We start from the raw sequence: 108,635 nt of genomic DNA, 5'->3' as shown, positions 1-108,635 counted from the left end.
GCCCTGCGTACTCGTTAAGCCCTGCGTGCTCTGCATGTCCAGCAAGCCCTGTGCCTTCGCAGGCCAAGTGTCAGTTACAACATGATGAAAGCCGGCGCTGACTGGCTACCGGGATTGACATCGATAAATGATCGGCGTGATCGACTTGGGGTCGAGAGAGTTGGTCACCGTCTGTTCTCCGACCTGATGTGCAGTACCTTACGCGCGGCCTTGCGATCCGCCAACTCATCCAGCGGATCCTCCCCCTCCATGTCGTCGATCGCCTGGCCCGTCCACACCATCACCCACCACGTCTGCGGGTGCTGGTTGGTTCTGGACTTTGCGTTGCCGCTGCGCGCAATCGTCTCGGTGCCGCGTATCACCATGCCGTGTGTGGTGATCCGCTTCACCGTGGCCTGGTGCAGGGGCGGCAGCAGGTCCCTGGCGCCGTCCACCACCTGCGCGCGCAGCCAGGTCATGTCCCCTTGAGAGAACGGCGCCAGTACCAGCTGGCCATAGGTGGGCGGGTCCGGTCTGGGCAGGCGGACGCCCTGTTTTCTGAGTCGATAAACCGAAGCCTGCATATACTGTAACTATATACAGTATCTGCCGCAGCGCCAGCACGGCTATGTTTTCCCATGTGCAACCTGTACACCACCCTTGACGGCGCAGACATCGTGCAGTACTTCAGGCGCGATCCACCGCTGTGGGAAGTCAAGCCCACCGTGGGGCCGCTGGGCACCGCGCCCTTCATCACCGCGGATCGCGCGCAGGCGGGCCAATGGGGCATGATCCCGCCCGCATCACGCACCCGCACACCCACGCTCAGCAACGGCCGGCGCATGAGCACCAACAACGCCAGGCGCGAGACCATGGCCACCGCGCCCACCTACCGCGGCGCCTGGAGCGCCGGCCAGCGCTGCCTCATCCCCGCCTGGAGCTACGGCGAGCCCTACTGGGGCACCGGCAAGAACATCTGGTGGCGCTTCGCCCGCGCAGACGGCACACCCTGGGCACTCGCCGGCCTGTGGTCCGAATGGAAAGACTTCACCACCGGAGAGATCGTCCCCAACTTCACCATGATCACGCAGAACTGCGACACGCATCCCCTGCTCAAGCACATGCACAAGCCAGACCCGAAGCTGCCCGCGGATCGGCAGGACAAGCGCGCGGTGGTGCCGATCGAGCCGGCGGACTGGGAGACCTGGTTGAAGGGGTCAGTGGAAGCGGCGCAGGCACTGATCCGTGTGCCGGGGATGGAAGCGTTTAGGCATGCGGCTGCTGATCCTGCGAAGCACATTGAACTGCCTCTAGGGCCATGACGCCAGGCCCCTAAAGGCCCGCTCTGTACGGTGCCGTACAGAGCATCAAGAATCGGGCCACCGATTGACGTGTTGCGCGCTGCAAACAGCGCTGGCGATGCCTGAAAACTGTGATTGAATGCACGAAAAGGGAATGTCAATTTTCGCGGACGCGCGGCATCGCTTGCAAGTCAATGGCCCATCAAGCAACACCTGTTTTGCCCATGCGTCTCTCCACATTCATTTCGAGCAACCTCGACGCGATCCTTGTCGACTGGGTAGCATTCGCGCGGCAGCTCCAACCACCTACTGGCGACATCGACGAAGAGGGCCTGCTGGACCACGGCAGGAAGATCCTCACCAAGATCGCTGCCGATATGCGGATGCCGGAGAGCGCTGAAGAACAGCAGGACAAATCCGAGGGCAATAGCTCCACCGCTTCGCTCGCTCCAAACGTTCCATCGCGCAGCCATGCTCGCCAAAGGCGCGCGCAGGGCTTCAACATCGAAGAGTTGGTGGCGGAATACAGGGCACTGCGCGCCACCGTGCTGCGTCTGTGGGCCGCCTCCTCAAGCAGCACAAGGGTGGAAGACCTCGAAGACTTCACGCGTTTCAACGAAGCAGTGGATCAGGCCATCGCCGAATCGCTTCAGACGTTCATGGCCGAACTGGACAAGGCGCGCGACCTCTTTCTGGGCGTGCTGGGGCACGACTTGCGCGGCCCGCTGAGCACCATATCCAACATTGCCACGGCCAATCTGCATTTCCCGCCGGAAGTCGCTCAACAGTCTGCGGTGCTGTTGCGCAGCGTCGCGCAGATGAAAGCGCTGCTGGACGACCTGGTTGAATACGCAAAGCACCGACTCAGCGCCACCATTTCTATCAAGCCCGAGGATGTCCATCTCGGCGAATTCGCTCGCAACACGCTGGGCGAGATTGCTGCAATCCGCAATGCGCGCCTGATTGACCTCAAGGTCACCGGCGACCTTCAAGGCGTATGGGATGCAAGGCGGCTGCATCAGGCGCTCTCGAACCTGATATTCAACGCGCTGAAGTACGGGTCTCCCGATGCACCCATCATCGTCATCCTTGATGGAACCGAACTATCCGAAGTGACGATGGCGGTGCAAAACTCAGGAGCCCCGATCCCCGCGCACACGCTGAGCATGCTGTTCGATCCGCTCTCTCGAGGTACAGCCCAAGAAACCGGCCCGGGTGACGAATCGGCCACGGGCGCGAACATGGGCTTGGGCCTGTACGTTGTCCAAGAAATCGTCAAGGCGCATGGGGGAACGGTCGAGGTGGCCTCCAACGAGTCGTTCACGCGCTTTTGCCTGCGACTGCCGCGCAAGCTGCTCACACCGGTTGGCTGAGCGCCTCGCGCACTGGACACTGAAAATCTTTAGGCAGTAACCCAGGAACACTCGGCGAACGACGTTCGTCGGAGTTCAGGCGTACTTTCACCATAGTGCCAGGGTCTGGACTCACCACATCTACTGGCACCGCAGCACGCGTGGTTGCGGGACATGAACCCAGTGTCCAGCGCGACGGCACGGCTTAAGTGCGCTGCACCAGACAGCGCCTTCGTTTTGTGGCCCTGGGGAAGTGAGAGTCTGAACAGCCAGCGCTCTCGTGTAACGCAAGCATGGGCCTCGGGCTCTATGTAGTGAGAAGATCACCAAAACGCCGCGGGGAAGCGTTGACGTGAACTCAAACGAGGCCTTCACCTGTTTTTCAGTGCGCCTACTTCGCCGTGCCCCTGCCACAACCAGTGGCCAGACGCGCCCAGTTGATGCTTGACAAGGCGCAGATTGTTGATTGGACGTGGTACAGATGCGGAGTCACTGGCTATCGCGTGTCATCTCGCTTCGGCTGCTTTAGGTAGGCAACGAATCCAGCAGCGCTTGCAGTTCCTCGATGGCAGCCGGTTTGACGAGGTGATGGTCAAAGCCTGCCTCGCGCGCGCGCTGTCGGTCGCTGTCTTGCCCCCATCCGGTGACAGCGATCAACGTGCATTGGGTGCTGTTGAAACGCTTCCGGATGGCCTGAGCAACCTCGTAGCCATTCATCCCCGGCATGCCGATGTCCAGCAGCACGACGCGTGGTTGGAAAGAGGCAAACACCTTCAGGGCCTCCGTACCGTTGCGCACGACGCGGACATCCGCGCCCAGCATGGACATCAGCTGCGCCAGGCTGTCGCCCGCATCGATGTTGTCGTCGACCACCAGCGTGGTGAGGCCGTGCAAGTCCCGTTCCTCCGCAGTGGCGTGCGGGTGCGCCGGCGAAGCAGGAATCGAGGATGACAGTGGCAGGCGAACCACGAATTCGCTACCCTGTCCCAGCCCCTTGCTGTAACCGGACAGGCTCCCGCCGTGCATCTCTGCCAGTCGACGCGACAAGGCCAGGCCAATGCCCAATCCACCCTGAGTGCGCGTCTTGTCTCGATTGCCACGCGTGAACATCTCGAACATCCGCGGAAGCGCTTCCCGGTCGATACCCAACCCGGCGTCGAGCACCCTGATGGCCGCCTGCTCCCCCTGCAGTTCCACGCTCAGCTCGACGTGCCCTCCCTTTTCGCTGTAGGTGGCAGCGTTGTTTAAAAGGTTGGCCAGTATCTGTGTGAGCCGTACCGCATCGCCCTCCAGCCATACGGGCTCCTTGGGGAACTTAATCTCAAGGGTGTGGCCCGCGGCCAGGAACTGCGATTCGCAGTTCTCGACGGCAGTCTGAACGACTGCCGACAATTCGACGGGCTGAACATCGAGCGAGAGCGTGCCTCGACTGATTCGGGAAACTTCCAGGAGATCGTCGACGAGACGAACAAGGTGGTTGACCTGGCGTTCCATCATCTCCCGCACCGACACGGTCTTAGCATTGCCGTCGTCGATCATCCGCAGAAGTGCAAGGGAGTTCCGCAAGGGCGCCAGTGGATTACGCAGTTCGTGCGACAGGGTGGCGAGAAATTCGTCTTTGGCGCGGTCCGCTTGCGCCAGGCTCTCGGTCTGTAGCTTCAGCACCTGCTCGGCGGCTTGCCTGTCCGTGATGTCGCGGGTGGTTCCTGCAATCGCCACCACTTCGCCATCGGACCCCAGGACGGGTGCGAAGATGTAGTCGTAGACGCGCGTCCCGTTGGTACCGGCAAAAGGGATCTCTCCGCGGATAGGAGCGCGCGTGCGGATCACTTCATCAATCTCCGCATCGTGCAGGTCGGCATGCCATTGCTCGTACCCAAGGTCCATCCAGCGCTTGCCTCGCACATCTTCGACCCCCCACACTTTCAGCAGCGCTTCATTGGCATATAGCGCGCGGTGGTCGAGCCCGAAAACGTACACAAAATCGGGTGTGCTGTTCAAGGCGGTTTCGTAGATACGCCGCTGTCTTTCAGACTCTGCCACAAGCCGCTCGCGATCGGCCTGCAGTGTCTTCTGCTCGGTGACATCGCGAAAATAGACGGAAACGCCTTCAGGCGCCGGATAGGTCGAAACCTCGTACCACTTCTGGTGGGCTTGATAGAACGCCGTGAATCGGGTCGTCACACGTTCATGCATTGTGCGGTGGTAAGACCGCTCAAACTCGGTTCCTTCAAGCCCGGGATACTCGTCCCAGAGCGTACGACCTTGAAGCGAGCCGTGTTCCCGTTCCAGGATGCGATGGGCCTGGCGATTGACGAAATCGAAACGCCAATGGCTGTCAAGCGTGAAAAAGCCCTCGGTGATACTGTCCAGGATGGCGACTGCGTTGGTGTTGTTCTTGGCGGTTGCCTCTTCAATTCGGTGAAGGATGTACTGCACCTCGCCGTCGTCGGACAGCACCGGCGCGTTCACGGTGTTCCAGAACCTGGCCTCAAACGCGCCACCGGCAGTGCTTGGAAGCCGAACGTCGTAGCGCAGCGTGGGCAGGCTGTCGGATGCACGAGTGCTCACCACGCGGGCGAAGGATGCGCGCAATTCATGTGACGATTTGGAGCCCGTGGCCGCCGGGTTGTCCGGGAACACCTCAAACAAGGCACGCCCGACTATCGATTGGTCCGTATGGGTGGCACTCAAGTAGTCGGCGGAGGCCCCAGCGATGGTGAACTCTTCATCCGCTTCCACGACCAGGATGAGACCTGGGAGACTTTCAACGAGGCGTTGAATTTGATCGTTGGTCATCTTTGCACCCAAATAAAGCTCCCGCCCAACTAAGTTTCTGCCTCACTTTCCACAGGGGAACTGAACTCCGGGCCCTTTAAGCCAATTCTTAAACGCAGGAAAGATGGGTACAAATCGATTTCCATGGCTCCTGCGCTGGAGGGCTCGGCAAGCTCCAGCGTCCTTGTGCTTGCTCGAAGTGCAAAGGAATTTACCAAACCCGCGCAAGCTGGACTGTAGGACGGGACCGAAAAACATGTTCCTCTACGTGCCTTGCAGGTGCTAACGCCTCGAAGTTTTGTCCATTGCCTCGGTCTCATTATTTGCGGCGCGGTTTCGCCGGGCATTTGGGTGGTGGGCTTTCTATGTGGCCGTGCGCCCTGAGGACGGGAGGTACGAGATGGTGCTACGATTGTGCCTCTCGTTGTACAGGGCGCTACCTGTACAGCTGTTTGAAATCAACGATCTGCTGCTGGTTCAAACTATGGGTCGGGTTCCCTTCACCCGCTCCACACCTCCTCAGGGCGCCACCACCAGGCGCATGCGCTCCAGGTCGCGGCGGTATTTCTTTGCCAGCACCTGTTTCCGGCGCTCGCTGAGGATCTTGCCCGACACCTGGAAAAACTTGCGTTCTTCCTCCTTCAGGTGGTGGTGCACTTCGTGTGAGAGCTTCTTCACGCCTTGCAGCCACTCTTCGGGCTTGCCGCGCGCCTTGGCCAGGTCTTCCACGCATTCGTCAATTTCGTGGTGCTCCGACAGGGCATGCCGCGATGACTTCAACCCCATATCGTCGAGGAGGATCTGCGCGTACAGAAAGCGCTCCTCGGCCGCGGCGTGGGCAGCGAGCTCGATGCGCAGTTCCCGGAAGATTTCCTGGGCACGCGCATCGTAGGTGCGGATGCGGGTGAGCTGGCGGCACAGCCTGCGCTGCACCTCGTGGCTTTCGCGCAGGGCGTCGTAGATGTTGTCCATGTTTTTTTCTCCGTGTGGGTGCGTGGCGCGCCGGGCGCAACGTCGCGTGACGATACCCACAAAACTCGAGACGTTCCGTAGGACAGCGCCGCAATGTCGCGGCGCGTGTCACCCCGTCAGCGAGGACCCGACGCCCAGCAACGCCAGCACGCCGAGCACGGCGAAGATGAGTGCAGCGACGATGTGAACGACCTTGATCGGCACGCGCCGCGTGAGCGCGTCGCCAAAGAACACCACCGGCGCATTGGCCAGCATCATCCCGAAGGTGGTGCCCAGCACCACCGCGAACAAGGGCTCGTACTGCGCGCCCAACGCCACAGTCGCGATCTGGGTCTTGTCGCCCATCTCCGCCAGGAAGAAGGCCCAGGTGGTGGCGAAGAACACGCCCATCTGGCGCTTGGGCACCGCGTTCTCGTCGTCCAGCTTGTCAGGGATCAGCATCCACACCGCCATGGCGATGAACGAGACGCCCAGCACCCATCGCATCGCATTCGGACCGACGGCGGCCATGATCCATGCCCCCGCCATGCCCGCCAGCGCATGGTTGAGCAGCGTGGCCGCCAGAATGCCCCAGACGATGGGCCAGGGGCGTTTGAAGCGGGCGGCGAGCACCAGCGACAGCAACTGCGTCTTGTCGCCCATTTCGGCGAGGGCGACGATGCCGGTGGAGATGAGGAAGGCTTCCAAGACAGAACTCCGAGGGCCGGCAGAAACCAGAAGACCACACGGCATCCCCGGCCCATCCGGAGGCAGTGTGGTCAAAGGTCTTGCCAGGCTGGATGCTGTCTGCGCCATGGCCGTGAGGGCCAAGTGTGTTGACGCGGACCCCTGCTGTGCAGGGCGGCTACTCCCCAATGACGGGTGCAGGCGGGAGTATACCCGCCAAGGGTCAGACCAGCGTGACGCCGGTCTTCGACTGGATCTGCTCGCGAGTGACGCCAGGCGCCAGTTCCACGAGCTTGAGGCCCTGCGGCGTCACGTCCATGACGCCCAGGTCGGTGATGACGCGATCGACCACGCCCACACCCGTGAGCGGCAGCGTGCAGGCCGGCAGGATCTTCAGGTCCTCGGTGCCGTCCTTTTTCCGCGCCACGTGCTCCATGAGCACGATCACGCGCTTGACGCCCGCCACCAGGTCCATGGCACCACCCATGCCCTTGACCATCTTGCCGGGGATCATCCAGTTGGCCAGATCGCCCTTCTCGCTGACCTGCATCGCGCCCAAGATGGACAGGTTGATCTTGCCGCCGCGGATCATGGCGAAGCTGTCGTGGCTGCCGAAGATGCTGGAGCCCGGCAGCGTGGTGACCGTCTGCTTGCCGGCGTTGATGAGGTCGGCATCGACCTGGTCTTCAGTGGGAAACGGGCCAATGCCGAGCATGCCGTTCTCGCTCTGCAGCCAGACTTCCTTGTCACCGGTGTGGTTGGCCACCAGCGTGGGAATGCCAATGCCCAGGTTGACGTAGAAGCCGTCTTCGAGTTCCTGCGCGGCGCGCGCCGCCATCTGGTCTTGGGTCCACGGCATGGTCAGGCTCCTGCTTTCTCGGTGATGGTGCGCTTTTCGATGCGCTTCTCGGGGTTCGGGTTGTGCACGATGCGGTGCACGTAGATGCCGGGCAGGTGGACCTCGTCCGGCACCAGCGCGCCGGTCTCCACGATCTCCTCGACCTCGACCACGCAGATCTTGCCGGCCATGGCCGCAGCGGGGTTGAAGTTGCGGGCGGTCAGGCGGAACTGCAGGTTGCCAGACTTGTCCGCGCGGTGCGCCTTCACCAGGGAGACGTCGGGCACCAGCGCGCGCTCCATGACGTAGGTCTCGCCGTCGAAGTCACGCAGCTCCTTGCCCTCGGCCACCAGGGTGCCCACACCGGTCTTGGTGAAGAACGCGGGAATGCCGGCGCCGCCGGCGCGCAACTTCTCCGCCAGGGTGCCCTGTGGCGTGAATTCAAGTTGCAGTTCACCTGCGAGGTACTGGCGCTCGAACTCCTTGTTCTCGCCCACGTAGCTGGAGATCATCTTGCTGATCTGGCGCGTTTCCAGCAGCTTGCCCAGGCCGAAGCCGTCGACGCCCGCGTTGTTGGATATCACGGTGAGGTTCTTTGCGCCGCTGTCGCGCAGGGCATCGATGAGGGCCTCTGGAATGCCGCAGAGGCCGAAGCCACCGACCGCCATCAGCTGGCCGTCGGCCACGATGTCCTTGAGCGCGTCGGCCGCGCTCGGGTAGATCTTGTTCACGTGGAAGTCTCCTGGGAAGAAACGAGCAAGCCATTACGATACTACGTAAAGACATACGTAGTATTTCGTAAAGCCAAACCCTATGGACATCGACTACCGACTGGCCTTCGACCTGGCTCCCGTGGGCCTGGCGCTTTCCCGCCAGCGCGCCATGATCGACTGCAACCAGGCTCTGTGCGAGATGTTCGGCGCCACGCGCGATCAGCTGGTCGGCCAGAGCTTCCAGATCCTCTACCCCAGCGCCGACGAATACGAACGAACGGGCGCCCGCATCGAGCCCCTGCTCGGCCGCAACGGCACCTATGCCGACAACCGCATCATGAAGCGAGTAGGCGGTCCATCCAAGGGCGAGACCTTCTGGTGCCACGTGACCGGCCGCGCCCTCAGCCGCGACACGCCGCACGCCGCCGGCATCTGGAGCTTCGAAGACCTGAGTTCGAGCCGCGCCGTGAAGGCAGAACTCACGCCGCGTGAGCGTGAAGTGGCCGCCTTCCTCATGGATGGGCTCACCAGCAAGGAAATCGGCAAGCTGCTCGGCATCAGCCACCGCACAGTGGAGATCTACCGGGCTCGGCTGATGCGGAAGTACCAGGCGCACAGCACCCCGGATCTGGTGCACCGGTTGCTGGCCGGGTAACGGTCACTGTGGCTGGAAGCCGCTGTCCTGGATGATCTTCGCCCAGACCTTGCCGTAGGCCTGTTCACGGACGCCCAGCTGTTCCCCGCTCATGTAGCCCACCGTCAATCCCATGGCGGTGAGCTTTTCACGGACGTCGGGCTGCGCGATGGCCTTCTGCACCGCCTGCGCCAGCTTGTCCAGCGCTGCCTTGGGCGTACCGGCCGGTGCGAACAGGCCGTAATACGGCACGTCCTCGAAGCCCTTGAGACCCAGCTCGGCGAAGGTGGGCACCTCGGGCATGGCCGCCTGGCGCTGGCTGCCCATGACCGCCACCACGCGCAACTTGCCCGCCTTGTGGTTCTCGATGAAATCGGGGATGGACGCCACGCCAGCGGGGATCTGGTTGCCCAGCATGTCGGCCATCATGGGCGCGCTGCCCCGGTACGGTGCGGCCACCAGGTCCAGACCGTTCTGCTTGGCAATCACCTGCACCAGGAACTGCGGCACCGAGGCGGGGGCGGGAATGCCCACCGTGCCCTTGCCGCCGGTGGCCTTGACGCTGTCGACATAGGCCTTGAACGATGGCGCCGGCGTGCCGCTGGAGACCGCGAAGGCGTTGACGAAGGTGGCGAAGCCAGCCACCGGCACGAAGTCCTTCGCCGGTTCGTAGCCGGGGTTCCTGGTCACCATGGGCAGGATCGTGATGCTGTGGTCGTGGCTCAAAAAGACGGTGTTGCCGTCGGGCGCAGACGCCTTCAACGCCTGGGCGGCGAGCTGACCGCCCGCACCGGGCTTGTTGTCCACCACCACCGCGTGGCCCAGTTCCTCCTTGAGGCGTTCGGCCAAAATGCGCGCAATCGCGTCGGTGCCGCCGCCCGGCGGGAAGCCCACCAGCACACGCGTGGTGGGCGAACTTTGCGCGTGGGCCAAACCCAGGCACAGCATGGCGCCAACGGCCAAGGCCAGCCGGCGGGTCAGACGGGAAGAAGAGACGGGTTGGTTCATGGCACGCAGCTCCTGAAAGATGAAAAGAGGTGGGGACGATCGAGCAAGGTTCAGGCCACCGGTGAGTCCACCACGCTGGCCGCCGTGCGGAATGCTTCCACCGCCGTGGGCACGCCGCAGTAGATGCTGGCGTGCAGCAGCACTTCCTGGATTTCCTCAGGAGATGCTCCGTTGTTGAGCGCACCTCGCACGTGCCCCTTCAGTTCATGCTGCTTGCCCAGCGCCGTGAGCATGGCCACTGTGATGAGGCTGCGAGTCTTCAGGTCCAGACCCGGGCGCTGCCACACATCGCCCCAGGCGTTGCGGGTGATGTACTGCTGCATGGGCAGCGAGAACGGCGTGGCGTTGCCAAACGCCTGCGCCACGAAATCCTCGCCCATCACCTGCTTGCGGGTGGCGAGACCCTTGTCGAAGTCCTTGTCGGCGGGCGGCTGGCTCATGCGATCGGCTCCTGAAAAACCACCAGCATAGCGGCTGCGGCTACCATGGTTCGCTCAACAGGAGACCCGCATGAACCGATACCCCGCACCCGACATCAACGACCTCCCCGAAGACATCAAGGCCAAGGTGCTGGAGGTGCAGGAGAAGGCGGGCTTCGTGCCCAACGTGTTCCTGGGCCTGGCTCGACGGCCGGCCGAGTGGCGGGCCTTCTTCGCGTACCACGACGCGCTCATGCTGAAGGAAGAAGGCTCGCTGACCAAGGGTGACCGCGAGATGATCGTGACCGCAACCAGCGCCGCCAACCAGTGCCTCTACTGCGTGGTGGCCCATGGCGCCATCCTGCGCATCTACGAAAAGAAACCGCTGGTGGCCGATCAGGTGGCCGTGAACCACCTGAAGGCAGACATCTCGCCGCGGCAGAAGGCCATGCTGGACTTCGCCATGAAGGTCTGCCTGCGCTCGCACGAGATCAACGACGAGGATTTCGCGCCCCTGCATGGGCATGGATTCTCGGACGAAGACATCTGGGACATCGCGGCCATCACCGCGTTCTTCGGCCTGTCCAACCGCATGGCCAGTTTCAGCAACATGATGCCGAACGCGGAGTTCTACCTGATGGGCCGCGTGCCCAAGGCGAAGCCCGCCGCCTGACGCGATCGCGTCGCCTGCTCAGCCGCCGATGCGCAACAGCTTGCCGTTGGCACCGTCGGTCAGCAGGTACAGGCGGCCGTCGGGGCCCTGGCGGACGTCGCGGATGCGCTCGCCGCGGTTGCCGAGAAGCTGTTCGCGGCCCACCACACGCGTTCCGTCCAGCTGGATCCGCCAGAGCGATGATCCTGAAAGCGCTCCAATGAAGAGGCTTCCGGTCCAGTGCGCCGGTTGTGTGCCGGTGAAGAACGCCATGCCACTGGGTGCAATCGAAGATTTCTGCCCCCCAGTCCACGCAGCACCGTTCGAGGTTTCCCAGTACGAAACGGGTTGTTCCATTCCCGCCTGAGCGGTGCCCACACCTATCGGGGTTGTGGTGCCGTATTCCTGCCCATAGCTGATCACCGGCCAGCCGTAGTTGCGCCCGGCCAGTGTGCGGTTCACCTCGTCGCCCCCCTGAGGGCCATGTTCGTTCGTCCAGAGTTCGCCCGTCCAGGGATTCAGCGCGGCGCCCTGCGGGTTGCGATGTCCATAGCTCCAGATGCCGGCCTGCGCGCCCGCCAGCCCAGGATTGCCAGGCGCGGCATTGCCATCCGTGGTGATGCGAACCACCTTGCCGTTGCCTCGCGAAAGGTCCTGCGCAAGCACCCTCTGACTGATGCTCTCACGGTCACCCAGGGTCACGAACAGGTGTCCATCCCGGTCGAACACCAGCCGCGATCCGAAGTGGTTGTTGCCTTCCACCTTCGGAAGTTGCTGGTAGATCACGCGGACGTTGCTCAGGCTGAGCGATGCAGTGTCCAGTTCGGCTCGCGCCACCGCGGTACCGGTGTCAGGCCCCGCCCCGGCGCGTTCCGCAAAGCTGAAATAGATGCGCCGGTTGCTGGCAAAGTTGGGGTCGATGACCACGTCGAGCAGACCCCCTTGGCCCACCGTGTCCAGCGCAGGCAAGCCACTGATGCTGCCGTACGACTGTCCGTTGGCGGTGTAGAGACGCAGGTTGCCCGTGCGTCCGGTGATCAGCATCCGCCCATCGGGCAGAAAGGCGAGGCTCCACGGGTTCGGCAGGCCGGTCGCCAGCTCGGTCACCGCCACCGTACCCGTGGTCGGCACGAAGTTCGGGTTGTTCGGCAGGGGTGGGACGGGCGTGACGGGGGTTCCGGGTGTCACCGGTGAATTCGGAGAGCCCGGCGAGCCCGGCGAGCCGGGGGCGCCTGCGGTGCCGCCGTCTGAATCACTGCCGCCGCCGCCGCCGCAGGCCACCAGCAAGCTGAAGAACAGGCCGACGCTGGCCAAACGGTATGGGGTATTGAGCATGCGCAGATGCTAAAGCAGCACCATAACCCCCATGCAACAAAATGTGTAGCAGGCCCGCCGGTCTCAATTCAGTTCGCTGAGCAGGGATGGCGGCAACGCCGCCGACCTCTGCTTCGGGAAATCCACCCAGACCGTGGTGGCGCCGCCCGACGCGTAAACAAGCCCGGGTTCATCGGCACGTTCCAGCGTGCACCAGGTCTCGAAACTGCTGCGGCCCACGTCGCTCACGAACATGGTGGCCACGACGTCGCCCGGGTATTCCAGCTGCTTGTGGAAGGTGCAGAACGCGTTGACGATCACCGGTCCCTGGCCAAGCGGATCGGGCTGGCAACCGATGGAGCGCATCCATTCGATGCGGATGGTTTCCAGGTAGCGGAAGTACGTGGTGTTGTTCACGTGACCCATGGCATCCATGTCGCCCCAGCGGATGGCCATGTGCATGCGGAACACCTGCTTCTTGTCGTCGGGCAGTTCGAATCTCATGCGTTCAGGCCCCGAATCCGTCGTCGGCCGCGATCACGGCGCCGTTGATGAAATGGCTCTCGTTGGCGCACAGCATCACCAGCACCGCGTCAAGATCGGCTGGCTGACCCACGCGCTTGCGCGGCAGCATGCTCACCAGCTTCTGGCCCTGCTCGGTCTGCCAGTGGTGGTGGTTGATCTCGGTGTCGATGTAGCCGGGGCAGATCGCATTCACGTTGATGCCGAAGCGGCCCCACTCCACCGCCATGGCCTTGGTCATCTGCACCACCGCCGCCTTGCTCATGCAGTACACGCCGATCTGCGGCAGCACCTTGAGCCCCGCCATGGACGCGATGTTGACAATGCGGCCTCCCACGTAGGTGCCCGGCGCAGCGCCCTTGGCGCGGGCCAGCATGCGCCGGCCTACTTCCTGCGCCACGAAGAATGCCCCACGCGTGTTGGTGTTGAAGATGTAGTCGTAATCCTCTTCCGTCACGTCCTGGATGCGCTGCGTCGTGCTCACGCCCGAGTTGTTGATGAGGATGTCGATGGCGCCGACTTCGGTCTCGGCATGGGCCACGCCAGCCTTGATGGAAGCGTGGTCGGTGACATCCATCGCCACCACGTGCGCGTCGCCGCCACCGGCCTCGATGTGGGCACGCAGCGTCATGAGCCGATCGGTGCGGCGCCCGGCGAGCACCACCGCCGCACCGGCTCGCGAAAGCGTCTTGGCGAACTGTTCGCCCAGGCCGCCCGACGCCCCGGTGATGAGGGCCACGCGACCCGAAAGATCCAGGCTGTATGCCATGAGAGAGTCTCCTCTAAAGAGGTCGATTCTGGCCTGTTCGACCCGACTTGTCCGTTTCAAAGGCGACTGTCCTACAGCCGTGGGCCAAGGCGGACCACTAAAATCGTCCGTCATCCCCGCCCTCGGCACGCCTGATATGCAGGTCCTTCACGCCGCGCAACCCACAAGAGCGAGACCACGACATGACACCCCAAGAGATCCTGAGCACCTACGGTCCACGCGAAGCCATGGAGTACGACGTGGTCGTGGTCGGTGGCGGCCCCAGCGGCCTGGCCACCGCGATCCGCCTCAAGCAGCTCGCGGCAGACAAGGGCACTGAAGTGAACGTGTGCGTCCTGGAGAAAGGTTCCGAGCCCGGCGCGCACATCCTCAGCGGCGCCGTGATGGATCCGCGGGCGATGAAGGAACTGTTCCCCGACTGGAAGGAACGCGGCGCGCCCCTGAATCAGGAAGTGACCGGTGACGACCTGCTGGTGCTCACCGAAACCGGATCCAGCCGCACGCCCGACTGGCTGGTGCCACGCAACTTCCACAACCATGGCTGCTACGTGGTTCGACTGGGCGCGGTGGTGAAGTGGCTCGGCGAGCAGGCGGAAGCCCTGGGCGTGGAAATTTTTCCGGGCTTCGCGGCCGCGGAAGTGCTTTACAACGAAGACGGCTCGGTCAAGGGCGTGGCCACCGGCAACCTGGGCCTGGGCAAGGATGGTGAGCCCACCGACCATTTCCAGATCGGCATGGAACTGCATGCGAAGTACACGGTGTTCGCCGAGGGCGCGCGTGGCAACCTGGGCAAACAACTGTTGGCCAGGTTCAACCTCACGGAAGGCAAGGATCCGCAAACCTATGCCATCGGCGTGAAGGAGCTGTGGGAGATCGACCCCGCCAAGGCCAAGCCAGGCCTGGTGGTGCACACTGCGGGCTGGCCCATGAGCGACGACACCTTTGGTGGCGGTTTCCTCTACCACCTGGACGACAACAAGGTCACGCTGGGCTTCGTCATCGGGCTGGACTACCAGAATCCCTGGATGTCGCCATTCGAGGAAATGCAGCGGTGGAAAACCCACCCCGCCATCCGCGCGCATCTGGAAGGCGCCAAACGGCTGGGCTACGGCGCTCGCGCCATCAACAACGGCAGCCCGCAGGCACTCCCCAAGACGGTGTTCCCGGGCGGTGCGCTGGTGGGGTGCGACGCCGGATACATGAATGCCGCGCGCATCAAGGGCAGCCATGCCGCCATCAAGAGCGGCATGCTGGTGGCCGAAGCCGCGTTCGAAGCGCTGGCCGCAGGCCGCGCCAGCGACGAGCTCACGGCATATCCCAAGGCCTTCGAGGCCAGCTGGCTCAACGAGGAACTGCAGCAGACGCGCAACTTCAAACTGTGGTTCAAGAAGAGCCCGCTGATGGGCAAGCTCATGACCGGCATCGAGCAATGGCTGCTGCCCAGGATCGGCGTTTCTTCGCCACCCTGGACGCTGCACAACAGCACGCCCGATCACCTCAAGCTGCGCCCGGCTTCGGAGATGCCGAAGATCAGCTACCCCAAGCCCGATGGCAAGCTGACCTTCGACAAACTCTCCAGTGTGTTCGTGTCCAACACCAACCACGAAGAAGACCAACCGGCCCACCTCACGCTCAAGGACAACAGCGTGCCGGTGCAGATCAACCTGGCAAAGTACGCCGGTCCCGAGAGCCGCTATTGCCCCGCGGGGGTCTACGAGTTTGTGAAGAGCGACGATGGTGGTGAGCGCCTGCAGATCAACGCGCAGAACTGCGTGCACTGCAAGACGTGTGACATCAAGGACCCGACGCAGAACATCGTCTGGGTGACTCCGGAAGGTGGCGGCGGGCCCAACTACGCGGGTATGTGATTTAATCCTCTTCTGTCAGGAGAGCGCTTCCCACGAGGAAGCCGCCGAAGGCGCAGGAGGCTGGTCACACAGCCCTGAACGCTCAGGCAAAAGGACTGGCAAACGTTGGCCGCGAGGCTGGCGTCCCCCCTGGAGAGAGGTGGCCCCGCGAGGCCATCCACCGAAGGAGCAAGCGCGGCATCGCCCGTGTGAATCTCTCAGGTAAAGAGGACAGTGGGGCAGCGCACGGATGAACCGTGTTCCGCCCCACCGGGCCTGCCCCTTGCCTGCGAGCCTCTCGTGTCCTCCAACGACCTCCTCCAGACCCCGCTTCACGCCCTGCACACCGAACTCGGTGCGCGCATGGTGCCCTTTGCCGGCTATTCGATGCCGGTGCAATACCCCGCCGGCCTCATGGCCGAACACCACCACACGCGTGCCGCCGCCGGGCTGTTTGACGTCTCGCACATGGGGCAGTTGCGCCTGGTCGGGCCGGATGCCGCCGCGGCATTCGAAACCCTGATGCCGGTGGACGTGATCGACCTGGCCGTCGGCAGGCAGCGCTATGGCCTGCTGCTCAACGACGAGGGCGGCATCATCGACGACCTGATGTTCGTCAACCGGGGCGATGATCTGTTCGTCATCGTCAACGGCGCCTGCAAGGTGGGCGACATCGCCCACATGCAGGCCCGCATCGGTTCACGGTGCCAGGTGATTCCCCTTGCCGATCGGGCCCTGCTCGCGCTGCAAGGGCCGCAGGCCGTGACGGCGCTGCAGCGTCTGGTGCCCGGCGTCGAGAAACTGGTGTTCATGACAGGCGGCGCGTTCCATTGGAACGGGGCCGACCTGTTCATCACGCGCAGCGGCTACACCGGCGAGGACGGTTTCGAGATCTCGGTGCCGGGCGACCGCGCCGAGGCGTTCGCCCGCGCTCTGCTGGCCGAGCCCGAGGTGAAACCCGTGGGCCTGGGCGCCCGAAATTCGCTGCGCCTTGAAGCCGGGCTGTGCCTCTACGGCAACGACATCGACACCACCACCACACCGGTGGAAGCCGCGCTGAACTGGGCCATGCAGAAGGTGCGACGCACCGGAGGCGCGCGCGCGGGCGGCTTCCCCGGTGCGCAGCGCGTGCTCGCGCAGTTGGACGCCACCCAACCACTGTCGCGCAAACGCGTGGGGCTGATCGCACTGGAACGCATTCCCGTGCGCGATCACACCGAGCTGCAGAGCACCGACGGCCAGACCATTGGCGAAGTAACCAGCGGCCTGCTCGGTCCGAGCGCCGACAAGCCAGTGGCCATGGGCTACGTGAGCCCGGCACACGCTGCCACCGGCACGCGCGTGCAGGCCATCGTGCGCGGCAAGCCCGTACCGATGGAAGTGAGCGCCATGCCTTTCGTGCCCAACCGCTACTTCCGCGGCTGACCTTTTTTCTTCTCACACAGGAGCTTTTCCATGACCACCAAGTACACCGAAGACCACGAATGGATCCGCGTCGACGGCGACATCGCCACCGTGGGCATCACCGTTCATGCGCAGGACGCGCTGGGCGACGTGGTGTTTGTCGACCTGCCCGAAGTCGGGCGGTCTTTCGAGCAGAAGGATGTGGCCGGTGTGGTCGAGTCCGTCAAGGCAGCCGCCGACGTGTACATGCCTGTGAGTGGCGAAGTGACCGAAGTCAACGAGGCCCTGCGCGCCGACCCGTCGCTCGCCAACAGCGACCCACTGGCCAGCGGCTGGTTCTTCAAGGTGAAGCTGTCCGCTCCGCAACAGGTCGATGCCCTGCTGGACGAGACCGCCTACCACCAGTTTTCCGCCAACGCCTGATCTCTCTTCCGCCGGAGCCCGCCATGCTGATGCCGTCCGTCAAACCCCTCGGTGAACTCGAGAACCCTTCCGAATTCGTGGCGCGCCACATCGGCATCGGCGAAGCCGACGAAACCCACATGCTCTCGGTGATTGGCGAAGCCTCGCGCCGTGCCTTGATCGATGGCATCGTGCCGCGCAGCATTGCGCGCAGCCAGGGCATGCAGCTGCCGGCGGCCGTCACCGAGGCAGCGGCGCTGGCCGAGCTCAAGGCGCTGGCGCGGAAGAACCGCGTCCTCAAGAGCTTCATCGGCCAGGGCTACCACGGCACGCACACGCCCGGCGTGATCCTGCGCAACGTGCTGGAGAACCCGGCCTGGTACACCGCCTACACGCCGTACCAGGCCGAGATTTCGCAAGGCCGCATGGAAGCACTGGTGAACTTCCAGACCATGGTGACCGATCTGACCGGTATGGCGATCGCCAACGCCTCCATGCTGGACGAAGCCACCGCCGCCGCCGAGGCCATGACGCTGGCCAAGCGCTCGGTGAAAGCCCGTGGCAGCACGCTGGTGGTCTCGGGCGACATGCATCCGCAGGTGATCGAAGTGGTGCAGACCCGCGCCAAGCCCTTGGGCCTGACGGTGAAGCTGGCCATGTCCGGGGAGGAATGGTCGTCGCTGATCGCCGGCGACGACTACTTCGCGGCCATGGCGCAATACCCCGCCTCCAGTGGCTGGCTGCAGGACTGGACGCAGGACGCCGCAACCGTCCACGGCAAGAACGCCGCGTTCATCGTGGCCGCGGATTTGCTGGCACTCACGCTGCTCAAGCCGCCGAGCGAAATGGGCGCAGACATCGTGGTCGGCACCACGCAGCGCTTTGGCATGCCCATGGGGGCAGGCGGTCCGCACGCGGGCTTCATGGCCTGCCGCGACGAGTTCAAGCGCTCGCTGCCCGGGCGGCTGGTCGGCGTGAGCGTGGATGCCCACGGCCACCCCACTTACCGCCTGGCGCTGCAGACTCGTGAACAGCACATCCGCCGCGAAAAGGCCACGTCCAACATCTGCACCGCGCAGGTGCTGCCCGCCGTGGTGGCCAGCATGTACGCCGTGTACCACGGCCCGGATGGCCTCAAGCGCATCGCGCAACGCGTGGCCGCGTACACCGCCATCCTCTCCAGAGGCCTGGCCCAACTGGGCTACAACGACACGCACCACAACGAGCAGGGCGTGTTCGACACCATCAGCCTGCACACCAGAGACCAGACCGACGCGCTCATGGCGCGCGCCGTGGCGCAGGGCATGAACCTGCGCAAGGCCTGGGACGAGTACCTCATCATCTCGCTCGATGAAACCACCACGCGCGACGACATCACCCAGCTCTGGAAAGTGTTTGCCAAAGACGGCGACACGCTGCCGCGTTTCGACAGCTTCGAAAAGGGTGTGGAACCGCTCATTCCCGCCGAACTGCGCCGCACCAGCCCCTTCCTGACTCACCCAGTCTTCAACAGCCACCACAGCGAGACCGGCATGCTGCGTTACATCCGCGCGCTGTCCGACAAGGACCTTGCGCTGGACCGCAGCATGATCCCGCTGGGCTCGTGCACGATGAAGCTCAACGCCACGAGCGAGATGATTCCCATCACCTGGCCCGAGTTTGCGAACGTGCATCCCTTCGCACCGGCCGACCAGCTGCAGGGTTACCAGTTGCTCGACGAACAGCTTCGCGCGTGGCTCTGCCAGGCCACGGGCTACGCCGGCATCAGCCTGCAGCCCAACGCCGGCTCGCAGGGCGAATACGCCGGTCTGCTGGTCATCCAGGCCTGGCACGCCTCACGCGGCGAGAGCCACCGCAATATCTGCCTGATTCCCAGCAGCGCGCACGGCACCAACCCCGCCAGCGCGCAGATGGTGGGCATGCAGGTGGTGGTGACCAAGTGCGACGAGAACGGCAACGTCGACATGGCCGACCTGAAGGCCAAGTGCGAACAGCACAGCGCCAACCTGGCCGCGGTGATGATCACCTACCCCAGCACGCACGGTGTGTTCGAGACGACCGTGAAAGAGCTCTGCGCCCTGGTGCACCAGCACGGCGGGCGTGTGTACGTGGACGGCGCGAACATGAACGCGCTGGTGGGCGTGGCCGCGCCGGGCGAGTTTGGCGGAGACGTGAGCCATCTCAACCTGCACAAGACCTTCTGCATCCCGCACGGCGGTGGCGGCCCGGGCGTCGGTCCGGTCTGCGTGGTGGAAGACCTGGTGCCTTTTCTGCCGGGCCATGCGGCCGGTGGTCTGCCCGTGAACGGCGTGGGTGCCATCTCGGCAGCACCCCTGGGCAATGCGGCGGTGCTGCCGATTTCCTGGATGTACATCCGCATGATGGGCGCTGATGGCCTGAAGCACGCCACCGAAGCCGCCATTCTGGCGGCCAACTACATCAGCAAACGCCTCGCACCGCACTACCCCACGCTCTACGCCAGCGCCAACGGCCATGTGGCACACGAGTGCATCCTTGATCTGCGCCACTTCAAGGACACCAGCGGTGTGATGGCCGAGGACGTGGCCAAGCGCCTGATGGACTACGGTTTCCACGCGCCCACGCTGTCGTTCCCCGTGGCCAACACGCTCATGGTGGAACCCACCGAAAGCGAGACACTGGAAGAGCTGGACCGCTTCATCGACGCCATGATCGCCATTCGCGGCGAGATTCGCCAGGTGGAGCAAGGCGCCTGGCCGCAGGACGACAACCCACTGAAGAACGCGCCGCACACGGCCGCCAGCCTGATGACGGCGGACTGGTCACACCCGTACTCGCGCGAGGTCGGTGCCGCAAGCACCTCCACGCGCGCCCACGCCAAGTACTGGCCACCCGTGGGTCGCGTGGACAACGTCTACGGGGACCGCAACCTCTTCTGCAGCTGCGTTCCCCTGAGCGAACTCACCTGATTCGCCGGGCACTGCATGGCCGTCTCCACCTTCGACCTCTTCAAGATCGGCATCGGCCCCAGCAGCTCGCACACGGTGGGCCCGATGCGGGCTGCGCGCATGTTCGTCGCCGGCCTGCAGTCGGCGGGCAGCCTGTCCGCCGTCGCGCGGGTGCAATGTGCGCTGCATGGCTCGCTGGGCGCGACGGGCAAGGGCCACGGCAGCGACAAGGCGGTGATTCTCGGCCTGTGCGGAGATGAGCCCGAGTCGGTGGACATCGACGGCATCGAGCCGACCATTGCGCGCATCCGCGCCGCGCGCGAGCTGCCCCTGATGAGCCGGCACGCCGTGGCCTGGAACGAGTCAGACGACCTGCTGTTCTACCGCAAGCCTCTGCCCTTCCACGCCAACGGCATGCGCCTCTCGGCCTGGGATGCGCGCGGAGAGTTGCTCGCAGAGCGGACGTTCTACTCCGTGGGCGGCGGATTCGTCGTCAGCGAGGAAGCAGCAGCCGACGGTTCGCGTCACAAGGTCATCGCGCCCGATGCCACGGTGCTGCCCATCCCGTTTCGCAGCGGCGACGAGTTGCTGCAGCAATGCGCCGCGCACGGCCTGTCCATCGCGGGGGTGATGCGCGCTAACGAACGCCACTGGCGCACCGACGACGAAGTGAACGCCGGCCTGCTGCGCATCTGGGACGTGATGCAGGCCTGCGTGCGGCGCGGCTGCGACACCGAAGGCGTCTTGCCTGGCGGCTTCAAGGTGCGCCGCCGCGCCAGGCAACTGTTGCGCGACCTCACCAGTCACCCCGAGGCCGCGCTGAAGGATCCGCTGCAGGTGCTCGACTGGGTCAACCTGTATGCCCTGGCGGTGAACGAAGAAAACGCCGCCGGTGGTCGCGTGGTGACGGCGCCCACCAACGGCGCGGCAGGCATCGTGCCAGCGGTGCTGCACTACTACCGGCGCTTCGTGCCCGGCGCCACCGACCTTGGCGTGGTCGACTTCCTGCTCACGGCGGCGGCCATCGGCATCCTCTACAAGGAGAACGCCAGCATCAGCGGCGCCGAGGTGGGCTGCCAGGGCGAGGTGGGCGTGGCGTGCTCCATGGCCGCCGCCGCGCTCTGCGCGGTGATGGGCGGCACACCGGAGCAGGTGGAGAACGCCGCCGAGATCGGCATGGAACACCACCTGGGCCTGACCTGCGATCCGGTGGGTGGGCTGGTGCAGATTCCCTGCATCGAGCGCAATGCCATTGCTTCCGTGAAGGCCATCAACGCGGCGCGCATGGCCCTGCGGGGCGACGGTGTGCACCATGTCAGCCTGGACAAGGTCATCAAGACCATGCGCGAGACCGGTGCCGACATGAAGACGCAGTACAAGGAAACCTCGCGCGGAGGGCTCGCGGTCAACATCGTGGAGTGCTGAGCCAACCCACCCGGCCATGGCACCCAGGCCGTAAGATCGCGGCTACCTCGAACGCCGCCCCATGAACGCCCCCGCCTTGCGTGTGCTCAGCGTCATCCCGCCGATGACGCAGCTCAACACGCCCTACCCGTCCACCGCCTACCTCACTGGCTTCCTGCGCTCGCGCGGGGTGGATGCGGTGCAGGCCGACCTGGCCCTGGCGCTGGTGCTCCAGCTCTTCACGCCCGCCGGTCTGCAGGCGGTGCAATGGCGTGCGCAGGCGCTGGCTGAGGCAGACCGCACGGCCAGCGTGCACGCCTTCCTTGACCAGTTCGATCGTTACCGCCAGACCATCGGCCCCGTGATTGCCTTTCTTCAGGGGCGCGACTCCACGCTGGCGCACCGCATTGCCGCGCGAGAACTGCTGCCGGAAGGCCCGCGCTTCGCCGCGCTGGAGGTGTACGAGGAAGCCGAAGTGGGCGAAGCAGGTGCAGACCCGCTGGCCTGGGCCTTCGGTGCGCTGGGCGTGCAGGACAAGGCGCGCCACCTCGCCACGCTCTACCTGAACGACCTGGCCGATGTGCTGCGCGACGCGGTGGACGAGCGCTTCGCCTTTGTGCGCTACGCCGAATCTCTGGCCAGCAGCCAGCCCAGCTTCGAACCCATGGCTGCCGCGCTGGCCGCGCCGGCCACGCTGATCGACGAACTGCTGCACACCCTCACGCTGGCCACGCTCGCGCGGCACAAACCCGACCTGGTGCTGCTCTCCGTGCCTTTTCCGGGCGCGCTGTACGCCGCGCTGCGCATTGCGCAGAGCATCAAGACGCAGAACCCGCACATCGCCATTGCGCTGGGCGGGGGGTTCGTCAACACCGAACTGCGCGAGCTCACCGAACCTCGGGTGTTCGATTTCGTGGACTACGTGACACTGGACGCCGGCGAACGCCCGCTGTTGGCCCTGCTCGACTACCTGCAGCGCAAACGTTCAAAGCAACGCCTGGTGCGCACGTTCGTGCGCGAAGACGAACAGGTCAGGTACATCAACTTCGTCGAGCCCGACGTGCCTTTTGAAGATGTGGGCACGCCGACCTGGGACGGCCTGCCGCTGGACCGGTACCTGAGCCTGCTCGACATGCTCAACCCCATGCACCGGCTATGGAGCGATGGGCGCTGGAACAAGCTGACCGTGGCCCACGGCTGCTACTGGAAGAAATGCAGTTTCTGCGACGTGAGCCTGGACTACATCAGCCGCTACGAGACCGCATCGGCGAGCACGCTGGCCGATCGCATCGAAGCGATCGTGAGCGAGACCGGCCAGACCGGTTTCCACTTCGTGGACGAAGCCGCCCCGCCCAAGGCCCTGAAGGCGCTCGCTCAGGAACTGCTGCACCGCCAGTTGCCGATCTCCTGGTGGGGCAACATCCGCTTCGAGAAGACCTTCACCCCCGAGCTCTGTCAGTTGCTCGCCGACAGTGGCTGCATCGCCATGTCGGGTGGCCTGGAGGTGGCGTCCGACCGACTGCTCACGCTCATGAAGAAAGGCGTTTCGGTGGAGCAGGTGGCCCGCGTCACCAAGGGCTTTGCCGACGCCGGCATCCTGGTGCACGCCTACCTCATGTACGGTTTTCCGACGCAGACCGTGCAGGACACGGTGGACGCACTGGAGTACGTGCGCCAGCTGTTTGAGAACGGCTGCATCCAGAGCGGCTTCTTCCACCGCTTTGCCTGCACCGTGCATTCACCCGTCGGTCTGGACCCTTCAGCCTACGGCATTCAGCTGATTCCGCTGCCTGAAGTCACCTTTGCCAAAAACGACATCGGCTTCATCGATCCATCCGGCGTCGATCACGACGCGCTCGGCATCGGCCTGCGCAAGGCGATCTACAACTACATGCATGGCATCGGGCTGGAGGAAGACGTGCGGTTCTGGTTCAGCCACCTGCCGGGCAAGGTGCCCAAGGCCACGGTGGGTCGCCACCGCATCGCCAAGGCGCTCGCACAACCTGCCTGATCAGGCAGCTTCCGCCGCAATCTGCCGCAGCGCCTGCGCAAACACCGCCGCCGGCTGACCGCCGGAAATGAGGTGACGGTCGTTGATGATCACCGCCGGCACCGAGTGGATGCCATGGCTGGTGTAGAACGCCTCGCGCTCGCGCACATCCTGCGCGAACTCGTCGCTGGCCAGGATGGCTCGGGCTCTCTGTTCGTCGAGACCCGACTCGCGCACACAGCCCAGCAGGACATCGTGGTGGCCCATGGCTTCCGATCGTGTGTGGCAAGCCGCCAGCAGTGCCTTCTTCAGCGCGTGCTGCTCTCGCGGCCCCACTTCTTCTCCCGCCCAATGCAGCAGACGGTGAGCGTCAAACGTGTTCCAGATGCGGCCCCTGCCCTCAGGATTGAACTCGAACCCCACTTCGGCGCCGCGCGCGCGGATGGTGTTGCGGATCTGCGCCTGCTGTTCGGCGGTCGAGCCGTATTTCTCGGCCAGATGTTCGCCGATGTCCTGGCCCTCGGGCGCCATGCGTGGGTTGAGTTCAAAGGGCTGGAAATGGAGTTCGGCGGCGACCTCACCCTGCATCCCCTGCAGGGCTTCCTCCAGCGCCCCCAGCCCCACGGCACACCAGGGGCAGGAAACGTCGGACACGAAGTCGATCTTGAGGGGCGTGGGGGTCTTGTTCATGGGCGCCATCGTAGGCCGGAGGCGAAGTCCGCAGTCGGCTCAGGGCCTTGCGCGACAATCGCCTCCCATGACCGACCGCTACGCCCTCATCGGCCACCCCGTGGGCCACAGCAAATCGCCCTTGATCCACGGGCTTTTTGCCCAGGCCACGGGACAGGACCTGACCTACGCCGCCATCGAGGCGCCACTGGATGGCTTTGCCGACACCCTGGCGCGGTTTCGCGCCAGCGGCGGATTGGGCACCAACGTGACCGTGCCGTTCAAAGTGCAGGCCTTCGATTTGGCCACCGACCCGAGCGAAACCGCTCGCCTGGCGGGTGCCGCCAACACGCTGAAGTTCGCAGGCGATCGCGTCCATGCCGACAACACCGATGGCATCGGGCTGGTCAACGACCTTCAGCGAAACCTGGGGCACCGGCTGACCGGCAAGCGCGTGCTGCTGCTGGGTGCGGGGGGAGCGACGCGGGGCGCCATTCTGCCCATCGCGGCCGAACGCCCCTCGCTGTTTGCCGTGGCCAACCGCACGGCCGCCAAGGCCCACGCCCTGCGCGGCGCCTTTGCCGCTCACGCGTCGTTGCAGACGGGCGGGCTGGACGAGCTTGAAGGCGAGCGTTTCGACATCATCATCAACGCCACCTCCGCCGGTCTCACTCAGGCGGCCTTGCCGCTGCCCGACAGCATCTTTGCCACCGGCTCGCTGGCCTACGACATGGTCTACGGCAAAGGGCTCACGCCCTTCCTGCGCCAGGCGCGTGCCGCAGGCGCGGCCGATCTGGCCGATGGCGTGGGCATGCTGGTGGAGCAAGCCGCCGAATCCTTCGCCATCTGGCGCGGCGTGCGCCCCGATACGCGTGCCGTGATCGAACGCCTCACCGTGCCACTGGTTTAATCGCTCTCCCACACAGGAACCGCCCCATGCCCACCATCCTCCTGCTCAACGGCCCCAACCTCAACCTGCTGGGCACGCGCGAACCTGCCACCTATGGCCACACCACATTGGCCGACGTCGAGAACGAAAGCCGCGCCCACGCCCAGGGCCTCGGCTTCGAGCTCGAGGCCTTCCAGAGCAACCACGAAGGGGCCTTGCTCGACAAGATCCATGAAGCCGGTCGTCGATACAAGGCGGGAGAGCTGACGGGCGTCGTGTTCAATGCAGGCGCGTTCACCCACACCTCCGTGGCCTTGCACGACGCTATCGCCGGCGTCAAACCGTTGCCTGTGATCGAGGTGCACATCTCCAACGTCCACGCTCGCGAAGCGTTCCGCCACCACTCATACATCTCGCCCGTCGCCGCCGGCATCGTGGTGGGATTTGGAACCGATGGCTACCTTCTCGCCCTGGAAGGTCTCGCGAAGAAGGCCCGCTGACGTCGGCTCAACGCTCGGGGCCTTGCTGCTCGAGTGAGGCCGAAATGCCGATGGAGGACACCAGCTGAAGGCCTTGACCGTCGGGCGGCAGCGCGCTCCAGAGGTGCGAGGGGATCCTGAGCAACCATTGGGGCTGCTCCTCCAGCGGCACTTGCGTCAGCGCCTTTCGGTACCACCCCAAGGCGGCGATCGCGTCCTTTCGGTGGTGCAGGTGCACGTGCCCGATGCGCAGCATGGTGTCCACACCGGAGTCGGGCCAACGCTCCAGGCGCTGCTGCAGGCTCGCCAACGCAAACTTCACATCGCCTTGTGCCAGGGCGAGTGCGGCCGCCTTGTCCAGCAGCTCCGGGGCATGAAGTCCGTCGGCAACCGCTTGTCGCGCGAGCACCAGCGCGAAGTCAGGCCTGCCCGAAGCCTCCGCGAGCTGCAACTGCGTCATCCGCAGCAATGGCTCCCTCGGCCAGGCGCCGAGTGCCCGCTCGAGCAGGCTGCTCGAGGTATCCGTGTCGCCACCGGCGGCGCTGGCGTTGACTGCACCCGACCACACCGAAAGATCGTTCGGAAGGACACGAAGTGCCCTGCCATAGAGAAAAGCCGCGTCTGCCCACCGCCCTCTGGCCGCCAGGTCCTCCGCAAGGGGCAGGAGCCACCCCGTGTAGCTGGCATCCACCCGCGCACCCAGCCGGGCGAGGTCCGCCATGCGATCCAGTTCTTCGGTCGACGGGTTGCGCTGAACACCAAGATTGCGGATCGAAATCGCTTCCAGGTAGGCGCGTTGGGCGCGCACGGCCTGACTGGCTGGCCAGATCAGGGCCACCACCATCAGGACCAGCAGGATCAGGGCATAGCGCGACTGCGTGGCACCCGTTGCCACGCTGTGGGCCCCCAGGGCCCCTCCGATGGACATGCGCAGATCCGACGCGCCCAGTGCGCCCAGCGCCAACGCGAGCAGCAGAAGCAAGGGGGCCTCAAAAGTGCGTGTGCCAAGGCTGAGCGAGGCCAGCACCGCCAATATCACCCCGACCATCGCCAGGCGCAGTGGAGCTTCCTCCGGACTCACGTGGCTGATCCATCGGTTCCGCCAGAGCGACACCACCATGTAGGCCACCAGGAACGCCAGCATCAGCGCACCCACAACCCCGTACTCGGAGATCCACCGGACGACATCTGCCGGCGCGCGCGGCAAGGAAAGGCCCGAGTCCAGATACCTGGGCACTTCCACTCGCCACTGACCCGATCCCACACCCAGAATGGGGTTCGCCCTGATCATCCGGATGTCTGCTTCAGACACGGCAGCTGGCAACTGGCCGACCTGTTCGAAACGCTCCCGCAGCACTTCGTAGCCCGTGGGGCCAATGGCCTGGGGCATGTCCACCACTGGCCCCAGACGCGCGGTCGGAACCAGCAGAAAAATCGCCAGCGCACCGACCATCACGAAGTAGTCCACCCGGTTCGGTGCCATCGTCTGCCGGCGCGCACGACCTGTCTTGCCGACATGGAGCATCTCCATCCAGGTCCACACGACCAGCATCGCAAAGCACAGGCTGATCAGGATCCAGCTTCCCGCCAACACCACCATGCAGGTATTGAGTGCCATCGAGATGGCCAGAAGCGAGCCATCCCACCAGCGACGCTCCATGTGGGCGAGCAGGTGCAGGTACAGTGAAAACGGCAGGGCCGCCAGCAGATAGAACGACAACTGTTCTGCATCGGAGAAGGTGCCCGATGGCCACCACTTTGTCCCGACGCCCGGCAGTTCAATCCAGGTCCAAACCTGCAGCGCCGCGAGCACCCCCGCCAGCGCTGCGCCCACATGCACGCCACGGCACACCCACAAGAAGCGATCTCTCGCGTCCTGGTTCAAAACGAGCAATGCCGCCAGTCCCACCCCCATCCAGCGCACGGTGTCCGTTCCGCCTTCGCTGGGATGCCAGATGGACCAGAGCGCGGCAGTTGCTGCAAGCACCAGCCACATCCAGACCGCGCCATGCCCATGCAAGCGCGATCGTCCGGAGCGTGGACGTACCAGAAACAGAAACAACGCCAACAAGGTTCCCGCCCAGGTCACCCCGTTCTTGAAGCTGGATTGCTGGACCCATCCATCCCAGTAACCCAACTGCGGTACGACAGCCGCCGTCATCGCCAGCAGCAGCCAGGGCCACCTCGCATCAGGGAGCCAGCCGACCGCAGACCGAGGGGAAGCCGCCGTCATGGGCTCATGCAGGTGCATGGGCTGGGTCGGTATCTCGGCTTCATTCAACACGCGTGCTCCTCCTTGACCGCACTCGGTGCCTTCTTGTCGAAGAGGCCGTCCAGCAACTGATCGTAGGCACCGACGTTGCCGGGGTGGTTGCACAGATACCGAGCGATTCGACTTCGCTGACGCTCCCGGTAGGCCGAAAGATGATCTTGCCGCAGCGCCTGGATCAGTTGGCGAGCGCCCGCCTCAAGATCAAAGCCTTCATATGCAAAACCCAGATCCGCTGCCAGAGAACCGTTGTGCACCAGGGGATAGCCCAGCCAGCTGCATTCAAGGTAGGCGTAGTTCAGCGGGTTCTCCCACTGATGCGACACCACGACGTCGGTGTGGTGGGCGAGAAACCATGGCGTGGTGAACCGGTTCTCGAAGAAGGCGCGGTGTTGCCTCACCAGATCGAGATGCTCCACGACTCCGAGAAACTCGGGGTTCGTGCGCAGATGCTCGGTATTGGTCACCGACACAAACTCGATCAGTTCGGGATGCTCGCGCCAGACCAGCTCCGCAATCATCAAGGGATAGAGACAGAACTTCACAACGTCGTGGTTGGGTTCGAAGACCGAAATGCGCAACGGGCCGGTGCGTTCGTCGCGCAGGCCGTGTCCGGGCAGGGATGCGGCCTGAGCCTCGATCCAGCGCGGATCCCAGACGAAGGGCACGCAGCGCACAGGTCGCCGGTAAAGCACGGACCAGAACGGCCCACTGCTCCGGATCACCTGGGGAATGGCCCAGATTTCGTCGAAACCCTCAGGGTAGTCCGGCCTTCCCTTCATGGAACGGTTGAACAAGGTCGCCTGCATGGACATGATGTATTCCACGCCACATTTGTAGACCACGACCCGCCCGCCTCGAGACCGCACACGCTTGACCGTGTCGCTGGAGACAGCGCCCCCCAGAGCGATCAGCACATCGATCTCGTCGACTTTGTCCTCCAGCGGGAAAGTGGGAAATTCGCTGCGGTTCCAGGCCAGACCCGCGTCAAGGGAGACCGCCGTGGTGTTGAGCAGACAGACGTCATGCCCGCGCGGAGAACTATTCAGCAAAGACGCCAGGGCGAGTGCGTTCTGCTTGATTCCGTTGATCCAGAGATCTTCGTTCTCGCTGTGCAACCCGATGGTGATGCCAATGCGCAGATGCGCCTTTGTGAACCTGGGTGCCTGGATCATGCGACGCGCCCTTCTTGTGTCATTCACTCAATTCAAGTGTCGGCACACCGGTCCCCTCGCGCTTGCGTCGAAGCAGTTCGAAGAGTCGCCCCACGTGCAGGTCGACATTGCGCGGATTGTCGATATCCACCGATGCCAGCAATCGGGCTGCCTTGTGGTCGTAGGCTTCAATCTGTTCGTCATGCCGACGAATTGCCTCCAGAAGAACCGCGCCGCCCTGCTCGAATGCAAAGTCGTCGTAGTAGTAGCCCACATCTTTCAGGAAGGGAGAGTTGTGAACCAGCGGATATCGACCGTAAAGCACGTCGTAATAGAGGTAGTTGAGTCCGTTCTCCCACTGGTGAGTCACCACGATGTCGCCATATCGGGCGAGAAAGTAAGGCAGGTTGTACCGAGCTTCGAACGATGCGAGTTTGTCCCGCACGATGTCCAGTGCACCCGCGAGATTCTGGAAGGTGACGTGCTCCTTGAGCTGGGTCGCATTGGTGACGTAGATCTCGCCAATTGCAGTGCGGTCCAGTCGATGCGCCGCTTCGCAAACCATCATGCCCGGCACGCAACTCTTGAGCACGCTGATGTTGGGCTCGAACAGGGCAATGCGCTTGGCGCCGGGCCGGGGAACGTAGCCGAAGGTTTCAGCCTTTCCCGTGCGGACAACCTCTTCTTTCGTCCGCTCCAGGAAGATCGGATTCCAGATGTGAGGCATGACCTTCAAAGGTGCTCGCATGCCCATGCGCCAGTACGAACCGCAGGTCTTTTCGTGTTGGGCGTGCGTCCAGATTTCGTCAATCCTCGCACCATTGAAAATCGCACCGGAACGCAGGCCGAATGAAAGTCGCTCGACATCCATGACGTAGTCGTTGCCGCAGCGGTAGGCTATCACCACGCCCCCATTCGCATGCACCACTTCGGCTTGCGCCGCAGATATCTGGGCGCCACCTTCGATCAGCACATCCAGCCGATCGGCCACATCCTCCATCTTGACCAATGGCAGGGCCTTTTCGTCCAGCATGAGCCCGGAAGACAGCGCTTCTCCGTCCCCGCAGTTGATCAGCCAGAGTTCCCCAACGTGCTGCGACGAGCGCAGCAACCAGTAAAGGAAAAGGATGTTCTGGAATGCCCCATTCGACCAGATCGACTGTGTCGCATCCTTTGAAACAAAAAGGGACACGCCAATGTTCAAGCGAACGGGCGTGTCCCTGGAGAGTCGATTCCTGTTGGAGGACCCCATCACGGCAACCTCGTGTCAGGCGAGACTCTGTTGACCCTGAACACGTTGCCTGAGAGCACGTGCTGGTAGACAAACGAATCCCCTTGCAACTCGCGCACAAGGTATGGGTTGACCGTTTCAGCGCTCCTGGTGTTGGTGCGTGCGCCATTCACCTCGGTTGTCACGGTGAAGTACAAACCGTTCGACACCCCCCAGAGACCCGAGTTGACGAGCTCCGAGGGTGGCTTGCCCGGCTCGTACAGCCGAGCAACCAGCGTGAAGGTTCCATCGGACCGGCGCGTGGTCAGAAAACGTTGCAGCGGCATGCCTGGCTGGGGAGCGAACTCACCTAGCCAGGTGCCGACCAGCAGAACCTCCTTGGTCGATGATTCTGCCGAAGCCTGGGCCACGGGACCCAGCAGCGCGATGCAGAGACTCACCGCCATCAGCTTCGAATTTCTCACCCACCTGGTCAACATGAGGAACACCTTTCCGTGGATGGCCAAGTTGGAGACGAGAAATTCGATGAGACGGTGAGCCACTGCGGTCTTACCACTTCCAGCCGATGCCCACGCCCAGACCGAAGTCCTTGCCCGTGGTGCTGACGCCGATGTTGTAGTGCGTGTTGCCGGTCTTGGCGACACCAGAGAACGAGATCGCCACACCGGTCTGGCCGTGGTAGTGACCCAGGCCGATGCCCAGCGCCTTCTCACCCACTTTGGTCACGTTGATCCGCGAGGAAGCCATGGCATTGGACATGGCGATACCGGCGTAGGCGATGCGCGCCACGCGGTTCACCTGGCCATACACATCGCTCAACTGGCTCATATTGACAGCGTCGGTGCCATTGACACCTGCAGCCACGCCGGTGATGCGACGCTCTGCGTTGGCATTGCCTACGGCCACCGTGTTGTCTTCATTGGCCACGGTGCCGTTGCCCAGTGCCACCGAGTTGTTGCCGGCGGCGTGGGCGTTGTTGCCATACGCCGCAGCGAAGTCACCCGATGCCCTGGCGTTGTCACCGACTGCCGTGGTGTTGGTGCCCAGTGCTTGCGCACCGGTACCCACTGCAACCGACGACCTGGCATACGCACCGGAACCGATGGCCACGGAGTTCGCCTCATCCGCCACAGCCTGGTAGCCGATGGCAACACCACCGCCCGTCTTGGCGTGTGCCTCGGCACCCACGGCCACCGAGGTCGCGCCATGGGCCTTCGAAGAGGTTCCGATGGCCGTCGCGTTGTCCGCTGCCACGCCGTTGGCCTTGTCGCCAGCCTCTGCGCAGTAGCCCAGCGCCAGCGCTGCGGCTCCGTTGGCATAGGAACAGGCGCCGCTTGCCATGGCACCCGCGCCCGTTGCGGCGGCGTTGGCCCCCATCGCGGTGCTGTTGGTGCCCGTCGCGGTGCTGTTGTTGCCGAATGCCGAGGCACCCGTACCGGTTGCCGAAGAGCCGGTGCCGAAGGAGGTGGCGCCAGGGCCGGACGGAACACCCAGCAGGGAGCTGACAGCCGACACCGTTGACTCCGTGGTGCTGACGCGTGTATCCAGACTGGACACACCTGACTGAACCGTGCTGACACGGGTGTCCAGGCTGGTGACACCGGATTGCACGGTGCTCACTCGGGTGTCCAGGCTGTTGACTGAAGAGGTCACCCGAGTATCGAGGCTGTTCACGGAGCTGCTCAACGTGCTGATGCTGGATTCAGTCGCACTGACGCGGGTGTCCAGGCTGCCCACCGACGACGTGGTGGTGCTGGACAGCGTGCTGAGCTGGCGCACGTTGACTGCATCGGTCGGCGCGGAGCCGTCGCTGACACCTACCAGTCGACGACCACCGAATGCCACCGAGCTTGCCGGTGCTGCGGTACCCGTGAGGAATCCGGTTCCCGTCGGGGCCGCGCTGTTGACCGTGCCCGCACCAATGGCCACTGCCCCGTCGTACATGGCCTGCGCGTTGTAGCCCAGTGCCAGGGAGCTCAGGCCGGAAGCCTTTGCCGCGTAGCCTGCCGCCAGTGACTGCGTGCCTGTTGCTTCGGAGAAAGTACCCAGCGCGATGGAGTTTTGCGCCTGGCTCGATGCGCCGTGACCAAAAGCCATCGAATGGGAACCCGTGGCGCTGGCCGTACTGCCCACTGCAATGGCTCGTTGCGCGGTCGCCTGGGCGCCGTTACCCAATGCGGTGCTTTGCGATTCCGTGGCCACCGCACCAGTGCCCAGGGCGATGGAGTTGGTCCCAGAACTGCTCGCGCTGTAGCCGAGCGCCATCGAATGGGAACCCATTGCGCTGGCGAGAGCGCCGAGGGCAACACCGCGGACGCCCGTCGCCTGCGCTGCATTGCCCATGGCGACCGATTGTGAGCCGGAGGCGATCGAACTGGCACCCAGGGCCACATCATTGGCACTGGTCGCCTGGGCGCCCGATCCCACTGCCACGGTGCTGGTACCGGACGCAACCGCGTTGCGACCTATTGCTACCGCAAAGGCGGCATCGGCACGCGCGTTCACGCCCAATGCGGCAGAAGAGTCGCCCAGACTCCTGGCACCGTTGCCCAGCGCCACGGAACTCGTGCCCGAGCTCGAAGCGCTGTAACCCAACGCCATCGAGTGAGAGCCGGTGGCGCTTGACAAGGCACCCAGTGCAATGGCTCGCTGACCGGTCGCCTGAGCCAGGTTGCCTTGTGCAATGCTCTGCTGCCCGGTGGCCAGCGCGTTCTGACCCAGCGCAATGGAACTCACACCCGATGCCGTTGCGTCACGTCCCAATGCCACAGAGCTGCCGCCAGAGGCAGCAGCACCGCTGCCCAGGGCCAACGAATTGCCACCCAGACGGGTGTCAAGGCTGCTGGTCCCCATCGCGATCGTGCCCACTCTCGTATCAAGGCTCGTCAACCCAGATTCCGTGGTGCTCACGCGCGTATCAAGACTGCCCACCGAAGACGTGGTCGTGCTCGACAACGTGCTCACTCGAGTGTCGATGCTGCCGACCGTCGAAGTGGTTGTGCTGGAGAGCGTGCTCACTCGAGTATCGATGCTACCGACCGTCGAAGTGGTCGTGCTGGAGAGCGTGCTCACTCGCGTGTCCAGGCTTGTGGAACGGGTATCCAGGCTGCCCACCGAGACGGTCGTCGTGCTCGACAACGTGCTCACCTGCGTATCCAGAGCCGTGGCACGGGTGTCCAGGCTGGTCACGGACGAAGTGGTCGTCCCCGCCAGCGTGCTGAGCTGGCGCACGTTGACCGCGTCGGTCATCGCGGAGCCGTCATTGACACCCACCAGTCGACGACCACCGAATGCCACCGAGCTTGCCGGTGCCGCGGTACCCGTCAGGAAACCGGTTCCGGTGGGAGCAGTGTTGTTCACGGTGCCCGCACCAATGGCCACAGCACCGTCGTAGGTGGCTTGGGCGTTGGCGCCAAGCGCCAGGGTGTTCAGCCCCGAGGCAGAAGCGGCGTTGCCCAGTGCCATGCTGTTCGACGACTGAGCCGAAGCGTTGTACCCCAGCGCCACGGAATGGGAACCAGCCGCGCTGGCCAGAGCGCCGACGGCGATGCCACGCTGGCCCGTCGCCTTGGCCGACAAGCCCATGGCCACGCCGTATTGATCGGTCGCCTGCGAATCCTGACCGACAGCGATGGAAGCGATGCCAGAGGCCGTGGCATTGCGACCCAGCGCCACCGAGCTGCCACCCGAGGCGGCCGCGCCCTGACCCAGCGCGAGCGTGGTGCCACCCAGGCGCGTGTCGATGCTGCTGGCTGCCAGCGAGTTGTTGGTCACCCGCGTGTCCAGGCTGGTCACCGAAGAAGTGGTCGTGGACGACAGGGTGCTCACTCGCGTGTCCAGACTGCCAACGGAGGAGGTGGTGGTGGAGGTGGTGCTGGTCAGTGCGCTGACCTGCGTGTCCAGCCCGGCCGCGCGGGTGTCCAGACTGCCCACCGAGGAGCTGGTCGTGGTCGACAGGGTGCTCACTTGCGTTTCGAGCCCCGTGGCGCGGGTGTCCAGGCTGGTCACCGAGGTCGTGGTCGTGCCAGCCAGCGTGCTGAGCTGGCGCACGTTGACCGCATCGGTCGCCGCCGCACCGTCGCTCACGCCCACGAGTCGGCGGTTGCCGAATGCCACGGAGCTGGTCGGTGCTGCAGTACCCGTCAGGAAACCAGCCCCGATGGGTGCCGCGTTGTTGACCGTGCCGGCGCCAATGGCCACGGCACCGTCGTAGGTGGTCTGTGCATTGGCCCCCAGGACGAGAGAATTCACGCCCGAAGCAGTCGCACTCGCGCCCAATGCCACACTGCTGGTCGACTGTGCCGAGGCGCTGTTGCCCATGGCCACGCTGTTCGACGCTTGCGCCGACGCGCTGTAGCCCAACGCCATGGAATGGGAACCCGCCGCGCTGGCCAGCGCACCAACGGCGATGCCCCGCTGACCGGTCGCCTTGGCGGACAGGCCCATGGCGACACCATATTGATCTGTAGCCAGCGCGTTCTGGCCAACTGCCACGGAAGCGATGCCCGATGCCGTGGCATCGCGGCCCAGCGCCACCGAGCTACCGCCCGAGGCCACGGCCCCTTGACCCAGTGCCAGGGTGGTGCCACCCAGGCGAGTGTCGATGCTGCTCGTGGCAGTGGAGTTGCTGGTCACCCGCGTGTCCAGGCTGGTCACTGAAGACGTGGTCGTGCTCGACAGCGTGCTGAGCTGGCGCACGTTGACCGCATCGGTCAGCGCAGAACCGTCGCTCACGCCCACGAGGCGGCGGTTACCGAATGCCACGGAACTGGTGGGTGCTGCAGTGCCTGTCAGGAAGCCGGTTCCGGTGGGCGCCGCGCCGTTCACGGTACCCGCGCCGATCGCGACCCCACCATCGTGGTTCGCCTGTGCATTGGCACCCAGGGCCAGGGAGTTCACCCCCGATGCCGAGGCGCTGTAGCCCAATGCCGTGGAATGAGACCCCATGGCACTGGACAGCCCCCCCACCGCAACGCCGCGCAGGCCCGTCGATTGTGCAGACAAACCGATCGCCACGCCATAGGAGTCTGTCGACATGGCATTCTGGCCCAATGACACGGCGCCAAGGCCCGAGGCCGAGGCGTTGCGGCCCAATGCCACCGCGTTCGAGCCCGAAGCCACAGCCCCGCTGCCCAGGGCCAGCGTGTTGCTGTCAAGTTGCGTCGAAACCGCGCTGAGCTGGCGGACGTTGACCGCATCGGTCAACGCTGAACCGTCGCTGACACCGACAAGGCGGCGGTTACCGATTGCTACGGAACTCGTGGGCGCTGCCGTGCCCGTCAGGAAGCCCGTGCCCGTTGGGGCTGCGTTGTTGACCGTGCCTGCCCCGATGGACACTGCACCGTCGTATGTGGCCTGCGAGTTGTAACCCAGGGCCATGGAGCTCAACCCGGACGCCTTGGCAGCATAGCCAACTGCCAAGGATTGAGTACCCGTGGTTTCCGAGAAGGTGCCCAGCGCGATGGAGTTCATCGCCTGGCTGGATGCACCATGACCCAGGGCCACGGAGTGAGAGCCGGTGGCGCTGGCGGTGCTGCCCAGCGCAATGGCGCGCTGCGCGGTGGCCTGAGCGGCGTTGCCCAGGGCAGTGCTCTGGGAATCCGTGGCCACAGCATTCGTACCGAGCGCCATGCTGAAGTTGCCCGAGCTGCTCGCAGCGAAACCCAGCGCCATGGAATGAGATCCCAGCGCACTGGCCGTGCCGCCAAGTGCAATGCCGCGGAGCCCCGTGGCCTGCGCGGCATTCCCAATGGCAACGGCTTGCGTTCCCGTGGCTCGGGCGTTGGAGCCCAATGCCATGTCGTTGACACCGGCAGCCTGAGCGCCCGAACCCACCGCCGTGCTGAAATTGCCCGATGCGGCGGCGACGCGACCCAGTGCCACGGAAGAAGCTCCCGAAGCGCTGGCCGCATAGCCACCCGCAAAAGAATCGTCGCCCGCGCTGTCTGCCGCATTGCCCAGTGCCACGGAGCTGCCCCCCGAGCTCTTGGCGGCGAAGCCCAGCGCCATGGAGTGCGAACCTGCTGCACTTGAGAATGCGCCAACAGCAATGCCGCGCTGACCCGTGGCCGTGGCCAGGTTGCCAACCGCAACCCCCTGCTGGTTGGTTGCCTGAGCGGAATCTCCCACCGCCACGGAACCGATGCCCGACGCCGAGGTGGCCGTGCCCACCGCCACGCCACCAACGCCCGAGGCCACCGCCTGGTAGCCCACCGCAGTAGCCGCAGTCCCCTCGGCGCTGCCACCACCGATTTCATAGGCGTTCGTGCCCAATGCCATGGCGATCGGGGGCGCCAGAATGCCCACGCCACCCATGGTGAGCACCACGACAGCGCCGGCCACTTTGGCGGCCACGCTCTTGCGACTTCGCTTGCCACGAGCGGAAGCGGTCTCGGCCACAGCCGTCCAGGTGTTTGAAGATTCGCAATAGACAACGCGGTAGGTCTTGTTCATAGAGAGTCCGGTTTTTCAGGTTCAGGGCTTGAGGTATTCGTGCGCGATCTGGCCGGATTACTAGCCAGTGGCGAGAGAATGCGTTTTCAGCCAAACAACCGGCGAACAAGTTCCGAGGCGCCGAAATAGGCGACTCGAACTGCAAGTGGGGGGAACGAGCAAGCACGCGCGAACTGGCCATTGCGGCCACTTCGGGGTGCTGGAGGTCAGTCGCCGCGCGAGCGCGCAGCGATGTCCAGAGTGGGCAACTGCACGTCACCGCACTGGGCGCGGTGGAGCAGCGCGTGGTCCATCACGACGAGCGCCAGCAGGGCCTCGGCGATGGGCGTGGCGCGGATGCCCACGCACGGATCGTGGCGACCCTTGGTGATGATCTCGGTGGGCTGACCCGCCGTGTCGATGGTCTCGCGCGGCACGAGGATGGAGCTGGTCGGTTTGATGGCGATCGCCACTTCAAGATCCTGCCCGGTGCTGATGCCACCGAGCACGCCACCGGCGTTGTTGCCCTTGAAGCCTTCGGGCGAGAGGCTGTCGCCGTGCGTGCTGCCGCGTTGCGCCACGCTGGCGAAACCTGCGCCGATCTCCACCCCCTTGACGGCATTCAGTCCCAGCATCGCGTAGGCGATGTCGGCATCGAGCCGGTCATACAGCGGCTGGCCCAGTCCCACGGGCATGCCTTGCGCGGTGACGCGGATGCGCGCACCGCACGAATCGCCGCTCTTGCGCAACGCGTTCATGTAGTCCTCGAGCTCGGCGACATCGGCAACCGGGGCGAAGAACGGGTTGTGAGACACATGGTCCCAACTCTCGAACGGGATGACGATCTCGCCGATTTGCGCCATGCAGCCGCGGAAGGTGGTGCCGTAGCGTTCCTTGAGCCACTTCTTCGCCACCGCGCCGGCCGCCACGGTGGGCGCGGTCAGGCGGGCGGAACTGCGCCCACCACCGCGCGGATCGCGGATGCCGTATTTCTGCCAGTAGGTGTAGTCGGCATGGCCAGGGCGGAAACTCTGAAGGATCTGCCCATAGTCCTTGCTGCGCTGGTCGGTGTTGCGGATGAGCAGGGCGATGGGCGTGCCGGTGGTCTTGCCTTCGTAGACGCCGCTGAGGATTTCCACCGCGTCGGGCTCGTTGCGCTGGGTGACGAACTTGCTGGTGCCAGGGCGTCGGCGGTCAAGGTCGGTCTGGATGTCGGCCTCGCTCAGCGCCATGCCAGGAGGGCAACCGTCGATGACGCAGCCAATGGCGGGGCCATGGGATTCACCGAAGTTGGTAACGCAAAACAGGGTGCCGAAGGTGTTTCCGCTCATGCGGCCCGATTATCCCCGAGGCAGGCTGGTGCGCCGGTGAGCCAGTCTGGTGCGGAAATTTGCCATTCACCAGACTGCAGCCACGGGAACATTTCGTGCTTGGTGTTGCAGCGCAGCAGACTGGTTGCTGCGAAGCCCCAGAAAGGAGCGTCCCCATGCTCGATCGAACCTCGACCCTGTTCTCGCATGTCAAAGGCAGCGAAGGCGACTATGTGAGCGGTGGCCTGCGCGATTTCTTCCTGTACCGCGACCTGGGCATCGCCGCGGCCACGCACGGCAAGGTGATTGCCCACCTGGTGAAAGCCAACCTGCCGCCTGAAGAGGGCACCGGCTGGCACCGCCACGAAGCAGACTTCCAGATCGTGATCATGCTCAAGGGCTGGGCCCGGTTCATGTACGAGGACCAGGTGACGCTGGTGGAAGCGGGCGACTGTGTCCACCAGCGCCCGGGCATCCGCCACTTCCTTTTCGACTATTCACCGGACATGGAGTACCTGGAGATTGTTTCGCCCGCGGACTTCAAGACGGTGGATGTGGAGCCGGTTTGCGAGATCCCCAAGCCCAAGCCCTGGGTCTAGCCTGCCCGCAACAGAAAGACGAAGCTAGAACTCAGCGTCCAGCTCATCGATGTCGTCGGGCTCCAGCTCGGCGGCAGCCACCCATTCCTTCATGGCTGGCAGGGCCATGATGGTGTCGCAGTACGCCACGCAAGCCTCGGCGATCTCCACTTCGTGGGTGATGAAACGCGTCACCACCGGCGCGAACATGGCATCCGCGATGCAGGGCTTGTCGCCGAACAGGTAGGGCCCGCCGTAGGTGTCCAGGCATTCCATCCAGATGGCTTCGATGCGGTCGATGTCGGTGCGCGCGCGCGACCAGAGCTTGAAGCCCGGAAACGACGCCTTGATGTTCATGGGCAGTGAAGAACGCATGGCCGAGAAGCCCGAGTGCATCTCGCCGCAGATGGCGCGGCAATGGGCCCGGGCGGCGCGGTCGGCCGGCAGGAGCCCGGCCTTGGGCTTGATTTCATTGAGGTACTCGCCGATCGCCAGCGTGTCCCACACATGGATGCCATCGTGCTCCAGCGCCGGCACCCGCATCGACGCCGACAGGAGCAGCATTTCGGCTTTCATGGCCGGATCGTCCGGCGAGATCACCTTTTCGGTGAACTCCAGCCCGGCCAGACGCGCCATGAGCCAGCCCCGCAAGGCCCAGGCACCGTAGTTCTTGCTGCTGATCGTGAGTACCGCTTTGGCCATGGAACGCTCCTCGTGGCACCAGGAAGAGCAAGGGCTGTGCCACGCCGGTGCCTCGCGCGCGCACCGGCGCGGTGCGGCGCCGAGGTGGCCCGCAACTTGCCTGCATGCGGGCACGTTCCCCCCAGGAAAGCACCATGATGTATCAGGCCTATCAGTTCCAGTCCGACCTGATCTCCCCTCTGCGCCTCGCGGCACAGCACCTCAGTGCCTCTCTCTGGCTCAAGGAAACCGAAGGCTCGCTCATGCGCCGGGTGGCCGCGGCCTGCGATGTGATCTCTCGCATGCGGCTCACGCACTCGCGCCCGCCCTACAAGATCGACCAGATCACGGTGGGCGAACGCGCTTACGCGGTGACCGAGGAAACCGTGCTCACCCTGCCCTTCGGCACCTTGCTGCGTTTCCGCAAGGAAGGCGCAGAGCCCCAGCCCAAGGTGATCCTGGTGGCGCCACTCTCGGGGCACTTCGCCACACTGCTGCGCGAAACCGCTCGCACGCTGCTGCAGGACCACGACGTCTACATCACCGACTGGCACAACGCGCGCGATGTCTCGCTGCGACATGGCGGCTTTTCGCTCGACGACTACATCACCTACATGATCCGCTTCACGGAAGCGGTAGGCCCGGGCAGCCACATGGTGGCGGTGTGCCAGCCCTGCGTGGCCGCGCTGGCTGCCACGGCCATCATGGCCGAGGACGACAACCCAGCCCAGCCACGCAGCCTCACGCTGATGGCCGGGCCGGTGGACTGCCGCGTGAACCCCAGCGAAGTCAACAAGCTCGCCACCAGCAAGCCCATCGAGTGGTTCGAGAAAAACCTCATCAGCCACGTTCCGTTTCCACACGCCGGCGTCATGCGCCGCGTCTATCCCGGTTTCGTGCAGCTCACCGCGTTCATGAGCATGAACCCGGACCGGCACAAGCAATCGTTCCGCAACATCTACGATCACCTGCTGGCAGGACGCACCGAAGAAGCCGGCGTGATCCAGGAGTTCTACGAGGAGTACCTCGCGGTCAATGACCTGCCCGCCGAGTTCTACCTGGAGACGGTCGAAAAAGTGTTCCAGACCTACGACCTGCCGCGCGGCGTGCTCACCTGGAACGGCCGCACCGTGAACCCGGCCGCCATCCGCCGCACCGCGCTCATGACCGTGGAAGGTGAGCGCGACGACATCTGCTCCATCGGCCAGACGGTGGCTGCGCAGGACCTGTGCAGCAGTGTGCGCCCCTACATGAAGACACACCATGTGCAGACCGGCGTGGGCCACTACGGGGTCTTCAGTGGCCGTCGCTGGAACCAACAGATCTACCCGCGCGTGCGGGAAATGATCCACGCGAGCACCGCATGAAAAACGCCCCGGCATCGGGGCGTTTTTCATGAACGAACGGGCTGCAGTTCAGGGGAAATTGGGCTCGTTCTTGCCGGATTCTTCCTCAGCCGGCCAGTCGCGGATGTAGGCCTTGAGCATCTGGTTCTCGAAGTTCTGGCTGTCCACCACGGCCTTGGCCACGTCGTAGAAGCTGATCACGCCCATCAGCATCTTGGCGTCCATCACCGGCATGTAGCGGGTGTGCCGCTCCAGCATCATGGGGCGCACCTGGTCCAGTTCGGTCTCTGGGGTGCAGCTCATGGGGTGGTCGTCCATCACCGTGCGCACGGTCTTGCCGCCCAGCGTGCCGCCGTTCTTCGCCAGCGTGTGGATCACCTCGCGAAACGTCAGCATGCCCACCAGGTCGCCGTGGTCCATCACGGCCAGTGATCCGATATCGAACTGCGACATCGTCTCGATCGCCTGCTCCAGGGACTCCTCGGGCTGGATGGTGTAGAGCGTGCCGCCCTTGACGCGCAGGATGTCGCTGACTTTCATGACCGTTCTCCTCGGTTTTGCTCGGTGTGGGACTGTCTCCAGCGAAGCTGGCGTGCGTGCAATATAGCCCACAATACCTGCCAAAACCACTGCGCGCGGCCCCCAGAGACTGCGACGCGATCACCCCAGGAGACCCTCATGCCCGGCTACTCAGACCCCGGCTTCGACACCCTCGCGCTGCACGCTGGCGCCGCACCGGACCCGGCCACCGGCGCACGCGCCGTGCCGATACACCTCACCACCTCGTTCGTCTTCGAATCCAGCGACCACGCCGCGGCCTTGTTCAACCTGGAGCGCGCGGGCCACGTCTACAGCCGCATCAGCAACCCGACCAACGCGGTGTTCGAGCAGCGCATGGCCGCGCTGGAAGGTGGCATCGGCGCGATTGCCACCGCCAGTGGCCAGGCCGCGCTTCACCTCGCCGTGGCCACGCTCATGGGGGCGGGCTCGCACATCGTGGCCAGCACCGCCTTGTACGGCGGCAGCCAGAATCTGCTGCACTACACGATGCGCCGCTTCGGCATCGAGACCACGTTCGTCAAGCCTGGCGACATCGACGGCTGGCGCGCCGCCGTGCGTCCGAACACCCGGCTTTTCTTCGGCGAAACCGTGGGCAATCCGGGCCTGGATGTGCTGGACATCCCGACCGTCTCGCAGATCGCGCACGAAGCCGGCGTGCCGCTGCTGGTGGACTCGACGCTCACCACGCCCTACCTGATCCAGCCCTTCGAACTGGGCGCGGACATCGTCTATCACTCAGCCACCAAGTTTCTCAGTGGACATGGGACCGTCATTGGTGGCGTGGTGGTGGATTCCGGAAGCTTCGACTGGGAAAAGTCGGGCCGGTTTCCCGAACTCACCGAAGCCTACGAAGGCTTCCACAACATGGTGTTCAGCGAGGAAAGCACCGTGGGCGCTTTCTTGCTGCGCGCACGCCGCGAGGGCCTGCGCGATTTCGGCGCCTGCATGAGCCCGCACAGCGCCTGGCTCATCCTGCAGGGCATCGAGACGCTCTCGCTGCGCATGGACCGCCACATGGGCAACACCGAAAAGGTGGTGCAGTTCCTTGCCAGCCACCCGCTGGTGAGCCGCGTGGGCCATCCGCTGCTGGAGAGCCATCCCAGCCATGCGCTGGCCGGCAAGCTGCTGCGCTTCGGTGCCAGGGGCGCGGGTTCGGTGTTCAGCTTTGACATCAAAGGCTCGCGCGAGCAGGGCAAGGCGTTCATCGAAGCCCTGAGGCTCTTCAGCCACCTGGCCAACGTGGGCGACTGCCGCTCGCTGGTCATCCATCCCGCCAGCACCACGCATTTCCGCATGACCGACGAAGCGCTGGCTGCCGGTGGCATCGGCCCGGGCACCATCCGCCTGTCCATCGGGCTGGAAGACCCGGACGACCTCATCGACGACCTCAAGCGCGCCCTGAAGGCAGCCGAGAAAGCGGGAGCCTGACCATGGAAATCCTCGTCAACGGCGCCACCACCTACTGCTACACCGGCGGCAAACCCTTCGATGCCGCCAAGCCCACCGTGGTGTTCATCCACGGTGTGGTGAACGACCACAGCGTCTGGATATTGCAGAGCCGCTACCTCGCCCACCATGGGTGGAACGTGCTTGCCATCGACCTGCCCGGGCACTGCCGCAGTGAGGGAGAAGCCCCTGCTTCGGTGGAGGCCGCGGCCGGCTTCGTGGTCGCGTTGCTGGACGCCGCAGGCGTGCAGAAGGCGGCGCTGGTGGGCCACAGCTGGGGATCGCTGATCGCCCTGGAGGCCGCCAGCCTCCTGAAAGAACGCGTGAGCCACCTGGTGCTGGTGGGCACCGCCTTTCCCATGAAGGTGTCCCCCGCGCTGATCGAGGCCTCTCAGAACGAGCCCGAGAAAGCGCTGCGCATGGTGAACGTGTTTTCGCGCAGCACACTCGCCGCGCCGCCGTCCGCCCTGGGCCCGGGCACCTGGGTCTACGGCTCCAGCCTGGCGCTGGGTCGTCGGGTGCTGCGCAGCAACGCCAGGGTCAATGTCTTCCACCGCGGCTTCGTGGCCTGCGACAGCTACCAGGGCGGCGAGGCGGCCATCCGCGCCATCACCTGCCCGGTGCTGTTCCTGCTCGGCGCGCAAGACCAGATGACGCAACCCAAGGCCGCGCAGGCGCTGATGCTCGCCGCACGCGAGGCCGGCAAGGCCGTCACCACGGTGAACCTGCCGGTGGGCCATCACCAGATGACGGAAACCCCCGAAGCCACACTGCAGGCGATCCGCGACTTCCTGCGCCGCTGACATGATCGAGACCATCACCCCGGCCATGAGCCGCGAGCGGGCCCACCAGATCGCGCAACACTTCGACCTGCGTGCGCTCACGCCGGACTTCCTTGCCAATCCTTACCCGGTGTATGCCGCGCTGCGAGAAGTCGAACCGGTGCGCCGCATGCCCGATGGTTCGGTGTTCCTGACTCGGTGCGCGGACCTCATGGCGGTCTACCGCGATGCGCAGGCCTTCAGTTCCGACAAGCAGGTCGAATTCGCGCCCAAGTACGGCGCCGGCTCGCCGCTGTTCGAGCACCACACCACCAGCCTGGTGTTCAACGATCCGCCCCTGCACACCCGGGTGCGCCGCCTGATCATGGGCGCACTCACACGACGCGCCATCGCCGGCATGGAGCCGGGGCTGATCGCGCTGGTCGACAGCCTGCTGGACGAGCTGCAGGCGCGCGGCGGCGGCGACCTCATCGAGGACTTCGCCTCCGCGATTCCGGTGGAGATCATCGGCAACCTGCTCGACATTCCGCACGAAGAGCGCGGGCCGCTGCGGGCCTGGTCGCTCGCGATCCTTGGCGCGCTGGAGCCGACCCTGAAGCCCGAGCAGCAGGCGCTGGGCAACCAGAGCGTGACCGAGATGCTGGACTACCTGCGAACCCTGGTAGCGGCACGCCGGAAAAAACCCGGCGACCCGGAGCGCGACGTGCTCACCCGCCTGATCCAGGGCGAAGCCGATGGCGAACAGTTGAGCGAAGTGGAGTTGCTGCAGAACTGCATCTTCCTGCTCAATGCCGGGCACGAGACCACCACCAACCTGATCGGCAACGGTCTGATCGCGCTCCAGGAACACCCTCAGGCCCAGGCCTGGCTGCAGCAGGCTTTGGCCCAGACGCGCGGCGACGAACCGGCCCAGGAGCAGTTGCTCAGCCGGGCCGTGGACGAATTCCTGCGGTTCGAATCCTCCAACCAGCTCGGCAACCGCCGCGCGCTGCGAGACACTGAGGTGGGCGGTGTGACGCTGCCGGCGGGCACGCTGGTGACGCTGTGCATCGGCGCGGCCAACCGGGACCCGGCCCAGTTTGCAGAACCGGAAGTGCTCGACCTCGCGCGCGAGGGCAGCAAGCACCTGGCCTTCGGCTTCGGCATCCACCAGTGCGCGGGCCTGAGTCTGGCGCGGCTTGAAGGCCGTATTGCCATCGGCCGCTTCCTGCAGCGCTTTCCCGGTTACCGGCTCACGCAGCCACCGGTGCGCGGTGGCCGTGCGCGCTTTCGCGGTTTTCTGCACGCACCTTTCAGCGTCGAATCACTTCGCTAGCGCCTGGGCCAGGGTCATGCGCGCCCAGCAGCTCTCGTACCAGAAGCGTTCCGTGTGCGGCTGTTGCGCCAGCAGCAGGTGCTCGACCAGCGGCGCCATGGGCGTCACCGCCGGATCAACCAGCAGCACGTAGCGTTCGGCGTCCTCGTCGAGCCGCCCCAGCCAGTCCAGCGCCACCAGCGAAGCCACGGGTTCTTCCAGCTGCAGCGGGTCCACCCGCAACACCTGCGCCAACGCCTGAAGGCTCAGGCCCTTGGGCACGCTGTCCCGCGCGGCGTGCAACTGGTAGAGCAGCTCGAGCGCGAGCTGAAAACTCCAGCCCGGCGTGTCGCCGCGCCGCGCGATGCCTGAGAGCAGGCTGGGGAGGTAGGCCGCCACCACTGCACCCAGCAGCACAATGACCCAGGCCACATAGAACCAGATCAGCAGGATCGGCACGGTGGCAAAGGTGCCGTAGACCACCGAGTACGTGGGCACCTGGGCGAGGTACAGGGCCAGCAGCTTCTTGGCCAGCTCCAGTCCGGTGGCCACGAAAAGCGCACCAATCAGGGCATGGCTCCAGCGCACACGGGTGTTCGGCACGTAACGGTAGAGAGCGGCAATGCCGAAAGTGACGATGGCGAGCTGCACGGATTCCAGCAGCAGCCGCACGCCGCCGGGCATCGTGGACACCACGCCGCGCGACGCACCCAGCACGAAGGAGGTCACGGTGAGGCTGCCGGCCAGCAGCAGCGGTCCGAGCGTGAGCACCGCCCAATACACCAGGATGCGCTGCGTGAGGGGCCGTGACTGCCGCACGCGCCAGATGTCGTTGAGCTTGCGGTCGATGGTGAGGATGAGGGCCAGCGCCGTCACCAGCAGCACCAGCGCACCCGCCCAGCCCATCTGCCCGGCCTTGCCAGCGAACTGATTGAGGTAACTCAGCACCTGCTTGGCGATGTCGGGCGGCACCAGGCTCTGCACCAGCCAGCGCTGCAGCGTCACCTGCAGGCGGTCGAACATCGGAAAGGCACTGAAAATCGCCAGCGCCACGGTGAACAGGGGCACCAGTGAAATGGTGGTGGTGAAGGTCAGGCTGCTGGCAGTGACGCCCAGGCGGTCCTCCCGGAAGCGTTCCCGCAGCGTGATTGCCGTGTTCGCCCACGGGAAGTTCAGGGCGTCGCGCCACAGGGCGCGGGCCAGGGTCTCGATGGAGCGAAAGCGCTCGTTCAGGGTCATCCCGGTATCATGCCACCTGCCTCTTGCCCGCCCTCCCCCATGTCCGCTTCCCCCTCCCCCCATTCACCGCTGACCGAAGCCGAATCACCGGGTGTTGCTGCCGTGCGATACACCCGCTGGCTGGCGGTGGGCAGTCTGCTCGGCCTGATCGTCCTGGGGCTGGCCTGGGAGCTGTGGCTCGCCCCCCTGCGCGAAGGTGGATCGTGGTGGGCACTGAAGGTGCTGCCGCTCGCCCTGCCGCTGGCCGGTTTGCTGAAGAACCGCATGTACACCTACCGCTGGGTGAGCCTGGTGGTGTGGCTGTATTTCACCGAAGGCGCCGTGCGCGCCACCAGCGAGTCCGGCCTGAGTGCCTTGCTGGCGCTGGGCCAGGTGCTGCTGTGCGTGACGCTGTTCGTCGCCTGCGCGCTGCACGTGCGCACCCGCCTGCGCGCGGCCGGTCGGGAAGCCGTGGCGGCCGACGTGGCCAGCGCCACCGCTTCGTCCTCTTCCGCACCATGAGCGAACACCTGGGCACCCTGCTCGCTGCCCTGCGTCAAGCGGTCGGACCGGCGCAGGTGCTCACCCACGACGACCCGGCAACCGACCTGAGCGCCTGGGAACAGGACTGGCGCCGGCGCGCCCATGGCCGGGCCCTGGCCGTGGTGCGCCCGGGCAGCACGGCCGAGGTGGCCGAGGTGGTGCGGGCCTGCGCTGCGGCGCGCGTGTCCATCGTGCCGCAGGGAGGCAACACCGGCCTCGTGGTGGGTTCAGTGCCGGACGACAGCGGCAAGCAGGTGGTGCTCAGCCTCACCCGCCTGAACGCCGTGCGCGAACTGGACGCCGCGAACCTCACCTTCACGGTGGAAGCCGGCTGCGTGCTCCAGAACTTGCAGGATCGGGCGCGGCAGGCCGGCTTCCTGCTGCCGCTCAGCCTGGCCGCGGAGGGCAGTTGCACCATTGGCGGCAACCTGGCCACCAACGCGGGCGGCACCCAGGTGGTGCGCTACGGCAACGCGCGAGACCTGTGCCTGGGGCTGGAAGTGGTGACCGCCCAGGGCGAGGTGTGGCGGGGCCTCACGGGACTGCGCAAGGACAACACCGGCTACGACCTGAGGGATCTCTTCATCGGCAGCGAAGGCACGCTGGGCGTGATCACCGCCGCCACGCTCAAGCTGTATCCACTGCCTGCGGCCCAACTGACGGCGTGGGCGGCCCTCCCCAGTCTGGACGCGGCCGTGTCGCTGCTGGGCCTTGCGCACCAGCAACTGGGCGCAGGCCTCACCGGGTTCGAGGTGATGGGCCAGTTCGCCCTGAGCCTGGTGGACAAGCACTTTCCGGCGCTGCGCACACCGCTCTGGCGGGACAGCCCGTACTGCGTGCTGCTCGAGAACAGCGACAGCGAATCCGAAACGCACGCCCGCGACCAGTTCGAGCGCCTGCTGGAAACCGCTTTCAACCAGGGCCTGGTGAGCGACGCGGTGGTGGCCGAGAGCCTGACGCAGGCGAGTGGCCTGTGGCACATCCGAGAAAGCATTCCGCTGGCGCAGGCCGAGGAAGGCCTGAACATCAAGCACGACATCAGCATCCCGGTGTCCACCATCCCGGCCTTCTGTGCCGAGACCGATGCCCTGCTGCAACGTGAAGTGCCCGGCGTGCGCCTGGTGAACTTCGGCCACCTGGGAGACGGCAACCTTCACTACAACGTGCAGGCACCCGAGGGCGAAGATGCCAAAAAATTCCTGGCGGAGCAGGAAACGCGCGTCAACGCGCTGGTTTTCGACTCGGTGGCGCGCTACCATGGATCGATCAGCGCCGAGCACGGTGTGGGCAGCCTCAAGGCGGGGCACCTGCCGCATTACAAGGACCCGGTCGCCCTGGGCCTCATGCGGGCCATCAAGCAGGCGCTGGACCCCCAACACACCATGAACCCCGGCCGCGTTCTCGCCCTCCCATGAATCCCCCTTTCCTGATTCGCCTCATGCTGGCGTGCCTGCTGGCCACGCTGGCCCCGGCGCATGCGGCAGACCCTGCCGAGCGCCAGGCCTGGCAGGACCGTGCGCGCGCACTGGAACAGGGCGAGGGCGTGACGCGCGACATCAACGCCGCCGTGGCGCTCTATTGCCGCGCTGCACTGGCCGGTGACGTCTTCTCTGCTTTCAAGCTCGGCTGGCTCTACGCCAGCGGCAAAGGCGTGCCGCGCAACGACGGCTATGCCTCGCACTGGTACGCCCGCGCAGCGCTGCTGGGTGACACGCACGCGGAGAACATGTTCAAGCGCCTGAACGTACCCGCCGACAAACCCGACTGCGTGGTGCAGGCCGAACGCGACGAACTGCGTCGCACCGACCTGGTCGCCCAGCGGGAACGCGAGGCGGTCGAAGCCCAGGCGCTGGCGGTTCGCTACCGGGAACTGGTGAACACGCCCGAGAAGCAGCGCATCATGAAGATCGTCTACAAGCTCGCGCCCCAGTTCGGCATCCAGCCGGGCCTGGCCTTCGCGGTGATCCGGGCGGAATCCAACTTCGATGTCAATGCGCTGTCGGACAAGAACGCCCAGGGCCTGATGCAGCTCATCCCCGAAACCGCCGCGCGCTTTCGGGTGAACAAGCCGTTCGACGCCGAACAGAACATCCGCGGCGGCCTGTCGTACCTGCAGTGGCTTCTGGCGTACTTCCAGGGCAACGTGCCGCTCGTGCTGGCCGCCTACAACTCGGGCGAGGGCACCGTGGAGCGCTTCCGCGGCGTGCCGCCCTACCCCGAGACCCAGGGCTACATCCGCCGCATCCAGGAAGTGTTCGCCCTGCAGCAACACCCCTTCGACCAACGCATCACCGCGCCCTCGCCACTCTTCCCGGCGATCCAGACCAGCCTGAGTCCATGAGCCAGCGTCCCATCCGCTCCCAATACGAAGACTTCATGCGCCACGTGTTCACGCACGGCGTGGAGAAAACCGATCGCACGGGCACGGGCACCACCAGCGTGTTCGGCCACCAGATGCGCTTCGACCTGAAAGAAGGTTTCCCGCTGGTGACCACCAAGAAGGTGTTCACCAGGGCCATCATCGTGGAACTGCTCTGGTTCCTGCGCGGCGACTCCAATGTGAAATGGCTGCAGGAACGCGGCTGCACCATCTGGGACGAATGGGCCCGCGAAGATGGCGACCTGGGCCCGGTGTACGGCGTGCAATGGCGCAGCTGGCCCACGCCCGACGGTGGCCACATCGACCAGATCGCCGAGGTGGTGAAGCAGCTCAAGACCAACCCCGACTCCCGTCGCATCATCGTGAGCGCCTGGAACGTGGCCGACCTGGGCAAGATGGCGCTCATGCCTTGCCACGCGTTCTTCCAGTTCTACGTGGCCGATGGCAAGCTCAGTTGCCAGCTCTACCAGCGCAGCGCAGACATCTTCCTGGGGGTGCCGTTCAACATCGCCAGTTACGCACTGCTCACCCACATGCTCGCGCAACAGTGCGATCTGGAGGTGGGAGAGTTCATCTGGACCGGCGGCGACTGCCACATCTACAGCAACCACACCGAGCAGGTGGCGCTCCAGCTTTCACGCGCACCGCATCCCTACCCCACCCTGCGCATCAAGCGGCGCCCGGATTCGATCTTCGACTACGAGCTGGACGACTTCGAGATCGTGGACTACCAGCATCACCCTGCCATCAAGGCGCCGGTGGCGGTGTGAGGGCAGGCAGGGCCGCCCCAGGCAAGCTCGCACCGCAAGCGCAACCGGAGGTGATCCGATGACAGTTCCGCGCCTGCACCTCATCTTGGCGCGCGCCTCCAACGGCGTGATCGGTCGCGACAACCAGTTGCCCTGGCACCTTCCGGAAGACCTGGCGCATTTCAAGCGCACGACGCTCGGCAGCCCGGTGATCATGGGCCGCAAGACCTGGGATTCGCTGCCCGCGCGCTTCCGGCCGCTGCCGGGGCGAACCAACATCGTCGTCAGCCGAGACCCCGACTGGCGGGCAGAAGGGGCGCTGCGTGCGGGCTCCGTGCAGGAAGCGGCGGCGCTCTGCCCGGCTGGGACCACCGACGCCTGGGTCATCGGCGGCGCACAGATCTACGCGGCTGCCATGCCGCTGGCGCAGAGTGCCGTGGTCACCGAGATCGCTCAGGCGTTCGAGGGTGACGCCCATGCCCCGACTTTCGGGTCCGAGTGGCTGGAGAGCACCCGCGAGCAGCACACCTCGGCCACGGGCTTGCCATTCGCTTTCGTCACCTACACCCGTGAGCGCTGAGCCATGAAATTCGCCACCTGGAACATCAACTCCCTCACCATCCGCCTGCCGCAGGTGCTCGACTGGCTGGCCGCCAACCCGGTGGACGCCCTCGGCCTGCAGGAACTCAAGCTGGTGGACGAGAAGTTTCCCTACGACGCCTTGAAAGAAGCCGGATACCACGCGGCCGTTTTTGGGCAGAAGACCTACAACGGCGTGGCGATCCTGAGCCGGACCCCACCGAGCGATGTCGTGCGCAACATCCCGAACCACGACGATCCGCAGTCGCGCGTGATCGCCGCGACGCTGGACACCGCTGCAGGGCCCGTGCGCCTGGTGAACTGCTACTTCGTCAACGGGCAGGCACCGGGCACGGAAAAATTCGCCTACAAGATGCTGTGGCTGGAGGCGCTGCACCGATGGCTGGGTGAAGAAATGAAGGCCCATCCGAGTCTGGTGCTGATGGGCGACTTCAACGTGGCGCCCGAAGACCGCGATTCGTTCGACCCGGTGGGCCTGAAGGACACGATCCACCACACGGTGGAAGAGCGCGCACATTTCCAGGACCTGATCAAGCTCGGCCTGACGGACGCGTACCGCCTGTTCGAGCAGCCCGAGAAGAGCTATTCGTGGTGGGACTACCGCATGCTCGGTTTCCAGAAAAACCGGGGGCTGCGCATCGACCACATCCTCGTGAGCGACGCGTTGCGCACCCGGGTCAGCGCCTGCACCATCGACCGCGCGCCCCGCAAGAACCCGCAACCCAGCGACCACGCGCCGGTGGTGGTCACTCTAGATTGAGCTCCTGAATTTTCCGGGTGATGGTGTTGCGGCCAATGCCCAATTTGTGCGCCGCCTCGATGCGACGACCCCGCGTGTTGGACAGGGCGGTCTGGATCAAACGTGTTTCGAATCGCCGGGTCAGCACGTCCCACACGTCGGTGCGGCCCTCTTCCAGCAGCGAGAGTGCCTCGGCCTGAAGGCCGGTTTCCCAGGCCAGGGTCGCACCGGGCGTGGCCGCCACCGGTGCGGGTGACGCGTCCCTGTGCAATGCAACGGCTTCGGACAAGGACTCTGGCTCGGGCAGCGGCACGGCCGTCTGCAGCACCGGCGCCGGCATCGAGGCCGGCGCCTGCACGGGCGCACTGGCCAGCGCTGCACTGCTGGCCATGCTCAGCACCTCCGGCGGCAGGTCCTTGACCTCGACCATCTGTGCAGGCGCCATCACCGTGAGCCAATGGCACACGTTCTCGAGCTGGCGCACGTTGCCAGGGAAGTCGAAGGTGCCGAGCAATCGCAGCGCCGCTTCCGAGATGCGCTTGGGCTCCACGCCGAGCTGTCTGGCACTCTGCTGCAGGAAGAAACGCGTGAGCATGGGCACGTCTTCGCGCCGCTCGCGCAGCGCCGGCAGGCGCAGGCGGATCACGTTGAGCCGGTGGAACAGGTCCTCCCGGAAAACGCCCTCCTTGACGCGCTGCTCCAGGTTCTGGTGGGTGGCCGCGATCACACGCACATTGGCGCGCACCGCGCTGTGGCCGCCGACCCGATAAAAATGCCCATCGGACAGCACCCGCAGCAGCCGTGTCTGCAGGTCGAACGGCATGTCGCCGATCTCGTCAAGAAAGAGCGTGCCCCCATCCGCCTGCTCGAAGCGGCCGCGCCGCATGGTCTGCGCGCCGGTGAAGGCACCCCGCTCGTGCCCGAACAGCTCGGACTCCAGCAGGTCCTTCGGAATCGCAGCGGTGTTGATGGCCACGAATGGGCCGCCGGATCGGGGCGAATGCTTGTGCAGCGCTCGCGCCACGAGCTCCTTGCCCGAGCCCGATTCGCCGGTGATGAGCACGGTGACCTGGCTCTGGCTGAGGCGTCCGATGGCGCGGAACACGTCCTGCATGGCGGGCGCCTGGCCCAGCATCTCGGGTGCGGCGGTCATGCGCTCCTCGGCCACTTCCTCGCGCTGGCTTTCCTCCACCGCGCGGTGGATCAGTTCCACCGCCTTGGGAAGGTCGAAGGGCTTGGGCAGGTACTCGAAGGCGCCGCCCTGAAAGGCGGAGACCGCACTGTCCAGATCGGAGAACGCGGTCATGATGATGACGGGCAGGCCCGGCAGTTTCTCCTTCACGCGCTCCAGCAGCTCCAGCCCCGAGCCGCCAGGCATGCGGATGTCGCTCACGAGGATCTGCGGGCCCTCGCTCTCGGGCGTGTCCGTCAGGGCCTTCAGCACGTCCTGCGGGTTGGTGAAACTGCGCGTGGGCAGGTTTTCCCGAAGCAGCGCCTTTTCGAGCACGAAGCGGATCGATTGATCGTCGTCCACTATCCAGATCGGCTTCATGTAGATGTCTTCCCTTTCTTGTGGCGCGGCGCTCGGCTGTCGGTGTCGATGATCGGTCTAGGGCAACGGGATCAGGAGTTTGAAGTCCGTCTCCCCTGGCACGCTCTCGCACTCGATCAGGCCATGGTGCTGCTGGACAAACGTCTGCGCCAGCGTGAGCCCGAGGCCGGAACCGCCATCACGTCCCGATACCAGCGGGTAGAAGATGCGGTCCTTGATCGAGTCTGGAACACCAGGCCCGTTGTCAATCACATGCAATTCCAGTGCCAGCCGATAGCGCTGCTTGCCAAATGTCACCTGTCGACCCACCCGCGTGCGGAAGACGATCCGGGCATCGCCCGCCGCGATGCGCTCACCCAGGGCCTGTGCCGCGTTGTGAGCAATGTTGAGCACCGCCTGGATGAGCTGCTCCCGGTCACCTCGGAACTCCGGAATGGAGGTGTCGTAGTCACGCACGACGCGCAGGCCTCTGGGGAATTCGGCAAGGATCAGCGAGCGCACCCGCTCGCACACCTCGTGGATGTTGACGTCGCCCACGACGTGCGGCCGCCGGTGAGGGGCGAGCAGCCGGTCCACCAGCGACTGCAACCGGTCGGCCTCGTGGATGATGACCTGGGTGTATTCGATGAGCTCCCGCGAATCCAGCTCCATCTGCAGCAACTGCGCGGCACCGCGAATGCCCCCGAGCGGGTTCTTGATCTCGTGAGCCAGGTTGCGGATGAGCTCCTTGTTGGCCTGCGCCTGGTCGATCAGGCGTTCTTCACGCTCTTGGCGGGCCTGCTGCTCCAGCGGCAAGAGCTCCACCACCACCTCGCCCGGGTTGTCGGTCTGCGCCACCACCACATGCACCGGCAGCGCATCGTGGTTCAGGCGCTTGAGCCAGGCGTCGTAACGCAGGGCAGCGAAATGGTTGCCGCTGGCGCCGAGCAGCGCACTCTCCAGCAAGGCCGGCTCGGTAAAGCATTCCTGCAGCCGAGTCCCGGCGATGCTGCGACGGGACATCCCCAGTGCGTCTTCCAGCGCCGCATTGGCGAACTGCACGGCACCGTGCTGGTCGACCACCGCCACGAGCGTGGCCAGCAGGTCGAGCGACTGGAACCGTGATGGGGCCGTCACCGACTTGCGCGGGTGGACGGTACTGGGGACGGGGGAGCGAGACTCCGCGGGGAATCGGGGGGGTGGCGTGGGCTTTTTCAAGCCGCCTATTTTGAGGCAGAACCCGAGCTGTTGGGGGAAACGCCGACGCGTCCGAGCTCGCGCTGGATGCTGGCGACGTCGCTCTCCGCGCGACCCACTGCGGCCTTGAGTTCGGCGACCCGATCCAGGTAGCGCTGGTAGTTGCGCGACTCGATGCCCTGCTTCTCGGGCTCGCCGTTGGCGTACTCCTTGCGGGCCTGGGCCAGCCGCTCCTCGGCCTTGCGAAGTTCGGCTTCCAGGATCGCCCGCGCATCGCTGTCGCGGGCGCGCTGGGCGGCGGAATCCACACGTTCACCGCTGCTTCGGTTGGTCGCGGCAGGCGTGGCCCGGGCAGCGGGTACGACCTTGGTGCCCTCGACGATGGTGATGTTGCCGCCTTGCATGAGCGTGCATCCCTTGGCCTTGGCGACCTGGGCGTCATTGGTGTACTCATTGCCGCAACGGTAGATATTGCCCTGAGCCAGAGCCTGGGCAGCAACCAACGCCAGCGCAGCAAGGGCCAGGCGGCGAAAGGTGGGAAATGGCGAATTCGGTAACACGGCAACTCCAGCGGGGACGGTTAGGGCTGACACGCACGGACAAATGCGCAAATCAGTATGACCGAAAAAATCCCGAAAAAGTGCCGCTGCGCCTGAGCGGTGGCTCTGAGCCGCCAGGACCACGAAAAAGGGGACCGCAAGCGCGGTCCCCTTTTCATGGACTTCGGAATGCCCGGGCCATCCCGGGCAAGACCCTCAAAGGCTGTAGTACATCTCGAACTCCACCGGATGAGGCGCCATGCGGAAGCGCGTGACTTCGCTCATCTTGAGTTCAATGTAGGCGTCCAGCATGGAGTCGGTGAACACGCCACCCTTGGTCAGGAAGGCACGGTCGCCGTCGAGGTACTCCAGTGCCTGGTCCAGGCTGTGGCAGACGGTCGGAATCAGCTTGTCTTCCTCCGGCGGCAGGTGGTAGAGGTCCTTGGTGGCGGCTTCGCCAGGATGGATCTTGTTTTCCACGCCGTCCAGGCCAGCCATCATCAGCGCCGAGAAGCACAGGTAGGGGTTGGCCGAAGGATCGGGGAAGCGCGCCTCGATGCGGCGGCCCTTGGGGTTGGCCACGTACGGGATGCGGATGGAAGCCGAGCGGTTGCGCGCCGAGTAGGCCAGCTTGACGGGAGCTTCGAAGCCGGGCACCAGGCGCTTGTAGGAGTTGGTGCCCGGATTGGTGATGGCGTTGAGGGCACGTGCGTGCTTGATGATGCCGCCGACGTAGTACAGGGCAAAGTCAGACAGGCCGGCGTAGCCGTCGCCAGCGAACAGGTTCTTGCCGTCCTTCCAGATGGACTGGTGCACGTGCATGCCGCTGCCGTTGTCGCCGGCGTAGGGCTTGGGCATGAAGGTGGCGGTCTTGCCGTAGGCGTTGGCCACGTTCCACACCACGTACTTGAGCACCTGGGTCCAGTCGGCGCGCTCCACCAGCGTGCTGAACTTGGTACCGATCTCGTTCTGGCCGGCGCCCGCCACTTCGTGGTGGAACACCTCGACCGGGATGCCCAGCGATTCGAGGATCAGCGACATTTCGGCGCGCATGTCCTGCGTGCTGTCGACCGGGGGCACGGGGAAGTAACCGCCCTTGACGGTCGGACGGTGGCCGCGGTTGCCGCCTTCGAGCTTGGCACCGCTGTTCCAGGGCGCTTCGTACTCCTCGATCTCGTACATCACGCGGCCGGGTTCGTTGTTGAAGCGCACGCCGTCGAAAATGAAGAACTCAGGTTCCGGTCCGAAGAACGCTGTGTCGCCCAGCCCGGACGCCTTCAGGTAAGCCTCGGCGCGCTTGGCAATGGAGCGGGGGTCGCGGTCGTAGGCCTTGCCGTCACCCGGCTCGATCACGTCGCACTGCAGGAACATCGTGGTCTCTTCGAAGAAGGGATCGATGTTGGCGGTGTTGGGGTCGGGCATGAGCTGCATGTCCGATGCTTCGATGCCCTTCCAGCCAGCCACCGAAGAACCGTCAAATGCGTGGCCCGAGGTGAACTTGTCTTCGTCGAATGCAGAAATTGGCACGGTCACGTGCTGTTCCTTGCCCCGGGTGTCGGTGAAACGGAAGTCGACAAATTTGACTTCGTTGTCCTTCACGATCTGCATCACGTCTGCGACGGTCTTGGCCATCAAATACTCCTGTAGCTGGGTGTGTTGGGAATTGAAAACGACGCTGCAATCAAGCAGTATTTGTGCCACCGGCCTGCACCGCGTGGACACCGCTCCGTCAGGCGCTTCGGATTATGGCGCAGCCCATGCGCCACAAAGGGTCATGCCAAAGCTCGAAGGGGGCAAATCCGGGTGCCAGCTGCACCAACGCGCGCAGCAGCAGCCGGTATCGCCCCGAATCGGTGCAGGCACAAACACTGGTCCAGATTGGTGCACCCTATCGACGCACCATTTCAGGGCCCAGACTGGCGCCATGTGCCTGAAGGCCGGCCAGCAGATCCTTGTACGCGCCAGCCACTGCCGTGGCCAGCCCCTTCACACCGAGTTCGATGTGTCGGCCGAATTCGGGATGGTCCACGCTGGGAAGGCTGAACACCTTGACGGCGTGCGCCCCTTCGATCTGCTCCATCAGAGGCGTCAGCGCCGCCTCCATGGCACCAAAAACGATCACCGACTGCTCCAGCCAGACGCCCTGGCGCTGCAGGTGCAGGTAGTGGTGGTCCAACACCCACTCGATCATGGGCCAAGCCATCACGGGGAACCCGGGCAGGAAATGCACCGTGCCACCCCCCGGTCCGTCGCAGGTGAATCCGGGAATCTTGTTGTACGGGTTCTGGATGATCCGGGAGCCGGCGGGGAAGACACCCATGTTGTAGCGGTGCACGTTGTCGGGACGCGCGGGATCGAAAGTCTCTCCTTTTTCGGCCGCCATGTCGCGCATGCGCGATTCGATCAGGACCCGCGCCTCCGGGTGCAAGGCCAGTTCGACACCCAGCGCCGCTGCCGCGCACTGGCGCGTGTGATCGTCAGGCGTGGCCCCGATGCCGCCGCAACAGAAGACCACGTCGGAGCCGGCGAAGGCATCCCGCAGGGTGTTCGTGATGCGCACCCGCTCGTCCCCCACCACCCGCGCCCAGCTCAGCGAAAGCCCTCGGCGCGACAGCATTTCGACGACCTTGGGCAAATGCTTGTCGTTGCGTTTGCCGGACAGGATTTCGTCGCCAACGATGATCAGGCCGAATGCGGTCGTCATGGGCGTGCAGGGAACTGGGTGGGTGGCGTGCCGTCCGGGCCGGAAGGAGCGGTTGCGGCTGCATCGGCGGAAACAGGAAGAAGGGCCGGCTCGACCCGCTCGGCGGCCGGCACTTCCATCGCCACTTTCGCGCGCAGCCGCTGGAGCGCGGTGAGCAGAAAATGGGCAAACCACAGTGAGGCGAAAGCGAACACCAGGGTGTAGATCCAGATGGCCACCGGCACCAGCACGGGCGCCATGGCAATGAACATGGCGCCCGATGCCCACAAGAGGCTGGGCGCTGCGCCCAGGTAGCCACTGAGCACGCCCATGAGCAAAAGGGTGCCGCGATGCTCGCGCAAGATGAGTTTTCGCTCCTCGCTGCTCGCATGCGTGGCCAGTGCGTCGAATGCGAACACGCGGTAGGTGAGCCAACCCCAGATGAGTGGAGGGAGGATCAGCACCAGGGGCGGTACCAGCCACAGGGGCATCGACAGCACCAGAACCACCACGGCCAGCAAGGTCGATCCCAAGGACCACAGCACGCTCACCACCAGCGAGCCGCCGTGCTTTCGCTCCAGACCGGCAAATCGGCGCTGCCCGACCAGTTCGACCATGGCCGGCGTCATGAACATGGCCACCAGCAACAGGCACAACAACACGATCAGCGGGGTGGCCAGCACCAGCACCAGCAGGGGCGCGAACACCATGCGCAGGGAACCTGCCCCCACCTGCTCGAGCCAGGACAGCAAGGTCTGCACCATGCCGAAGGCTTCGAGCCAGGCCGCCACCGACGCCACGGCGCCTTCCCAGAAGAAGTAGCCCAGACCGAAAGACAGCGCCACCATCAAGATCAGCGGAAGGAACGACAGCGCGATGACGCGGGGGTGGAAGCAATACACCACGGCGCGCCAGAAGGAATCGAACAGCAGGGACATGGCGGCAAGAATACATCCAATCGCGCGACTGACCGGCCTCCGGGCTAGGTACGATCTGCGGATGAACCGCATCGAGATTGAAGGCGTCGGCCTCGAGTTGAAACACATCCCCGGACCGGCCGAACGGGCGCCGCTGGTGTTCCTGCACGAGGGCCTGGGCAGCGTGTCCATGTGGCCGCAACGCGGAAGAGACTGGCCGGCCGAGCTCTGCGCCGCGAGCGGGCGAGCGGGCTGGCTGTACGCCCGGCGCGGATACGGGCAATCGGATCCCATCCCCCACGTCCGCGACGCCCCCCGGCAAAACGGCTTCTGGACCGAAGGGCGCCACGGGCCTGACTACATGCACCGTGAAGCGTGGGATGTCTTGCCCGAATTGCTCAGAGGCCTTGGCCTTTCGACGCCGCCGATCCTGGTCGGGCACTCCGACGGGGCCACCATCGCCCTGCTGTACGCCAGCCGTCACCCGGTCGCCGCGTGCGTGGCCATGGCGCCGCACGTCGTGGTGGAAGAAGTCGCACTGCGTGCGATTTCAGAAGCCAGGCGGCTCTACGAAGACCATCCATCCGGCCCGGGCAGCCTTCGCCAACGCCTGGCGCGCTACCACGCGAACGTCGACAACGCCTTCTGGCAATGGAACGACGTGTGGCTCAGCCCGGCCTTTGCCGCGTTCGACATCCGTGCCGAGTGCCGGCAGATCGAGACGCCGCTGCTGCTCGTGCAGGGCATGGGCGACGAATATGGCACGCTGGGCCAACTGCGTGCCATCGAGGCAGTGGCGCCGCAGGCCAGCAGCGTCCAACTGGACGACTGCGGGCACAGTCCACACAGGGACCAGCCGGATGCCCTGACGGCGGCGGTGCTCTCATTTCTGGACCCCATCCCCTGAGAATCGGCTTTTTCCACGCAAAGGACGATCAAACACCAAGGAATTCACGGCAATGTGGTGCGGACAAGCGACAGAACGCCCCGTTTTCGCGGACAACCCCTACACTTTGATACAAATTGTTCGACCGACCTCACCACCATGAATCACTGGACCAATCCATGGCTGCTCGCCGTGCTCGTGCCCGCTCTGCTGGCAGCGGGTGCGTTGCTGCACCGCTGGTGGACGGAACGTCAGGCGCGTGAACGCAGGCGGATCCCCAAGCATTGGCCCCTGAGCACACGGGCGCTGGCCAACAGCGAGGAAGCCCGCGTGTGGCACTGGCTCGCACGCGCTTTCTACGACCACCACGTCATGATCAAGCTGCCGGTGACGCGATTCACGCTGCCGCGCGACAAGGAACAGGGCATGGAGTGGTACAAGCTGCTCGGCGGCGTCTACTGCACCTTTACCGTGTGCCGCTCGGACGGGCGCGTACTCGGCTGCCTGGACGTGCCTGGCAGCGCCGGACTGCCGCGCAGCACCCGCACCCTCAAGCACTCTTTGCTGACGCAGTGCGGCCTTCCTTATTGGGTCGTCCGGTCCAACAGCCTGCCCACCGTGGCCGAGATTCGCGCCGAATTCCTCGGCGAATCGACCTTGAGCCAGACCATGCGCGAACGCGAGATGGAAGAACGCGCCATCATCGCGGCCCAGGCCAATCTGCGCACCGTGCTCACCCGCCAGCGGAGCAACCGCAACAGCGACTTCGGCCCTCTGTCGAACTGGCCCAACAGCACCACGGGCGAAACACGCAGCGATTTCCCTCGGAGCGACTTCCCTCGCAGCGACTTCAATTCTCAGTGGCAGGAAAACTCGTTCCTCATGCCGCTGGACAGCCGCAAGGGCGACCTGCTCTAAGGCTTCGCCACCTTCTGAGTGAGCGCCGCGACCTCGCTGGCGGTCAGCCAGCGCCAGCGGCCTTCAGGCAACTCGGGCGTCAGCACCAGATTCCCGATTTCCGAACGGTGGAGCGACTCCACGCGGTTCCCCACCGCAGCCACCATCCGCTTGACCTGGTGGTACTTGCCCTCCGTGAGCGTCATGCGCAGATGATGTTCATTCACCGCTGAACAGGCCTGGGCGCGCACCGGCCGCGGATCGTCGTCCAGCACCACACCCTCCAGCAGGCGACTCAGCTGCCGGTCATCCAGCGGGTGCTTCACCTGCGCCTCGTACACCTTGGGCACGTGGTGGCGCGGCGACGTCATGCGGTGGATGAACTTGCCATCGTCCGACATCAGCAACAGCCCCGTGGTGTCCTGATCGAGCCGCCCGACCGCCTGGACGCCCGCGGCTGCTCCCCCGCCCCGAGTGCGCAAAGGCCCCGGCAACAGGGTATAGACGCTCGGGTAAGTGCTGGGTTTTTGAGAACACTCGAAACCTGCGGGCTTGTTCAGCATCAGATACGCGACGGCGTGGTACTGCCAGACCTCTCCCTGCACCCGAAATTCAAGGCCGGTCTCTTCCAGCATCGCCGTCGGGTCGGTGCAGGGCACCGAGTCGCTACCCACCACGACCAGTCCCTGCTGCACCATGCCGCTGCAGATGCGGCGGGTGCCAAAGCCCTGTGAAAAAAGTATGTCCTGCAACTGCATCATGATTCGGCGATTGTCGCCGTTCGAAACACGATCAACCCGGCCACCCGCATGAGAGAGAAATTCAGAAAGTGGCTGCCCACGCCGGAGGCGCTGCGCAACAACCGCTGGCTGCGCTGGATGGGGCCGGTGCTGCTGCACCCGGCGCTGTGGCACTTCAGCCGCAAGGGCATTGCATTGGGCGTCGCCCTGGGCATCTTTTTCGGTCTGCTGATTCCAGTGGCGCAGATTCCCGCTTCTGCAGCAGGCGCGATTCTGCTGCGCGCCAATCTGCCGATGGCAGTGGCGAGCACGCTGGTGTCGAACCCCGTCACGTTCGGGCCGGTGTATTACGGCGCGTACCGGCTGGGCAAGGTCGTGCTGGGCGAGCGCGCCATCACGGAGATCGAGGCCCAGCAAAGGCTGGAGGGTGCGCACGACGAGCCACCTGAACTTCAGCGCAAGGGCTTCCGTGAGCGCACCGCGCATTGGCTGGAGCGCGTGCGCACGGTCGGCAAGCCGCTGGCGGTGGGGCTGTCGATCATCGCCACGGCCAGTGGACTTACGGTGTACTTCCTGATCAGCGGCATCTGGGTTTTGAACACTCGGCGCGCCAGACGGAATCGACTGCGCGAACGAGAAAAGGAAAAAGGCCGCCAGGCATAGTTGCCTGGCGGCCTTTGTCGGGCGGTATGGTGGAGCTGGGGGGATTTGAACCCCCGTCCGCAAGCCTTCTTCGAGCAGTTCTACATGTGTAGCCGTCTGATTTGAGTCTCGCCGCCCGAGTCGCGCAGTGGCACGCTAAACGGGAAGCCAGCATCCTTGAATCTCACTCTGCGCCAAGGTGCCCGACGCAAAGCCAGCCGATGTAAGTTACCTCGCAGCCGGGAGGTCTTGCGACCCCCTTGCCCAGCCCATCGGCCTGCTGTTGCGAGGCTCACCGGTGTTTAAGCGGCGAGTGCGAAACGTTCGTCGTTTGCAGTTGGTTTTTTTCTGCGGATTTACGAGGTGACAGAACCTCGACATGCCCTGCTGCGCGTCCGAACCCACGTCGAAACCGGTGCAGCCCCAAGCGTCCAAGTTTAAGCCACTTCCAGGAAATTCAAGAGTTCAAGGGGTGAAGTCACTTCTGCATTGGCGCCCCAGGCTGCCACATCGGCTCCAGCGCCCAGATAACCATACCTCGCCGCCACCGTGCGCATGCCGGCGGCGCGTCCCGCGACGATGTCGCGCTCATCGTCACCGACGTAGACGCATTCAGCAGGCGAGACCGACATCCGACGGGCTGCTTCCAGCAGCGGAGCTGGATGGGGCTTGGCGTGCGGCGTGGTGTCGCCGCTCACAATGGCGGCCGCCGTGGAGAACAAGGGCATCGCGCGCGTGATGGGCAAGGTGAATCGCTCGGACTTGTTCGTCACGACGCCCCACGCAAGGCCCCGTTCCCGCAACACCTCCACGAGTTGCTGCACCTCCAGAAAAGGCTGGGTTCGCTGCAGCAGGCACTCGGTGTAGTGGGTGAAGAATTCCTCCTTCAGACTGCCGTAGTCGGCATGCGCTGGCGTGATGCCGAAAGCCACCTGCAACATGCCGCGCGCACCCGAGCCTGTCATGGGCCGATACCGGTTCAGGGGCAATGAGGCCATGCCTCGCAACTGCCTCATCCGGTCGGCCGCAGCGCCCAGGTCTGGAGCGCTGTCGATCAAGGTGCCGTCCAGGTCGAACAGCACGGCCCGTACGCTCCGGAAGATCGGCCCGGTCATGGCCGGCGTGTGGCCAACAAGTAGTTCACGCTGGTGTCGCCGCTGAGCCAGTAGCGACGTGTCAGTGGGTTGTATTCCATGCCACGGGTCTGAGCGAGCTCGAGTCCCGCCGCGCGGCAGTGCGATGCCAGCTCACTGGGACGAATGAACTTCGCAAATTCGTGTGTGCCTTTTGGCAGCAACTGAAGAACGTACTCCGCGCCGAGAATGGCGAACAGAAAGGCCTTCGGGTTCCGGTTGATGGTGGAGAAGAACACCCAACCGCCCGGTTTGACGAGCGTAGAGCATGCTTTGACGACAGAAGCCGGATCGGGAACGTGTTCCAGCATCTCCATGCAGGTCACGACATCGAACTCGCCGGGTCGTTCCAGCGCGAGGGCTTCCGCACTGATCTCCTCATACTGAACGTTCGCCGTCCCCGCCTCCAAGGCATGCAGCTGAGCCACCCGCAGAGCTTTCGACGACAAGTCAATGCCGAGCACGTTGGCGCCCTTGCGGGCCATTGAGTCCGACAGGATGCCGCCTCCGCAACCGATGTCGAGCACCCTCTTTCCCGCCAACGGCACCAGACCTTCAATCCAGCCCAACCTCAAAGGGTTGATCTGGTGCAACGGACGAAACTCGCTTTCGGGGTCCCACCAGCGATGCGCCAGTTCGGAGAATTTGGCCAGTTCAGCCGGATCGGCATTGGTATGTGGATTCATCAGTCGATTATCGTCAGCACAAGAAAAAACCGCGCCGAAGCGCGGTTTTCAGGTCGAAGCTGAGGTGAATCAGTTCTTGCGGGTACCGACCACTTCGACTTCCACACGACGGTTCTTGGCGCGGCCTTCGCGGGTGGCGTTGTCGGCCACCGGCTGGGTCAGACCCTTGCCTTCGGTGTAGATGCGGTTGCTTTCGATGCCCTTGCTCACCAGATAGGCCTTGACGGCTTCGGCGCGGCGGTTGGACAGGGCCTGGTTGTAACCAGCGGCACCGGTGGAGTCGGTGTGACCCACGGCGATCACCACTTCCAAGGCGATACCGGAGACTTTGCCAGCCAGATCGTCCAGCTTGGCCTTGCCTTCAGGCTTGAGCACGGCCTTGTCGAAATCGAAGAATGCATCGGCAGCGTAGGTCACCTTGGAAGCGACAGGAGCCGGGGCAGGTGCGGGTGCAGGAGCGGGAGCCGGTGCAGCAGCGGGTGCCGGTGCCGGAGCAGGTGCCGGTGCGGGTGCAGCGACCGGAACAATCGCGCCATCGCAGCCTTGAGCGGCCGTGGCGGGCGTCCAGCTGGCATCGCGCCAGCAGAGTTCGTTCGTACCGTTTTTCCAGACCAGTTCGCTGGTGCCATTGCGCCAGTTATCGATGGTTTGGGCGCCGGCGGCGGTTGCCATGGCGGCGGTTGCCAACAGCATTGCCACTTTGTTGAGTTTTTTCATGGTTTTCCTCTATATAAGCCGCAGACAGACTGCGTAACAAGAACGACGCTTGTAGTGACCACCACTAAAAACGCTGGAATTTATTGTGCCACAAGCCCGCAGACGCCAACCGGGGCGCCCGGTGCGGCTCTGTAGGACGAACACTCGCGTTGCATCATTCGTTGTCGTGACACAACAGAAAGTCGCTCGAGGCGTGTGCAGACGTGCGCCTTAAAATCATGAGTTGCCCTTCGGCCCTCCACCGCACTCAAGCCACCGCACATGACACAGTTCGCCAAAGAGACCTTGCCCATCAGTCTTGAAGAGGAGATGCGGCGCAGTTACCTCGACTATGCGATGAGTGTGATTGTGGGCCGGGCACTGCCCGATGCCCGAGACGGCCTCAAGCCGGTGCACCGGCGTGTGCTGTTCGCGATGCACGAACTCAACAACGACTGGAACCGACCCTACAAGAAGTCGGCCCGTATCGTGGGTGACGTGATCGGTAAATACCACCCCCATGGCGATAGCGCGGTCTACGACACCATCGTTCGCATGGCCCAGGACTTCTCCCTGCGGCACATGCTTGTGGACGGGCAAGGCAATTTCGGCTCGGTCGACGGCGACAACGCCGCGGCGATGCGTTACACCGAAATTCGCCTGTCGAAGATCTCGCACGAGATGCTCGCGGACATTGACAAGGAAACGGTCAATTTCGGCCCCAATTACGACGGCTCGGAAAAAGAGCCTCTGGTTCTGCCTTCGCGCCTGCCGAATCTGCTGGTCAACGGGTCGGCGGGCATTGCGGTGGGCATGGCGACCAACATACCGCCTCACAACCTGAATGAGGTGGTGGATGCTTGTCTCCATCTGTTGAAGAACCCGCAGGCTTCGATCGATGAATTGATGGAAATCATTCCCGCTCCCGATTTCCCCACGGCGGGCATCATTTACGGCATCAACGGTGTGAAGGACGGCTACCGCACGGGACGCGGGCGGGTCGTGATGCGGGCCAAGTGCCATTTCGAGGACATCGATCGTGGCCAGCGCCAGTCCATCATCGTTGACGAACTGCCCTACCAGGTCAACAAGAAGACGCTGCAGGAACGCATCGCCGAACTGGTTCACGAGAAGAAGATCGAGGGCATCAGCCACATCCAGGACGAGTCCGACAAATCGGGCATGCGCCTGGTGATCGAACTCAAGCGGGGTGAAGTGCCGGAAGTGGTGCTGAACAACCTGTACAAGCAGACGCAGTTGCAGGACACCTTCGGTATCAACATGGTGGCGCTGGTCGATGGCCAGCCACGTCTTTGCAACCTGAAGGACCTGATCCAGGTCTTCCTCGAGCACCGCCGTGAAGTGGTGACGCGCCGCACCGTGTTCAACCTGCGCAAGGCGCGCGAGCGTGGCCACGTGCTCGAAGGTCTGGCGGTGGCGCTGGCCAACATCGATGAGTTCATTCGCATCATCCGCGAGTCGCCCACACCTCCGGTGGCCAAAGCGGAACTGATGGCTCGCCCCTGGGACAGTCAGCTGGTACGGGAAATGCTCACCCGCACCCGCGCCGATGGCGGCGTGATCAACGCCGACGACTACCGGCCCGAAGGCCTGGAGCGTGAATTCGGCATGGGCGGCGACGGCCTGTATCGCTTGTCGGAGACGCAGGCACAGGAAATCCTGCAGATGCGTCTGCAGCGCCTGACCGGTCTGGAGCAGGACAAGATCGTGGCGGAGTACAAGGACGTCATGGGTGAGATCGACGATCTGCTGGACATCCTTTCCCGGCCCGAGCGGGTCTCCACCATCATTGGCGACGAACTCACCGTCGTGAAACAGGAATTCGGCCAGACCAAGCTGGGCGCACGGCGCAGCGAGATCGAGCACAACGCGCAGGACCTGGCCACCGAAGACCTGATCACACCCACTGACATGGTGGTCACGCTCAGCCACAGCGGATACATCAAGAGCCAGCCACTGTCAGAGTACCGGGCGCAGAAGCGCGGTGGTCGCGGCAAGCAGGCCACTGCCACCAAGGAAGACGACTGGATCGACCAGCTCTTCATCGCCAACACGCACGACTACATCCTGTGTTTCTCCAACCGCGGCCGCCTGTACTGGCTCAAGGTGTGGGAAGTGCCGGCGGGTTCGCGTGGATCGCGCGGCCGACCCATCGTCAACATGTTCCCGCTGCAGGAAGGCGAGAAGATCAACGTGGTGTTGCCGCTCACGGGCGAGATGCGCAGCTTCCCGTCGGATCGCTATGTGTTCATGGCGACCTCCATGGGCACGGTCAAGAAGACGGCGCTTGACGAGTTCAGCAACCCGCGCAAGGCCGGCATCATTGCGGTTGACCTCGACGAGGGCGACTTCCTCATTGGCGCAGCGCTGACGGATGGCCAGCATGACGTGATGCTGTTCAGCGACGGCGGCAAGGCGGTGCGGTTCGATGAGAACGACGTTCGCCCCATGGGCCGAAACGCGCGCGGCGTACGAGGCATGCTGATCGAAGACACGCAGAGTGTGATTGCCATGCTGGTGGCCGAAGACGAGCAGCAGAGCGTGCTCACCGCCACGATCAACGGCTATGGCAAGCGCACGCCCATCACCGAATACACCCGCCATGGCCGGGGCACCAAGGGCATGATCGCGATCCAGCAAAGCGAGCGCAATGGCAAGGTGGTGGCCGCCACGCTGGTGCACACCGACGACGAGATCATGCTGATCACCGACAAAGGAGTTCTGGTGCGCACGCGCGTCTCCGAGATCCGGGAGATGGGCCGAGCCACACAGGGTGTGACGCTCATTGCACTGGACGAGGGCTCTGAACTCTCGGGTCTGCAGCGCATTGTGGAGAACGACGCCAACATGCCCGACGGGGGCGAAACCGGAGAGGCCGGCGAAGCTGGCGAAGCCGATGAGCCGGGCATCGAGCCGTGACACCACGGCCATACAACTTCTCCGCCGGCCCGGCGGCCATGCCGGCTGAAGTGCTGCAACACGCAGCCGGCGAGATGCTGGACTGGCAAGGCAGCGGCATGAGCGTCATGGAGATGAGCCATCGCGGGCAGGAGTTCGGCAGGATTCTTGAAGCGGCTGAATCCGATCTGCGCGAACTGCTCGCGGTGCCCGACCACTTCCGCATCCTCTTCATGCAGGGCGGTGGCCTTGCTGAAAACGCCATCGTGCCCCTGAACCTGTCGCGCGGCGCCGCTGTGGACTTCGTGATCACCGGCAGCTGGAGCCTGAAGTCGCTGAAGGAAGCGCGCCGGTATGCGCAGGCACGCGTGGCCGCCAGCAATGAAGCCGATGGCCACACCAGCCTGCCGGAACCTCGCACGTGGCAGATCAGCGAGGCGCCAAGTTACGTTCACCTCTGCAGCAATGAAACCATCAATGGCATCGAGGTGCACGAACTGCCTGACCTGAAGTCGCTCGGCTGCAACGCACCGCTGGTCATCGATTTTTCATCGCACGTGGCCTCGCGTCCGGTGGACTGGACGCGGGTCGGCCTGGCCTTCGGCGGCGCCCAGAAGAATCTCGGGCCGGCCGGTCTCACGCTGGTGGTCGTGCGTGAAGACCTCATCGGCCACGCGCTGCCGATCTGCCCGAGCGCGTTCGACTACAAGACAGTGGCCGACAACCGCTCCATGTACAACACACCGCCGACATATGCGATCTACATGGCGGGCCTCACTTTTCAGTGGCTCAAGCGACAGGTCGAAGGCAAGCACCAGGGCGTGGCGGCGATGGAGGCGCGCAACATGGCCAAAGCCGCCCTGCTCTACGACTTCATCGACCAATCGCCGTTCTACGAGAACAAGGTCGCGCCCAGTTGCCGCTCGCGCATGAACGTGCCCTTTTTCCTGCGCGACGAGTCGCGCAACGAAGCTTTTCTCTCGGGGGCCAAGGCCGCTGGCCTTCTTCAGCTCAAGGGCCACAAATCGGTGGGGGGCATGCGCGCCAGCCTCTACAACGCGATGCCCCTGGACGGCGTGCAGGCGCTGGTGAACTACATGCGGCACTTTGAAATGACACAGGCCTGAACACGATGACCCAACCCACTCAGTCGGATGCCCTCGCGGGCCTGCGCGTGCAGATCGACGCGCTGGACCAGCAACTTCTCAGTCTGCTCAACCAGCGCGCGCACGTGGCCGAGCAGGTTGGCGACATCAAGCGCCAGGAGGGCTCGCCGTTCTTCCGCCCGGACCGTGTGGCCCAGGTGATCGAAAAGATCCAGGGCGCCAATCAGGGGCCATTGCTCAACCAGCACGTGGCCTCGATCTGGCGCGAGATCATGTCAGCCTGCCTGGCCCTTGAAGCGCCGCAACGCGTGGCTGTGCTCGGCCCTCAGGGCACCTTCTGCGAACAAGCCGCCATCGAGTTCTTCGGCAGCGCGGCCAACCTGATCTATTGCGCCAACTTCGACGAGGTGTTCCACGCCACCGCCGCTGGCACCGCCCAGTTCGGCGTGGTGGGCATGGAGAACTCGACCGAAGGCGTGGTGGCGCGCTCGCTGGACCTGTTCCTGCGCTCGCCCGTGCACGTGGTGGGCGAGGTCAGCCTGCTGGTTCGCCACAACCTGCTGCGGCAGGTCAACGAACTGGATGGCATCGAGGTCGTCATGGCGCATCCACAAGCGCTGGCCCAGTGCCAGAACTGGCTGTCGCAACATCTGCCCAACGCCGAGCGACGTGCAGTTTCCAGCAACGCCGAAGGAGCTCGCCTGGCGGCCACCAACCCCACCTGGGCGGGTCTGGCCAGCGAACGGGCTGCGGCCCAGTTCGGGCTGCACATCGTTGCGCACGCCATTCAGGACGAGGCCTACAACCGCACGCGGTTCGCGGTGATCACCCTGCCCCAGACGCTGGCCATGCCGCCGGCTTCCGGACGCGATTGCACCAGCTTGGTGGTGTCCGTTCCCAACCGTCCCGGCGCGGTGCACGACCTGCTGGTGCCGCTGAAGAACAACGGGGTGTCCATGACGCGCTTCGAATCGCGCCCGGCGAAGTCCGGGCAGTGGGAGTACTACTTCTACATCGACATTGCCGGCCACCCCTCGCAACCGCACGTGGCCGCCGCTCTACAAGAACTTCAGGGTCTGTGCGCTTTCTACAAGGTGCTGGGCGCATACCCGGTGAACGAATGATGTTTGAACAACTCGGCCTGATCGGCTGCGGCATGATGGGCGGATCCTTTGCGCTGGCACTCAAGCGCGCGGGCCTCGTCAAACGCGTCGTGGGCTACAGCAAGTCGCCTTCCACCACCGAACGCGCGCGCCAGTTCGGCGTGATCGATGTGGAAGCGCCCTCTGCGCTGCTCGCCGTCTCTGGCGCCGATCTGGTGCTGCTGGCAGTGCCGGTGGCTGCCACCGAAGCCACCTTCAAGGCCATTCGCCATCTGGTGCGGGGCGACGTGCTGATCATGGACGTGGGCTCGACCAAGCGCGAAGTCATCGACGCCGCGCGCCGCGTGCTGCGCGACCAGGTGGGTGTGTTCGTGCCGGCACACCCGATCGCGGGCAAGGAGGTGGCCGGGGTGGAGCACGCCGATGCGGACCTCTACCACGGTCGCCAGGTCATCCTCACGCCCATCGAGCGCACGCTCCCGCCGCAACTGGAAAAGGCCCATCAGCTCTGGACCGCGCTCGGCTGCCAGGTCAAGCAGATGACGCCCGAAGCGCACGACGCGGCCTACGCCGCCGTGAGCCACCTGCCCCATCTGGTGGCGTTTGCGCTGATGAACGCCATCCAGGGCCAGGCCTCAGGCCAGGATTTCCTTACGCTCGCGGGCCCCGGCTTTCGCGATTTCACGCGCATCGCCGCGAGCGACCCTTCCGTCTGGCGCGACATCCTCATGTCCAACCGCGAAGAACTTCTGGCGCAGTCGCGCCATTTCCAGCGCGCCCTTCATGCGCTGGAAACGGCCATCAACGCCGACAACCCCGATGCCCTCGAAGCCCTGATCGAGCAAGCCAGCAGCGCCCGCGCGCGCTGGCGCATGACCGCCATCAAGCCTCGCAGCTGAGCGCCGCCCCTGGCGACGGCTTCCCTCATTCGCGCATGTACTCCATCGACCACCTCGACATCCCGCCGCTTTGCAGTGCCGGTGGCCGCGTTCGCCTGCCAGGCTCCAAAAGCATCTCCAACCGCGTGCTGCTGCTCGCTGCACTGAGCACGGGGCACACCGATGTGCTGGACCTCCTCGATTCTGACGACACGCGCGTCATGCTCGAAGCGCTCGCTCAACTGGGTTGCCGCATCGAGCCCCTCGCGCATGGCGGCCTGCGCGTGCACGGACTCGGCGGGGAGTTGCCGGTGAGCGAAGCGGGTCTGTTTCTGGGCAATGCCGGCACAGCCATGCGCCCGCTGAGCGCCTCGCTCGCGCTGCTGGCCGCACGCCACGGCGGTTCCTTCGAACTCAAGGGCGTGGCCCGCATGCACGAGCGCCCCATCGGCGATCTCGTGGACGCGCTGCGCCAGCTCGGTTGCCCGGTGCAGTGCTTGGCACGGGAAGGCTATCCGCCCCTGCGGCTGGGCGACGGAGCCAAGCATCGGCTGAATCTGGACGAGCCCATCCGCGTGCGCGGCGATGTCTCCAGCCAGTTCCTGACCGCACTTCTGCTGGCATTGCCACTGGTCTCCCAAACGGATGACATCGTCATTGAAGTGGTGGGCGAACTCATCTCCCGCCCCTACATCGAGATCACCCTCAACCTGCTGGAGCGCTTTGGCGTGCGCGTCCAGCGTGATGGCTGGCAACGTTTCACCATCCCCGCTGGCAGCCGCTACCAGTCGCCCGGCCAGATCGCCGTGGAGGCCGACGCCTCGTCTGCCAGCTACTTCATCGCTCTCGGCGCGCTCGCGCCTGCCACGAAGGACACAGACGGCATCACCATCGAGGGTGTGGGCCTTGCATCCATCCAGGGCGACATCCGGTTCGTCGAGGCGGCACGCCTCATGGGCGCCGACATCTCGGGCGAGGCCAACCGTCTCCACATCCGGCGCGGCGCCTGGCCGCTGAAGGCCATCGACCTGGATTGCAACCACATCCCGGACGCCGCCATGACGCTGGCGGTGATGGCCTTGTACGCCCAGGGCACGACCACACTGCGCAACATCGCGAGCTGGCGCGTGAAGGAAACCGACCGCATCGCTGCCATGGCCAACGAATGCCACAAGCTCGGCGCCACGGTGGAGGAAGGCGCTGACTACATCCGCATCACACCGCCATCCAGCCCTGCGGACTGGCGCACGCAGCCCATCCACACCTACGACGACCACCGCGTGGCCATGTGCTTCTCGCTGGCCGCTTTCAATCCTGCGAGCCTGCCAATCCGAATCGAAGACCCCAAGTGCGTGGGAAAGACCTTCCCCGACTTTTTCGAGACCCTGTTTGACGTGTGCCAGGCCAGAACTCGCCACATACCGGTCATCTGTGTGGACGGGCCAAGCGCTTCGGGCAAAGGCACGTTGTCGGCCGAAGTGGCCGACCGCCTGGGATACCACCTCCTCGACTCGGGCGTGCTGTACCGGCTGGTGGGTCTGGCGGCGGCCAGCGCCGGGCTGTCCACATCGGACGACGCCATCAGAAACCCCGATCTGGCCAGGCGCCTGGGTGAACTGGCGGCCGGGCTGGATGTGCGGTTCGAGCACCAGCGCACCCTGCTGGACGGGGAGGACGTCACCGATGCCGTGCGGTCCGAAGGCGCCGGTATGGCTGCCTCGCGGGTGTCGTCTGTTCAGGCGGTGCGCGACGCCCTTCTGGGCCTGCAACATGGCTTTCGACGTCTCCCCGGCCTGGTGGCCGACGGCCGTGACATGGGCACCGTGATCTTTCCCGACGCCCCCCTCAAGGTGTTTCTGACGGCTTCGGCCGAACAACGCGCCGAACGGCGCCATAAGCAGTTGATTTCAAAGGGAATTGCTGCTAACATCGACAGTCTTTTGGCGGACCTGCGGGCGCGCGATCAACGGGATGCCTCCCGGTTGCATGCACCCCTCAAGCCCGCAGAAGATGCCTTGCAACTGGACAACTCCGGGCTGGACATCGAGCAATCGGTGCAGCAGGTGCTGACATGGTGGCAAGGCAGGACGGTGTTTTCAGGCTCCTGAAGACATCACATTGGTCCAGAAGGCACCGCCGGGCGTTCCCAGCCCGCATGCCGGAAGGTTGTTTCACTTAACCCCGCGGCGTTTCACGCTGCAATGTCAACACCGTTCAAGCGCCGCATCCGTTCCAGCCGCTCACCCGTGGTTGTTGCACCGACGCCGAATGGTTTTAGGAAATTCAATGTCTGAATCTTTTGCCGCCCTGTTCGAAGAGTCCCTCAAACGCGCTGAAATGCGCTCGGGCGAAGTCATCACCGCCGAGGTCGTTCGCATCGAACACAGCCACGTGGTGGTCAACGCCGGTCTGAAGTCGGAAGCCTATGTGCCGCTGGCCGAATTCAAGAACGACCAGGGTGAACTCGAAGTGCAGGTGGGCGACTTCGTGGCGGTTGCCATCGACTCCGTCGAAAACGGTTTCGGCGACACGCTGCTCTCGCGCGACAAGGCCAAGCGCCTCGCGTCCTGGATGTCCCTCGAGAAAGCCCTCGAGTCCGGTGAATTCGTCACCGGCACGACCTCCAGCAAGGTCAAGGGTGGCCTCAAGGTCATGGTCAACGGCATCAGCGCCTTCCTGCCGGGCTCGCTGGTCGACAGCCGTCCCACCAAGGACCTGACCCCGTACGAAAACAAGACCCTGGAATTCAAGGTCATCAAGCTCGACCGCAAGCGCAACAACGTGGTGCTGAGCCGCCGCGCCGTGGTGGAAGCCTCGATGGGCGAAGAGCGCGCCAAGCTGATGGACACGCTGAAGGAAGGCGCCATCGTGCACGGCGTGGTCAAGAACATCACCGAGTACGGTGCGTTCGTCGACCTCGGCGGCATCGACGGCCTGCTCCACATCACCGACATGGCATGGCGCCGCGTCCGTCACCCGAGCGAAGTGGTCACGGCGGGCCAGGAAATCACCGCCAAGATCCTCAAGTTCGACACCGAGAAGCACCGCGTCTCGCTGGGCCTGAAGCAGATGGGCGACGACCCATGGATGGGCGTTTCGCGCCGCTACCCGCAGGGCACGCGCATGTTCGGCAAGATCACCAACATCGCCGACTACGGCGCGTTCGTGGAACTCGAGCCGGGCATCGAAGGTCTGGTGCACGTCTCCGAAATGGACTGGACCAACAAGAACGTGGCGCCGAGCAAGCTGGTGTCGCTGGGCGACGAAGTCGAAGTCATGGTGCTCGACATCGACGAAGACAAGCGCCGCATCTCGCTGGGCATGAAGCAGTGCCGTGCCAATCCCTGGCACGAGTTTGCTGAGGCCACCAAGCGTGGTGACCGCGTCAAGGGCCCGATCAAGTCGATCACCGACTTCGGCGTGTTCGTGGGTCTGGCTGCCGGCATCGACGGCCTGGTGCACCTGTCCGACCTGTCGTGGAACGAAACCGGCGAAGCCGCCGTGCGCAACTACAAGAAGGGCCAGGAAGTCGAAGCCATCGTGCTGGCCATCGACGTGGAGCGCGAGCGCATTTCCCTGGGCATCAAACAGCTCGACGGCGACCCGTTCACGACCTTCGTGTCGGTGAACGACAAGGGTTCCATCGTCACCGGCAAGGTGAAGACCGTGGACGCCAAGGGCGCCGAGATCGACCTGGGTGAAGACGTGCTGGGCTACCTGCGCGCCAGCGAAATCAGCCGCGACCGCGTGGAAGACGCGCGCAACGTGCTGAAGGAAGGCGACGAAGTCACCACCGTGGTGGTGAACATCGACCGCAAGACGCGCAACATCCAGTTGTCCATCAAGGCCAAGGATGCCGCCGACCAGCAGGAGGCCATGGCCAGCCTGAGCCAGCAGTCTTCCCGCGAGAACGCTGGCACGACCAGCCTGGGCGCCCTGCTGCGCGCCAAGCTGGACAACAACGGCTGATCGGAGCCATCGGGCGCCCGGCGAAGGGCGTCGAGCGGGGAGACCCCTGCTTGACGCTTCTTCGACCGGCGGCCGATACCCACGCGCTGCCCCCCAGACATGACACGCTCCGACCTCGTTGAAGCCCTTGCCAGCCGCTTCGGCCAGCTCACGCACCGTGACGCCGAATTCGCGGTGAAGGCCATCCTGGACGCCATGGGCGATGCCCTGGTGAAGGGACACCGGATCGAGATCCGGGGCTTTGGCAGTTTCTCTGTCAATCGACGCTCACCTCGCATCGGCCGCAATCCCCGTTCGGGCGAAAGCGTGATGATCCCGGAGAAGCGCGTGCCCCACTTCAAACCGGGCAAGGCCCTGCGCGAACAGGTGGATGCCAAGACCGCCGAGATCCTGGGACGCGACCCCGCCAAGCCGGAGTGACGACGCTGCGGTGGCGACCTGATCGCTACAATCGCCCCACCACAAAGGGGACGACGTGAAATACCTGATGTGGCTGCTCAACGCAGCCATTTTTTTTGTGCTGTTCGCCTTCGCACTGAACAACCAGGAAAGCGTGACGCTGCACCTGTTCTTCGGCGCGAGCTGGCAGGCGCCGCTGGTGCTGGTGATCCTGGTGGCGCTGGTGGCGGGCGTCTTTCTCGGTGTGGCCGTGATGCTTCCGCTGTGGCTGCGCGCCAAGAAGGTGCGACGCCAGGCTGCCACCAACTCCGTGCTGGCCAGCACGGCCTTTGACGCAGATTCCACGCTGCTCCCCGACCCGAACGACCGCCGGCATGGACTTTGATTTCACCTGGCTGCTGTGGGGCCTGCCGCTGGCCTTTGCCATGGGCTGGGCCGCGTCCCGGCTGGACTTGCGCCAATGGCGGATGGAAAGCCGCCAGGCGCCCAAGGCGTACTTCCGCGGGTTGAATCACCTGCTCAACGAGCAGCAGGACCAGGCCATCGACGCGTTCATCGAGGCGGTGCAGGGCGACCCCGACACCGCTGAACTGCACTTTGCACTGGGGAACCTGTTTCGCCGGCGCGGCGACTACGACCGCGCGGTGCGCGTGCACGAGCATCTGCTTTCCCGCGCAGACATCAGCCGCAAGGACCGCGATCGCGCCCAGCACGCGCTCGCGCTGGATTTTCTGAAGGCGGGCCTGCTGGATCGGGCCGAAGCCGCACTGCACAAGCTTGAGGGATCGGCCTTTGAAGGCGAAGCGCTGCTTGCGCTGCTGGGCATCTACGAACGCTCGCGGGACTGGCCACGGGCAAAGGAGATCGCTCAGAAACTGGAAGAAGCCGAACAGGGCAGCTTCTCGGGCCGGCTGTCGCACTACCTTTGCGAAGAGGCCGAACTGGCCCAGCGCGGCGGCGACCAGGCCAGAGCGATCGAACTGCTCGAGGAGGCGGTGAGACGGGCGCCGCAGCTTGCGCGCGGATGGATGGCGCTCTCGGCCCAGAAGTCCCTGCGAGGCGACGCCCCGGGTGCTTTCGAGGCGTTGCGCAAACTGCACAAGCATGCGCCACAAGGCATGCCGCTCGCGGCCGCTGCGCTGGCCGATCTCGCCCGCCAGACTGGTCAACAGGCCGAGGCGATCCGGCTGCTGGAGGAAGCCCAGTCGCGCGCACCTTCCATCGACATCACCGAAGCCCTGGCCGGCCTGAGCGCCAGCCCCGCCAACATGCGGGGGCATTACCTGGATCATCTCGCGCGCGAGCCGTCGCTGGTGATCACCACCCAATGGCTGGCGGGTGAAACGTTGTCGGACCCTGTGGCTCAAGAGCGCGTGAAGCTCTCGCTGGAACAAGCCAGCGCGCCACTGCGGCGCTACCGCTGCGCCGCCTGCGGCTTCGAAGCACGCCAGCATTTCTGGCAGTGTCCGGGATGCCAGGCCTGGGACAGCTACCCGGCGCGGCGCGTAGAAGAGCTCTGACTACGCCTCGCCATATCCACCACCGCCTGGTGTGTGGATTTCGAAGATGTCGCCGGGCTTCATCTCGGCCTGGCCGATGTGGGCCAGCTCCTCCACCGAGCCATCGACCCGCACCACCCGGTTGATACCCACCTGCCCAGCATGTCCGCCGGCCATCCCGAAGGCGCCGTGCAGTCGTCCGTTGGAAAGGATGCTGGCCGTCATGTCTTCGAGGAAGCGCACGCGGCGCACGCCGCCGTGTCCACCTTGCCACCGCCCCGCACCACCGGAGTCCTCCCGGATCTCGTAGCTCTCCAGCCGGACGGGGAACCGGAACTCGAGCACCTCGGGGTCGGTGAGGCGGGAGTTGGTCATGTGGGTCTGCACCACGCTCGTGCCGTCGAAGCCCTCGCCTGCACCGCTGCCGCCCGAGATGGTCTCGTAGTACTGGTGCGCTGCGTTGCCGAAGGTGAAGTTGTTCATGGTGCACTGGCTCGCCGCCATCACGCCCAACGCGCCGTACAGCGCATTCGTGATGCAGCTGGAGGTTTCCACATTGCCCGCCACCACCGAGGCCGGCGGATTCGGGTTGAGCATGGAGCCCGGAGGGATGATCACCTTCAAGGGCTTGAGGCAACCCGCGTTGAGCGGTATGTCGTCGTTCACCAGCGTGCGGAACACGTAGAGCACGGCCGCCATGCACACCGCGGTGGGCGCGTTGAAGTTGTTGAGCTGCTGTGCCGACGTGCCGGTGAAGTCGATCTCGGCGCTGCGCTGCTCGGTGTTGACGCGCACAGCCACCTGGATCTGCGCGCCGTTGTCCAGCGGCAGGGTGTAGTGCCCGTCCTTCAACCGGGTGATGACGCGGCGCACCGACTCTTCGGCGTTGTCCTGCACGTGGCGCATGTAGGCCTGCACCACGTCCAGCCCGAACTGCTCGACCATCTTGCGCAGTTCCTGGACGCCCTTTTCGTTGGCCGCGATCTGCGCCTTGAGGTCGGCCATGTTCTGCTGTGGATTGCGCGACGGGTATTCGCCGCTCTGCAGCAGGGCCACCATCTCGGCCTCGCGCAGCACACCGCGGTCCACCAGCTTCACGTTGTTGATCTGCACGCCCTCCTCCTCGATGCGCGTGGAGAACGGTGGCATGGAGCCTGGTGTGGCGCCGCCGATGTCGGCGTGGTGGCCACGGCTGCCCACATAGAACAGCGGCTTGTCCGGGCCGGCCGAGCCCAGGTACACCGGCGTGATCACGGTCACATCGGGCAGATGCGTGCCGCCGTGGTACGGGTCGTTGAGGACATACACGTCGCCCGGCTGCATGCGGCCTGAGTTCTCGCGGATCACCGTCTTGATGCTCTCGCCCATGGAGCCCAGGTGCACCGGCATGTGCGGCGCGTTGGCAATCAGGTTGCCTTCGGCATCGAACAGGGCGCAGGAGAAATCCAGCCGTTCCTTGATGTTCACGGAATAGGCGGTGTTCTGCAGTTGCAGGCCCATCTGCTCGGCGATGTTCATGAAGAGGTTGTTGAACACCTCCAGCAACACCGGATCCACCGTGGTGCCCACCGCATACGCGGTGGTGCGGGGAATGCGGCGGTCCAGCACGAGGTGATCGAGCGCCGTGAGCACGGCTTCCCACCCCGGTTCCACCACGGTGGTGGCGTTCTTCTCGGCAATGATCGCCGGCCCGGGGATCACATCGCCCGGCCGCAGGTCCTCGCGCACCACCAGCGCGGCGTCGAACCACTGGCCACCCGAGTACATGCGCACCGTCTCGCGGCGCGGCACTTCGCGGGGCTCGTGCGTGTCGTGCCGTGGCTCATGCGGCGCATCGCCCGCCACCACCGCTTCCACCGACACCGCCTCCACCACGAGCCTCTTGCCCTGCATCAGGAAGGCGAAGCGCTGGCGGTAGGCGGCCTCGAATCCGGCCTGCACGGTGGCAAGGTCGCCAAACGGCACCACCAGCGCGGCATCGCTGCCCTCGTAGCGCACGTGAACGCGCCGATGCACCTGCACCGCCCCGGCGTTCACCTGCTGGCTGCCCAGCTCGGCCTGTGCGGTGGCGGCCAGCGCATCGAGCTTGTCCACCACCGTGGGCAGCGATTCGGCCACCAGCGGGAGTTCGACCGCCTGCTCACGGATCACGTTCTGATCGGCCAGGCCCATGCCGTAGGCGCTGAGCACGCCGGCCAGCGGATGCACGAACACGCGCGTCATGCCCAGCGCATCGGCCACCAGGCACGCGTGCTGCCCGCCGGCTCCGCCAAAGCACTGCAAGGTGTAGCGCGTCACGTCGTAGCCGCGCGCCACCGAGATCTTCTTGATGGCGTTGGCCATCTGCTGCACGGCGATGTTGATGAAGCCTTCGGCCACTTCTTCGGCCTGGCGGCCGGTCTGCTGCGCGAGTTCACCGAACTTTGCCTTCACCGCGTCGAGGCTGAGCGATTCGTTGGCCTGCGGACCGAACACCTTCGGGAAATGCTGCGGCTGGATCTTGCCGGTCATCACATTGGCATCGGTCACCGCCAACGGCCCACCGCGCCGGTAGCTGGCCGGCCCCGGGTTGGCTCCGGCGCTTTCTGGTCCGACGCGGAAACGCGCGCCATCGAACGCCAGAATGGAACCGCCGCCCGCAGCCACGGTGTGGATGCTCATCATGGGCGCGCGCATGCGCACGCCCGCCACCTGCGTCTCGAACTCGCGCTCGAACTCTCCCGCGAAGTGCGACACGTCGGTGGAGGTGCCGCCCATGTCGAAGCCGATCACCTTCACCGAACCGCCCTTGGCGGCGGCGTCTGAAAACGCCAGTTGCGCGGTGCGCGCCATGCCGACGATGCCGCCGGCCGGGCCGGAAAGAATGGCGTCCTTGCCCTGGAAGGCGTGCGCATCGGTCAGCCCGCCGGAGGACTGCATGAAGAACAGCTTGACGCCCGGCATCTCGCTGGCCACCTGTTCCACATAGCGGCGCAGGATCGGCGAAAGGTAGGCATCGACCACCGTGGTATCGCCCCGGCTGACGAACTTCATCATCGGGCTGGTCTCGTGCGAAGTGCTCACCTGGGTGAAGCCGACATCGCGAGCGATGCGGGCCGCGGCGGCTTCGTGCGCGGTGAAGCGGTAGCCGTGCATGAAGACAATGGCCACGCTGCGCAAGCCCCTCGCGTGGGCGGCCTGAAGATCGGTCCGCAACGCCATCTCATCCAGCGGCTGCAGCACGTCGCCCTGCGCGCCCAGGCGCTCCTGCGCTTCAATGACGTCGCTGTACAGCAGCTCGGGCAACACGATGCGCCGGTCGAACAGGCGCGGCCGGTTCTGGTAAGCAATGCGCAACGCGTCGCGGAACCCTCGCGTGGTCACGAGCAGGGTGCGTTCGCCCTTGCGTTCAAGCAGTGCGTTGGTGGCCACGGTGGTGCCCATCTTCACGCACTCCACCTGCTCGGGCGTCACCGGCTCGCCGGCCTTGAGGCCCAGCAGGTGGCGGATGCCGGCCACGGCCGCATCGCGGTATTGCTCGGGGTTCTCCGAGAGCAGTTTGTGGGTGACGAGAACACCATCTGGCCGCTTGGCCACGATGTCGGTGAAGGTGCCGCCGCGGTCGATCCAGAACTGCCAGCGGCTGCCCAGCGGAGAAGTCTTGTCTTGCATGGTGAGGGACTTTAACGTTGATTGACGCGGCAGGCCGTTCAGCCCTGCATGTGCCTTGGGAGCCACAGCACCACGTCGGGCACGAAGTAGGTGATGAGCACAGCCACCATCATGAGGAAGAAAAGAGGCAGCGCGGTGCGCGCGATCCAGGTGACCTCGCGCCGGGTGAGCCCCTGAATGACGAACAGATTGAAGCCCACCGGGGGCGTGATCTGCGCCATCTCCACGACCAGCACGATGAAGATGCCGAACCAGATGAGGTCGAAACCGGCGGCCTCCACGGTCGGCAGCAGCACCGCAATGGTGAGCACCACCATCGAGATGCCGTCGAGGAAACAGCCCAGCACGATGAAGAACACCACCAGCAGCAGCATCAACGCAAACGGGGACAGCTGCAGCGCGCCGATGAATTCGGCGAGATGACGCGGCAGGCCGATGAAACCCATGGCCAGCGTGAGGAAGGCCGCGCCGGCCAGGATGAGACCGATCATGCAGTAGATGCGACAGGCCGACACCAGTCCTTCCTTGAAACGCGTCCAGTTCAGGGAGCCTTCCACCTTGGCCAGCAGCAGCGCTCCGCCCACGCCCAGCGCGGCCGCCTCGGTGGCGGTGGCGATGCCGCTGTAGATGCCACCCAGCACCAGGCCGATCAGCGACACCACCGGAATCAGGTGGCGCGAAGCGTGCAGCTTCTGCACGAACGTGGTCGGCGCGTCCGCCGCAGGGACCTTGTCCTTGTTCAGCAGCGCCCAAACCATGATGTAGCCCATGAACAGCACCGCCAGCATCAGACCGGGCAGCACGCCCGCCAGGAACAGCTTGGCGATCGACACATTGGCCGCCACGCCGTACACGATCATGATGATCGAGGGAGGAATGAGCAGCCCGAGCGTGCCCGCGCCGGCCAGCGTTCCAATCGCAATGTCGTCCGGGTAGCCGCGTTTCTTGAGTTCGGGCAGGGTGATCTTGCCGATGGTCGCGCAGGTGGCGGCCGACGAACCCGAGATGGCCGCGAAGATCGTGCAGCCCACCACGTTGGTGTGCAAGAGGCGCCCGGGCAGCCGGTCCAGCCACGGCGCGAGGCCCTTGAACATGTCGTCCGAGAGTTTGCTGCGGAACAGGATCTCACCCATCCACAGGAACAGCGGCAGCGCAGTGAGCGTCCAGCTCGATGTCGCCCCCCAGATCGTGAGCATCATGCTGTCGCCCACCGGTCGCGAGGTGAACAGCTCCATGCCGATGTAGGCCACACCCAGCAGCGAGAGGCCGATCCAGAGGCCCGAGCCCAGCAGAATGAAGAGCAGCGCCATCAAGGCAACAGCGATCAGGACATCCATGGCGTTTCCTGGAAAGTGGTCATTCGGTGCGCCCGGCTTCGGCGCCGGACGCGATGAACTGCCGGCCGTTCCAGCGCATGAGCAAGGCCTGCGCGAACGCCAGCGCAAACCCGGCACATCCGAGCACCATGCCGATCTGGGGGATCCAAAGCGGCGTGGCATCGGCCCCGGACGACACGTCGTGCGTGGTCCACGACACCCAGGCCAGTCGCACGGCGTACCAGGCCAGTGCCAGCGCGATCGCCAGCCCGAGCAGAAGGCAGGTCCATTCCAGCACCGCACGCGCCGTCGCCGGCAGGCGGTCCAGCACCAGCGTCACGCGGATGTGCTCACCCTGCCGAAGCGTGGACGGCAGGGCCAGGAACAGGGAGCACGCGATGGCGTAGCCGGCATAGGCGTCCAGGCCCGGAATGTCCCACTGCACCTCGCGCGCCACCACACCGAGCAGCACCGTGCAGAACGCGGCCACCATCGACAGGCAGGAGAGGAACAGCAGGCCCTGGTAGAAAGTCGAGACGAGTCGAGCCACCGCACGCTCCTGGTTCGATTGAAAGGGTCGGGAGGGAAGAGGCGTGGCGGATGCAGTCACCCGCCACGGGCCGGCGCGCTCAGCGGCTGCGGAAGGCGTCGACGATGGCCTGGCCCTCGGGCCCGGCGGTCTTGATCCAGTCGGCCGTCATGGCATCGCCAATCGCCGCCAGTTCTTTCTTGATGCTGTCCGAGGGTGCCGCGATCGTCATGCCCTTGGCCCCGAGTTCCTTGATGAACTCGCCATCCAGCCGTTCGCTGGTGACCCAGCCGCGCTGCTCGGCAGCGGCAGCGGCCTTGAGCACGGCGTCCTGCGTGGGCTTGTCCAGGGCGTCGAACGCCTTCTGGCTCACCACCGTGGCATTGCGCGGCAGCCAGGCGCTCACGGGATAGAAATACTTCACCTGCTCGTGCAGCTTGCTCTCCACCCCGCTGGCGCTGGACGTCAGGAAGTTCTGCACGCCGCCCGTGGCCAGCGCCTGTGGCAGTTCGGCGAGTTGAATGGTGACCGGCTGCGCCTTGAGCAACTGCGCGATGCGGGTGGTGGCGGGGTTGTACGCGCGCATCTTGGTGCCTGCCAGATCGGCCGGGCTGTTCACCGGCTTGATCGAATACAGCGACTGGCCGGGCCACGGCACGCTGAAGAGCACCTTCATGCCCTGCGAGGCCAGCAGCTTGTCCTGCGCCGGCTTGGCGGCTTCATACAGCCGGCGCGCTGCGCTGTAGCTGGTGGCGAGGAAAGGAATCGAGTCCACGCCGAACAGGGGGTTTTCGTTGGCCGCGCCCGAGAGGATGAATTCCGCCGCCGGCACCTGCCCGGTCTGCACGGCGCGCTTGATCTCGTTGGCCTTGTAGAGCGAACCACCGGGGTGCAGCGTGATCTTGAGCTTGCCGCCCGTGGCCTGGTCCACCTCGTTGGCGAACTGCTGCACGTTCTGCGTCTGGAAGCTGTTGGCCGAATATCCCGTGGGCAGATCCCATTTGGTCTGGGCCGAGGCGGCACAGGCAAACGCGACGGCGGAGAGGCAGAACATCATCTTTTTCATCGGTGGCTCCTGGTTCAGAAACTGGCTAGCTGGTGGTTGAGAAGGTCGGTGATCAGCATCGCGCCGGGGGCGTGGGTGATGCAGAACTCGGGGCGGGCCTGCTGGATCGCGGCCTGCGGCGTCACGCCACAGGCCCAGAACACGGGCAGTTCATCGGGCATCACCTCCACCGCATCCCCGTAGTCGGGACGGGCCAGGTCGGCAATGCCGATCAGCGCCGGATCGCCGATGTGCACCGGCGCTCCATGCACGTTGGGAAAGCGCGAGGTGACCTGCACGGCGCGAATGACTGCGGCCGCGCGCAGCGGGCGCATGGTCACCACCAGCGGACCGCTGAAGGGGCCGGCCGCATCGGTGGGGATGCTGGTGCGGTACATCGCCACGTTGCGCCCCTGCTCCACATGGCGCAGCGGCAGGCCGGCCTCCATGAGGGCCTGCTCGAAGGAAAACGAGCAGCCGATGACGAAGGTGACCAGGTCGTCGCGCCACAGCGGCGCAATGTCGGTGGGCTCGTCGATCAGTTCGCCGTGGCGCCAGACGCGGTAGCGCGGCACGTCGGTGCGGATGTCGATGTCGGCCCCCAGCGAAGGCAGGCTGAACTCGCCCGGTTCGGACACCGCCAGCAACGGGCAAGGCTTGGGGTTGCGCTGGCAATAGCGAAGAAAGTCGCCCGCCAGCGTCTGGGGCAGGATCACCACGTTGCCCTGCACGTGCTCGTCGGCCAGGCCGCTGGTGTGTGAAGTCCAATGGCCCTGGCGGATGCGCTCACGCGCCTTGCCTGCGCTTTCGCGCGCCGCCTGTGCCATGTCCGAAACTGAATCCACCGCAACTCCTCATGAATCCGCATGTCACCGTGATGACGTTGGGCGGATTGTGGAGTGCGGGTGTGTTCAGTTCAAATTCAAAATATTTCGCTTAGCTCATCGATTTTTTCGATGCTCTGGAACGGGGCGCTGCGCGCCCCGATGGTGCACGAAGCGACTCGACAAAGGTCAGCGCGGACTTCACCACCGTCTCCACCGCGTCGGTGGTGGGGTCGGTCCGGTAGCTGGCGTGGATCGGCAGCGGCTGAAGCGCAGTGTCGCAGGCCAGGGCGCGCAGGTCCGGGTAGTTCTGCATGCGGCGCACCGCATGGAGCGGCAAGGTCGCCACGCCAAAGCCGCCCTGCACCAGTTGCACCATGGCCGAAATCGACGAGATGGTGTGCACCCGCCCCGGCTCCAGGCCCGCATGGCGGTACAGGTCGAGCAAGGCCACATGCGGGTGCGAGCCGCGCTGGAAGGTGAGCAGCTCCATGGCAGCCAGGTCCTCCAGGCTGTAGCGGCGCTTGCGGTGGCGAGCCGCGTGCCCCATGAACACCATCTCCATCGATGGCAGGCTGCGGCTGCGCACGCCATCGGCCGCCGCCGGCAGCGCGGCGAACACCAGGTCCTGCGTGCCACGCTGTACCTGCTCCACGAGGATCGGCGTGGTCTCCACCGTGAGCTCCAGGGCCAGGCCCGGATGCTCGGCACGCAATTTCTCGATCCAGGGAATGAGCCAGGAATGCAGCACCGATTCGATGGCGCCGATGCGCAGCGAGACCGCCAGCGGCGCTCCCCGACCCATCTCGGACTTGGCCTCGCGCTGCAGTTCCAGCAGGCGTTGTGCGTACGTGAAGAAGCGCGTGCCGGCCACCGTCAGGCGAAACTGCTTGTCGCGCCGGTCGAGCAGCAGCACGCCCAGTTCCTCTTCCAGTGCAGCGATGCGACTGGACATGGCGGATTGCGTGAGGTAGAGCTTTTCCGCGGCGCGCGTGACGCTCTTGAGCGAGGCCACCCAGTAGAAGGCTTCGACGAATCGCAGGTTCATCGCCTCATCCCCGGGGAAAACACCCTGATACCTGGCCCACTATTTGCATTTATGCTGTGACTCCTCTTCATCCAACCATTGTCCCGGAGAAACCATGAAGCACCAATTCGGTTTGATCGCTGCTGCGCTCGTCCTGAGCACCGCCGCCCACGCCCAGACCAAGTGGGACCTGCCCGCGGCCTACCCCGCCACCAATTTCCATTCCGTCAACCTCGCCACCTTCGCGGCCGACGTGAACAAGGCCACTGGCGGCAAGCTGCAGATCACCGTGCACCCGGGCGCTTCGTTGTTCAAGGCGCCCGAGATCAAGCGCGCTGTGCAGGGTGGACAAGCGCAAGCTGGCGAGATCCTGCTCGCGGCCTACCAGAACGAATGGCAGATGTTCGGTGCGGACGGCCTGCCCTTCCTGGCCACCAGTTACGACCAGTCGATGAAGCTCTACAAGGCGCAGAAGCCGATCCTGGAGAAGAAGCTCGCCGAGCAGGGCATGCAGCTGCTCTACACGGTGGCCTGGCCACCCCAGGGCATCTACAGCAAGAAGCCGGTGGCCAGCGCCGCCGACCTCAAGGGCAGCAAGTGGCGCGCCTACAGCCCGGCCACCTCGCGCATCGCCGAACTGGTGGGCGCGCAGCCGGTCACCGTGCAGGCCGCTGAACTCTCGCAGGCCCTGGCCACCGGCGCCGTGGAAGCCAACATGACCTCGGGCGCCACCGGTGTGGACAGCAAGCTCTACGAACACCTGAAGTTCTATTACGACGTGCAGGCCTGGCTGCCCAAGAACGCCGTCATCGTCAACAAGAAAGCATTCGATGCGCTCGACAAGCCCACGCAGGACGCCCTGCTGAAGGCCGCTGCTGAAGCCGAGACGCGCGGCTGGGCTGCATCGCAGAAGGTGAACACCGACACGCTGGCGATCCTCAAGACCAACGGCATGGCGGTGGAGCCGCCTTCGGCCGCACTCAAGGCCGACATGCAGAAGGTCGGCGAAACCATGGTCAAGGAATGGCTTGATAAAGCCGGCCCTGAAGGCCAGGCCATGCTCGACGCGTACAAAAAATAGTCCCCCCGCCGCGCATCGCGCGACCCCCTCAAGGGGGCGGCGCCTGCGGCCCGGCAAAGCCGGTTCCGCGGCGCCACTGGGTCGGGTTGGTCAGTACGCCTCGAAAGTCTCGAATGCGCAAGACGCTTGATTTCCTCTACACCGGCGCGGCCTGGCTGGCCGCGCTTTTCATGATCGGCGTGCTGGTCATGGTGCTGCTGTCCATGCTGGGCCGCGCACTCCAGTTCTATGTGCCCGGCACCGACGCTTACGCGGGCTACGCCATGGCGGGCGCCGGGTTCCTCGCGCTGGCGCACACGCTCAAGAGCGGCGAACACATCCGCGTCACGCTGATCATCGGCAAGCTCACGGGCGGCGCGCGGCGCGGCCTGGAGCTGTGGTCGCTGTCGGTGGCGGTGGTGCTCGCGGGTCTGCTCGCGGTCTACGCCTGGCGGCTGGCCTGGCAGTCGCACCAGTTCCACGACATCTCCACCTCGGCCGACGCCACGCCGCTGTGGATTCCCCAGATCCTCATGGGCGTGGGCACCACCGTGCTGCTGGTGGCACTGGTCGACGAATGGGTGCTGGAGCTGCGGCGCAAGCGCTCGCATGACAGTGTGGAGACGCGCCATGAATGAAGTGGTCGTCACCACCCTGCTCATCGTCTCGCTGTTCGTGCTGCTGGGCAGTGGCGTGTGGATCGGGCTCACGCTCGCGGGCGTGGCCTGGATCGGCATGGAGCTTTTTTCGTCGCGGCCTGCGGGCGATGCCATGGCCATCACCATCTGGGGATCGGCCAGCAGCTGGACGCTCACCGCGCTGCCGCTGTTCGTGTGGATGGGCGAGATCCTGTTCCGCACCAAGCTCTCGGAGAGCATGTTCCGGGGTCTGGCGCCGTGGGTGAATGCCTTGCCCGGCCGGCTGCTGCACACCAACATCCTGGGAAGCACCATCTTTGCGGCGGTGTCGGGCTCGTCGGCAGCCACCTGCGCCACCATCGGCAAGATGAGCATTCCCGAGCTCACCAAGCGCGGCTACCCACCCGACAAGATCGTGGGTTCACTGGGTGGCGCCAGCACGCTGGGCCTGTTGATCCCGCCGTCGATCATCATGATCGTCTACGGCGTGGCGGCCGAGGTCTCGATCGCCAAGCTCTTTGTCGCTGGCGTACTGCCGGGCCTGATGCTGGCCGCGCTGTTCAGTGGTCACTTGATGGTCTGGGCGCTGCTCAACCCCAGCAAGGTGCCACTCAGCGACACGCGCATGAGCTTCATGCAGAAGCTGAGCGAATCGCGCCACCTGATTCCCGTGATCCTGCTCATCGGCGGTGTGATCGGGACCATCTACACCGGCATTGCGACCGCCACCGAGGCGGCGGCCGTGGGTGTGGTGGGCGCGCTCATCCTGTCGGCCGCCCAGGGTTCGCTGAACTGGACCACCTTCCGAGATTCGCTGATGGGGGCCACGCGGCTCTACTGCATGATCGCGCTCATCCTGGCCGGCGCGGCGTTTCTCACGCTGGCCATGGGCTACATCGGGCTGCCGCGTCACCTCGCCGAGTTCGTCACTGGGTTGAATCTCACCCCGGGCGTGCTGCTGCTGGCGCTCGCGCTGTTCTACATCGTGCTCGGTTGTTTCCTCGACGGCATCTCCATGATCGTGCTGACCATGGGCGTGATCCTGCCCACTGTCACGGCGGCCGGCATCGACCTGATCTGGTTCGGCATCTTCGTCGTGATCGTGGTGGAGATGGCGCAGATCACGCCGCCGGTGGGCTTCAACCTGTTTGTGCTGCAAGGCATGACGAAGCGAGAGATCACCTGGATCGCACGCGTGTGCATGCCCTACTTTTTCATCATGGTCCTGGCGCTCCTGCTGCTCTGGTGGTTTCCGCAGATCGTGAACTGGCTGCCATCGAGGATGTAGGCCAACGCCATCCTCTAAGATAGGCAGGCCCTGCACCCAATCCGGGTGCAGGGTTTGTTTTTTTGAAGGTATTGACGTGTTCAAGAATGTGACGATCTACCGCATCGCGCCCGGCTGGGCAGCGACGCTGGAATCGATGGAGAGTGCGCTGGATGCGGCGCGTTTCGTGCCCTGCGGAGCGACGCAGGACAAGTCGGTGGGCTGGATGGAACCACGCGGCGAGGCCCACGGCCCGCTGGTGGAATCGGTGGCCGGGCAGCGCATCCTCAAGCTGATGATCGAGACCAAGGGCGTGCCCGGGTCGGTGGTGCGCAAGAAGGCCCAGGAAGCGGCAGACCACATCGAGGCCACCACCGGCCGCAAGCCCGGCAAGAAGGAAACCAAAGCACTGCGCGAAGACGCGCTGCTCGCCCTGCTGCCACAAGCCTTCGAGCGGCAATCGTCTGCCTGGGTCTGGATCGATCCGGAGAACGGCTGGCTGGTCACCGACGCCAGCAGCCAGGGCAAGCTCGACGAAGTCGTCACCGCCCTCGTCCGCGCCTTCGACGGCCTGGCCATCACGCTCTTGCAGACGGCGGTGACGCCGCAGACCGCCATGACGCAGTGGCTCTCGGCCACCACCCCCGACGAATGGCCCGGCGGTTTCGCGGTGGAGCGCGAATGCGAGCTCAAGTCCGCTGACGAAGAAAAGTCGGCCGTGAAGTTCACCCGACACAACCTGGCCACGGACGAGGTGCGCAAACACATCACCGAAGGCAAACTGCCCACGCGCCTGGCCATGAGCTGGGAAGGCCGCATCGGCTTCATGCTCACCGAGTCGCTGCAACTCAAGAAGATCGCTTTCCTGGAAGGCGTGTTCGAGGACCGCGGCAGCGAGGACGAGAACGGCTTCGATGCCGATGTGGCGCTGTCCACCGGCGAACTGCAGAAATTGCTGCCGGAATTGCTGGAAGCGCTGGGTGGCGAGATGGCGTTTGGCGCAGCGCCTGCAGATGCAACCGAGACCGTCGCGCCGGCCGCAGCACGCGAAGCCGTCACCGCCGACGCGGACGATGAAGGATCCCCCTTCTGAAAACCAACCCCGTTCGGGCTGAGCCTGTCGAAGCCCCTCCACGACACCTCCAGAACCCTTCGACAAGCTCAGGGCGAACGGCAAGTGGATGGGCTACACCATAAACTCCATGCACAGCGTGATCGCCATCTCCCTCGGTGCCGTGCTCGGCGCCCTGGCCCGCTGGCGCCTGGGGCTGTGGTTGAACCACGGCGGAGCGATCCTGCCCTGGGGCACGCTGGCGGCCAACTGGATCGGCGCCTACGCCATCGGCGTGGCGGTGGTGTTCTTCCAGAGCCAGACCCAGATCGACCCGGCCTGGCGGCTGGCCATCATCACCGGGTTCCTCGGCGCCCTCACCACGTTCTCCACCTTCTCGGTGGAAGTCATGTCCATGCTGCAACACGGCCGGGTGATGCTCGCCATGGGCACGGCCGCCCTGCACCTGTTCGGCTCGCTGCTGCTCACCTGGCTGGGGATGCGCACCGCGGCCATCTGGTTCACCCCCGCCTAGGAGGCACCCATGCACCTCGAAGGCTCCTGCCATTGCGGCAGCGTCAAGTTCTCCGTCGAATCCGCCGAGCCGGTGCCGTTCATGCGCTGCTACTGCTCGATCTGCCGCAAGACCGCGGGTGCAGGTGGCTTCGCCATCAATCTCGGCGCAGACCATCGCACACTCAAGGTGAAGGGCAAGCGTTACCTGCGTGTGTACCGGGCCCGCATCGTGGAAGGGGATGAAACCCGCGAAAGCACCGGACAACGTCACTTCTGCGGCCGGTGTGGCAGCGCCCTCTGGCTCTGGGACCCGACCTGGCCCGATCTCGTGCACCCCCACGCCAGCGCCATCGACACGCCCTTGCCCGAGGCGCCGCACAGCGCGCACATCCTGCTCGATTCGAAAGCCGGCTGGGTGCGCGTGGAGGGCCGCCGGGGCGACCCGCACTTCGACGGCTACCCGGACTTCTCGCTCAAGGAATGGCACGAGAAGAACATGAAGCCTCAACGCAGGCGGTAGATTGCCGCCACCGCTTCGGCCTGGCGGGCCAGGCGAGACCGCAGCGCAGGCGGATCCAGCACCTCGATCTCGGGGCCGAAGCCCAGCAACTGCCGCGCGCCCTGTTCCACCGATTCGACCTGGAAGACCACCACGCCGTCGGCTCCTTCTACATACGGCATGCGCGCATTCGCCAGCCACTTCAGGCACCGCGCGGTCACGCGCGCGCGCACCTTCAACTGCCGCAGTTCCGATTCAAAGCGCGCCGCAGAGGCCTGCCAGGTGGCGGACAGGTCGAAGCTTCGAGGGCGCTTGAAGGTCTGGCCCAGGTCGCGCAGCGCCAGCAGGCTGGCCAGGCGGTAGTTGCGAAATTCCTTCGAGGGTGAGGTGCCGCCCGCAGGCCGCGCCACCACGTACCAGGCGCCGGCCTTGAGCACCAGTCCCAACGGCTCCAGCACACGAAGCGCTTCGCCCTTCCAGCTTTCGTAACGCACCTCGATGCGCCGCGCACGCCAGACCGCGTCGGCCACCTCGCGCAGGAATTTCGGTGCGTCCTGCGCGCGGTACCAGTCCACCGGGTCGATGTGCAGGCGCTGGCCCACGCGGTCGGCCTGTTCGCGCCAGCCGCTGGGCAGGCTGGCCACCATCTTCAGCCGGGCAGAAGCCGCCGCCGCGCCCAGCCCCAGTTCGGTGGCCGGCCCCGGCAACCCGGCCAGCAGCAAGGCGTTCGCTTCGGCTTCGGTCATGCCGGTGAGCTGGGTGCTCCAGCCCTCGCGCAACTGAAAGCCGCCCAGGCGCCCACGTTCGCCCCACAGCGGCACACCCGCGGCGGAGAGCTGATCCACGTCGCGCAGGATGGTCCGCTGGGAGACCTCCATGGCATCGGCCAGCGCGCCCGCCGTCATGCGGCCGCGAGCCTGCAGCAGCATGAGGATGGAGAGCAGACGGCTGGCTTGCATGGTCGGCATTTAAACATGACACGCCTTGTCAGGTTATGACGTGCATCATGGCCGCATCACTTTTCAGGAGCCTCATTCATGCACGAATCCCCCATCGTTGAACTGCGCCGCTACACGCTGCACGCAGGCCAGCGCGACACCCTCATCGAACTGTTCGAACGCGAGTTCATCGAGACGCAGGAGTCCGAAGGCATGCGCGTGATCGGCCAGTTCCAAGACCTCGATGATCCCGACCGCTTCATCTGGCTGCGCGGCTTTGCCGACATGGCCCGGCGCGCGGCAGCCTTGAGTGCGTTCTATGGCGGAGCGGTGTGGAAGGACCACCGCGACGCGGCCAATGCCACCATGGTGGATTCGGACGATGTGCACCTGCTCCAACCCGCCTGGCCGGGCGCGGGCATTGACGGTGGGGTGCACCGTCGCCCCCCACCGGGCACCACGGCTCCGGCGCCCGGTCTTCTGGACGCCACCGTGTTTCCGCTGCTCGTTCCCGCGGGCCGCGAACTGCTTGCCCTGTGCCGCGAAGTGCTCTCGCCCGTGCTGCAACAAGGCGGTGCGCGCCGCGTGGCCTGGTACATCACCGAGCCGAGCCCCAACAACTTTCCCCGCCTGCCGGTGCACCAGGGCCAGCCCGTGCTGGTGGGCCTGGCCCTGTTCGACCACGCCGAGGCATTCGATGCCTTTGCACGCAGTGGCGCCTGGGCGCAGCAAGCCCGGCCTGCCCTCGCACCCTGGCTCGCGCAAGCCGCCCGAACCCACCGGCTCGTCCCCACGCCTCGCTCGGCGCTGCGCGCCGGCATCTGAAACTGGAGAACACCATGAACCCTTCCAGCGCACACGATTTCGACTTTTTGCACGGCCGGTGGCAGGTCACCCACCGTCGTTTGAAAGACCGCCTGTGCCACTGCAACGACTGGGACACCTTTGCCGGACTGTGCAACTCCTGGCCGGTGCTTGGCGGCGCAGGCAATGTGGACGACAACCTGCTGCATCTGCCCGCCGGCAGCTACCGCGCCGCCACGCTGCGCACGCACGATGCCAGCACAGGCCTGTGGTCGATCTGGTGGCTCGATGGCCGGCATCCGGGGCGGCTGGACGTGCCCGTGGTCGGCAGGTTTCACCACGGCGTGGGCATCTTCCATGCGGACGATGTGCTGGCCGGCCGGCCGATCCGTGTGCGGTTCCGCTGGAGCGAGACCGGCACGCCCACGCCCCTGTGGGAACAGGCGTTCTCGGCGGACGGCGGCAGCACCTGGGAGACCAACTGGACGATGCGCTTTGAACGCACAATGCCCCCTGCCGATGGCGCTCACTGAAACCTTTGTGGCGCCGGGCTGCTCCAATGCCCCTGATGCACAAGTTCTTCGTTTCCGCTGCCCTCCTTTTTCTGGCCACCACCGCCACAGCCCAGTCGCTGTGGCGCGACGTACCTGCGGGTGCCTCACCCGCGGAAGTGGTGGCCCTGGTGCCCGAAGCCCGTCCGGTATCGCGCGGCCCGGTGCGGCTGGAAATCCCGGAACACGAATTGCTCGACGCCCGCTTTCTGGTGACGTTCGAATTCGAACAGGACCGTCTGAAGGTCATCACCCTGCGTTCGCAGGCGGCCACCGCCAGCGAGGCGCGGGCGCTGGCCCAGCGTCTCACCGCGTCGCTGCGCTCGCGCTACGGGCTGGAGATCAGCACCAAGAGCCGGCAGGACGACGTGATCCCCGGCGTTGACCGCAAGTGGTCGTACCGCAAGGCCAGCGTGCACCTGCAGGTGGTCGAAGGCAGCGTGGTCCGGCTGCGGTACCAGGCCGAGCCCACGCGCGGCACCAGCCAGCTCTGAGAGTGCGGCAGCGAACAGACGTTCGCCCCGGCTGGATTCCACAGTGGCCGCATCCGCCACTGCATGGAAGCCCGCATGACCCGCATTCGAAAAGGCCAGGCGCCTGAACCGCTGACCCGTGAGCGTTTCGCCGAACGCTACCGCGCTTTCTTCATGGACCCGGCTTTCCGCGCCGAGGACGCCAGCATCCAGCGCCTGGAGGTGATCGCCTGGGAAGCCTACACCGAGGGCCGCAAGGCGCCCGTCACGCAGAAGGCCGGTGCGGGCTACGCCGACCCCGACTACGACCTGTCTTCCGAATGGGTGGCCACCAAACAGCGCATCGACGCGGCGCAGGCGCGCTGGGCACGGCCGGACACGCAGTCGCGCGTCCTGCTGGTGTGCGGCTCTGCGCGCAACGACGGCACCTGCCCGGGTGAGATCTCCAAGTCCTTCCGGCTCACCGAAATCGCGCGCGAGGCGCTGGCGCAGCAGCAGATCGAGACCGACGTGCTCGACCTGAGCCTCATCACCTCCGAATACGCCCTGCACATCCACCCCTGCAAGGGCTGCGTGTCCACCGCCATGCCACTGTGCCACTGGCCCTGCAGCTGCTACCCCAACCACGCCCTGAACCAGACGCACGACTGGATGGCCGAGATCTACGAACGCTGGACGGCCGCGCACGCGGTGATCATCGTCACCCCGGTCTACTGGTACCAGAGCCCGAGCCCGCTCAAGCTGATGATCGACCGCCTGGTGTGCGCCGACGGCGGCAACCCCGACCCCACCTCCACGGGTGGCAAGAAGCCCGACAAGGCCAAGTCCCTGGAGATGGCCGGCTGGGACTATCCGAAGCACCTCGAAGGGCGCGCCTATGGCCTGGTCGTGCACGGCGACGTGGCCGGCATCGAAGGCTCGCGCCGCGCCCTGTCCGACTGGCTGGACTGGATGGGTTTCATCGATGCCGGCGTGCAGGCCCGCCTGGACCGCTACATCGGCTACTACGAGCCCTACGCCAACAGCCACGACACCCTGGACGAGGATGCTGCCATCCAGCAAGAAACCCGCAACGTGGCGCTGGCCGTGGCGCACGCCGTGGGCGAGCTGCGCGCCGGCCGGCTCCAGGCCGTGCAGCCGCAGCTGAAGCGTCCCCGACCGAAATAGGCGCTTCTGCAGGCGCCCGGCGCGCCGTCAAGTCTCAATTTGAGAATGATTGACGGTGGCCACCAGATTTCAGGGTTAACCCGGAACCCGGGCTCTGGCCTGCGTGCTCAACTTGTCCGGCCCCCACCCAAAACAGGAGACAAGCATGCAGGTTCAACTCAGGGTCAACGGCAAAGCCGTGACCGTCGATGCCGCGCCGCACACGCTGCTGGTGCAGACACTTCGCGAACATCTCAAGCTCACCGGCACCCACGTGGGTTGCGACACCGCCCAGTGCGGCGCCTGCACCGTGATGGTCGACGGCCGCGCGGTCAAGTCGTGCAATGTGCTGCTGGCCCAGGTGGCCGGCACCGAGGTCACCACCATCGAAGGCCTGGCGGGTGCCGACGGCACCATGCACCCGATGCAGAACGCGTTCAAGGAGTGCCATGGCCTGCAATGCGGCTTCTGCACCCCCGGCATGGTGATGAGTGCCGTGAGCCTGTGCAAGTCCAACCCCGGCGCCAGCGCCACCGAAGTGCGCGAGCAGCTCGAAGGCAACATGTGCCGCTGCACGGGCTACCAGAACATCGTCAAGGCCGTGCGGCAAGGCGCACAGGCCATGAAGGCCTGAAGGAGAACACAACATGGGTGCTTCCGACTTCTCCAAACTCCCCCATATCGGCGAATCCTTGCTGCGCAAGGAGGACTACCGCTTCCTCACCGGTGCCGGCCAGTACACCGACGACATCGTGCTGCCCAACATGCACCACGCCGTGTTCGTGCGCTCGCCACACGCGCACGCCAACATCCGCAAGATCGACAAGACCGCCGCGCTGGCAGCGCCCGGCGTCATCGGCATCCTGGATGGCAGCGACGTCGCCGCCGACAAGATTGCCGGCCTGCCCTGCGGCTGGCTCATCACCGACACCGCCGGCCAGCCGATGAAGGAGCCGCCACACCCGATCCTGGCTTTCCAGAAGGTGCGCTACGTGGGCGACCACGTGGCCATGGTGGTGGCCGACACGCTGGAAAACGCGAAGAACGCCGCCGAGCTGGTGGACGTGGACTACGAACCGCTGGCCGCTGTGGTCGACGTGCGCGACGCCATGAAATCTGGCGCCCCCGCCCTGCACGAAGCCGCCGCCGACAACCACTGCTACAAATGGGCCATTGGCGACCAGGGCCAGGTGGACGCCGCGTTCGCCGGTGCCGCGCACGTGACGAAGATCGACCTGATCAACAACCGTCTCGCGCCCAACCCGATGGAGCCGCGCGCTGCCATTGCCACCTACAACCGCGCCGGCGACGACTACACGCTCTACGTGGCCAACCAGAATCCGCATGTGGAGCGTCTGCTGATGACGGCGTTCGTGCTCGGGCTGCCCGAGCACAAGGTGCGCGTGATCGCGCCCGACGTGGGTGGTGGCTTCGGCGCCAAGATCTTCCTGTACGCCGAAGACGTGTGCCTCACCTGGGCGTCCAAGAAGCTCAACTGCGCCATCAAGTGGAACTGCGACCGCTCGGAAGCCTTCCTGTGCGACGCACACGGCCGCGACCACGTGACGCACGCCGAGATGGCGCTCGACAAGGACGGCCACTTCCTCGCCTTCAAGGTGCACACGGACGCCAACCTCGGCGCCTACCTCTCCACCTTCTCCACCGCCGTGCCCACCATCCTGTACGCCACGCTGCTCGCGGGGCAGTACAAGACGCCGCAGGTGTATGTGGAGGTAGACGCCTGGTTCACCAACACCTCGCCCGTGGACGCCTACCGGGGAGCCGGCCGACCCGAGGCCACCTACCTGCTCGAGCGCATCGTCAGCCGCGCGGCGTGGGAAACCGGCCTGTCGCAGGACGAGATCCGCCGCCGCAACTTCATCACCGAATTCCCGTACCAGACGCCGGTGGCGCTGCAGTACGACACCGGTGATTTCCCGGCGTGCATGGCCAAGGCCAACGAACTCGCCGAGATGGCCACCTTCGAACAGCGCAAGTCCGCGTCCAAGGCCAAGGGCCTGCTGCGCGGCGTGGGCTACAGCAGCTACATCGAAGCCTGTGGCCTGGCGCCCAGCAACGTGGCCGGGGCGCTCGGTGCGCGCGCCGGGTTGTTCGAATGCGGCGAGGTGCGCGTGCATCCCACCGGCAGCGTGACGGTGTTCACCGGCTCGCACAGCCATGGCCAGGGGCACGAGACCACCTTCGCGCAGGTGGTGGCTTCGCGCCTGGGCCTGGACCCGTCCCAGGTGGACATCGTGCACGGCGACACCGGCCGCGTGCCTTTCGGCATGGGAACCTACGGCTCGCGCTCGATCTCGGTGGGCGGCGCGGCGATCATGCGCGCGCTCGACAAGATCGAAGCCAAGGCCAAGAAGATCGCGGCGCACCTGATGGAAACCGGCGACGCCGACGTGGACTTCGCCAACGGCGAGTTCACCGTGAAGGGCACCGACAAGAAGGTGACCTTCGGTCAGGTCGCGCTCACGGCGTATGTGCCGCACAACTACCCGCTGGACAAGCTGGAGCCGGGCCTGAACGAAACCGCGTTCTACGACCCGACCAACTTCACCTTCCCCGCAGGCACCCACATCTGCGAGGTGGAGGTGGACCCGAACACCGGCGTGGTGCGCATCGACCGTTTCACCGCGGTGGACGACTTCGGCACCATCATCAACCCCATGATCGTGGAAGGCCAGGTGCATGGCGGCCTCACGCAAGGCATCGGCCAGGCACTGCTCGAGAACTGCGTGTACGACCGCGAAACCGGCCAGCTCGTCACGGGCTCGTTCATGGACTACGCCATGCCGCGCGCCGACGACGTGCCGGACTTCCGGCTCGGTACGGTGTGCACGCCCTGCACCACCAACCCGCTGGGCACCAAAGGCTGCGGCGAGGCCGGCGCCATCGGATCGCCGCCGGCCGTGATCAACGCCGTGCTGGACGCGCTGGGACCGCTGGGCGTGAAAGACCTCGACATGCCCGCCAGTCCCAGCCGTGTGTGGGAAGCCATTCAATCGGCGAAGAAGTAAGGAGCACACCATGTACGCATTCACGCTCGAACAACCCAAGACCCTCGCCGACGCCAAGCGCGTGGCGGCCGGCGGCGCACAGGCGCTTGCTGGTGGTCAGACGCTGATCGCTTCCATGAAGCAGCGCCTCATGCGCCCCGAAAACCTGGTCGACCTGGGCGGTGTGGCCGAACTGCGCGGCGTCAAGGTCGAGGGCCAGACGCTGGTGATCGGCGCCATGACCTGCCACCAGGACGTGGCCGACAACGCCGATGTGAAACGGCTGATTCCGGGCCTCGCCGCTTTGGCCAACGGCATCGGCGACCGCCAGGTGCGCGCGCGCGGCACCATCGGCGGCTCGGTGGCCAACGACGACCCGGCCGCCTGCTACCCCAGCGCGGTGCTGGGCCTGGGCGCCACCGTCGTGACGGACCGCCGCCAGATCGCTGCCGATGACTTCTTCCAGGGCCTGTACACCACGGCCCTCGAACCGGGCGAACTCATCACCGCGTTCCGTTTTCCAGTGCCCACCAAGGCGGCGTACGCCAAGTTCCGCCAGCCCGCTTCGCGCTTTGCACTGGTGGGGGTGTTCGTGGCGCTCACCCCATCGGGCCCCAGAGTGGCCGTGACCGGCACCGGCAATGGTGTGTTCCGTCACAAGGGGCTGGAAGCGGCTTTGTCGAAGAGCTTCACGCCCGAAGCCGTGGCCGACGTAAAGGTGGACGCCAGCGAGATGAACGGCGACCTGCACGCCAGCGCCGCGTACCGTGCGCATCTGGTCACCGTGCAGACGCAGGCCGCGGTGCGGCAGGCGAACGGGTGATCGGTTTGCCCGACACCGATTCGATCGACGGCCTCACCCACGCCCTGCAAGGCGTGGGCTACCACGCACCCCGGCGGCTGGCCACCGCCGTGTTTCTGGCCATGCGCCTGCAACGCCCGCTGCTGCTCGAAGGTGAACCCGGCGTGGGCAAGACCGAACTCGCCAAGGCACTCGCCAGGGTACTGGGCCGTCCTCTGGTGCGGCTGCAGTGCTACGACGGCATGGAACAGCGCGAGGCGCTCTACGAGTGGAACCACACGGCGCAGTTGCTGCACATGCGCGCCGCGCAGGCGACCTCGACCCCGGATGAAATCGAGCGCGAGGTCTACCAGGCGCGCTACCTCATCCGCCGCCCGTTGCTGCAGGCGCTGCAGACGCCCGCACCCGGCGCGGTGCTGCTGATCGACGAGGTCGACCGCGCCGACGAACCCTTCGAAGCGTTCCTGCTGGAGTACCTGGGCGAATACCAGGTGAGCATTCCCGAGCTCGGCACCATCGAGGCCGTGGCGGCGCCGCTGACCATCCTCACCAGCAACCGCACGCGCGATTTGAACGACGCGGTGAAGCGCCGTTGCCTCTACCAGTGGCTCGATTACCCCGAGCGCGAACGCGAGCTGGCCATCGTCCGCAGCCAGGTGCCCGAGGCGAGCGCGCAACTCACCGAGCAGGTCACGCGCTTCGTCTCGCGCCTGCGCGGCCAACCCTTCGCCAACGCCTTCCAGCGCAGCCCCGGCATTGCCGAGAGTGTGGATTGGGCCAAGGCGCTGGTGGCGCTGGACACGCTCACGCTTGACCCTGAGGTGATCCAGGACACGGCGGGCATCCTGTTCAAGCAGCGGGAGGACGTGGCCGCCTTGTTGCCGATGCTGGATCAGTTGTTGGCTCCTGAACCAGTTTGATGGGGTTTGTCGTGAGCTCCTCTCCGTTCGGGCTGAGCTTGTCGAAGCCCTTCCATGCCCAGACCACCAGAGCCCATCGACAAGCTCAGGGCAAACGGCATTTTTCAGCACCGGCATGATCCTCGGAGACGCAAGAAGCGGGAAGCTCCCCGACCACATCACCGCCTTTGGCCGCGCCTTGCGCCGCGCCGGCGTGCCGGTGGACAGCGCGCGCATTGCCAGCGCCATCACCGCTGCGGAGATCGTGGGCGTGGAGCGCAAGGACGACCTGCGCGCCGCACTCGAAGCCGTGCTGGTCAGCCGTCAGCAAGACATCGGCGTGTTCAGCGAGATGTTCGAGGCCTTTTTCCGCAATCCCGAACTCGCCCAGCAACTGCTCTCGCAGATGCTGCCCAAGGCCGCCAAGGCGCACCCCGTGCGGCGCAAGGCGCGCGTGCAGGAGGCCCTGAGCGTGGCGGGCCTCAAGGCGCGCGCACCCAACCAGGGCGAAACCGAAATCAAGTTCGACGCCGCCATGACCGCCAGCGACCAGCAGCGCCTGCGCCATGCCGACTTTGCCGAACTCTCCGCCAGCGAATTCCGCCTGGTCGAACAACTGGTGCGGCAGATCCCCCTGCCTTTGCCGCCGTTCCGCGCCCGCCGCGAGCGCGCCGGTACTCGCGGCCACCGGCCCAACTGGCCGCGCGCCCTGCAGCAGGCCCGCCGGCACGACGGCGAACTGCTCGAACTCCCGCGCATGACCCCGCGACGCCAGCCGCTGCCGTTGCTGATCCTGGTCGACATCTCGGGCTCGATGGAACGCTACGCCCGCCTGCTGCTCGCCTTTCTGCACCAGGCCACGCGCGGCACGCCGCGTTCCGCGTTTGCCTTCGGCACCGATCTCACCGACCTGCGCCCTGCCTTCCGCCACCGCGACACCGATGAGATGCTGGCGCAGGCCAATGCCGCCATCGACGACTTCGCCGGGGGAACGCGCCTGGGCACGTCGCTTTCTCAACTGCGCGAGAGGCACCCGCGCTGCCTGGTCGGGCGGCGCACGGTGGTGCTGCTCATCACCGACGGCCTGGACACCGGCGCGCCCGAGGTGCTGGAACAGGAACTGCAATGGCTGGGCCGTCATTCGCGCCAACTGCTCTGGCTCAACCCGCTGCTGCGCTTTGATGGCTACGCACCGCTGGCCAGCGGGGCCAGCGTGCTGCACCGCCACGCGCACGGCATGCTCGCCGTGCACAACCTGAGCCGCCTCGAAGACCTCGCCCGTTCCATGGCATCGCTCATGCAGCGCGGCTGAACAACCCGAATTCATTCACCATTCCGACCTGACAGGAGATACCACCGTGGACATGCAAGGCAGCCGGCCGCTCGCCGTGACCCAGCAACAGGCCTGGGAGGCCCTCAACGACCCCGAGATCCTCAAGACCTGCATTCCGGGCTGCGAGAAATTCGAGCTCACCGAACCCAACACTTACGCCGTAGGCACCGCCATCAAGATCGGCCCCGTGTCTGCGCGCTTCAATGGCCGCGTGGTGCTCACCGACATCGTGCCGCCCGAGTCGTACAAGCTCAGCTTCGATGCCCAGGGCGGCGTGGCCGGCTTCGGCAAGGGCACCTCTGCCGTGCTGCTCAAGCCCACCGACAGCGGCTGCGATCTCAGCTACACCGTGCACTCCTCGGTGGGCGGCAAGATCGCGCAACTCGGCCAGCGCCTGATCGACGGCGCGGCCAAATCGCTGGCGGAGGACTTCTTCCGCCGGTTCGACGAGGAACTGCAACGCCGCTACCCGGCCGCCCCCGGCGCCGTGGTGGCGGCTCCCCCGCCGGCACCTGCCTCTGGCGGCATCCCCACCTGGGCCTGGGCTGCCATCGCGGTGGTCATTGCCGGCATCATCTACATGGCCACCCAGGCCTGAGGAACTCATCGTGGAAAACCTGGACGTCACCGTGTTGCGCACCCTGCAGGGCTGGCGCGAACAGGGCCACCGCGCCCTGCTCGCCACCGTGGTGCGCACGTGGGGATCTTCGCCCCGCCCTGTGGGCTCCATCATGGCGCTGTGCGAAACCGGTGCGGTGGTGGGCTCGGTCTCGGGCGGCTGCATCGAAGACGACCTGATCTACCGCTACAGCCGCGCGCACGGTGCGGTGCAGGGCAGCACCGCGCCCCCCGGCATCACGCACGAGATTCCCGACGGCACGCCCGAGCGCGTGAAGTACGGCGTGAGCGCCGACGAGGCCCACCGTTTCGGCCTGCCCTGCGGCGGCACGCTGGAACTGGTGCTGGAGTTCAACCCCGATGCCGCCTCGCTGGCCGCGCTGGTGCAGTCGCTGGCCGGTGGTCAGATGATGGAGCGGCGCACCGAGCTGGCCAGCGGCCGCGTGACGCTGCGCGCCGCGCAGGCGCCCGCTTCGCTCATCGACGATGGCCAGGTGCTCAGCAACACCTTCGGCCCCGAATACCGCATGCTGCTGATTGGTGCCGGCCAGCTCACCGAGTACCTGGCCACCATGGCGCTGTTCAGCGGTTTCGCCGTGACCGTGTGCGACCCGCGCGAGGAATACCGCACCGCGTGGTCGGTGCCCGGCGTCACGCTGGTCACCGAGATGCCCGACGACGTGGTGCGTGAATTCCACGTCGACCGCCGCAGTTGCGTGATTGCCCTCACGCACGACCCGAAACTGGACGACCTGGCGCTGCTCGAAGCGCTGGAGACCGAAGCCTTCTATGTGGGCGCCATCGGCTCGCGCCGCAACAACGAAGCGCGGCACGCGCGCATGATCGAACACTTCGATCAGACGCCCGAGAGCCTGGCCCGCCTGCGCGGCCCCATCGGCATCTACATCGGCAGCAAGACGCCGCCCGAGATTGCGGTGAGCATCATGGCCGAGGTGCTGGCGGTGAAGAACGGCGTGCCGTTGCCGCGCGACATGGACGTGGCCAGCGCCAAGAACTCGCAGGAAGCCAGCGCGCCGTCTGCGCCCACCTGCTTCGTCCCCTCGTGAAGACCGGTTTCGTCATCCTTGCAGCTGGTGCCGGCCGCCGAATGGGTGGCATCGCCAAATGCCTGCTCGAACTCAACGGCAAAACGCTGCTGGAGCGGCTGCTCACGCATGTGCAGCCGCTGCGCGGCAAGGCCCGGCACGACCTGGTGCTGGTGCTCGGCCACCACGCTCAGGACATCCAGGCCCATGTGGCCCGCCTGCCCGACGAGCTCTCCCCGCTGTGCGTGATCAACCCGCGCCCCGACGACGACACGTCTTCGTCGCTGCGTGCCGGCCTGCGCGCCCTGGCGCACGATGTGCAACGCGTGGTGGTGCTGCTGGCCGACCAGCCGCTCATCGACACCGCGGACGTGCAGGCCGCTATGGACGCGTTCGATGCACGCCCCGCCGGCGCGCGCGTGCAGGTGCCGCGCGTGCATGGCCAGCCGGGTCATCCGGTGATGTTCGATTCGCATGTCCGCGCCGCGCTCATCGACCCCATGCAACCCAGCCTGCGCCAGTGGCGCGCCGCGCACCCCGGGTCGGTGCACCTGTGGGACGTGGACAACCCGCACTACACCCGCGACCTGGACACGCCGCAAGACCTGGACGCCCTCGCCAGGGAAACCCGCTGGTCGTGGCGCTGGCCGGGCTAGGGATGACCCTTACCCGAGCAGGCCGCTCGGGCGTGTGCGCTGGCGCACAAACGCTGCTTTAATGGCGTTCGCCCCCACCCTCCAGCCGATCGTGACCCCACAGTCCCAGCCCACGGTTCCCCACCAGCAGCGGCTTGCGCTCATCGAGCAGGCGCGCAAGGCGGTGCTGGGGTCGCGCACGCCGTCGGCGCCGCCGCTGCTGGCACCCTGGGTGGAACGCTCCTGGCGCCGCTGCCTCGACCAGGGCTTCCAGCCGCAACAACACATTGCCTTCGACCCCGTCACCGCCGCCGCCATGCGCCACGCGATCGAGGCCAACCAGCCGCTGCTGCGCGCGGCCGCGCCGGTGATCCAGTCGCTCACGCGCGCCATGGCGCACACGCGCTACTTCGCCATCCTCACCGACGCACGGGGCACGGTGATCGACGTGAACGGCCCGGTGGACCGACACAACCCGTACGCCTCCAGCATCGCCCGTGTGGGTGTGGACCTGTCCGAACGCGCCGTGGGCACCACCGCCATCGGCACCACGCTGGCCGAGCTGCAGCCCGTGTGGCTGCACCGGGGCGAACACTTCTACGACGACACCAGCGTCTACAGCTGCGCTGGCGCGCCCATCTGGGGGCCTGACGGCCAGTGCGTGGGCATGCTCGACCTCACCGGCGTGAATGTGATTGAGCAGCCCGCGCTCAAGCACCTCGTCACGCAATCGGCGCGCAGCATCGAGAACGCGCTCACGCTCGGCCGGCCGCACCGCCTGCTGCTGTGCCTGAACTGGCCCGGCCGCGTGATCGGCGACGACAGCGATGGCCTGGTGGGCCTGGACGACGACGGCCGGGTGACCGCGCTCAACCGTTCGGCCGCCGAGATGCTGGGCATCGCCCCAGGCATGGTGCCCGGCCACTGCAGCGATCTCTTTGCCGTGCCCATGGAAGCGCTGTTCGATGCCGCCCGCGCCCAGCGCGGCCCGTTCGAAGTGCCACTGTGGTCCGGCCTGCGGTTGTGCATGCTGGCGCAACTGAACCGCAACGGCGAGCGCGGCGGCCCGCCCGCACACGCCGCCGCGCACGGCATACCGCTGAAAGACATGGAAACCGCCCTCATCCGCAAAGCCGTGGACGACGCACGTGGCAACGTGAAGGAAGCGGCGCGCGCGCTCGGCATCAGCCGCGCCACGGTGTACCGCAAGCTCGGCACCCGGCAGCGCTAGCCTGCGCTCAGGGCAGGAACACCAGCGAGGGCAATGCGCTGAACACCACCGCCGCCGTGGCGATGGCCACAGCACCCTGGGCGAAGTGGTGGTTCCAGTCGGACAGCGCGCCCTCGGCGTGCCGTGCCTTCACCCGCACCCAATGCACACCCACCGCCACCAGCGCAATGGCGGTGGCCACCCAGGCCACGGCGTTCGCCATCCACTGGTGTGCCCAGATCTCGCTTGCCGCCCAGACCACCATGAAGTGCGCGAACCAGATCACGAACGCCGTGATCATCGGCCGCCAGCGCAGGGGGTTCGTCGACTTCACACGCCGCCCCACGGCAACACACGCGGCAGCAGCAGGCCGGCGGCGCCCTCCATCGCGGCGAAGATGAACAGGATGCGCAGCGCCTCCAGCGTCTTGTTGGCCGGGGCGGGTGCCAGGCCGCGCACCCAGCGTGCGACGTAGTACCCCGCCGACAACACCACCGCAATGACCACGGAGCCGTGCCAGGCCATCATGGCGTAGATGGTGGCGCCCTGCCCGCTGGCATCACCGCGCAGCCCGGCGTTCCACCAGTCGAGTCCATCCACCACCAGCGCGCCCACCAAGCACAGCATGCTCAGCGTCATCGCCGCCGCGCTGGCGCCGCTGCCGCGCTTCATCGTCGCCATCAACGGCCGCGCCGCCCACGCCAAGCCCGCCGACGCACCCAGCAGCAGCACGCCAGGCACCAGCGCGCCGCGCGGCGCAACCACCTTCCACCACTCAGGATGGGATCCGAACAGGTAGAGGTACCCGAACATCGCCATGAGGTAGATCATCCCCAGCACGATGACCAGCAGCACCGCGGCCCACCAGCCGTGCGATTGCGGGCCGGTCACGTAGGTCGGCAGCAGAATGCCCCCGCCCGCGTCCACCTCCTTCTGCTCGATGTGCCGGTCGTTGCCCCAGACCCATCGCATGATGCAGACGACGGCCAGCACGCCGCAGACCGCGCTGAGCGTGAGGGCCTTCACCGTCAGCAGCAGGAAACAGCCCGCGGTGAAGAGCGCCGCCAGCAACGGCCACCACGAAGGCCCCGGCATGATCTGCACATACTGCGGCTCGGCGCGCGCGCTGCTCGTGATCAGCGTCTCGCGCTCACCGGTGGCGGTGCCGGGCAGGAAGTAGCGCCCGGCCTCCACGTCTTCGCGCAGTCGGGGATCGGCCCACAGGGGCTCCAGGGAACTCACGACAGGGATCGAACGCACCGCGTAGTTGCCGGTGGACAGCCACTCCAGCGTGCCGCCGTTGTAGACGTTGCGCGCGTTGCCTTCTTCATCGCCCTTGCGGGTGAAGCAGCGAATGGCGTCGATCAGGAACAGCAGCACCCCCGCCGCCATGATGAAGGCGCCCACCGTCGAGATCAGGTTCGGCACGTCGAAGGAGCGCCCCGGCAGGTAGGTGTCCACCCGCCTGGGCATGCCCATGAGTCCGGTGAGGTGCATGGGCAGGAAGCACACATGCACGCCGACGAAGTTGAGCCAGAAGACCCACCGCCCCACCCGCTCGGACAGTTGCCGGCCGTTGAGCATCGGCATCCAGTAGTAGAAGCCGGCGAACAGCGGGAACACCATGCTGCCGATCAGCACGTAGTGAAAGTGCGCGACGACAAAGTAGGTGTCGTGGGCCTGGCCGTCGAAGGCGACCATGCCCACCATCACACCGGTGAGGCCACCCATCACGAAGATCAGGATGCCGCCCACCAGGAACAGCGACGGCACGTTGCGCTGAACCTTGCCCGAGGCAAGCGTGGCGATCCACGCGAACACCTGCGCCCCCGCCGGAATCGCCACCGCCATCGACGCAGCCGAAAAGTAACCCGCAGAGAGCCCCGGCAGGCCCACCGTGAACATGTGGTGCGCCCAGACCCCGAAGCTGATGAAGCCCGTGGCGATCAAGGCCAGCACCACGATCTCGTGGCCCACCAGCGGCTTGCCCGCCACCGTGACGATCATGGCCGACACCATGGCCGAGGCCGGGATGAAGATGATGTAGACATCCGGATGGCCGAAGAACCAGAACAGGTGCTGGTACAGCAGCGGATCGCCACCGCGCGTGGCGTCGAACAGCGGCCAGTTGAACGCGCGCTCCAGTTCCAGCAGGAAGGTCACCATGATCATGGCCGGGAAGGCCAGGATGATCATCACGCCGAAGATCAGCACCGCCCACGCATAGATCGGCATCTTCGACAGCGTCATGCCCGGCGCGCGTGTGCGCAGCACGCCGACGATGAGCTCGATGGCGCCGGCAATCGCGCTGATCTCGATGAAGCCGATGCCCAGGAGCCAGAAGTCCGCGTTGATGCCCTTGGAGTAGACGCCGTCGCTCAACGGCGGGTACATGAACCAGCCGCCCGAGGGCGCCAGGCTGAAGAAGATCGAGCAGAAGAAGACCACGCCGCCAATGAGGTAGGCCCAGTACGAGTACGCCGAGAGTCGCGGGAACGGCAGGTCGCGCGCGGCGATCATCTGCGGCAGCAGCATCACGGCGATGGCCTCGACGGCGGGCACGGCGAAGAGGAACATCATCACCGAGCCGTGCATCGTGAACAGCTGGTTGTAGGTTTCCTGCGGCACCACGTCCGCCAGCGGCGCAGCCAGCTGCACGCGCATCACCAGCGACAGCACACCCGCGGCCACAAAGAACCCGAAGGCCGTGATGATGAACAGCAAGCCGATGAAGTTGTTGTTGACGGCGCTGAACGCCCGCCAGCCTGTCGGCGTTTCCCACACCTTCTTCAGGGCCTCGAGTTCGCCTCGCGGTCTTTTGCCTCGCGTCGGAAAACGCTCGTAGAGCCGGGCGTCGAAGCCGGTTTCCGACGCCGCACTCGCCGCGTCTTCGATCGCGCCCGCCACGCCCGGGGGAACGGCCTGCGTCACTTCAAGGACTCCATGTAGGCCGCCAGTGCATTGAGTTCGGCGGCCTCCAGCGAACGGTAGGCCGGCATGCGGTTGTTGGGCTTGATCGACTGGCTGTCGCCGATCCAGCCGATCAGGGTGCCGCGGGTGTTGGGCAGGATGCCGGCACCCAGCGACTGGCGCGAACCGATGTGCGTGAGGTCCGGACCCGAGAGCCCTTGCGCAGAGGTGCCGGCCACGCGGTGGCAGGCGGCGCAGCCGGCCTCGCCAAACAGCTGGCGTCCGCGCAGCACCTCGTCGTTGGCCGGTGCAGCGGCTGGGGCCGCTTGTGGCGCCTGGCGCGCCAGCCGCGCTTCGTTCCAGCGCTGCCAGTCGGCCGGCTCGTGCGCCACCACCATGAAGCCCATGAGCGAGTGCGCACCGCCGCAGAATTCGGCGCACTGCCCGCCGTACACGCCCGCCTTGTCGGCCTGCAGCTTGAGCCGGTTGGTGCGACCGGGGATCATGTCCATCTTGCCGCCCAGCTTGGGCACCCAGAAGCTGTGGATCACGTCTTCGGACACCATCTCGACCACCACCGGGCGGCCGACCGGAATGTGCAGTTCGTTGGCGTCTGCATGGATCTCCTTGCCCGCCGCATCCAGGTAGGACACGCGCCACCAGTAGATGTTGCCGGACACGCGCATGCGCAGCTCGTCGCCCTTGATGGTTGTCATGCCGGCGGCCAGCGTGAGGCCCCAGACCAGCAGCAGGAACAGGATGCCGGCCGGAATGATCAGCCCGAACCATTTGACGACGCCCACACCGCCGAGCTTCGCGCGCAGTTCGTCGCTGCCGTACAGCGCCACCCACATGGCCACGCACACCAGCACGAAGATGAGCGTGACCAGGGCAATCAGCACCCACGCCAGCGAGGTGACCGTGTTCGAAAACGGGCCGTGCGGATCGAGCACCGGCGGGGGCCAGCCGCTCAAGGCCTCAGCGAGGTTGGAGCGTGAGGAGATAGGCTGTGACATCGCGGGCTTCCTGGTCCGTCATGGTGATGGCCGGCATGGCCGTCCCGGGCTTGAGCGCGGGGGCGTTTCTGACAAATTGCATCAACACGCCGGGCTGGTTCGGCAGCTGCCCGGCGATCAGGCCCTGTCGGGCAAAGTCCTGCAGCGAAGGCCCGAGCCCGCCGCGCGGCCACGGCACGTCCGGAAACGTGTGGCAGGCCACGCAGCCTTTTTCGGTGACGAGCCGCAAGCCGGCTTCGGCGCTGGCGTCGCCCAACGTGGGAGTGCGGTCGGGCGGCCCGTCGCAGGCCACCAGGCTGAAGCAGGCCAGCACCAGCCAGAGGCCCGAATAGCCCCTGGGTGAATTTCGGGTACGCGGCATGGGCGATGATCTAGTGTCCATGCACACACCTTCTTCGCTCCACGAACGCCGGCCGCCGAAGTTCCGCGCCTTGTGGCTGGCCGCCTGCGCCCTCACACTGATGACCGCCTGCACCGACCGCATGGCCACCAGCGACGACCGATTCGGCCGCAGCGGCGAGGTGATTGCCATGAGCGGCGGTGAAGGTGGCGCGCGCTACGCCTGCGCCACCTGCCACGGCGTGCGCGGCGAGGGCAACGGGTTCGACGCACCGCGCCTGGCCGGCCTGCCTGCCGGCTACCTGCAGAAGCAGATGCAGGACTACGCCACCGGCTTGCGGCCGCACGAGGTGATGCGCGACGTGGCGCGTTTTCTGGACAGCCACGAACGCGTGCGGGTGGCCAACCACTACGCCGCCCTGCCGCCGCAAGCGCTGCCCGGCGCCACCCAGGAAACCGTCGCCCCGTCCACAGCCGCGTTGTACGCCGCGAAGTGCCAGCAGTGCCACGGCGCAGAGGGTGCGGGCACCGAACTGGGCCCGCCGCTGAACGCCCAGCCGGCCTTCTACCTGGCCCAGCAGATGCAGGACTGGCAGGTGGCGAAACGGCGCAACGACGGCAATCATGAGATGTTAAAGGTGGCGCAGGCGCTCAATCCCGGGGAGGTGCGGCAGTTGAGCCTGTATCTGGCCCGGATCCCATCACGCCCGCCACGTCCGGACCGTTGAGGTCGAACATCGAGGGCAGCACCTTGTCGCGCTTGAGCAGGTAGTGCAACACGGCCGCCCCAGCGTGGCCGGGAATCACCAGCATGGTGATCCACACGATGTAGAAGTGCGCGGTGGCGGCCCACTGCATCAGGCGCCACTGCAGGTCTTCGGACAATTGATCGAAAGGCAGGTTGGGAAACGGGATCACACCGGCGATGGACAACGGCAGGTCACCGGGCAAGGTGGACCACATGACCCAGCCGCTGATGGGCAAGGCGAAGAAGCTCACATAGAACCAGGCCTGCAGCACGCGGCTGGCCCTGCCCGCGAGCGACGACTCGTCCACGTTCTCGGGCCCGGTGATCTGGCTGTGCCAGAAAAAGCGCAGCGAGCCCAGCAGCATGATGGTGAGCCCGATCTGCGTGTGGGTCTGGTAACCCAGGTATTTGTCGCCCCCCACCGGTTGCCACCCCAGGAACCAGCCATGCGCGAGCTGGAAAAACATCAGCGCCGCCATGATCCAGTGGAATGCAACGCCGATCGGCGAATAGAGACCGCGTCGGTGGTAGCCCTCAGCCCACTCGATGGCGGCAATCAGGTTCATGCGGCGTCGGCACGCACGCCGCGCGCGCGTTCGGCGTCCAGCCAGCGCCAGCCGATCCACACCGCCGCGGCCAGGTAGGCCATGCTGCCAGGCGCCCACATGATGATGCCGGCGAGTTGCTGGTCTTCCAGCGGTGCCATCCCCCAGCTGATGGCAGACGCGAAATGCGGCGGATACAGCGGCCGCCCGGCAAAGGTGATCAGCGCGCCCAGCATGCCCATCAAGACGGTGGTGACGAGGATGGCGCCCATGGCCGCCGCCGGGGCGGCCCGCCGAACCGCGATCCAGAACACCACAGCGCTGGCCAGCAGGGTGAACTGCATCAGCCAGTAGATGGCATCGGACGACAGCGCCTCCGCGTAGGGGGCCGGTGCGTGCCACACCCAGAACACCACGGCGGCCATGGCCGTGGTCGTCCACAGCGGCGCCGGCAAGCGCCGCAGCCAGGGCTCAAGCCCATGCACCAGCAGCGGTGCCATGGCCAGCACCAGCGCAATGTGGTGGATGAC

99 protein-coding genes, 1 other RNA gene and 3 riboswitches (1 of these 103 only partly in view) are annotated in these 108,635 nt (G+C 65.4%); of the genes, 55 read left to right on the top strand and 45 right to left on the bottom strand.

Annotated features, from left to right (window positions below; translation table 11 throughout):
* Positions 1-164 precede the first annotated feature (164 nt).
* Positions 165-458, bottom strand: a complete 294-nt coding sequence (locus tag ACTIEY_RS07155; RefSeq protein WP_439518428.1) for a hypothetical protein — start codon at positions 456-458, stop codon at positions 165-167.
* A gap of 159 nt (positions 459-617) precedes the next feature.
* Here ACTIEY_RS07155 and ACTIEY_RS07150 point away from each other — a divergent pair, with 159 nt between their 5' ends.
* Both ACTIEY_RS07150 and ACTIEY_RS07145 read left to right on the top strand, forming a co-directional pair.
* Positions 618-1,301 (top strand): SOS response-associated peptidase, encoded by a 684-nt coding sequence (locus tag ACTIEY_RS07150; protein ID WP_439518427.1) that lies wholly within the window; start codon positions 618-620, stop codon positions 1,299-1,301.
* Positions 1,302-1,504: 203 nt separating this feature from the next.
* Positions 1,505-2,653, top strand: coding sequence for an ATP-binding protein (locus tag ACTIEY_RS07145; RefSeq protein ID WP_439518426.1), 1,149 nt, complete (start codon positions 1,505-1,507; stop codon positions 2,651-2,653).
* A 504-nt stretch (positions 2,654-3,157) separates the two neighbouring features.
* Here the strand turns inward: ACTIEY_RS07145 and ACTIEY_RS07140 are convergent.
* From ACTIEY_RS07140 to ACTIEY_RS07120, 5 genes are all read right to left on the bottom strand, one after another.
* On the bottom strand, positions 3,158-5,431 hold the full coding sequence (locus ACTIEY_RS07140; RefSeq protein ID WP_439518425.1) for a PAS domain-containing protein: 2,274 nt from the start codon (positions 5,429-5,431) through the stop codon (positions 3,158-3,160).
* A gap of 498 nt (positions 5,432-5,929) precedes the next feature.
* Positions 5,930-6,382 carry a hemerythrin domain-containing protein gene (locus ACTIEY_RS07135; protein WP_439518424.1) on the bottom strand — a complete coding sequence of 151 codons (453 nt, stop codon included), beginning with the start codon at positions 6,380-6,382 and terminating at the stop codon, positions 5,930-5,932.
* A 108-nt stretch (positions 6,383-6,490) separates the two neighbouring features.
* Positions 6,491-7,069, bottom strand: a complete 579-nt coding sequence (locus tag ACTIEY_RS07130; protein ID WP_439518423.1) for a TMEM165/GDT1 family protein — start codon at positions 7,067-7,069, stop codon at positions 6,491-6,493.
* Positions 7,070-7,074: 5 nt separating this feature from the next.
* Positions 7,075-7,247, bottom strand: a riboswitch (yybP-ykoY riboswitch).
* Between the two features lie 24 nt (positions 7,248-7,271).
* Positions 7,272-7,907: a 3-oxoacid CoA-transferase subunit B gene (locus ACTIEY_RS07125; RefSeq protein ID WP_439518422.1), complete on the bottom strand. Its 636-nt coding sequence runs from the start codon at positions 7,905-7,907 to the stop codon at positions 7,272-7,274.
* Positions 7,908-7,909: 2 nt separating this feature from the next.
* Positions 7,910-8,617, bottom strand: a complete 708-nt coding sequence (locus ACTIEY_RS07120; protein ID WP_439518421.1) for a CoA transferase subunit A — start codon at positions 8,615-8,617, stop codon at positions 7,910-7,912.
* Positions 8,618-8,699: 82 nt separating this feature from the next.
* Here ACTIEY_RS07120 and ACTIEY_RS07115 point away from each other — a divergent pair, with 82 nt between their 5' ends.
* A complete protein-coding gene (locus ACTIEY_RS07115) occupies positions 8,700-9,254 on the top strand; it encodes a LuxR C-terminal-related transcriptional regulator (RefSeq protein WP_439518420.1) in 555 nt (184 codons plus the stop codon).
* 3 nt (positions 9,255-9,257) lie between these two features.
* Here the strand turns inward: ACTIEY_RS07115 and ACTIEY_RS07110 are convergent, their stop codons facing one another.
* Together ACTIEY_RS07110 and ACTIEY_RS07105 are read right to left on the bottom strand one after the other, a co-directional pair.
* Positions 9,258-10,241, bottom strand: a complete 984-nt coding sequence (locus ACTIEY_RS07110) for a Bug family tripartite tricarboxylate transporter substrate binding protein (protein WP_439518419.1) — start codon at positions 10,239-10,241, stop codon at positions 9,258-9,260.
* Between the two features lie 50 nt (positions 10,242-10,291).
* Positions 10,292-10,681: a carboxymuconolactone decarboxylase family protein gene (locus ACTIEY_RS07105; protein WP_439518418.1), complete on the bottom strand. Its 390-nt coding sequence runs from the start codon at positions 10,679-10,681 to the stop codon at positions 10,292-10,294.
* A gap of 70 nt (positions 10,682-10,751) precedes the next feature.
* Here ACTIEY_RS07105 and ACTIEY_RS07100 point away from each other — a divergent pair, with 70 nt between their 5' ends.
* Positions 10,752-11,333: a peroxidase-related enzyme gene (locus ACTIEY_RS07100; RefSeq protein ID WP_439518417.1), complete on the top strand. Its 582-nt coding sequence runs from the start codon at positions 10,752-10,754 to the stop codon at positions 11,331-11,333.
* Between the two features lie 18 nt (positions 11,334-11,351).
* On the opposite strand, the gene ACTIEY_RS07095 is transcribed toward ACTIEY_RS07100, so the two are convergent.
* The 3 genes from ACTIEY_RS07095 to ACTIEY_RS07085 form a co-directional block, all read right to left on the bottom strand.
* Complete coding sequence (locus ACTIEY_RS07095; protein ID WP_439518416.1) at positions 11,352-12,647, bottom strand: PQQ-dependent sugar dehydrogenase; 1,296 nt, start codon at positions 12,645-12,647, stop codon at positions 11,352-11,354.
* A gap of 63 nt (positions 12,648-12,710) precedes the next feature.
* On the bottom strand, positions 12,711-13,130 hold the full coding sequence (locus ACTIEY_RS07090) for an acyl-CoA thioesterase (RefSeq protein ID WP_439518415.1): 420 nt from the start codon (positions 13,128-13,130) through the stop codon (positions 12,711-12,713).
* A gap of 4 nt (positions 13,131-13,134) precedes the next feature.
* Positions 13,135-13,917 (bottom strand): SDR family oxidoreductase, encoded by a 783-nt coding sequence (locus ACTIEY_RS07085; RefSeq protein ID WP_439518414.1) that lies wholly within the window; start codon positions 13,915-13,917, stop codon positions 13,135-13,137.
* A 182-nt stretch (positions 13,918-14,099) separates the two neighbouring features.
* Between ACTIEY_RS07085 and ACTIEY_RS07080 the strand changes: the two genes are divergently transcribed.
* The 6 genes from ACTIEY_RS07080 (at position 14,100) to ACTIEY_RS07055 (ending at position 23,912) form a co-directional block, all read left to right on the top strand.
* Positions 14,100-15,785: an electron transfer flavoprotein-ubiquinone oxidoreductase gene (locus ACTIEY_RS07080; RefSeq protein WP_439518413.1), complete on the top strand. Its 1,686-nt coding sequence runs from the start codon at positions 14,100-14,102 to the stop codon at positions 15,783-15,785.
* Positions 15,786-15,791: 6 nt separating this feature from the next.
* A riboswitch (glycine riboswitch) is annotated at positions 15,792-15,893 on the top strand.
* Positions 15,894-15,904: 11 nt separating this feature from the next.
* Positions 15,905-16,009, top strand: a riboswitch (glycine riboswitch).
* A 55-nt stretch (positions 16,010-16,064) separates the two neighbouring features.
* Positions 16,065-17,189, top strand: coding sequence for a glycine cleavage system aminomethyltransferase GcvT (gene gcvT, locus ACTIEY_RS07075; protein WP_439518412.1), 1,125 nt, complete (start codon positions 16,065-16,067; stop codon positions 17,187-17,189).
* 30 nt (positions 17,190-17,219) lie between these two features.
* Positions 17,220-17,591, top strand: a complete 372-nt coding sequence (gene gcvH, locus ACTIEY_RS07070; RefSeq protein ID WP_439518411.1) for a glycine cleavage system protein GcvH — start codon at positions 17,220-17,222, stop codon at positions 17,589-17,591.
* A 23-nt stretch (positions 17,592-17,614) separates the two neighbouring features.
* Complete coding sequence (gcvP, locus tag ACTIEY_RS07065) at positions 17,615-20,518, top strand: aminomethyl-transferring glycine dehydrogenase (protein ID WP_439518410.1); 2,904 nt, start codon at positions 17,615-17,617, stop codon at positions 20,516-20,518.
* A gap of 15 nt (positions 20,519-20,533) precedes the next feature.
* Positions 20,534-21,922, top strand: a complete 1,389-nt coding sequence (locus ACTIEY_RS07060; RefSeq protein WP_439518409.1) for an L-serine ammonia-lyase — start codon at positions 20,534-20,536, stop codon at positions 21,920-21,922.
* A 61-nt stretch (positions 21,923-21,983) separates the two neighbouring features.
* A complete protein-coding gene (locus ACTIEY_RS07055) occupies positions 21,984-23,912 on the top strand; it encodes a B12-binding domain-containing radical SAM protein (RefSeq protein ID WP_439518408.1) in 1,929 nt (642 codons plus the stop codon).
* Here the strand turns inward: ACTIEY_RS07055 and ACTIEY_RS07050 are convergent, their stop codons facing one another.
* Entirely contained in the window at positions 23,913-24,581 is a 669-nt protein-coding gene (locus ACTIEY_RS07050) for a DsbA family oxidoreductase (RefSeq protein ID WP_439518407.1), read from the bottom strand.
* A gap of 67 nt (positions 24,582-24,648) precedes the next feature.
* Between ACTIEY_RS07050 and aroE the strand changes: the two genes are divergently transcribed.
* Positions 24,649-25,470 carry a shikimate dehydrogenase gene (gene aroE, locus ACTIEY_RS07045; RefSeq protein ID WP_439518406.1) on the top strand — a complete coding sequence of 274 codons (822 nt, stop codon included), beginning with the start codon at positions 24,649-24,651 and terminating at the stop codon, positions 25,468-25,470.
* Between the two features lie 26 nt (positions 25,471-25,496).
* Positions 25,497-25,949 (top strand): type II 3-dehydroquinate dehydratase, encoded by a 453-nt coding sequence (gene aroQ, locus ACTIEY_RS07040; RefSeq protein WP_439518405.1) that lies wholly within the window; start codon positions 25,497-25,499, stop codon positions 25,947-25,949.
* Between the two features lie 7 nt (positions 25,950-25,956).
* Here aroQ and ACTIEY_RS07035 read toward each other — a convergent pair whose 3' ends face one another.
* From ACTIEY_RS07035 to aroC, 6 genes are all read right to left on the bottom strand, one after another.
* The gene (locus tag ACTIEY_RS07035; RefSeq protein ID WP_439518404.1) at positions 25,957-28,212 is read right to left on the bottom strand and encodes a hypothetical protein; all 2,256 of its coding nucleotides are present in this window, start codon (positions 28,210-28,212) and stop codon (positions 25,957-25,959) included.
* Positions 28,206-29,372: a DUF2827 family protein gene (locus tag ACTIEY_RS07030; RefSeq protein WP_439518403.1), complete on the bottom strand. Its 1,167-nt coding sequence runs from the start codon at positions 29,370-29,372 to the stop codon at positions 28,206-28,208. Before ACTIEY_RS07030 ends, ACTIEY_RS07035 begins: the two co-directional genes overlap by 7 nt.
* A 19-nt stretch (positions 29,373-29,391) precedes the next feature.
* The gene (locus tag ACTIEY_RS07025; protein WP_439518402.1) at positions 29,392-30,555 is read right to left on the bottom strand and encodes a DUF2827 domain-containing protein; all 1,164 of its coding nucleotides are present in this window, start codon (positions 30,553-30,555) and stop codon (positions 29,392-29,394) included.
* 47 nt (positions 30,556-30,602) lie between these two features.
* Complete coding sequence (locus tag ACTIEY_RS07020) at positions 30,603-31,124, bottom strand: hypothetical protein (protein ID WP_439518401.1); 522 nt, start codon at positions 31,122-31,124, stop codon at positions 30,603-30,605.
* 7 nt (positions 31,125-31,131) lie between these two features.
* Entirely contained in the window at positions 31,132-37,035 is a 5,904-nt protein-coding gene (locus ACTIEY_RS07015) for an ESPR-type extended signal peptide-containing protein (protein ID WP_439518400.1), read from the bottom strand.
* A gap of 206 nt (positions 37,036-37,241) precedes the next feature.
* Positions 37,242-38,345 carry a chorismate synthase gene (aroC, locus tag ACTIEY_RS07010; RefSeq protein WP_439518399.1) on the bottom strand — a complete coding sequence of 368 codons (1,104 nt, stop codon included), beginning with the start codon at positions 38,343-38,345 and terminating at the stop codon, positions 37,242-37,244.
* 155 nt (positions 38,346-38,500) lie between these two features.
* On the opposite strand from aroC, the gene ACTIEY_RS07005 reads away from it, so the two are divergent.
* Positions 38,501-38,923, top strand: coding sequence for a cupin domain-containing protein (locus ACTIEY_RS07005; protein ID WP_439518398.1), 423 nt, complete (start codon positions 38,501-38,503; stop codon positions 38,921-38,923).
* A gap of 24 nt (positions 38,924-38,947) precedes the next feature.
* On the opposite strand, the gene ACTIEY_RS07000 is transcribed toward ACTIEY_RS07005, so the two are convergent.
* The gene (locus tag ACTIEY_RS07000; RefSeq protein ID WP_439518397.1) at positions 38,948-39,604 is read right to left on the bottom strand and encodes a glutathione S-transferase; all 657 of its coding nucleotides are present in this window, start codon (positions 39,602-39,604) and stop codon (positions 38,948-38,950) included.
* 134 nt (positions 39,605-39,738) lie between these two features.
* On the opposite strand from ACTIEY_RS07000, the gene ACTIEY_RS06995 reads away from it, so the two are divergent.
* On the top strand, positions 39,739-40,950 hold the full coding sequence (locus ACTIEY_RS06995; RefSeq protein ID WP_439518396.1) for a polyhydroxyalkanoate depolymerase: 1,212 nt from the start codon (positions 39,739-39,741) through the stop codon (positions 40,948-40,950).
* A gap of 48 nt (positions 40,951-40,998) precedes the next feature.
* On the opposite strand, the gene ACTIEY_RS06990 is transcribed toward ACTIEY_RS06995, so the two are convergent.
* Positions 40,999-41,469, bottom strand: a complete 471-nt coding sequence (locus tag ACTIEY_RS06990; protein ID WP_439518395.1) for a CBS domain-containing protein — start codon at positions 41,467-41,469, stop codon at positions 40,999-41,001.
* Positions 41,470-41,607: 138 nt separating this feature from the next.
* Between ACTIEY_RS06990 and ACTIEY_RS06985 the strand changes: the two genes are divergently transcribed.
* The 3 genes from ACTIEY_RS06985 to ACTIEY_RS06975 are packed head-to-tail and all read left to right on the top strand — an operon-like array spanning position 41,608 to position 45,033.
* Positions 41,608-42,918: an O-acetylhomoserine aminocarboxypropyltransferase gene (locus ACTIEY_RS06985; RefSeq protein ID WP_439518394.1), complete on the top strand. Its 1,311-nt coding sequence runs from the start codon at positions 41,608-41,610 to the stop codon at positions 42,916-42,918.
* A gap of 2 nt (positions 42,919-42,920) precedes the next feature.
* The gene (locus ACTIEY_RS06980) at positions 42,921-43,739 is read left to right on the top strand and encodes an alpha/beta fold hydrolase (RefSeq protein ID WP_439518393.1); all 819 of its coding nucleotides are present in this window, start codon (positions 42,921-42,923) and stop codon (positions 43,737-43,739) included.
* A gap of 1 nt (position 43,740) precedes the next feature.
* Positions 43,741-45,033: a cytochrome P450 gene (locus tag ACTIEY_RS06975; RefSeq protein WP_439518392.1), complete on the top strand. Its 1,293-nt coding sequence runs from the start codon at positions 43,741-43,743 to the stop codon at positions 45,031-45,033.
* Here the strand turns inward: ACTIEY_RS06975 and ACTIEY_RS06970 are convergent.
* The gene (locus ACTIEY_RS06970) at positions 45,022-46,251 is read right to left on the bottom strand and encodes a YihY family inner membrane protein (RefSeq protein WP_439518391.1); all 1,230 of its coding nucleotides are present in this window, start codon (positions 46,249-46,251) and stop codon (positions 45,022-45,024) included. The genes ACTIEY_RS06975 and ACTIEY_RS06970 overlap by 12 nt on opposite strands.
* Positions 46,252-46,290: 39 nt before the next feature.
* On the opposite strand from ACTIEY_RS06970, the gene ACTIEY_RS06965 reads away from it, so the two are divergent.
* Genes ACTIEY_RS06965 through xth form a run of 6 tightly spaced genes read left to right on the top strand, consistent with a single transcriptional unit; the run spans position 46,291 to position 51,262 of the window.
* Positions 46,291-46,752, top strand: a complete 462-nt coding sequence (locus ACTIEY_RS06965) for a DUF2069 domain-containing protein (protein WP_439518390.1) — start codon at positions 46,291-46,293, stop codon at positions 46,750-46,752.
* Positions 46,749-48,188, top strand: a complete 1,440-nt coding sequence (locus ACTIEY_RS06960; protein WP_439518389.1) for an FAD-binding oxidoreductase — start codon at positions 46,749-46,751, stop codon at positions 48,186-48,188. Before ACTIEY_RS06965 ends, ACTIEY_RS06960 begins: the two co-directional genes overlap by 4 nt.
* On the top strand, positions 48,185-49,114 hold the full coding sequence (locus tag ACTIEY_RS06955; protein WP_439518388.1) for a lytic transglycosylase domain-containing protein: 930 nt from the start codon (positions 48,185-48,187) through the stop codon (positions 49,112-49,114). Before ACTIEY_RS06960 ends, ACTIEY_RS06955 begins: the two co-directional genes overlap by 4 nt.
* Positions 49,111-49,923 carry a thymidylate synthase gene (locus ACTIEY_RS06950; protein WP_439518387.1) on the top strand — a complete coding sequence of 271 codons (813 nt, stop codon included), beginning with the start codon at positions 49,111-49,113 and terminating at the stop codon, positions 49,921-49,923. The genes ACTIEY_RS06955 and ACTIEY_RS06950 overlap by 4 nt, the downstream gene beginning before the upstream one ends.
* 58 nt (positions 49,924-49,981) lie before the next feature.
* A complete protein-coding gene (locus ACTIEY_RS06945) occupies positions 49,982-50,482 on the top strand; it encodes a dihydrofolate reductase (protein WP_439518386.1) in 501 nt (166 codons plus the stop codon).
* A gap of 3 nt (positions 50,483-50,485) precedes the next feature.
* On the top strand, positions 50,486-51,262 hold the full coding sequence (gene xth / locus ACTIEY_RS06940) for an exodeoxyribonuclease III (protein ID WP_439518385.1): 777 nt from the start codon (positions 50,486-50,488) through the stop codon (positions 51,260-51,262).
* On the opposite strand, the gene ntrC is transcribed toward xth, so the two are convergent.
* The 6 genes from ntrC to ACTIEY_RS06910 form a co-directional block, all read right to left on the bottom strand.
* Positions 51,249-52,793 (bottom strand): nitrogen regulation protein NR(I), encoded by a 1,545-nt coding sequence (gene ntrC / locus ACTIEY_RS06935; RefSeq protein WP_439518384.1) that lies wholly within the window; start codon positions 52,791-52,793, stop codon positions 51,249-51,251. The two genes, xth and ntrC, sit on opposite strands and share 14 nt — an antisense overlap.
* Positions 52,794-52,850: 57 nt before the next feature.
* Complete coding sequence (gene glnL, locus ACTIEY_RS06930; RefSeq protein ID WP_439518383.1) at positions 52,851-53,909, bottom strand: nitrogen regulation protein NR(II); 1,059 nt, start codon at positions 53,907-53,909, stop codon at positions 52,851-52,853.
* An 86-nt stretch (positions 53,910-53,995) separates the two neighbouring features.
* Positions 53,996-54,529: a hypothetical protein gene (locus ACTIEY_RS06925; RefSeq protein WP_439518382.1), complete on the bottom strand. Its 534-nt coding sequence runs from the start codon at positions 54,527-54,529 to the stop codon at positions 53,996-53,998.
* A gap of 195 nt (positions 54,530-54,724) precedes the next feature.
* Positions 54,725-56,140 (bottom strand): type I glutamate--ammonia ligase, encoded by a 1,416-nt coding sequence (gene glnA, locus ACTIEY_RS06920; RefSeq protein WP_439518381.1) that lies wholly within the window; start codon positions 56,138-56,140, stop codon positions 54,725-54,727.
* A 256-nt stretch (positions 56,141-56,396) separates the two neighbouring features.
* A complete protein-coding gene (locus ACTIEY_RS06915; RefSeq protein WP_439518380.1) occupies positions 56,397-57,212 on the bottom strand; it encodes a competence/damage-inducible protein A in 816 nt (271 codons plus the stop codon).
* Positions 57,209-58,129: an EI24 domain-containing protein gene (locus ACTIEY_RS06910; RefSeq protein WP_439518379.1), complete on the bottom strand. Its 921-nt coding sequence runs from the start codon at positions 58,127-58,129 to the stop codon at positions 57,209-57,211. The genes ACTIEY_RS06915 and ACTIEY_RS06910 overlap by 4 nt, the downstream gene beginning before the upstream one ends.
* Before the next feature lie 61 nt (positions 58,130-58,190).
* Between ACTIEY_RS06910 and ACTIEY_RS06905 the strand changes: the two genes are divergently transcribed.
* Together ACTIEY_RS06905 and ACTIEY_RS06900 are read left to right on the top strand one after the other, a co-directional pair.
* Positions 58,191-59,015 (top strand): alpha/beta fold hydrolase, encoded by an 825-nt coding sequence (locus tag ACTIEY_RS06905; RefSeq protein WP_439518378.1) that lies wholly within the window; start codon positions 58,191-58,193, stop codon positions 59,013-59,015.
* A 138-nt stretch (positions 59,016-59,153) separates the two neighbouring features.
* Positions 59,154-59,912 (top strand): hypothetical protein, encoded by a 759-nt coding sequence (locus ACTIEY_RS06900; RefSeq protein ID WP_439518377.1) that lies wholly within the window; start codon positions 59,154-59,156, stop codon positions 59,910-59,912.
* On the opposite strand, the gene ACTIEY_RS06895 is transcribed toward ACTIEY_RS06900, so the two are convergent.
* Entirely contained in the window at positions 59,909-60,649 is a 741-nt protein-coding gene (locus ACTIEY_RS06895) for a pseudouridine synthase (protein WP_439519419.1), read from the bottom strand. The two genes, ACTIEY_RS06900 and ACTIEY_RS06895, sit on opposite strands and share 4 nt — an antisense overlap.
* Positions 60,650-60,700: 51 nt before the next feature.
* Between ACTIEY_RS06895 and ACTIEY_RS06890 the strand changes: the two genes are divergently transcribed.
* Positions 60,701-61,294 carry a DUF2062 domain-containing protein gene (locus tag ACTIEY_RS06890; RefSeq protein WP_439518376.1) on the top strand — a complete coding sequence of 198 codons (594 nt, stop codon included), beginning with the start codon at positions 60,701-60,703 and terminating at the stop codon, positions 61,292-61,294.
* 27 nt (positions 61,295-61,321) lie between these two features.
* Here the strand turns inward: ACTIEY_RS06890 and ssrA are convergent.
* The 4 genes from ssrA to ompA form a co-directional block, all read right to left on the bottom strand.
* Positions 61,322-61,698: a transfer-messenger RNA gene (ssrA, locus tag ACTIEY_RS06885) on the bottom strand.
* A gap of 12 nt (positions 61,699-61,710) precedes the next feature.
* Positions 61,711-62,376, bottom strand: a complete 666-nt coding sequence (locus ACTIEY_RS06880; protein WP_439519418.1) for an HAD-IA family hydrolase — start codon at positions 62,374-62,376, stop codon at positions 61,711-61,713.
* An 8-nt stretch (positions 62,377-62,384) separates the two neighbouring features.
* Positions 62,385-63,092 (bottom strand): bifunctional 2-polyprenyl-6-hydroxyphenol methylase/3-demethylubiquinol 3-O-methyltransferase UbiG, encoded by a 708-nt coding sequence (gene ubiG, locus ACTIEY_RS06875; protein ID WP_439518375.1) that lies wholly within the window; start codon positions 63,090-63,092, stop codon positions 62,385-62,387.
* Positions 63,093-63,161: 69 nt separating this feature from the next.
* The gene (gene ompA, locus ACTIEY_RS06870; RefSeq protein WP_439518374.1) at positions 63,162-63,809 is read right to left on the bottom strand and encodes an outer membrane protein OmpA; all 648 of its coding nucleotides are present in this window, start codon (positions 63,807-63,809) and stop codon (positions 63,162-63,164) included.
* A gap of 261 nt (positions 63,810-64,070) precedes the next feature.
* On the opposite strand from ompA, the gene gyrA reads away from it, so the two are divergent.
* The 9 genes from gyrA to lapB all read left to right on the top strand — a co-directional run bounded on the left by gyrA (position 64,071) and on the right by lapB (position 75,682).
* Positions 64,071-66,728, top strand: a complete 2,658-nt coding sequence (gene gyrA / locus ACTIEY_RS06865; protein WP_439518373.1) for a DNA gyrase subunit A — start codon at positions 64,071-64,073, stop codon at positions 66,726-66,728.
* Complete coding sequence (gene serC, locus ACTIEY_RS06860; RefSeq protein WP_439518372.1) at positions 66,725-67,834, top strand: 3-phosphoserine/phosphohydroxythreonine transaminase; 1,110 nt, start codon at positions 66,725-66,727, stop codon at positions 67,832-67,834. Before gyrA ends, serC begins: the two co-directional genes overlap by 4 nt.
* Before the next feature lie 5 nt (positions 67,835-67,839).
* On the top strand, positions 67,840-68,937 hold the full coding sequence (gene pheA / locus ACTIEY_RS06855; RefSeq protein WP_439518371.1) for a prephenate dehydratase: 1,098 nt from the start codon (positions 67,840-67,842) through the stop codon (positions 68,935-68,937).
* Positions 68,937-69,815 (top strand): prephenate dehydrogenase, encoded by an 879-nt coding sequence (locus ACTIEY_RS06850; RefSeq protein WP_439519417.1) that lies wholly within the window; start codon positions 68,937-68,939, stop codon positions 69,813-69,815. The genes pheA and ACTIEY_RS06850 overlap by 1 nt, the downstream gene beginning before the upstream one ends.
* Positions 69,816-69,850: 35 nt before the next feature.
* Positions 69,851-71,902 (top strand): bifunctional 3-phosphoshikimate 1-carboxyvinyltransferase/cytidylate kinase, encoded by a 2,052-nt coding sequence (locus ACTIEY_RS06845; protein ID WP_439518370.1) that lies wholly within the window; start codon positions 69,851-69,853, stop codon positions 71,900-71,902.
* Positions 71,903-72,080: 178 nt separating this feature from the next.
* Positions 72,081-73,763: a 30S ribosomal protein S1 gene (rpsA, locus tag ACTIEY_RS06840; RefSeq protein WP_439518369.1), complete on the top strand. Its 1,683-nt coding sequence runs from the start codon at positions 72,081-72,083 to the stop codon at positions 73,761-73,763.
* Positions 73,764-73,862: 99 nt separating this feature from the next.
* Positions 73,863-74,183 (top strand): integration host factor subunit beta, encoded by a 321-nt coding sequence (locus ACTIEY_RS06835; protein ID WP_086124302.1) that lies wholly within the window; start codon positions 73,863-73,865, stop codon positions 74,181-74,183.
* A 55-nt stretch (positions 74,184-74,238) separates the two neighbouring features.
* Positions 74,239-74,547, top strand: a complete 309-nt coding sequence (locus ACTIEY_RS06830; RefSeq protein ID WP_439518368.1) for a lipopolysaccharide assembly protein LapA domain-containing protein — start codon at positions 74,239-74,241, stop codon at positions 74,545-74,547.
* The gene (gene lapB, locus ACTIEY_RS06825) at positions 74,537-75,682 is read left to right on the top strand and encodes a lipopolysaccharide assembly protein LapB (protein WP_439518367.1); all 1,146 of its coding nucleotides are present in this window, start codon (positions 74,537-74,539) and stop codon (positions 75,680-75,682) included. The genes ACTIEY_RS06830 and lapB overlap by 11 nt, the downstream gene beginning before the upstream one ends.
* Here the strand turns inward: lapB and ACTIEY_RS06820 are convergent, their stop codons facing one another.
* From ACTIEY_RS06820 to ACTIEY_RS06795, 6 genes are all read right to left on the bottom strand, one after another.
* A complete protein-coding gene (locus tag ACTIEY_RS06820) occupies positions 75,683-79,312 on the bottom strand; it encodes a hydantoinase B/oxoprolinase family protein (RefSeq protein WP_439518366.1) in 3,630 nt (1,209 codons plus the stop codon).
* A 38-nt stretch (positions 79,313-79,350) separates the two neighbouring features.
* On the bottom strand, positions 79,351-80,649 hold the full coding sequence (locus ACTIEY_RS06815; protein ID WP_439518365.1) for a TRAP transporter large permease: 1,299 nt from the start codon (positions 80,647-80,649) through the stop codon (positions 79,351-79,353).
* A gap of 19 nt (positions 80,650-80,668) precedes the next feature.
* Positions 80,669-81,178, bottom strand: a complete 510-nt coding sequence (locus ACTIEY_RS06810) for a TRAP transporter small permease (protein WP_439518364.1) — start codon at positions 81,176-81,178, stop codon at positions 80,669-80,671.
* A 79-nt stretch (positions 81,179-81,257) separates the two neighbouring features.
* Positions 81,258-82,223, bottom strand: a complete 966-nt coding sequence (locus ACTIEY_RS06805; protein ID WP_439518363.1) for a TRAP transporter substrate-binding protein — start codon at positions 82,221-82,223, stop codon at positions 81,258-81,260.
* Positions 82,224-82,237: 14 nt separating this feature from the next.
* Entirely contained in the window at positions 82,238-83,029 is a 792-nt protein-coding gene (locus tag ACTIEY_RS06800) for a putative hydro-lyase (RefSeq protein ID WP_439519416.1), read from the bottom strand.
* A gap of 109 nt (positions 83,030-83,138) precedes the next feature.
* Entirely contained in the window at positions 83,139-84,074 is a 936-nt protein-coding gene (locus tag ACTIEY_RS06795) for a LysR family transcriptional regulator (RefSeq protein ID WP_439518362.1), read from the bottom strand.
* A gap of 94 nt (positions 84,075-84,168) precedes the next feature.
* Here ACTIEY_RS06795 and ACTIEY_RS06790 point away from each other — a divergent pair, with 94 nt between their 5' ends.
* The 6 genes from ACTIEY_RS06790 to ACTIEY_RS06765 all read left to right on the top strand — a co-directional run bounded on the left by ACTIEY_RS06790 (position 84,169) and on the right by ACTIEY_RS06765 (position 89,105).
* Positions 84,169-85,134: a TRAP transporter substrate-binding protein gene (locus ACTIEY_RS06790; RefSeq protein ID WP_439518361.1), complete on the top strand. Its 966-nt coding sequence runs from the start codon at positions 84,169-84,171 to the stop codon at positions 85,132-85,134.
* 113 nt (positions 85,135-85,247) lie between these two features.
* Complete coding sequence (locus ACTIEY_RS06785; protein ID WP_439518360.1) at positions 85,248-85,751, top strand: TRAP transporter small permease; 504 nt, start codon at positions 85,248-85,250, stop codon at positions 85,749-85,751.
* Positions 85,744-87,039: a TRAP transporter large permease gene (locus tag ACTIEY_RS06780; protein ID WP_439518359.1), complete on the top strand. Its 1,296-nt coding sequence runs from the start codon at positions 85,744-85,746 to the stop codon at positions 87,037-87,039. The genes ACTIEY_RS06785 and ACTIEY_RS06780 overlap by 8 nt, the downstream gene beginning before the upstream one ends.
* 76 nt (positions 87,040-87,115) lie before the next feature.
* Positions 87,116-88,111: a recombination-associated protein RdgC gene (locus ACTIEY_RS06775; RefSeq protein WP_439518358.1), complete on the top strand. Its 996-nt coding sequence runs from the start codon at positions 87,116-87,118 to the stop codon at positions 88,109-88,111.
* 109 nt (positions 88,112-88,220) lie between these two features.
* Positions 88,221-88,604, top strand: a complete 384-nt coding sequence (gene crcB / locus ACTIEY_RS06770) for a fluoride efflux transporter CrcB (protein WP_439518357.1) — start codon at positions 88,221-88,223, stop codon at positions 88,602-88,604.
* Between the two features lie 9 nt (positions 88,605-88,613).
* Complete coding sequence (locus ACTIEY_RS06765) at positions 88,614-89,105, top strand: GFA family protein (RefSeq protein WP_439518356.1); 492 nt, start codon at positions 88,614-88,616, stop codon at positions 89,103-89,105.
* Here the strand turns inward: ACTIEY_RS06765 and ACTIEY_RS06760 are convergent.
* Positions 89,090-90,043, bottom strand: coding sequence for a helix-turn-helix transcriptional regulator (locus ACTIEY_RS06760; RefSeq protein WP_439518355.1), 954 nt, complete (start codon positions 90,041-90,043; stop codon positions 89,090-89,092). The genes ACTIEY_RS06765 and ACTIEY_RS06760 overlap by 16 nt on opposite strands.
* Positions 90,044-90,121: 78 nt before the next feature.
* On the opposite strand from ACTIEY_RS06760, the gene ACTIEY_RS06755 reads away from it, so the two are divergent.
* The 13 genes from ACTIEY_RS06755 to ACTIEY_RS06695 all read left to right on the top strand — a co-directional run bounded on the left by ACTIEY_RS06755 (position 90,122) and on the right by ACTIEY_RS06695 (position 102,568).
* Positions 90,122-90,847, top strand: coding sequence for an NIPSNAP family protein (locus tag ACTIEY_RS06755; RefSeq protein ID WP_439518354.1), 726 nt, complete (start codon positions 90,122-90,124; stop codon positions 90,845-90,847).
* Positions 90,848-90,861: 14 nt separating this feature from the next.
* Positions 90,862-91,359, top strand: coding sequence for a DUF1579 domain-containing protein (locus ACTIEY_RS06750; RefSeq protein WP_439518353.1), 498 nt, complete (start codon positions 90,862-90,864; stop codon positions 91,357-91,359).
* Between the two features lie 35 nt (positions 91,360-91,394).
* Positions 91,395-91,871, top strand: a complete 477-nt coding sequence (locus tag ACTIEY_RS06745) for a hypothetical protein (protein ID WP_439518352.1) — start codon at positions 91,395-91,397, stop codon at positions 91,869-91,871.
* Positions 91,872-91,946: 75 nt separating this feature from the next.
* A complete protein-coding gene (locus tag ACTIEY_RS06740; protein WP_439518351.1) occupies positions 91,947-93,017 on the top strand; it encodes a flavodoxin family protein in 1,071 nt (356 codons plus the stop codon).
* A 145-nt stretch (positions 93,018-93,162) separates the two neighbouring features.
* The gene (locus ACTIEY_RS06735; RefSeq protein ID WP_439518350.1) at positions 93,163-93,630 is read left to right on the top strand and encodes a (2Fe-2S)-binding protein; all 468 of its coding nucleotides are present in this window, start codon (positions 93,163-93,165) and stop codon (positions 93,628-93,630) included.
* Between the two features lie 13 nt (positions 93,631-93,643).
* A complete protein-coding gene (locus tag ACTIEY_RS06730) occupies positions 93,644-96,025 on the top strand; it encodes a xanthine dehydrogenase family protein molybdopterin-binding subunit (RefSeq protein ID WP_439518349.1) in 2,382 nt (793 codons plus the stop codon).
* Between the two features lie 10 nt (positions 96,026-96,035).
* Positions 96,036-96,827: an FAD binding domain-containing protein gene (locus ACTIEY_RS06725; RefSeq protein ID WP_439518348.1), complete on the top strand. Its 792-nt coding sequence runs from the start codon at positions 96,036-96,038 to the stop codon at positions 96,825-96,827.
* Between the two features lie 5 nt (positions 96,828-96,832).
* The gene (locus ACTIEY_RS06720) at positions 96,833-97,726 is read left to right on the top strand and encodes an AAA family ATPase (protein WP_439518347.1); all 894 of its coding nucleotides are present in this window, start codon (positions 96,833-96,835) and stop codon (positions 97,724-97,726) included.
* Positions 97,727-97,841: 115 nt separating this feature from the next.
* Complete coding sequence (locus tag ACTIEY_RS06715; protein ID WP_439518346.1) at positions 97,842-99,017, top strand: vWA domain-containing protein; 1,176 nt, start codon at positions 97,842-97,844, stop codon at positions 99,015-99,017.
* 46 nt (positions 99,018-99,063) lie between these two features.
* Entirely contained in the window at positions 99,064-99,636 is a 573-nt protein-coding gene (locus ACTIEY_RS06710; RefSeq protein WP_439518345.1) for a CoxG family protein, read from the top strand.
* Positions 99,637-99,646: 10 nt separating this feature from the next.
* The gene (locus ACTIEY_RS06705) at positions 99,647-100,723 is read left to right on the top strand and encodes an XdhC family protein (protein ID WP_439518344.1); all 1,077 of its coding nucleotides are present in this window, start codon (positions 99,647-99,649) and stop codon (positions 100,721-100,723) included.
* The gene (locus ACTIEY_RS06700) at positions 100,720-101,358 is read left to right on the top strand and encodes a nucleotidyltransferase family protein (RefSeq protein ID WP_439518343.1); all 639 of its coding nucleotides are present in this window, start codon (positions 100,720-100,722) and stop codon (positions 101,356-101,358) included. The genes ACTIEY_RS06705 and ACTIEY_RS06700 overlap by 4 nt, the downstream gene beginning before the upstream one ends.
* A gap of 88 nt (positions 101,359-101,446) precedes the next feature.
* On the top strand, positions 101,447-102,568 hold the full coding sequence (locus tag ACTIEY_RS06695; protein ID WP_439519415.1) for a helix-turn-helix domain-containing protein: 1,122 nt from the start codon (positions 101,447-101,449) through the stop codon (positions 102,566-102,568).
* 7 nt (positions 102,569-102,575) lie between these two features.
* On the opposite strand, the gene ACTIEY_RS06690 is transcribed toward ACTIEY_RS06695, so the two are convergent.
* From ACTIEY_RS06690 to ACTIEY_RS06675, 4 genes are read right to left on the bottom strand one after another with little or no spacing between them, the layout of a single operon-like run.
* Positions 102,576-102,881, bottom strand: coding sequence for a hypothetical protein (locus tag ACTIEY_RS06690; RefSeq protein WP_439518342.1), 306 nt, complete (start codon positions 102,879-102,881; stop codon positions 102,576-102,578).
* The gene (locus ACTIEY_RS06685; RefSeq protein WP_439518341.1) at positions 102,878-105,478 is read right to left on the bottom strand and encodes a cbb3-type cytochrome c oxidase subunit I; all 2,601 of its coding nucleotides are present in this window, start codon (positions 105,476-105,478) and stop codon (positions 102,878-102,880) included. The genes ACTIEY_RS06690 and ACTIEY_RS06685 overlap by 4 nt, the downstream gene beginning before the upstream one ends.
* Positions 105,475-106,473, bottom strand: a complete 999-nt coding sequence (gene coxB, locus ACTIEY_RS06680; protein ID WP_439518340.1) for a cytochrome c oxidase subunit II — start codon at positions 106,471-106,473, stop codon at positions 105,475-105,477. Before coxB ends, ACTIEY_RS06685 begins: the two co-directional genes overlap by 4 nt.
* Entirely contained in the window at positions 106,436-106,855 is a 420-nt protein-coding gene (locus ACTIEY_RS06675; protein WP_439518339.1) for a c-type cytochrome, read from the bottom strand. Before ACTIEY_RS06675 ends, coxB begins: the two co-directional genes overlap by 38 nt.
* Between ACTIEY_RS06675 and ACTIEY_RS06670 the strand changes: the two genes are divergently transcribed.
* Positions 106,854-107,540: a c-type cytochrome gene (locus tag ACTIEY_RS06670; RefSeq protein ID WP_439518338.1), complete on the top strand. Its 687-nt coding sequence runs from the start codon at positions 106,854-106,856 to the stop codon at positions 107,538-107,540. The two genes, ACTIEY_RS06675 and ACTIEY_RS06670, sit on opposite strands and share 2 nt — an antisense overlap.
* Here ACTIEY_RS06670 and ACTIEY_RS06665 read toward each other — a convergent pair.
* Both ACTIEY_RS06665 and ACTIEY_RS06660 read right to left on the bottom strand, forming a co-directional pair.
* Positions 107,464-108,126 (bottom strand): cytochrome b, encoded by a 663-nt coding sequence (locus tag ACTIEY_RS06665; RefSeq protein WP_439518337.1) that lies wholly within the window; start codon positions 108,124-108,126, stop codon positions 107,464-107,466. The genes ACTIEY_RS06670 and ACTIEY_RS06665 overlap by 77 nt on opposite strands.
* Positions 108,123-108,635 carry the 3' portion of a cytochrome c oxidase assembly protein gene (locus ACTIEY_RS06660; RefSeq protein ID WP_439518336.1) on the bottom strand. Its footprint extends 252 nt past the window's final position, so 513 of the gene's 765 nt are visible here — the last part of the coding sequence; its start codon lies off the right edge, out of view — the gene reads right to left on this strand; it ends in the stop codon at positions 108,123-108,125. The genes ACTIEY_RS06665 and ACTIEY_RS06660 overlap by 4 nt, the downstream gene beginning before the upstream one ends.

Origin of the sequence: Hydrogenophaga sp. (assembly GCF_051858985.1) — a bacterium.
GTDB lineage: Bacteria > Pseudomonadota > Gammaproteobacteria > Burkholderiales > Burkholderiaceae_C > Hydrogenophaga.
Note: the sequence above shows the minus strand (reverse complement) of the source record. Positions and strands in the feature narration are given on the sequence as shown.

What these genes read in the sequence shown, in the direction of transcription:
- coxB (WP_439518340.1), bottom strand. Translation starts at nt 106,473, where the DNA reads ATGTCACAGCCTATCTCCTCACGCTCCAACCTCGCTGAGGCCTTGAGC.
- ACTIEY_RS06745 (WP_439518352.1), top strand. Translation starts at nt 91,395, where the DNA reads ATGCACAAGTTCTTCGTTTCCGCTGCCCTCCTTTTTCTGGCCACCACC.
- ACTIEY_RS07030 (WP_439518403.1), bottom strand. Translation starts at nt 29,372, where the DNA reads ATGATCCAGGCACCCAGGTTCACAAAGGCGCATCTGCGCATTGGCATC.
- ACTIEY_RS07090 (WP_439518415.1), bottom strand. Translation starts at nt 13,130, where the DNA reads ATGAGATTCGAACTGCCCGACGACAAGAAGCAGGTGTTCCGCATGCAC.
- ACTIEY_RS06740 (WP_439518351.1), top strand. Translation starts at nt 91,947, where the DNA reads ATGACCCGCATTCGAAAAGGCCAGGCGCCTGAACCGCTGACCCGTGAG.
- ACTIEY_RS07050 (WP_439518407.1), bottom strand. Translation starts at nt 24,581, where the DNA reads ATGAACAAGACCCCCACGCCCCTCAAGATCGACTTCGTGTCCGACGTT.
- ACTIEY_RS06960 (WP_439518389.1), top strand. Translation starts at nt 46,749, where the DNA reads ATGAGCGAACACCTGGGCACCCTGCTCGCTGCCCTGCGTCAAGCGGTC.
- ACTIEY_RS06795 (WP_439518362.1), bottom strand. Translation starts at nt 84,074, where the DNA reads ATGAACCTGCGATTCGTCGAAGCCTTCTACTGGGTGGCCTCGCTCAAG.
- ACTIEY_RS06965 (WP_439518390.1), top strand. Translation starts at nt 46,291, where the DNA reads ATGTCCGCTTCCCCCTCCCCCCATTCACCGCTGACCGAAGCCGAATCA.
- aroC (WP_439518399.1), bottom strand. Translation starts at nt 38,345, where the DNA reads ATGAGCGGAAACACCTTCGGCACCCTGTTTTGCGTTACCAACTTCGGT.
- ACTIEY_RS06890 (WP_439518376.1), top strand. Translation starts at nt 60,701, where the DNA reads ATGAGAGAGAAATTCAGAAAGTGGCTGCCCACGCCGGAGGCGCTGCGC.
- ACTIEY_RS06895 (WP_439519419.1), bottom strand. Translation starts at nt 60,649, where the DNA reads ATGCAGTTGCAGGACATACTTTTTTCACAGGGCTTTGGCACCCGCCGC.
- ACTIEY_RS07095 (WP_439518416.1), bottom strand. Translation starts at nt 12,647, where the DNA reads ATGCTCAATACCCCATACCGTTTGGCCAGCGTCGGCCTGTTCTTCAGC.
- ACTIEY_RS07080 (WP_439518413.1), top strand. Translation starts at nt 14,100, where the DNA reads ATGACACCCCAAGAGATCCTGAGCACCTACGGTCCACGCGAAGCCATG.
- ACTIEY_RS06785 (WP_439518360.1), top strand. Translation starts at nt 85,248, where the DNA reads ATGCGCAAGACGCTTGATTTCCTCTACACCGGCGCGGCCTGGCTGGCC.
- ACTIEY_RS06670 (WP_439518338.1), top strand. Translation starts at nt 106,854, where the DNA reads ATGCACACACCTTCTTCGCTCCACGAACGCCGGCCGCCGAAGTTCCGC.
- ompA (WP_439518374.1), bottom strand. Translation starts at nt 63,809, where the DNA reads ATGAAAAAACTCAACAAAGTGGCAATGCTGTTGGCAACCGCCGCCATG.
- ACTIEY_RS06995 (WP_439518396.1), top strand. Translation starts at nt 39,739, where the DNA reads ATGATGTATCAGGCCTATCAGTTCCAGTCCGACCTGATCTCCCCTCTG.
- ACTIEY_RS06945 (WP_439518386.1), top strand. Translation starts at nt 49,982, where the DNA reads ATGACAGTTCCGCGCCTGCACCTCATCTTGGCGCGCGCCTCCAACGGC.
- ntrC (WP_439518384.1), bottom strand. Translation starts at nt 52,793, where the DNA reads ATGAAGCCGATCTGGATAGTGGACGACGATCAATCGATCCGCTTCGTG.
- ACTIEY_RS06765 (WP_439518356.1), top strand. Translation starts at nt 88,614, where the DNA reads ATGCACCTCGAAGGCTCCTGCCATTGCGGCAGCGTCAAGTTCTCCGTC.
- ACTIEY_RS07145 (WP_439518426.1), top strand. Translation starts at nt 1,505, where the DNA reads ATGCGTCTCTCCACATTCATTTCGAGCAACCTCGACGCGATCCTTGTC.
- ACTIEY_RS07135 (WP_439518424.1), bottom strand. Translation starts at nt 6,382, where the DNA reads ATGGACAACATCTACGACGCCCTGCGCGAAAGCCACGAGGTGCAGCGC.
- ACTIEY_RS06905 (WP_439518378.1), top strand. Translation starts at nt 58,191, where the DNA reads ATGAACCGCATCGAGATTGAAGGCGTCGGCCTCGAGTTGAAACACATC.
- ACTIEY_RS07105 (WP_439518418.1), bottom strand. Translation starts at nt 10,681, where the DNA reads ATGAGCCAGCCGCCCGCCGACAAGGACTTCGACAAGGGTCTCGCCACC.
- gcvP (WP_439518410.1), top strand. Translation starts at nt 17,615, where the DNA reads ATGCTGATGCCGTCCGTCAAACCCCTCGGTGAACTCGAGAACCCTTCC.
- rpsA (WP_439518369.1), top strand. Translation starts at nt 72,081, where the DNA reads ATGTCTGAATCTTTTGCCGCCCTGTTCGAAGAGTCCCTCAAACGCGCT.
- ACTIEY_RS06955 (WP_439518388.1), top strand. Translation starts at nt 48,185, where the DNA reads ATGAATCCCCCTTTCCTGATTCGCCTCATGCTGGCGTGCCTGCTGGCC.
- aroE (WP_439518406.1), top strand. Translation starts at nt 24,649, where the DNA reads ATGACCGACCGCTACGCCCTCATCGGCCACCCCGTGGGCCACAGCAAA.
- ACTIEY_RS06975 (WP_439518392.1), top strand. Translation starts at nt 43,741, where the DNA reads ATGATCGAGACCATCACCCCGGCCATGAGCCGCGAGCGGGCCCACCAG.
- ACTIEY_RS07085 (WP_439518414.1), bottom strand. Translation starts at nt 13,917, where the DNA reads ATGGCATACAGCCTGGATCTTTCGGGTCGCGTGGCCCTCATCACCGGG.
- ACTIEY_RS07140 (WP_439518425.1), bottom strand. Translation starts at nt 5,431, where the DNA reads ATGACCAACGATCAAATTCAACGCCTCGTTGAAAGTCTCCCAGGTCTC.
- crcB (WP_439518357.1), top strand. Translation starts at nt 88,221, where the DNA reads ATGCACAGCGTGATCGCCATCTCCCTCGGTGCCGTGCTCGGCGCCCTG.
- ACTIEY_RS06790 (WP_439518361.1), top strand. Translation starts at nt 84,169, where the DNA reads ATGAAGCACCAATTCGGTTTGATCGCTGCTGCGCTCGTCCTGAGCACC.
- ACTIEY_RS06805 (WP_439518363.1), bottom strand. Translation starts at nt 82,223, where the DNA reads ATGAAAAAGATGATGTTCTGCCTCTCCGCCGTCGCGTTTGCCTGTGCC.
- ACTIEY_RS07125 (WP_439518422.1), bottom strand. Translation starts at nt 7,907, where the DNA reads ATGCCGTGGACCCAAGACCAGATGGCGGCGCGCGCCGCGCAGGAACTC.
- ACTIEY_RS07110 (WP_439518419.1), bottom strand. Translation starts at nt 10,241, where the DNA reads ATGAACCAACCCGTCTCTTCTTCCCGTCTGACCCGCCGGCTGGCCTTG.
- ACTIEY_RS06835 (WP_086124302.1), top strand. Translation starts at nt 73,863, where the DNA reads ATGACACGCTCCGACCTCGTTGAAGCCCTTGCCAGCCGCTTCGGCCAG.
- ACTIEY_RS06725 (WP_439518348.1), top strand. Translation starts at nt 96,036, where the DNA reads ATGTACGCATTCACGCTCGAACAACCCAAGACCCTCGCCGACGCCAAG.
- ACTIEY_RS06950 (WP_439518387.1), top strand. Translation starts at nt 49,111, where the DNA reads ATGAGCCAGCGTCCCATCCGCTCCCAATACGAAGACTTCATGCGCCAC.
- ACTIEY_RS06665 (WP_439518337.1), bottom strand. Translation starts at nt 108,126, where the DNA reads ATGAACCTGATTGCCGCCATCGAGTGGGCTGAGGGCTACCACCGACGC.
- lapB (WP_439518367.1), top strand. Translation starts at nt 74,537, where the DNA reads ATGGACTTTGATTTCACCTGGCTGCTGTGGGGCCTGCCGCTGGCCTTT.
- ACTIEY_RS06820 (WP_439518366.1), bottom strand. Translation starts at nt 79,312, where the DNA reads ATGCAAGACAAGACTTCTCCGCTGGGCAGCCGCTGGCAGTTCTGGATC.
- glnA (WP_439518381.1), bottom strand. Translation starts at nt 56,140, where the DNA reads ATGGCCAAGACCGTCGCAGACGTGATGCAGATCGTGAAGGACAACGAA.
- ACTIEY_RS06970 (WP_439518391.1), bottom strand. Translation starts at nt 46,251, where the DNA reads ATGACCCTGAACGAGCGCTTTCGCTCCATCGAGACCCTGGCCCGCGCC.
- ACTIEY_RS06800 (WP_439519416.1), bottom strand. Translation starts at nt 83,029, where the DNA reads ATGGCACAGGCGGCGCGCGAAAGCGCAGGCAAGGCGCGTGAGCGCATC.
- ACTIEY_RS06850 (WP_439519417.1), top strand. Translation starts at nt 68,937, where the DNA reads ATGTTTGAACAACTCGGCCTGATCGGCTGCGGCATGATGGGCGGATCC.
- ACTIEY_RS07115 (WP_439518420.1), top strand. Translation starts at nt 8,700, where the DNA reads ATGGACATCGACTACCGACTGGCCTTCGACCTGGCTCCCGTGGGCCTG.
- gcvH (WP_439518411.1), top strand. Translation starts at nt 17,220, where the DNA reads ATGACCACCAAGTACACCGAAGACCACGAATGGATCCGCGTCGACGGC.
- ACTIEY_RS07155 (WP_439518428.1), bottom strand. Translation starts at nt 458, where the DNA reads ATGACCTGGCTGCGCGCGCAGGTGGTGGACGGCGCCAGGGACCTGCTG.
- ACTIEY_RS06845 (WP_439518370.1), top strand. Translation starts at nt 69,851, where the DNA reads ATGTACTCCATCGACCACCTCGACATCCCGCCGCTTTGCAGTGCCGGT.
- ACTIEY_RS07150 (WP_439518427.1), top strand. Translation starts at nt 618, where the DNA reads ATGTGCAACCTGTACACCACCCTTGACGGCGCAGACATCGTGCAGTAC.
- ACTIEY_RS06915 (WP_439518380.1), bottom strand. Translation starts at nt 57,212, where the DNA reads ATGACGACCGCATTCGGCCTGATCATCGTTGGCGACGAAATCCTGTCC.
- ACTIEY_RS07060 (WP_439518409.1), top strand. Translation starts at nt 20,534, where the DNA reads ATGGCCGTCTCCACCTTCGACCTCTTCAAGATCGGCATCGGCCCCAGC.
- ACTIEY_RS06980 (WP_439518393.1), top strand. Translation starts at nt 42,921, where the DNA reads ATGGAAATCCTCGTCAACGGCGCCACCACCTACTGCTACACCGGCGGC.
- ACTIEY_RS06750 (WP_439518353.1), top strand. Translation starts at nt 90,862, where the DNA reads ATGAACCCTTCCAGCGCACACGATTTCGACTTTTTGCACGGCCGGTGG.
- ACTIEY_RS07005 (WP_439518398.1), top strand. Translation starts at nt 38,501, where the DNA reads ATGCTCGATCGAACCTCGACCCTGTTCTCGCATGTCAAAGGCAGCGAA.
- ACTIEY_RS06755 (WP_439518354.1), top strand. Translation starts at nt 90,122, where the DNA reads ATGCACGAATCCCCCATCGTTGAACTGCGCCGCTACACGCTGCACGCA.
- ACTIEY_RS07000 (WP_439518397.1), bottom strand. Translation starts at nt 39,604, where the DNA reads ATGGCCAAAGCGGTACTCACGATCAGCAGCAAGAACTACGGTGCCTGG.
- xth (WP_439518385.1), top strand. Translation starts at nt 50,486, where the DNA reads ATGAAATTCGCCACCTGGAACATCAACTCCCTCACCATCCGCCTGCCG.
- ACTIEY_RS06990 (WP_439518395.1), bottom strand. Translation starts at nt 41,469, where the DNA reads ATGAAAGTCAGCGACATCCTGCGCGTCAAGGGCGGCACGCTCTACACC.
- ACTIEY_RS06815 (WP_439518365.1), bottom strand. Translation starts at nt 80,649, where the DNA reads ATGGATGTCCTGATCGCTGTTGCCTTGATGGCGCTGCTCTTCATTCTG.
- ACTIEY_RS06780 (WP_439518359.1), top strand. Translation starts at nt 85,744, where the DNA reads ATGAATGAAGTGGTCGTCACCACCCTGCTCATCGTCTCGCTGTTCGTG.
- ACTIEY_RS06715 (WP_439518346.1), top strand. Translation starts at nt 97,842, where the DNA reads ATGATCCTCGGAGACGCAAGAAGCGGGAAGCTCCCCGACCACATCACC.
- ACTIEY_RS06730 (WP_439518349.1), top strand. Translation starts at nt 93,644, where the DNA reads ATGGGTGCTTCCGACTTCTCCAAACTCCCCCATATCGGCGAATCCTTG.
- gyrA (WP_439518373.1), top strand. Translation starts at nt 64,071, where the DNA reads ATGACACAGTTCGCCAAAGAGACCTTGCCCATCAGTCTTGAAGAGGAG.
- ubiG (WP_439518375.1), bottom strand. Translation starts at nt 63,092, where the DNA reads ATGAATCCACATACCAATGCCGATCCGGCTGAACTGGCCAAATTCTCC.
- aroQ (WP_439518405.1), top strand. Translation starts at nt 25,497, where the DNA reads ATGCCCACCATCCTCCTGCTCAACGGCCCCAACCTCAACCTGCTGGGC.
- ACTIEY_RS07015 (WP_439518400.1), bottom strand. Translation starts at nt 37,035, where the DNA reads ATGAACAAGACCTACCGCGTTGTCTATTGCGAATCTTCAAACACCTGG.
- ACTIEY_RS06760 (WP_439518355.1), bottom strand. Translation starts at nt 90,043, where the DNA reads ATGCAAGCCAGCCGTCTGCTCTCCATCCTCATGCTGCTGCAGGCTCGC.
- ACTIEY_RS06985 (WP_439518394.1), top strand. Translation starts at nt 41,608, where the DNA reads ATGCCCGGCTACTCAGACCCCGGCTTCGACACCCTCGCGCTGCACGCT.
- pheA (WP_439518371.1), top strand. Translation starts at nt 67,840, where the DNA reads ATGACCCAACCCACTCAGTCGGATGCCCTCGCGGGCCTGCGCGTGCAG.
- ACTIEY_RS07100 (WP_439518417.1), top strand. Translation starts at nt 10,752, where the DNA reads ATGAACCGATACCCCGCACCCGACATCAACGACCTCCCCGAAGACATC.
- ACTIEY_RS06675 (WP_439518339.1), bottom strand. Translation starts at nt 106,855, where the DNA reads ATGGACACTAGATCATCGCCCATGCCGCGTACCCGAAATTCACCCAGG.
- ACTIEY_RS06900 (WP_439518377.1), top strand. Translation starts at nt 59,154, where the DNA reads ATGAATCACTGGACCAATCCATGGCTGCTCGCCGTGCTCGTGCCCGCT.
- ACTIEY_RS07055 (WP_439518408.1), top strand. Translation starts at nt 21,984, where the DNA reads ATGAACGCCCCCGCCTTGCGTGTGCTCAGCGTCATCCCGCCGATGACG.
- ACTIEY_RS06735 (WP_439518350.1), top strand. Translation starts at nt 93,163, where the DNA reads ATGCAGGTTCAACTCAGGGTCAACGGCAAAGCCGTGACCGTCGATGCC.
- ACTIEY_RS06910 (WP_439518379.1), bottom strand. Translation starts at nt 58,129, where the DNA reads ATGTCCCTGCTGTTCGATTCCTTCTGGCGCGCCGTGGTGTATTGCTTC.